This is a genomic window from Flavobacterium aquatile LMG 4008 = ATCC 11947 (genome assembly GCF_000757385.1).
GTDB lineage: Bacteria > Bacteroidota > Bacteroidia > Flavobacteriales > Flavobacteriaceae > Flavobacterium > Flavobacterium aquatile.
Genome location: NZ_JRHH01000004.1, coordinates 1 through 115343, shown reverse-complemented (window position 1 = coordinate 115343; position 115343 = coordinate 1). Strand labels below are relative to the sequence as shown.

Sequence of the window (115343 nt, the reverse complement as noted above, 5' to 3'; positions counted from 1 at the left end):
TCCTTCGGCTACAGTTTTTCCTGAAGTAAAAACAATAGGAAGGGCAGCTGTACCAATAGCGTTCAATTTAGAACCTCTAGTAACAATTAAAGCTGTACCTGTGCTTGATGTAATTCCTTTAACAACAACACCAGGCTGTATAGTTAAAGTTGCGTTGTTTCTTACATAGATTAAACCATTCAATTTGTAGGTTTTACCTGTAGTCCATGTAGTGTTTGCTGTAATGTCAGCAGTAACATTTACAACAGTTGCAGCATCTGGGTACGGCTCATTTTTCGGATCAAAATTGGTCCATTGTTCCGTCCACATTTGCGTTGGCGCAGGTGCAAATGCACCACGATAACTTGTTGGCTCGATTTGAGCACTTACAAAATTGATGGCTAAGATCAAAAATGCAATTAAATAATTTTTTTTCATTTTTTAAAATGTTGTTTTAATTAGACTGCACAAACTTAGACCAGGGAAAATAAGTTAACGCAAATACTCAATTAAATAAAGATAATTTTTAAGTAAATTAATAGTTTTCTATGCAAGTTGTAATGTAAAATATTATTTCGCAATTTGTTAATTTAATGTAAAACCGTGTTAAAATTGGAAAAAAAATAAGTACAATGTTAACTTAACTTTAGTTACTTAATGCCCCTTCTAAAAAAAACTTGTACCATTTACCCGAATTTTTTATGATTCTTTTTTGAGATACATAATCAATGTAAACCAATCCAAATCTTTGTTTATAACCCTCAATCCACTCAAAATTATCAGTTAAGGACCAAACAAAATAACCTTTAATTTTGTCTGTTTTTTCCATCGCATACAAAACTTGCTGCAAATAATCTCTTATAAAAAAAATTCGATCATTATCTGCAATCACATCATTTTGACTAACCTCATCTTCAAATGAAGCACCATTTTCTGTGATCAAAATTTTCTTGACGCCTGAATATTCACTAAATTTTAAAAGCATCATATAAATGGATTGAGGATAAATTTCCCATCTCATTAAAGTTGTAGCAACTTTTCTTTTTTTCGCAGAAATTAGCTTGGCATTGACATAAGCCACGTATGAGTCATGTTCTACCACCTCTCTGGTGTAATTTTGTAAGCCAATAAAATCAAAATCTACTTTCAACAATACCTCATCACCAGGTATAAAATATTTAGAAACGTGCTTCAAAAAAGGTAATGTTTTTATTGGATAACCTAAACCAAGCGAAGGCTCAATAAATAATTTATTCAACAATGTATCAATCCTTTCGGCTGCTTTAATATTTTTTTCTTTGTAAGAAATGGGAGTTATGTGGGTGCAAGAATAAGTTGAGCCTACCTCACATTTAGGGTCGATCTCTTTAATGGCTTTGTAGGAGATTGATTGGCATAATAAAGCATGATGCATTGCTGGTAAAAAATTGACAAGCCCTTTTCTACCAGGCGCGTGAACTCCAAGGAAATAACCAGCTCCTACAAATACTGAAGGTTCGTTTAGTACTATCCAATACTTTACTTTATCTTTAAAAGCATTTACACATACTTTGGTATACTCCTCAAACCAATCTAAAATACTTCTGTTGGTCCATCCACCTTTTTTTTCTAGTTCCAATGGTAAGTCCCAATGATATAGGGTCACAAAAGGCTCTATATCATTTTCAATACAAAAACTTAAAATTTCATTGTAGTATTTGATTCCTTCTTGATTAATTTCTCCAGTCCCATTAGGAAGAATTCTTGACCAAGAAATTGAAAATCTAAAATTAGGAATACCCATTTTTTTTACTAACAAAATATCTTCTCTATAATTTTCATAAAAATTAGTTGCGATATTTGGAGAATCATTATTTGCTATGGCTTTTTCTTTTTTTGAGAATTCATCCCATATTGATGGTCCTCTACCAAATTTGTCATTAAAGCCTTCCGTTTGAAATGCAGAAGTGGAAATACCCCATAGGAAGTCGTCCCCAAAGTCACTTTTATTATAATTGAATGTTTTTCCAACTAAATTATCATGATTCTTCATTTCAATTATTATTTTTTAAAACTCTTGTCAATTGCAATTGTGTATTTTTAGTTTATTTGTAATTATTTTAGTAAATATTAATTTGTTCATTTTTATGTTTAAAAAACTTGAAACATTTACCTACGATAATAGAAATCTTGAGAATCATCAATGTCGCTAGCTAATAACTATGAATTCGGTTGCCAACTATTTTTTTGTTTTATTACTACTCAATTATAAAAAATTTCAATTCTATTAGTAAGAATTATAAACTAGTAAATTAGGTTCCACTTAATTGTGAAATTTTAAAATTTAGATAACTAGCAATAAGCTAAAGTCAACTAAACAAGAAATAGAACTCAACTATTCTAAAAAACAATTTTGAATTAAAAAACAGAAGTGAAAAATGAGTCAAGAGTTAAAAAAACTATTCCATTAAAATAGTAACCTTATGATACACTTAAAATGTTAATGGCTAGATTCTACTATCTACAATTGATTAAAAAGTATACGTGAGGGCTAACGAAAAGGAACGACCATATTTAGTCAACCAAATTATATCATCATTCTTAGCATTATAACCTTCTTCATACAAATAGTCACCAGTAAAGACATAGTTTCCAAGTGTTTCAAAAGTACCATACTTGGCTGTCTTACTATAATTGTTTTGGTAGAAAATTTGATCTTGAGCCAGCACATTTTGAATATTTAATTTCAATTCAATTTTGTTTTTCATCAAATTCTTAGCTATCTGAAAATCAAGAAATGTTCTTCCTTTCTCCCAAATAGAAGGCTCAATTTCACTTGAGGCATAAGCTATTCTATTTCCAACTTTATTTACGTTTGCTGAAAATGCCCACCCATTATCTTTATTCAAATATTGCAATCCAGAGTTAATCACATAAGGAGATTGTCCTTGTAGCGGTCTATTCTTTTCAGGATTAGCAGAAGCAATATTAGAAACGTCAACATTAGACTTTATAATGGCTGTGTTTGCAAATAAAGTAATATCATCAAAAAAAGTAGTTTCTTTTGTAGTGAAAATCGAACTTAATAAGGTTCTAAATTCCAACTCAAATCCACTAATTTCGCCGCTTCTTGCATTCTTGTAGGTGATATTTTTGTTATTCACCTTTTGTATAATCTCAATTGGATTAGTGATTTGTTTATTAAAATAAGAAACAGAAAGTATTTGACCTTTACCAGGATAAATTTCATATCGCAAATCAAAATTTTTAATTGTTGCTATTTTTAATGTATCTCCTTCTGTAAAAAATTGAGTAGTAAAGTCATAGAAACCAAATGGAGCTAACTCTCTAAATTCTGGACGATTTAAAGTTTTAGAATAACTTACACGAATGTTTTGTTTACTGTTTAAAGCATACACTAAATTAACTGATGGAAGAAAATCATTCTGTTTGTTATTTCGAGAAGAACTAACTGTTTCTGATTCTTTGTAATCTAAGGTTTGAACATAACTTTCATATCTTACACCCCAAATTAATCTAAACTTTTTAAAACGGTTGTCTAGCATAACATAACCCGCATTTAATTTTGCAGTCGCCGAATAAGAGTCGGTAGGTTTAGTAAAATCAAATAAAGTAAATCCATTTACTCCTGGTGAAATCTGACCCATATTTGCCACATTAAATATTTGAGCATTTGGTAATGTCAGTAAATTATCATCAAAAGTACCACCTTGCGTTAAGGTATTGTATTGCAATTGTCGTGCAAAGAAATCTCTTTCTCTAGATTGAAAAAAACCACCTATTTTAAGCTCATTTGTTAGATTTTTACCGATGTTAAATTTCTTTGAAAAGTCAACTTTTCCACCAGTAATGAATTCAATATTTCCAGAAAAAAACATACCTCCACCGTAATCCGGTCCACCATTATTATTTGCAATTGCAGCGTAAGCAACAGTTTCAGCCGGATCTGTACTGTTCGGATTGGCAGTGGTATATATGTTACGTCTCAAGTTTGGAATACTCCTGTCTATGTTACTGTAAAAACCAGTCCAATTCATCTTAATTTTTGGTACAGAAAAATAGTGTTCTCCATTTAATTGCCCAGAATATATTTTATTACTTGTAAACCATCTAACATCTGCATCAATAGTTCTAAAATCCGTTACATCTTTTTGTCCATTTCTGATAACCACTAAATCATTTGAATTTATACTGTAAATGTTTTTTAATGAAAGTGAGTGATTCTCGTTAAATTTAAATGAAAAATTGGCTAAACCAGCTGTCAAAACTTGCTCGCTGTAGTTGTTATCATTAAATTTTGAAATTAAAACAGATGGCATCGCTGCATCTGGTGTTTCATATTCATTTCTAATAACTTCATTAAAACTGTTGGTTTTGTTATTGGAAATTGAAAATAGTACACCTAAAACTTTTTCTTTAAAAGTAAAATGTCGTCCTATAGAATATTGAAAATTAGTATTGGGTTTAAAACTGTTATCATTAATATTCCAATCGGTCTTAAAAGATTTAGCAATAAGTGCTCTATCTTCAAACGACAAAGCATTAAACACCTCTGTACTTGGTATTTGAGAAGGAATGTCTCGTGTACCATTATCAAAACCCATCCAATCTGTTCCACTGCCTTTGTAAGTTTTTTGATTTTTCCAAGTAGTTACTGTGTTGTATCCAGTACCTATAGTAACTGTTTGAAAATCTTTGTCTGGAACAGATTTAGTATTAATTTGAACAACACCTCCAGCAAAATCTCCCGGTAAATCAGGACTAGCAGTTTTTGTGATTATTAAATTATCCAACATATTGGATGGGAAAATATCAAATGAAAACGCTTTTCTATCAGGTTCAGAACTTGGCAATGGAGCCCCATTTAAAAAAGCAGCATTATATCTATCATTCAAACCTCTAATAATTACAAAACGATTATCTTGAATACTTGCTCCGCTAATCCTTTTCAAAACATCCGAAGTACTTTTATCAGGCGTTCTTTTAATTGTTTCTGCGGATATTCCATCAGATACGTTGGCACTATTTTTTTGTGCAATAAGTAATGACTTAACCGTTTCTGATTTGGCTTTGGTTCTTGTAATTACCACTTCGTCTAAAACATTTTTTTGTGCAACAAGAGTAGTATTTAAGTTTGTTGTTTCATTTGCTACAACAATTACTTCAGCAACAACTTTAGTTTGATACCCTATAGAACTTAATTCAACTTCATAAGATCCTGCTGGTATATTTCTAAAAATGAATTTACCGTCAGCATCAGAATTTGCGCCAAACTTGATACTTTTAATATAGATATTGACACCGGGCATTGAAGAACCGTTAGCTTCATCAACAACACTACCAACAATAATTCCATTTTGTGCGGTAACAATATTGGTGATTAGAAAAACAAAAATAATATGAAAATACTTCATGGGGTTTGATTTTGTGTGATGCAAACTAAGAGTATAAATGTGAAATTAATGTTATCCTAAAATTATAAATTTAACATTTTCCTTAGAATAATATTAACAAATCATTTCTTATAAAAACATAAAAAGATAAATTTGCAGACCTAATGTTTTCAAATCGTTAACAATTCAATTTGCTATTTATAACATGTGTTAAAATGAATAGATTTGCCAAAAAAATCATAATTATGAAACGTATTTTGTTAGTTCTTTCATTCTTTATTTTGTGTATGAATTCTTTTTCACAAGAAAAAAATGATTCAATAAGTGTAAATAAAGCAAAAACAAATAGATGGTCTATTGATTTTGCTTTTGGAAGCAGTAGAGGTATCAAACCATACAATGATGGATATTTTTCTTCAGAAAATGACAAGGTTCTTGGAGAGTTAAATTTAAATTCAGTTGGTATAGGTGCTAGATTTTACATGAATAAATCCGTTACCTTTAAATCAGATTTAACTTTTGATAGGTTTACTCCTAATAATGTAAAAAGTATAAATTTTGATGTTGCTCAGTTTAGACTTTCTATCCAAACCATGTTCAACTTGAATACCGTATTTGGTATCAATCATACCTCAAGGTTTAACTTACCCATACATTTAGGCGTTAATATTGCTTCGCTTAAAACCATTAAATCATCTGAAAACCAGGTTATTGGTTCTCCTGATTACATTTTGGGAGTAATTTATGGATTCGCTCCAATGTACAATGTTAGTAAAAACGTAGCTTTATTTGTAGATTTAAGCTTAATAAATAATTTTAGACAACACCATACTTGGGATGGAAATATTTCCGATGAAAAAAATAATTTAAATGGACAAATGAGTGCCATTTCATTAGGACTTAATTTTAAATTAGGGAAAAAAATACAAAACTAGAAACCTCTTTACTTCTAAACCTTAAAACCCTAATTCTAAAAAATCTTACCACAAATTTTTGTACAAAAAAAGTAAATTTTAATAAAGTAAATTAATTTTTTGAAGAAGCCTTAAAAGTGCTTGAAAAATAAGTGCTAAATTCAAATTAACCTAAAAAAGTTTAGAAAATTATTTACAATTATTAAGCTTGTAATTTAAAAAAACACTGTATTTAAAATATTTAACCTCTGAAAATCAGGTGATTAAAAACACAATATGTCGTCTAAATTTACAATAAAATAATAATTTAGTATCACGTAATCATATTTAAATTTTAGAACAAAATTTATTTTTGTAACAAAAATTATAACAAAGCTAAATTTAAAGTAGCTTTAAAAAACCCCGTTATGAAAAACAATTTACTTTTTTTTAAAGTTACTTCATCTTCTTTTTGGAGTTTAACTTTAATGTTATTGCTTGTCTCCATAAAAGGACTTGGGCAGACAAATCCAACCGCACAAAATTTGCCTTACACTCAAAATTTTGGAACAGCAACCTTTACTTCTATGCCAGCTGGAATGGCTGCATGGAATTCTACGACTAACAGAATAACTCAAGCAGCTGCCGAAGGAGCTCAACCTGGTGGAAATGCAACGATTGCTGCGCAAACAGCACCTCTTTCAACAGGTGGAGTTCACGGGTATGCATCGAGTTCAAATGCTAGAGCATACATTCAACAATCTTCAAATGCAACTAATGGTAACAGTATGATAGCAGTGGCAATCAATACTGGTACTGCAACTTCAATTTCTGTTTCATACCAATTGGAATTAATTAATGTTGGTGTAACAACACAAGATTTTGGTCATTCATTACAATACCGTTTAGGCATAACTGGTGCTTGGACAACGATCTCAGGTTCTGCAATGACTTTTGGTGCTGTAACTAGTTATACAACATCAACAAGATCGTTTACGGTTACTGGTCTAGCAGCAAGTTCAGTGTATCAAATTAGATGGGTTACGTGGCGACCTGATGGTACAGGTGCGAGTAAAGGTATAGGAATTGATAATATATCGATTGCAGCTGCAGCTACTGTGCCTTTAGCTCCAACTATAAATTCAATTACTCCAGGTGACGGACAGTTAAGTGTTGCGTTCACTACTGGTGGAAATGGTGGCTCTGCCATTACCAATTATAAATACTCTACAAACGGAGGTATAAGCTTTACTGCCTGTTCTCCGGCTCAAACAACAAGTCCCATTATTATTACAGGGTTAACAAATGGAACATCTTACAATGTTCAAATCAGAGCAGTGAATGCAATTGGAGATGGTGCAGCTACAGCAAGTACAGCTGGTACTCCAGTCGCACCTAGTGTCAACCCTACTTTCAATGCATATCCTAGTGTTAACAAAAATTACGGTGATGCAAATGGTTTTGCGATGACAGCATCATCGGATAGTTCAGGGTCTTTTACCTACACAAGTTCAAATACAAACGTTGCTACAATAACTAATGCAGGTATAGTTACTATAAAAGCTGTCGGAACAACTACAATTAATGCCAATCAAGCTGCAGCTCTAGGTTTTAATGCAGGAAGTACTTCGACCACGTTAACGGTTAACCAAGCATTAACTGGATTAACAATTACCGCAAATGGAGTTTCCAAAACATACGGTACAACTATATCAGGTGGCTCATCTGCAGCTTTTACTGTTTCGGGATTATTATATTCAGATACTTTAGGAACAAGTCCATCAGTAACAAACACTTACGGAATTGGAGCAGCCGTAAACGATTCGGCTACCTTGAGTATGCTAAGTCCAGCTATTTATACAGATAGTGTAACCCCTTCAAACTTAACAAACGGATCTGGTGCAACATACAATGCTGCTAATTATGCAGCAACAACTTATATTTCAGGAGACATAACAGTTAATAAAGCCAACCAATTCATCACTTTTTCAGCTACAGATTCTAAAGTATATGGCACTGCTGATTATGCTCCAAATGCAACATCATCAACTTCGGGAATAAATGCAATCTCCTATTCATCAAGCAATACAAATGTTGCTGAAATTGTTTCTGGAAACATACACATTGTTGGAGTAGGAACAGTAACTATCACAGCATCACAAGCTACTGACGATAATTATAACGCAACTACAGCTGATCAAACGCTAACAGTTATACCTAAAAATCTAACTATTACAGGTATTACTGCAAATAATAAACCTTTTGATGGTAACACGATTGCCACTTTAAGTGGCACTCCATCATTAGTAGGAATTGTAGGCAGTGATGATGTAACATTAACTGGAACGCCAATGGCAACTTTTGTAAGTTCAGCAATTGATTCGGCAATTCAAGTTGATGTAACAGATTATAATTTAAACGGAACAACTGCTGTAAATTATAGCTTAACACAACCTACATTATTTGCTGATATTTTTGCTACAACAGCAACTATTTTTACAAGTGGCACCTTAACTGCAGTTAATACTACTTATGGTTCACCAAGCACAACACCAACAAACTTCAATGTAAGCGGGCAATCATTAGCCGAAAGTATTTTAGTAACGGCACCAATTGGTTTTGAAGTTTCTTTATCAAACGGATCAAGTTATGGAACTACAGTTACAGTTGGAGGAGCAGGAACTATAGTAAGCACTCCAATTTATGTTCGTTTAGCTTCTACAACTGCTGCTGGAACCTACTCAGGTGATGTTACTTTAAGTAGTAGTGGTGCTACATCGGTTACTATTGCTACAGTTAGTAGTACAGTATCGCCAAAAGAGTTAACTTTTACAGGTTTAATTGGGGTAGATAAAACATATGATACGACTACAACAGCAACAGTAACCGGAACAGCTACTCTCAACGGAATAGTAGGATTGGATGACGTTGCAGTTAACAATTCATCTGTTACTTATAATTTTGATACGGCAAATGCTGGAACTAATAAACCAATTACGGCGGTTGGATTTACTCTTGATGGTGCATCGTCCACAAATTATACACTTGCACAACCTATAGGTATTACTGCTACAATTTTAAAAGCTGCCTCGACTATTAGTGTTACTGGAGCTAATGCTTATACCTATGATGCTTTACCTCAAGGACCAAGTACCTCAACCGTTACAGGTTCAACTGAAGCCGTAACGTATTTATATACTGGAGTTAATCCTGTTGTTGCTTCTTCGGCAAGTAAGCCAACTAATGCTGGAAGTTACACTGTGGTTGCCACAGTTGCAACTGATACAAATTATGAATCAGCTACGTCAACTGAGTATGCTTTTATCATTAATAAAGCGGAACAAATTATCACTTTAGAGGCGACCGACACTCGTACAGCATCAACGACATCATATACTTTGACACAAAATGCTACTTCAGGATTAGCAATTCTTTACACAACTAGTGATTCAGAAATAATTACTATTAGCGGTAATACCGTAACTATCGTCGGACCTGGTAACGCAATTATTACTGCGAATCAGGGAGGTAATGAAAATTATAATGCTGCATTACAGAAAACACAAATATTGTCAGTTACACAACCCATTTGTATAAGTAATACAGGAAATATAAGTTGGACTTTTGCAACTGCTTCTCCTTCAACATCTCAACCAAATGTTACCGTTGGGGCTTTAAGCCAAGGAAATAATAATGGTACTACAACTTTAATTACCTCAGTATCTGCATCATCAGGTTATTCAGGATCAACTGGAACAAACAATGCTGGTGCTGCAGTACCACTTGGTGCATTGAATAATGCTACTTCAACTCATTTTGCTTTTACCATTACACCGACTGCAGGATATAACTTTACACTTAATAATATTAGTTTTGGAACAAGAAGTACTGGTTCTGGCCCACAATTATATACTGTTAGAAGCAGTGCAGATAATTATTCTACCAACTTAGTTTCAGGATCTATATCAAACAATAGTACTTGGCAACTAAAATCTCACACTGGTATTAATTTTGTTGGTCAAGGTAACGGAACACCTATCACTTTTCGTATATACGGAACTAACGGAACTGGTAATCCAGGTGCAGATACAGCCAATTGGCGAATTGATGATTTAAATTTAAACTTAACAGTTTCCAACACACCTTCTGTTGCAACTGCCGGTTCTAATCAAACAATTTGTGGGTTAACTAGTACTTCATTAGGTGGTAATACTCCACAAACAGGAACAGGAACTTGGTCACAAGTATCAGGTGTGGGTACCACTACTTTTAGTTCCGTGAATAGCGGTGCTTCAACAGCCACAGCTTCCGAAGTGGGAACTTATGTCTATCGTTGGACTATTGCTAACGGATGCTCCACAACTTTTTCAGCAGATGTTACGGTAATTTACAATGCAGTTACAACAAATACAACCACAATTTCTACATGTGATAGCTATACCTGGACGGCAGGAAACGGAACTACATATACCACCAGTGGCACTTACACTTATGTAAACGGATGTACTACCGAAATTCTTGATTTAACCATCGCACCAAGTACAGCAAACACAACAACAATTTCCGCTTGTGATGCCTATACATGGACTGCTGGAAACGGAAACACTTATACAGCAAGTGGTACTTACAGTTTTATAAATGGATGTCATACAGAAACATTGGAGTTGACCATAAACTCTAATAGCATTGTTTCACAACCTTCAAATGCTTCACTTTGTATGTCTATTGGTGCTACTGCCACTTTTACAACCGCTTCAGGTTCTTTAAATGCGTCCTTCAAATGGTACAGTCAATTAGTTAATGATGATCCACTAACTGGCACATGGACATTATTAGCAAATAATGATAATTATTCTGGAACTACATCAGCGAATTTAATTGTAACAAAAACAGAACCTACTGTTCCTGAGAATGGTACAAAATACCGCGTAGTAGTAACTTCAGATTGTGGTGTTATAACTTCAAATTATGCAATCATTTCAGATTTACCAATACCTGCAACTCCATCTACATTATTACTGACAAATGACAATGCCGTTTTACCAGCCACACCTTCTACTCCAGTAACAGCGATAGCTATATATGTTGGCACCGAAACCGAATTTAGGTTAACTGCAACTGCCGTAGATAATGTTCTATATCAATGGACTCTTCCTTTAGGAATGACCTCTACAAGTACCGACCCTTTAACAGGTTTAACTATAACCAACGGAAATACTATATTTGTTAAATTTAGTGCTTCTAGTGCTACTACTCCTTTACTTCCCTATGTTCAAACCATAAATACTTTAGGATGTTATTCCATTCCTAAAGCAACTGCTCCATTAACCAGAATACTTCCTACAGCACCGGTTATAAACATGAATAACGGAATTACAACTGCTCCCATAACATCATTTGCCCCTTACATGGGTACTAATACTGTTCTTAGATTATCACTTACATCAGCAGTTGGTGCTACTTCATATGAATGGGAATTACCAGAAGGTGTCGTAAGAATGACAGCTTTAAGTGGAGGAACTGTAACGACTAGCACAAGTAGTGTAGATCCTTTTATCTATGTTAATTTTTCTGGTGTTACAAATCTTAATACCTCCTCTTACACTCCTACCTCTGGAGTATTGACTCATGTATTGCGTATTGGTGCAAAATCTAAAAATGGTGTAGGTGTTTCTATAACCACTAACAGTTCTGTGATAAATCCAACCACAACCTCTACAGCTAAATTGATGACCTTAATTGCTGTAAAACCTTCTCCTCCAGCTGTTTTATCACTAAACAATGGAGTGACAACTACAGCCATAACAACTATTAGTGGATTAATTGGTAATCAAGGTATTTACCGATTATCCGCTTCAGCCGCTACTTTGGCTAGTGCATACGAATGGGAATTGCCTTTTGGTGTGACTAGAGTAAGTGGTTTAAATGATGAAACCGTTGAAAATTCTACAATTAGTACAGCACCTTTTATCTATGTAAAATTCACCGATAACGTTTCTGTGGCTTACCTCCAATTTGGTGTGAAAGCCATTAATGGCGTAGGAAGTTCTATAAATAACAATACAGCACTGACTCCAACAACTACTTCAACAGCAAAATTATTACGACTTGCTACCACAGTACCTGTTGCTCCAACAACGCTAACTTTAAATGATGGTATAACCTCAACAGCCATAACAGCAATTAGTAAATTAATTGGTGAACAAGGCACTTATCGACTATCAGCCGCTACGTCAACTTTGGCAAACTCCTATGAATGGGAATTACCAAATGGAGTAACGAGAGTAACAGCTCTTGACGGATTAACTATTGACAACGCTACCTCAAGTGTAAATCCATTTATTTATGTAAAATTTACAGATGCTGTTGCTCCGGGAATTCTACAATTTGGTGTAAAAGCTTTAAATGGCGTAGGAAATTCAATTACCAATAATGTTGCACTTTTACCAGCAACTACTTCTTCCGCTAGACTGCTTCGTCTTACGGTAGCAATTCCGGTCGCTCCAACTTCTTTAGTATTGTCAGAATCAGGATCAACAACAGCAATAACCGTAGCGAGTAAGTACATTGGTAAGCCTACAACGTTGAAATTAACAGCTGCACCATCTGTTTTAGCAAACACTTATTTGTGGGAATTACCACTTGGTGTTACTAGAACCGATTTAAATGGTGAACCAGTTGCTGGTTTAACCTCAACAGATTCTTTTATTTATGTGAATTTTTCAGAGTTTGTAGTTGAAAATTCTACAACAATTTCTCTATTATTTGGCGTAAAAGCGTTAAACAATGTAGGCTCATCCATTACAATAAATTTAGCCCCTAATGAAGCTTCTACCGCTAGGTTACTAAAAGTAACTGCGGGATTACCCTACACTGTTGGAACAGTTACTGGAGATGTATCTGTTTGCAACAGAAGTGAAGGCTATACCTATAGTTTTACAGCAACGGCTAGTGCCAATTATTACACCATTACCGCTCCACTTAGTGCTATTATAACTTCTCCTTCATTTCCGAGCAATTCATCAAATATTTTAACAACTACTGATTTAAGTTTTACTGTTGTTTATTTAGGAACCTCGGCCTTTTCTCCAACAGATAAAAGCTTAAGCATCAAATCTGGGAATGCCTTTGGACTTTCTGCCAATACAAGAACGCTTTTGTTGACAAAAATTTCTTGTCCAACCCCACCAGCAAGAATGGTAACAGAGAAAACAGATGCATTTGATGTCGTAGCTTATCCAAATCCATCTACAAACACTTTTCAATTCAATTTTACAACAAATAGCGATGATCAAGTGGAAATTAAAGTTTATGATATGCTTGGAAAACTTATAGAAACGCGCCAATTAAATACCCTTAAAAACACAATTCTAGAAGTAGGAAATAACTATCCTTCTGGAATTTATAATGTAGTAGTAGCACAAGGCGAAAATATCAAAACACTTCGTTTGATTAAAAAGTAATAGTATTACCTTAAATAGTTCATACATCAATTAAACCACAAACAGTAAATTGTTTGTGGTTTTTTTATTCTTAGTAAGCATTGAAAAAGTTATAAATCGATCTAAAAATAAAAGGATTTGAACTAATTGAAACCTCTTAAAAGGTTACCTCCCATTTTATTGGGGCTTTGTTCGTAGCTCGTTCGTAGCTCGTTTGTAACGCTTTTTCTAAAATAAAACTTCTATCTGTAGCTGATGAAAAATACTTAAATAAGCATATAATTGATACAAAGTATTATGCTAAATGTGATAGAAGACCAAATCATCCAAATGACAAAGATGATAGCGAAGATGAATATAGTGAAGTAAAGCAAAAAGAAATTGATTTTGCAATTACTTACCCAAAAGGTTATATTAAAAGACCAAATTATGATGTTTCAGCTTTCGTTGATATTTCATTTTATGTGGATAAATTTCGAAATGCAAAAATCACCTCTTTTAGTTTTTATTTTCACATTAAATAAAATCATAAACTTGAAAAATATTTTGAAAGTGAATTGAAAAAAATTATTAGGACAAATGAATGGAAACCTGCTCAAATCAGAAAAAAAAATTTAAATTCTGATATGACAATGAGCTATTATTTCGAATAAGAATAAAACAACCGCTAACAGGCGTTCCTATGTAAAGCACCATAAAGTTTTCAACAACTTTGAGTAAGGGTTATAAGTCTTTTTTTTTCGAGTTAATTTATCCGCTTTATGGCTTGTTAATAAAGTGGATAACTAACTATTGTCCGCCGAAGGCATTGGACTAAAAAGTTAGACTCACTTTATCAATGATGCAGCGAAATAATTTTCTCTTTTATTTCATTTTCATTTTTTTTAAAGTTCTTAAAGCTGACGCTCCTATATGTAGTTCCATCTAGGCGATCTTTCTATTGAAGTATAATAAATTTTCTATTGAAGCATAATAGATTTTTCTATTGATCTATAATAGATTTTTCTATTGATCTATAATAGATTTTTCTATTGAACTATAATAGATTTTTCTATTGAACTATAATAGATTTTTCTATCAAAGTATAATAGATTTTTCTATCAAAGTATAATAGATTTTTCTATCAAAGTATAATAGATTTTTCTATCAAAGTATAATAGATTTTTCTATCAAAGTATAATAGATTTTTCTATCAAAGTGTAATAGATTTTTCTATCAAAGTGTAATAGATTTTTCTATCAAAGTGTATGAAGTATAATAGATTTTTCTATTGAAGTATAATAGATTTTTCTATTGAAGTATAATAGATTTTTCTATTGAAGTATAATAGATTTTTCTATTGAAGTATAATAGATTTTTCTATTGAAGTATAATAGATTTTTCTATTGAAGTATAATAGATTATCTAATACGTTGTTGTATTGAAACCTATTACATTTTTGTATTGAAACCTATTACATTTTTGTATTGAAATCTATTACGTTGTTGTATTGAAACCTATTACATTTTTGTATTGAAATCTATTACGTTTTTGTATTGAAATCTAATACGTTTTTGTATTGAAATCTAATTCGCATTTATATTGAAATCTAATTCGCATTTGTATGGAAATCTTATACGCATTTGTATGGAAATCTTATACGTTCTTGCATTGAAACCAAATACGTTTTTGTATTGAACCTATTACGTTTTTGTATTGAAACCTATTACGTTTTTGTATTGAAGTTTATATTTTATAATTATTGTTTAAGATAATAGTCAGCCAAATCACCTTTGTCATCTATAAACGGATTATCTTCAGTAATTCTTGATACGATTATATTTAATTCTGGAAATTCTTTCGCTAAGCCACTCCAAATATTAAATGCATTTCCTTTATCAGGATGTAACACAATTCTATAATTTTTTAAAGGAAGTAGTTTTTTTCTATTCAACATCATAAGTCCACCAGTAGCTAACCAAATAAATTCTGGTTTTACTATTGTCATAACAAAAGCTGTCTTTTCGCTTTCTACTATATGAACCGATTTATCACTTCTTTCTATTATTTGATGTAAACCAAATAAGCAAAAATCATTGTTCCAATCTTTAATTTTATACAAGGAATGTATCCAATTTACAACACCATTGCCATCTTTATTCTTGATTCTTTTACCTTGACTGTTGTATGGCATTAATTTTATTCCTGTAATTTGTTCTTTTTCGTTTATATATGGAAAAGCAATTGATTTTGTATAAAAATCACTAGATGAAAATATTAATAGTTTTCTCTCTGCCTCAAAAATTTTTTCTCTAGTAAAATAACTTTCCAAGAAATTACTAAAATTGTTAGTATCATTTTTAAATTTAAAAACAACTTCATTAAAGAATTCAATAGAATGTCTTGAACCAGGAATATCTTCTTTATATCTAAATGAATTAAAAAAATTATGTGCTCTTTTTGCACCGTGAATTTGAATTACGATCCTACAATGTTGGCAAGTAGCAAAACCTTTATCCCAATTTACAATTAAGCATTTCTGTTTCTGGTTTTTTATAGATCTTTTACTAGAACAAATCGGACATGTGCTATATTTCTGATTTACATTGAGATTGTATATATTGTATGTTTCAATAAAAGTATCCATTTCAAATAATCCTTTTAATATTTACTCTATGCTTATTTCCATTACATTTTTCATTTCTATGCACCTCTTTACCTCCCAATTTTAGACCGTTAAGTCTTTCTCTGAAGTTTACTTTTCTACAAGGAATCCCGCCATTTATCGCTAGATAACGTAGATAATCCTCATACAACTCACTAAATATTACGCCCAACTCAACATTATCTACTACTTCGTATTGTTCCTCACAAAGAAAATCAAATACATTGTCCGATTTTTTTCTGAAATTTTCTGCTGCAATAATACTTGAATTACATTCAGATAAAAAACCATTTTTTAACAATCTGTTTAGTCCAAGTAAAATCCAATTAAAAACACCACTCAATTCATTTTTAATAATTTTTAAAGCTAAATTACCGTCCTTAAATCGATCTTCAATTACAACATTAAAATGAATGATTAGAAATCTTCTAAAATATCCATTACTTGCATCAGAGGAACTAGGCAAAGAATTTACATTAAAAATAAATTTACAATTATTCAAATAGTCAAAAGGTCTACCAGATGGATGTCTAGCAGAAACCCTCTCTCCTGAAATCAATTGTTTAAAAACACCTGAATCATCGATTGCACCATTAGTATCACTACAATAGTTTAATAATTTGCCTTGGATACTTGCTAAATAATATTCACCTCTTTGTTTGCAAGTCAATTTTGAAATTGAAAAAGAAGAGATATTAATTTTTCCATAAATTCTTTCCATTACATTGTTTAAAACCGATTTTCCATTAGAACCAGAACCATACATTAAAAGACATTTTTCAAGATTAAGTACTTCGTTTGGAGTAAATACGTATCCAAAAAATTCTTGTATAACCATTCTTTTATCTTCTTCGGGTAAGCAATGCTCTAAATAATTTAAAAAAATAGGACACGTAACAGATTCATCATATTCAAAAGAAAGAATATAGTTTAAGTTGTCATTTTTATTATGAGGGAATAATTTACCTACTCCATTAATAAACTTGTATGTTCCATTTTGAAGATTAATAGCGGTGACATTTGTCTTAACCGCATGTTGTCTAAAATTACTATGAATAAATTGTTTTATTAAGTCATTTCCAAATGTATGATGCTCATACATTAGTGATTTTAAACCCATTTTTCGGGCTACTTCACTTAAAAAACTGGAAAAACTTTCTTCAGTAATTTTTTGCCAGTATTTACCGTTATAAAAAACAATCTCTTTTTCAAATACCTTTAAGTCATAATTATTGTCAATAACTATTTTTTTAAATATTTTAATCACTAGAACGGAATACTCTCGCACTCTAATTTTAATTGAAGAAATCTGCTTATCTATAGACTGATATTTAATATAATCATCAGAATTTGCATCCTTTGGATTACCTTTTTTATCTAAAACTTTCTTAGCTAATTTTTCATGTTCAGCTCTTAATTGCAAAATTTTAGGATTTTTTTCTGCTACAAAATCAACTTCTTTTATAGATAATAATAGATCTGCCAAGTGTTTTTCCTGAATTAAAAGTTCATTTGTTTCTTCTTTCTTTGCTTCATCAGCAAGAAGATCAAACTCCGAATTAATATCATATTTACTAAATTCTTCTACAGTACACTTTAAATCTTTTTTTACTTCGTTTTGCTTTTTCATAATTAAAAAAAATTAACGTTTGTATTTTAAAGACTTAACTTCTTCGAGACCACTAATGAATTGAGATTGCTCAATGAACATTCTTCTACCAATTCTTTTTGCCTTTACTTTACCGTCACTAATCCAGTTTCTAACTGTTAATTCCGACACGCCAGACAATTTTGCTATTTCTTTCACAGAAAGCAGTTTGTTTTCCGCTTCAATAGGTTTTTCCCGAAGCTGGAGTAGTAAGTTTTCAATATTGCTTAACTTACTTTCTAAGATTTCAAAAGGATTTTGCATAATTCAATGAGATTTAAATTAGAGGCAAATTTTGCGAGATATTTTTAGAGATATTTTTCAGATATATATCTTACACTATCATAAAGTATTTTAACTATTCAATTTTGTTCAAAAAGTCTATAATTTCACTATTGTTTTCTGAGAGGCTAATAATAAAATTCTTCCAGTCATTTCCGTAAGTTTTTTTTATAATTACATAATCACTTTTATAAATTGATTTAAAACTCACATAAAATTGTTGACCTGTTTTACCTCCCATCAAGGCACCTATTTCCATAATTTGAATTTTAATAAGTTCACCATCATTATTTTTAGGCGGATCTTTCTTCTTGATTTCTAGCAATATTTTATATAGTAAAGCATACCATTTATCTTGGACTTTTGAAGCTTTTGCTGTAACTAAATCCGTTGAACCATTATCAATAAAATTTTGCGTATTATTTTTTAGCTTTAATTTTTCAAATTTTTTTCTTAACTTTTTAATAGACTTATTTAATGGTGAATTATTTATGTTTACAAAAAAATTATTACTTATAAAATACTCTGCCTCTTTTAAAAGATTAAGGCAATATCTTCGAGTGGCTTCCGCTGCATCTACATTTTTTATCTTAGTAAGTTCTAAATCAAATTGAGATAGAATTTTTAATGCTACATTAATATTATGATAATTTGATTTTATATGTTCAAGGCTATCCTCATTGTTTTCACTGTATAAATCAATTGCCAGGAAAAATTTATAAATAGATCTCACTAAACTAATTGTCATTTCATTAAAAACATAAATGTTGGATTTTAAAATAAGTAACTTATAATCTTCAAAATTTTTAATTCTTTGACTAAATAAATCAATATGGTCATAAGCAAATAAAACATTTCTTGATCCATGTGCATCATACTCATATGTAATATTCCGAAAAGCACCTTGTATTGCGGATTTATAACATAGAATAATATCTTGATTAATTTCTTCTTTCAATTGATGTCCATTTTTATTTTTTTTACGACCAGTAAATTTACCCATAATAGTTAAATTAGTTAAAAATGGTAGTTTTTTATTTGTGCTTCAACAAAAAATTATTCTTGTGTCTCAATGTTAAACACTTCGTCCATCGCAATCTTTTTTTCAGGTTCACTAATTTGATAGTATTGATTTAGGGTTCTCATATCTTTGTGACCTGTAATTGAAGCTATTAATTTTTCACTTTTATTATTAAGTTTCATCATTGTAATAAATGTTCTTCTAGCAGTATGAGTAGAAATTCTATCATAAAAAGGCATTTCAACCTTTATGTTTTCTTTTCCTTTAGTTGTAACTTTTTGAACAATTTGAGTATAACCCAGCTCTTTGAAAACTTCTTTTAGGTAATCATTTTGTTTTTGATTTGCAATCAATGGAAGTTTATATTCATATTTTGTTAGAAGATCACCAGCTATTTTCGTTAATGGTATCTCCCTAGCCTCTTTATTTTGATCTTTCTCCTCTTTAAGAATGATATGACCATTGACAATATTACTTTTAGTAATAAGTGAAAGTTCACCAAATCTCATTCCAGTAACGCATGCAAAAACAAAAACGTCTCTGACCTTTTCCAGCTTTTTACTATCAAACTCGTGTTGTAATATTATTTTTAAATCCTCAATAGTTAATGCGATCTGATTTGTTACAACCCTTTCTACTTTTTTAAAGTCAATAAATGCTTCATTATAAGTATACTTTTTTTTCTTCGCCCAAAGCAGAAAAGTTTTAAGCAAACCTAAATTTCTAGAGTAAGTATTATTAATATGCATTAGATCATCCATGCAGTAGGCTGTAAATTCTCGATGAAAATTCTCGTTTATACTAGTAAAAGTGAGTTTATACTTCTTTGCAACTTCAAACTTAATCAGGAGATTTTTGATGTTTTGATATCGTTTTATTGTGGAAGTTGCCCATTCTTTACCTTTGATTTTTTCCGAAGTAAATTCATCATAACATTTGTAAAAAGTATTTACGCCAGCTAAAGCTTTTTTAAAACCTCCATCAAAAGCTTTTTTTAAAACTTCAGTAGTGAATTCTTCTCCAATTCTTTTATACATACTTTCAGTTTCTAAAAAAAGATCTGAATAACGATTTAATTGTGACTTTATACTTTCAGAGAATTTAGATTTATTTTTACCAGAAGTAAAAACAAATCTATTTTGAAAATCCCAGTGTTTAGGATTAATCTTTTCTCCAGTGGAGTAAACAAATTTCTTCCCTTGCATTTTGAAGTAGCAAGAAAATAATATAAGTGTTTCTGATTCAGATTTCGGTTCTTTAAGATTAAAGGTGTAAGTCATACAGTTGACAATATCGTTGACAATTATGTTATATCTATCTATATTTATAGATTCATAACAAATATATGAAATACTTTATTTACAAAGGTTTAAGTGCTAATTTTAGTTATTAACATATAATAAGATATAACTATTTTAATACTCGGCGACTCCACAAATTACTTTTCAAAGTAATCGAAAAGCCCATAAATCTAAGTATTTGTGGGCTTTTTTAATTATTCTAATACTACACATACATAGCCAAGATGATTAAGGCAATCAACAATACTTTTGGTGGCTACAGTGTCGCCTTCTACTCGCAATATTTTGTCACAGTCTTCTAAATCAAAATTGACTGTATAGTTTGGAAATAGCCTGTTCATAATGTCAATAATATGAATTGAATCGGATATCATTTGAACATTAGTTTTAAAAACTTCTATCATAATCATTACTATTTTAATTCTTTAAAAAATAATTCTAAAACGGATTGTAGGATATTCCAACTTTAAAATAGCCTTGCATCTCATCTTTTTGATCATAAACGTAGTTATTGGTTCGCTCGCCTCTTTCTGTAATTCTGGTGTTTACTATGGTATTGGCTCCAACCTTAAACATTACGATGATTTTAGAAGTAATATGATATTCGTAGGTCAATCCCGATTTCAACTCTAACTGATTCAACTCATAAATTCCGTTTAATCTTGATGTATTTAAATTGAGGTAATAATTTTCTGAATTTAATTCTGTACCAAAAGAAATTCTACCATTTTCTAACAGTTCTCTTCTAAACAAAAGACGTTGTGGAAGTATAAAATCAATATCCCATTTCGAATTTTTAAATTTATGATTGTAAGTAAAAAGTGGTGTAATTGGTACTATAGACGATGGATCTAAAATTACCAAAGCTCCTACCGTTATTGTTGTATTGGCATTTTTTTTCAGTACAATATTGGCAGAAACAAATCCCTTAAGACGTTGAAAATTTTCATGGTTGGCTTCAACAGTTGCTGTGGCATTATAAATTACTGGCTTTTTAAATAATGTCGACATATAAGTGGCGCTTAATGCTCCGGCAAAATAATGAAAATCTTGTTTACCATTAGAAAAAGGTGCCTCTGGATTGGTGCTGAAGGTTGGCCCAAAATCATACGATTCATATTTATAGCGTAACGAACTGGTTAAGATAAATCGCTTGGATTGCGATCTATAGAAAGGCATATTAAAAGCAAATTTCAATCGGTTGTGCTCATAAACGCTACCTTCAGCAAGCGTTTCATCAAAAAGTTTCGAATCGAAATTTGTTGCAGCCAATTGCTCGTATTGCACATCAAAAATTCGAGTAGTAGGAAACTTATCGGTGATCGCTTTACCAAAAGTTTTCATTGTAGTTTCTTTATCTTGTGCTAATAACTGTAAAGAAGTACCAATTAATAGTGCCGAAATGATTTTTACTTTCATATATCAATATAGAATTTGAGGTTTATTACTATCTGAATTTGAAAGCAAATGTAATTTAGATTTTCACATCTCAATACGATAATTACACTAACGGCTTATCATTTATACCAATGGCGTTCACATAATTTTGTACTTCAAACAATTAAAAATTATAATATTAGACTATTTTTGTCGTTATGAAAATCCTAAAAATATATCAAAACTTCTTTCTTAGAAACCTCATCATAAACGTTGTTATATTCGGAATCATTCTTGTTTGTGTTTATGATGAAGTAAAATTGGAAGGCCACAACTTATCCTATATTTTACAAAAGATAGCTTTAGGTTATTTTCCGTGTATTATTTGGATAACTGTTTTTAATGTGTTTATAATTAAACCGTTTTTATTTGAAAAAAAGTTTAAGATTTTCTTTTTGCTTCTACTAGTTTATTGGACACTATTTTATTTTTTCATGAGTTGGTTTTTCCCTTATGTTGGCCTCGGAAAATTTAGAACATTATCAATTTTATCATTAGTTGTAAACGGAATTGTATTTTATTTCTTGCATATCATAATAACTAAGAAAGTTTCACAAACCGACAAAGAAATCATCAATTTCAAATCGGAACTTTCCTTTTTAAAACAACAACTCAATCCGCATTTTCTGCTCAATGCCATGAACAATTTGTACGGAGAATCCTTAGCCGAACCAGACAAATTGCCAGATCGAATCTTGAACATTTCGGATATGCTGCGGTATCAAATTGAAGCAACGAAAAAAGATTTGGTAGCCTTAAATGATGAAATAGATTTTGTTAAAAAGTACATCGAATACTATACGTTTAGAAACGAACGCCTTAGTATTAAAGAAAACTATGAAGGTTCATTTGATGCTATCGAAATTCCGCCTCTATTCTTTTTACCTTTAGTAGAGAATGCTGTAAAATTTTCTGCTGAAACCGAAAAACCATTTATTATTTTAGATTTAAAAATAAAGAACAGAAAATTATCTTTTTCGTTAAAGAATAACTTTCTCGAAGCTGGCTCGCGACTATCAAGCACCGGAATTGGAATTGAAAACCTCAAACGACGATTGGAAGTTTATGGACTAAAACATGAGCTACAATGTGAGAAACAAAAAGATATTTTCACCATAAAATTAAATATATGGGACTTACCTACCGTTGCCTAATCATTGACGATGAGTCACCAGCCCACAAAGCATTGGCATCACATATTGATAAAATGGATGATCTGGAAAATTGTGGAAGCGCTTACAATGGTAAAGAGGCGCTAAAAATGCTCAATGAAAACAAGTATGATATCATCTTTTTAGATGTCAATATGCCACTAATTTCTGGTGTAGAACTACTGGAAATGCAACCCAACAGACCGATTACTATTATTACAACGGCTTATTCTGATTTTGCTCTTTCTGCCTATCAAAATGATGTTATTGATTATTTAATGAAACCCATTTCATTCGAAAAATTCTCCAAAGCAATCGATAAAGCCAAGACTTACTATTCTGGAATAGGTGTAAAAAAAGAAAAAACTACGACAGTTAAATCGCTTTATTATAAGTTTAATGGTCAAATGACTGAAACCCTTCTAGATGATATTATTTTTATAGAAAGTTTAGGTAACTACATGAAACTGTACAGCACAAAAGTCAAATTACCAATTATAATTTACGGTTCGTTATCTGGTATTGCAACCCAATTAGACGCTTCAATATTTCTTCAAGTGCATCGGTCTTATATACTAAATACCAACAAAATTATGACATCAACAACCCATTCGGTGACTATGATTAATGATAAAATCATTCCAGTAGGGCGAAAATATCAAATACTACTTGATAGCTTTTTAAATAGGAATTTGAGGTGAGCGGTGAATGGTTAATGGGAACGCAGATGACTCGGATGTGACGGATTTACGCGGATTGTCTTTATTTACTTTTCTTTTCTTGGTTCTCGATATAATTTTCTGTTTTAGAACATTGGTATAACAATCATAAAAAAAGTCCATTAATATTTTCTTTATAGGTTTGTCCAATTGGTATTTTATGAACATCAATCAAGATCCTATTGCCTTCTATTTGTTTGATTTTATTTTTTGCAACTATAAAGGATTTATGAGTTCTTATAAAATCTAATTTTGGGAGTAACTTTTCAAAATCTGAAATTTTTTGTGGACTAACAATCATTTCATTCCTTAAATACACTTTGGTAAAATGTCCGTAAGCTTCTATAAATAATAAATCTTCATAATGAATTTGATGATGCCTCTTATCACCTTTTAAGAAAAAACTATTAGCATTTGGTTGCGTTTCAATGGTTGAAAAGGTAGCTGTGGTTTTCTTATTTTGAGTAGTGTCAATTGTTTTGTTAATTGCTTTAATAAAGCGCTCAAAACTAAATGGTTTCAGCAAATAATCAGAAATGTTAAGTTCATAACCTTCTAAAGCAAATTCTTTGTAGGCTGTAGTAACTATTATTTTGGGTGGATTGGAAAGTGTTTTTAAAAAATCGAAACCAGAAAGTTTAGGCATGTTAATATCCAAAAATAACAAGTCAACATCATTTTCATTTAAAAACTGCATCGCTTCAAAGGAATTATAGCAGTTTCCTTTCTTTTCCAGATGTTGCAAATTTTCGCAATAGTTTTCAATAATGCGATGTGCTATGGGCTCATCATCTATGATTAAATAGTGAATCATATTGTTTCTATTTTAAGCTTTAATTTATATATAGTATCTTTAATTTCAATCTCAATTTTGTGTTTATTAGGATATAATAATTTTAACCGCTGTCTTAAATTGTCAATTCCAATACCTACAGTTGTATTAGATTTTCGTGCTTCAAAGTTATTTTCAATGTCAAAATAAATTACATCAGTAGCAATTTTTATATTAATATGGATATAAGCATCTTCTGTTAAGCTTTCTACTCCATGTTTAAATGCATTTTCTAATGGGATAATGAATAATAAAGGAGCAATTTGACAATTCATATCTTGAGAATGATTAAAAACAATAGCAACCCTTTTTTGATAGCGTATTTTATGCAATTCAATATAGTTCTTTATATAGTCTATTTCATCCTTTAACGGTACTACATCTTCTTTTCCCATATAAATGGTATACCGCATTATATCAGATAATTTTAAAACAACATTTGGTGCATCATCAGATTTCTCTAATACTAAACCATACAAATTATTTAAAGTATTGAAAAAAAAGTGCGGATTAATCTGGCTTTTCAATAAAGATAATTCTGCTTTAGCCTTTTTTGATTCCAAGGTTTTCAACCATTTCCATTGCTGGTAAAACCAAATTAAAAGCAATACAAAAAATGGAGTGATCAAGATGATTTTAATCTCTTTTTCTTGCTGGAAATAACGGTTCAAATCATCAATATAGACTCTTATGTAGTAGAAATATCCTAGAGCTAAAACGTAAAACACAATTGTTATCAAGGCATATTTCTTAAAATACAAAGGTGCTATTATGGAGAAAAAACACAATCCGATGCCTATAAATCCGACAAAGGTTATCGGATTGTCAATTATTTTAGAGTTCACATCGTTTATAATAATCATCAAAAAAATAAAAATCAATGCGACTAACTTCAAGCTAATGGCTTTATGTTGTTTTAAGAATGAAAAATAATGAATAGGCAATGATATCAGCAACCAACTAAAAATAAAACTCAATGCATTTGCCAATAGTGATGAATTGTCAATATGAATAAAATCAAAGTATAATAAAATAACTACCAGTATCCTATGAATTAATAATCCATATATAAAGGCTTTGTACTTTTTAAGAAATGTAATCATGCTTCAAAATTAATAATAATTGTCTTCTCTTGCATTACAATATACACCAACTCACTTAAAAGTAGCGCAAACGCCATTCGTTATTACTTCAAATAGATTTGTGTACACTTATAAATCGTATAGGACTATTTTCTATGCGTTCATGACAAATACTTTACTACGTTTTAGTTTACCAATATGTTTGCTGAAAATTATAAACATTAAACTTAAAAATTATGAAAACCCATTTTAAAATTATGCTTTTAATGCTACTTGTAACCATGCAAAACCTAAAAGCACAAGAACAAGAAAGCGAGTTAAAACCAAAAGAAAAGAATGATCTTATTGCTTCAATAAAAACAAACCTTGAGGATTCCTACATTGATTTAGACCTATCAAAAAAAATGATCATTGAGTTGGATAAGAATGTAAATTCGAACAAGTATAAGAAGATCACAAGTCCTTCCGAATTTTCTAAAAAAATAACTGAAGACTTGCAACATGTTAGTAATGACTTGCATCTAAAAGTTCAATTTGAACCGAAGCGTATTGCAAGAGAAAAGCTGGCTGTTTCTGAAGAAAAGCAATTGGAAATGGAGAAAAAAACGGCTATGCAAATGGCAGAAATTAATTACGGATTTACAGAAGCAAAAATACTGGAAGGTAATATTGGCTATTTAAATTTACGCCTGTTTGCAGATGTAAAGTATGCCAAGGAAACTGCTACTGCTACTATGAATTTTTTGAGTAATAGCAATGCAATAATTATTGATTTACGTTCAAATGGCGGTGGCGTTCCAAGTATGATGCAATTAATATCAAGTTACTTCTTTGATGAAACACCTGTTTTATTAAGTGATTTCTATGAACGAAAAACAGACACAAAAACTCAATTGTATACGCTCGCTAATGTGAATGGAAAACGAAGCTCGAACAAACTAATTTACATTTTAACGAGTAAACAAACTTTTTCAGCTGCAGAAGCCTTTGCCTATACTTTAAAACATTTAGACAAAGCTATTGTAGTAGGTGAAGTTACTAAAGGAGGTGCAAATAGAACAAAACGAATTAATCTAAACGACGCATTTACAATATCGGTACCTTACATCCAATCCATTCATCCAATTACAAAAACAAACTGGGAAGGAAAAGGTGTGCAACCAACTATTGAAACAAATGAGAAAGAAGCTTTTGTATATGCATACATTGACGCTATTAATAAAACTGGCCTAAAAAATAAAGAGACTATTTTAAACAAAATTGGTTATACTTTTCTTAAAGAAAAATCTGTTGATGATGCTATCATAGTATTTCAAGAAAACGCAAAACAATTTCCAAATAATGCTAATGCTTGGGATAGTTTAGGTGAAGCCTATGCAGCAAATCAGGATAGCGAAAACGCATTAAAATCATACAAAAAAGCTTTAGAGATCGATCCAAGTCTAGAATCAGCAAAAGCAATGATTCAAAAATTAGAAGGTAAAAATTAACTATTTAGCTACTAACTTTAATGGACTAATTAGGTGATTTAAGTCCTTCCTATTCAAAAAAAACCTTTGTAAAAAATTGATTTACAAAGGTTTTTTTTGTTATAAACTTTTCGTTTTCATAGGTTCTCGATACAATTTTGCTCCATTGCATTCCACAAAATCACTCGAAGTGACGATAGTGTGAATTAGATGAAATGGTTTTCATGGGTTCTCGATACAATTTGTTTTCATGGGTTCTCGATTAGCTACGCTCAGTTCGGCAAAAGCCTCGGGTCAATTTTCTGTTTCAAAAACTGGCGTTTTTAAAACAGAAAATCACTAGAAGTGAGGTTGGTGTGAATAAGATTATATGTTTTTCATGGGTTCTCATCAACAAAAACGTCTACTTTACTCTACCGTCACTTCGAGTGTTTTCTATAAAATTGCGACTAGCTATTTTATAGAAAATGTATCGAGAACTTAGAATTACTATTCGTTTTTATAGGTTCTCGATTAGCTACGCTCAGTTCGGCAAAAGCCTCGGGTCAATTTTCTGTTTCAAAAACTGGCGTTTTTAAAACAGAAAATCACTAGAAGTGACGGTGGTTTGAGTAAGATGATTGGTTTTTTATAGTTCTCGATTAGCTACGCTCAGTTCGGCAAAGCTTTGGGTTTATTTTGGTTAATTGCAATATGCAAAACTATTCAAAAATTACTTTGTAAACTTTGTTGGATGATTTATCACATTGATAATTATTTCTCTGTCTATTGCTAAGTACTTTGCTAGTTCATCAATTGTTATTAATTGATGTTTTTCTTTTTTTAACAATAGTTTAATGTCTTTTACAATGTTTCGACATTGTCTTTCTGATTTTCCTGTTATGATTTGAATATCATTCGGCGTGATGCACACTCTTGTCATGGCGTATAATTTAAGTTAGTACTTTTTTTTAAGCTTATTTTAAAGTAAGCTTGGCTTGTATGTGAGTTATGTACGGCTTATGTATGACGTATGTATGACGTATGTATGACGTATGTATGACGTATGTATGACGTATGTATGACGTAAGTATGACGTAACTATTTTTTTATAACACTATTATTTCGTGTTTTATTGCAATTGTCCTCGAAATAATTTTTGTTACTAAAACAAATTTATATAATTTTTTATTACAAAAACAAGCAATTTCGGCAATTTTAGACATTTTTAGACATTTTCGGAATTTTTAGACCCCTGACAGTCATTAGCTTACTGAAATTTGCCTTAGCTCTTAGGAACTAATTCGCGATTATTGCTTCTAACTTTATGTTGTTTGTGCTTCAAAAATTACTGTTTCAATAAGAGAATTTTTAAATTTAAATTTTATAGTTATGGCTAAAGCAGCTGGAATGATCAAAATTGAAGGAACGGTAGAAGATTTAACGTTCTACAAACAAAACGGAAAGAATTTTGTTCGTAAAAAAGGAGGCGTTTCGGGTGAACGCATTAAGAATGACCCAAATTATGTTCGTACTCGTGAGAATAACACCGAGTTTGGACATAGTGGTTCTTCGGGTAAACTATTGCGTATGGCAATGGGTAGTTTGGTTTTTAAAGCCAAAGATGGAAGGTTGTCTAATCGTTTGTTGCAAATTATGTCGCGTGCTAAAAACATGGACACGGTTTCGGCGAGAGGTTTACGCCAAGTGGGAATTGGTATTGTTACTCCAAGCGGCAGGCAGTTGCTTAAAGGTTTTGATTTTAATGCCAATGCGCCGCTGAATGGTGTTTTGTTTGCTCCTTTTACTTTGGACACTGCTACTGGTGTTTTTGGTATTACGGATTTTATTACTGCCGAGCAATTGCAATTTCCGGAAGGTGCGACGCATGTGAGTTTACAGAGTGCGGTTTTGGCCATTGATTTTAGCACTGAGGAATCTGAATTGGCTTATAGTAACATTGTAAACTTGCCTATTAGCTTGACTCCTTCTACCCTAGCCTTAACGCCAACGAGTGTGCCGACTGGAACTGGATTGCAACTCTTTTTACTGACTATTTCGTTTTTTCAAGAGGTGAATGCCGTGCAGTATTCTTTGCGTAATGAGGAATATAATGTGCTGAATGTTGTGGAGGTTGTTTAGGTTTTAGTGGTCAGTGGTCAGTGTTCAGTGGTCGGTTGTCTTTTTATTTGGCACGCGGATTTCATGGATTTACGCAGATTCGTTTTCCTTTTTGTGGTTTGCAACTTGTGTTACTTGACTGTTTGTTTGTTTAAATCTGATACTGGAACTGTAATGTTTTATACGCCAAATGCTTTTTATGTTCGCTTATTTTTAAACTCCTGATTGCAGTTTTTGGACTGTGGTTGGGAGTTTTTTATTTTCTTGAAAATCAGGTAAAAATACGTGTATGTAGCAAATATTAATTATTTATTTTTACCCTTATTGTATTATCTGTCAAACGTTTAAAATTTAGTCCATTATTGAAAAAAGGGTGTTTTTCCCCTTGTTTACATTTAGTTTACTAGTTAGATTTGGAGACAGATGTTAAGATTTTGTTTTTTGGATAAAAACTAGAATGACTATTATAAAATTAATCAACTAACATAAAACGAAAATGTATGAGTAAAAATTTAATCCAATTAATCGCATTACTATTGTTGTTGTCATTGGGATCCTGTTCTACTTTTAGTGAAGTCCACTATTTTAAAGACAAAGTAGGCATAACAGATAACAAAAGTAAAAAGTCTGTTTCTAACTATTATAGAGTTAAAATTAAAGGCTATTCTTTCTTATCGAGTTCACGATATGTTTCTGGTTATTTTAATCAAGATGCGGTGAATTTATATTTTAATGAAATTTCGCAACCTGTAAATGGAAAGTTGTTCAACACTACTTCTGTAACCAATGAAAATGGCAATGAACTTGTATTAATTTTTTCTACTAATGCTAAAGCAATCTCTGACCAAATTGGTAATATTTCGAAAAATCAAACTATTCTTAACTCTATGGCTCAATTGACCCAGAAAGATAAAATAATTGAAGCTGAAGAAATCAAAGATGAATTAAGCACGGTTGATAGTGAAATTCAAACTTTTATCTTGAACACCGACCTCTATTTAAAAAATATTGAAACTAAATCGGGTGATGAGATAAAAAAAGTTATTGAGCAGTATACAAAAACACTATTAAACTAAACTACCATGAAAAATATACTACTACTCCTTACTTGTATTTTTCTTTTAAGCGGTTGTGCTAGTGCCTTAAAAGTTGAAGTTCAAATAGCTGATCGCGATAAGATAATTGAAAAAGATAAAACTTTTATAAAAGAAAAAAATTATGAAAGTAGCATCGAAGGTTTACAAAAATTTATTAAAGATTGGCCTTCAGAAGATGTTCTAAAGTCAGTTTTTTCATTTACTAGCAGAAAAATGGGAGCACCATTGGACGAAAATGTTAAAAACGCCTACACAAATGTGCTTTCAAATAAAATTGCAGAAATTGAAAAACTTAAAGATGATGCCATAGCAAGTTATCAAAGCAATAACTTAGAATTGACCGAAATCAATTTAAACACTGCCACATTTAAAATTGAAGATTTAAAAAATCTATTAATAAGCTATAACGTACTTATTCCATCCAATGTAGTTGAAAATGAAGACATAAAAAAAATAGCTACTACAATTACCTCAACCAAAGAAACAATAGAAAGCGGAACAGAGCGCACACGTTTCCCTATTTTGGGTGATGAATTGGCTTCTTTCATTGCACAAAAAGAACAGGATAAAATATGGAAAAGCGTATTTAATAAAACGGTTTCTGGTAACTTTTTGGGAAATTCGGACATAGCAATGATTTTGAGATCAAATCCACCGGAACGCGAAATGCGAAGTGGCGACTACAACAACAATTTCACCATAAAAGGAGTTAGAAATGATGCTGCTGATGCCTCAAATGCCTTAATTACAGGGTTAACTCAAACACTAAATTTTATAGCTAACACTCAAGGAATACCAACAAACATTACAACTCCTTCTGTTGACAATCCTGTTCCAGTAGAAAATCCGTTAATAGTAGGAATTACTGCCGATACCAGAAAATTAGCCTTAAAAAAAGAGAAGCTTAAAAACTACCGAAAAATGCTAATTGACAAAATTCTTTTAGAAAATGTTTCATCGGGTACTACTGATGCAGAAATACAAGCATCCGCTAAAAGAATTAGTGATTATTGGGAAGCTTTAAAAACAGAATTAAATAAACCTTGATATTATGGAAACAAATGAAATTTATTTATTAAAAAAGAATATGCAATTAGAAAATGAAAATTTTATTGTAAAAAAAGGTACTTATTTAAAGGTTGTTGGCTTGCATGATGTGTCTGATGATTTAATCCCAACTAAAGTAGTAGTTCAGTTTGATAAAATTAACGGACATTATTTAATAAACGAAGTAGACTTTAAAAACCAACTAGAAAACAATTCTTTATATCCAATAACGGCACCAAAATACCAAATAAATGATTGTGTAACTCATCAAAACCATGGAAATGGTACAGTAACCTTAAGCAATTATGACAAAATTTTGAAGACTTATTTGTACACAGTTAAATTTAAAACTGGTTCCTTAGTTGTTTTAGAAAATGATTTAAGAAACTGCCAATAAAATAATTTAGCCAAAATGCGGAAAACCGTAAAACAAATAGTTTTGCGGTTTTTACTTTTGTAAAAAACACGTAAAACTACGTGTAAATACTATTGTTAAAATGGATTATATTTGGTAGGTTTGAACAATACTTAATAAACACATATACACCAAATTCAACCCTTAATGGCAGCGGAACAAAAACAAAAATTAGAACAACAACTCTGGAACATTGCGAATACCCTACGTGGCAAAATGGATGCCGACGATTTTAGAGATTACATACTAGGCTTTATCTTCTATAAGTACTTGAGTACCAAAATGGATCTATATGCCAACGAAATATTGAAACCCGATGGTTTGACGTTTCAAGAAATTGAAGGTCACGCCGATGAAGCGGTGTTGATGGAAGAAATCAAACAACTAGCTTTAGATAAATTAGGGTACTTCTTAACGCCTTCTGAATTGTTTTCTGAATTGGCACGACGTGGTAATGCTGGCGGAAAAAACAACTTTATTCTTGGTGACTTGGCTAAAGTGTTAACGCATATTGAGCAAAGCACGATGGGTTCGGAAAGTGAAGAAGACTTTGGCAACTTGTTTTCTGATTTGGATTTGACTTCTCATAAATTGGGAAAATCCGAAAGCGATAAAAACGAATTGATTGTAAAAGTGCTGGTGCATTTAGACGAAATTGATTTTGATTTAGAGAATACCGATAGCGATGTACTGGGCGATGCCTACGAATATTTGATTGGGCAATTTGCGAGTGGTGCAGGCAAAAAAGCAGGTGAATTCTATACACCTCAACAAGTGAGTAGCATTTTGGCTCAACTGGTGACAGTGGGCAAAGACCAACTGAAAAGTGTGTACGACCCAACTTGTGGCTCGGGTTCGTTGTTGTTGCGTGTGGCTAAAGAAGTGAAAAACGTGAGTGCTTTTTACGGACAAGAAATGAACCCTACCACGTATAACTTGTGCCGTATGAACATGATTATGCACGACGTACACTACAAGCGATTTGATATTAAAAACGAAGATACGCTGGAACGCCCACAACATTTGGATATGCGTTTTGAAGCCATTGTTGCCAACCCACCTTTTTCGGCTAATTGGAGTGCCAGCCCTTTGTTTATGAACGACGACCGTTTCTCTGCTTATGGAAAATTGGCACCGAGTAGCAAAGCCGATTTTGCTTTTGTGCAACACATGGTGCACCAGTTGGATGATAACGGAACTATGGCGATTGTATTACCTCACGGCGTATTGTTTCGTGGCGGTGCCGAAGGACACATACGCGAATATTTGATAAAAGACAAAAACTATTTGGATGCCGTAATTGGATTGCCTGCCAATATTTTTTATGGTACTGGCATACCAACTTGTATTTTGGTATTGAAGAAAAAACGAACCACAACTGACGTGCTATTTATAGACGCCAGCCAACATTTTGAAAAGGTGAAAACCCAAAACGTATTGCGAACCGAAGACATTGATAAAATTATTAGCACTTACGAAAACCGGACTAATGAGGATAAATATTCTTGTGTGGTTACACTAGAAGGTATTGCCGATAATGATTACAACCTAAACATACCACGCTACGTAGATACCTTTGAAGCCGAAGATGCTATAGATTTAACTGCCATAACCCAAGAACTGCGCGAACTAGCCACACAAGGCAAAACTACCGATGCTACTATTGCTGCTTTTTGTGCTGAATTAGGAATTGATACCCCATTTTAAGATGAGCAAGCTAAGTAACATACCACAATTGCGGTTTAAGGAGTTTGAGGGAATTAATAAAGATATTTCATATAGAAACCATTCATTTAAAGATATTTTTCAATTTTCTACAGGTAAAAATATTAAACAAAATGAAGCTTCTACTTTTTTTGAAACCCCATGTGTTAGATATGGAGAGTTATATCATATGTATAACGAAGTTATTTGTGAAGTTATTAATAAAACAAACCTAGATAGATCTGAACTTCTTTTTAGTAAAGGTGATGAAATTTTACTTCCTTCTGCAGGTGAAGATCCTTTAGATATTGGCTCTGCTTCTGCACTAACTATTGAAAATGTCGCAATTGGAAGAACTATAAATATTTTAAGACCATTTAAGGAAGGTATTTATTCACAAATCTATGTTTCATATTACATCAATGAAAAATTAAAAAAGAAAATATCAAAATTAGCTAAGGGTTCGAGTATAAGTAATGTATATAATTCTGATTTAAAAACATTGGAAATAATACTCCCAACACTACCCGAGCAAGAAAAAATAGCCTCGTTTTTAAGTGCGATAGATGAAAAAATACAGCAACTTACTCGCAAAGCGGTATTACTAGAACGGTACAAAAAAGGCGTAATGCAACAATTGTTCTCGGGCAAATTGAGGTTTAAAGATGAGAATGGTAAGGAATATGCGGATTGGGAAGAGAAGAAATTGGGTGATGTAGCAAGAATTACTACTGGTTCTTCTAATCGTCAGGATTCAAATTTAGATGGAGAATATACTTTTTTTGATAGATCCCAAGATATTAGAACAAGTAATATATTCTTATTTGATGCAGAAGCAATAATTGTTCCTGGTGAAGGACAAGAATTTATTCCAAAATATTTTATAGGAAAATTTGATTTACATCAAAGAACCTATGCAATTATGGATTTTGGTGAAAATAATGGCAAATTTTTGTATTATTATATTGGGTATAATTCAAATCATCTTAATTCTCATGCAGTTGGTTCAACTGTAAAATCATTAAGATTACCAATGTTTGAAAAAATGCCAATTAATTTTCCATCAATTCCCGAACAGCAAAAAATCGCAGGATTTTTATCGGGTATAGATGAAAAAATAGTTGTTGTTCAAGGCGAATTAAAGAAAATGCAAGGGTTTAAAAAAGGGTTGTTGCAGCAGATGTTTGTTTAAAAAAAATATAGAAATTATGGAAGATAAAAAAATTATGGATTATGTAGTTATTGATTATAATAACACCTCTTCAAGTTTACGAAATGAAGTGCTGGAATATATTAAAAAAGGTTATGTCCCACTAGGCGGTTCTACATCGGTCTATAGAGGTAATGGTGTTAACTATTACATTCAAACAATGGTTAAATATGAATAATAAACTTTTCATCTAATTAAATGAAAATTTTAGGCTATTCAGAGCGTGGTATAATTAATTCATTGATCTTTAGTATTGGTGAGGATAAAGAGTTGATGAGTAAATTCATCAACAAAATAACAGTACACGAATCTTTTAAATTAGGAAACCCAAAAAGATATACAGTTTTGCTGGAACAATCCTTCTCGGATTTTGGTGACGCAGATATGGTAATCATTATTCATTATAAAGATAAGGAAGTCGAAAAAGCAGAAGATAAAATAGTATTATTTATTGAGGGAAAAGTAAATACATCTGGCAGTAATTGGATTATTAAGACGCAACATGACAAATATATCCAAAAGAAAGAATATAAAGGATATTCATCTAATTTATTCTATCAGCTTTATTTTAAAAAGCAACTAATAGATAATTGGCCCGATATAAAAAATGATCTAGAAAAAGATACAAAGGACCGAAAAGTTGCAATACAATCCTTTTTTAGAAAAAGAAAAATAGGAAATAACCCAATTGTTCATAAAGCATTTAATTTGATTGAGTGCAAAGAAGCTTATTACATTGGCATTGTTCCGACTAAGCAATCAGAAATTGATAACTTTGATGGCAAAATAGATTTTGATATGAGTTTTCTTTCTTGGGAAAAAGTTGAGGAATTTTGTGAAGAAAATAAAGAGCAACACGCTTGTCTAGAAAAAGTGTTAGATATATTTGATTATAATGATCAACAAATCTATAACCGAAAAACGCACTAGTATAGCTGTTATGCGTGTTTAATTTTAAATAAAAAAAAATAATGATTTCATATTTCCATAGAAGAAAAGGTAATCTTGGTACTTGTGAAGATAGCTTAACAGCGGTTGTTTTTGATACGTTGAAATACCTTCCTACAGAAATGTTTTGGTCTATTCTTAAACGTTCTTTGTATTACGACAAATTACCAGTAGCATCTGGTGATTTGTTATCTATTTCATTTTGGGATAAATGGAAAGCAAAAGATACGACCAATTCTAATTTTGTGGAACCCGATGTGTTTTTGCGCTTTAATGAATTTGATGTACTAATCGAAGCCAAAAGACATAATGAAAAGCAGCAAAGTGGCAATCAAATGAAAAATGAAATCCAAGCCTATTACAATGAATTTGCAGCTGATGATAAAGCTTTATATTTTATACAATTAGGAGGTCTGCATCACATCAACGATGAATTGGATTATTCTTTTAAGGATAAAAATGTGATCATTTGTAAAACAAACTGGACAAGATTATTAGATCAAATAGATACTGAGAATACTAAAATCAAAAATAGCGGATTAACTATTTTATCGTCGTATAATCGTATTCTTGAAGATGCAATCAATGGTTTTGGTCTTCATCAGTACTATAAAAAAAGATGGTTAAAAAATCTGAGTATCAAATCATCAATAGAACTTCAACCTTTAGAAAAACTATTTTCTTATGCAACAAAACATAAATAATACATTACAAGAAGTACGTAAAGCCTATCGTCTGTTATTTGACTATCAAACTAGGGTTTTAGACTTAATAGGGTTTATTGGAAGTTCTTTCAACTATGCGTATAATGGTGGTTATCCAAAATTCAGCAATGCTAGTCCCAATAATGGTAGAGGAAGATTAAACTCATGGGCTTGGGATTGGTTAAATATGTATTTTTATGAATTCAACTTTGTTACTAAAGATAAAATTGCCTTTGCGGTTTTTTTAGTTAATGATACTGGATATTTTCAAAAAAATAAAGAAACTAAAATTAGCAAAACGAAAGTAAGTGCCTATGATAGTGTTGAAAATTCTAAAACAAAATTGATTTTTGTGGTTGGCAAAAACACTTGGGATGGTTGGGGAGTAAATTGGGACCAAGAAAATTTTATATTAGAGAGCGAAGGTCAAAAGATTTCGGAAGATAAAGCAATGCTTTTCAAAAGTTATTTGTTAAATGACTTTTTTGATGAGGAAAGTGCCATTGAAAAATTAAAAGATTTCGAAAACTATTGCAAAAAATACGATGTGAATTTTAAATACAAAGAAAAGACTGTTTAATGGGACACCAATCAGAAGCACAATTAGAACGTAATTTAATCCAGCAATTGGTTGGATTGGGCTATGCATTGGTAACTATTGCTGATGGTTCGGCATTGGTGGCTAATTTGCAACAGCAATTGGAGGTTTTTAATGACACCACCTTTACAGCTAAAGAGTTTGATGCTATTTTGAATCATTTGGCTAAAGGGAATGTGTTTGAAAAAGCCAAAATGCTACGTGACCGTTTTCAATTAACCAAAGAAGATGGTACTTCGTTTTATGTGCGCTTTTTTAATACCGAAGATTGGAATCAAAACTTGTATCAAGTTACCAATCAAATCAGTCAAGAAGGTAGTTATAAAAACCGTTATGATGTTACGCTATTGGTGAATGGTTTGCCTTTGGTACAAATAGAATTAAAACGCTCGGGTATTGAAATTAAAGAAGCTTTTAACCAAATCAATCGCTATCAAAATCAATCGTTTTGGAGCAATCATGGATTGTTTCAATATGTGCAGTTGTTTGTGATTAGTAATGGTGTTAATACTAAATATTTAGCCAACAACAAATTGCAATCGGTAAAACAAACGTTCTTTTGGGCGGATTCAACCAATAAAATTACTACAGAATTACCAGAGTTTGCAGCATCCTTTTTAAATCCGAATCATTTGGGTAAAATGATAGCACATTATATTGTGATAAATGAAACCCATAAGGTGATGATGGTGTTGCGACCTTATCAATATTTTGCTACCGAAGCTATTATTCATCAGGTTAAAAACTCTAATGATAATGCTTATATCTGGCATACCACAGGTTCGGGGAAAACGCTTACTTCATTCAAAGCAAGTCAGATTGTAATGGATTTGCCTGAAGTTTACAAAGTGGTTTTTGTAGTAGACAGAAAAGATTTGGATTATCAAACCATGACCGAGTTCAATGCATTCAAGAAAGACAGTGTTGATGTTACGGATAATACCCAATCGTTAGTCAATCAATTGACCGATAATACCAAGTTGGTTTTAACGACAATACAGAAATTGAACAATGCAGTATCGGAACGCTTTGCAGGAAAAATAGAATCGTTGCGTCATAAAAAGATAGTCTTCATCTTTGATGAATGTCATCGTTCGCAGTTTGGAGAAACGCACGAACGCATTACCAAATTCTTTGATAAAAGCCAATTGATTGGTTTTACAGGCACACCGATATTTGCGGAGAATGCTTCTAAAAACGAATTGGGTAAACGTACTACCAAAGATTTGTTTGGTAATTGTTTGCATAAATATGTTATTACCGATGCCATTAGAGACCAAAACGTATTGCGTTTCGGGATTGAATACATTGGAAAATATAAAAACAAAAGCAACACTTTTATAGATATAGAAGTTGAAGATATTGACAAACAAGAAGTACTCAATTCGGCAAAACGAATTGAAAAAATTGTAGATTATATTATAGCTTACCACAAGCAAAAGACTTTTGAGAAAGAGTATTCAGCTTTGTTGGCTGTGAGTAGTATTGACAACGTGTTTCAATATTATGATTTCTTCCAACAAAAGAAAGAAGCTGGATTACACGATTTACGAATTGCTACTATTTTTACTTATGGCTCCAATGAAGATTCAGACGAAGCACAAGATTATTTGCCAGAAGATACTGATTTTTATATGGCTGCTGAACCAAGCAGCAAATATCAATCAAGTCATAGTCGTGATAAATTAGACAGCTATATAGTTGATTACAACAAAATGTATGGCACAAGTTTTTCGACCAAAGACAGTAAGCAATTTGAAAACTATTTCAAGAACATAAGCCAACGATTGAAAGATCGAGAAAAAGAAAGTTTCAACTACGAGAAAGACGGATTGGATTTGGTTATTGTCGTGAATATGATGCTTACGGGTTTTGATGCTAAGAAAGTGAACACTTTGTATGTGGATAAGAACTTAAAGCAACACGGATTGATTCAAGCCTATTCGAGAACAAACAGAATATTGGGAGAACAAAAATCGCAAGGTAATATTTTAGCGTTTAGAAATTTGAAAAAAGCTACTGATGATGCCATTACTTTGTTCTCAAATAAAGATGCAATCGAGGTAGCTACAATGCCCGATTATGAAAAAATAGCGGAGAAGTTTGAAGAAGCTTTAAAAGAGTTGCGAGACATCACTCCTACTTACCAAAGCGTAAACGATTTAGAAACCGAAGATGCCGAAGCGCTTTTTGTGCAAGCGTTTAGAAAATTGTTGCGAAATATGAATGTGTTGCAATCATACGCTGATTTTGATTGGGAGGATTTACAAATTGATGAGCAAGAGTTTGAAGACTACAAAAGCAAATACTTGGATTTGTACCAAAAAGTAAAACAAGACAATCAAAAACAAAAGACATCGATTCTAGACGACATAGATTTTGAATTGGAATTAATACACCGAGACCAAATCAATGTAGCGTATATCTTGAAATTGCTTTCACAACTAAAAGGTGCAAACACTTCAGATGCCAAAGCACAACGCAAAGCCATTATGGATTTGTTAGGTGGTGACATCCAATTGAGAAGTAAGCGAGAATTGATTCAGAAGTTTATTGACGAGAACTTACCAAATATAAAGGATGCCGATAGAGTTAACGATGAGTTTGAAAAATTCTGGCAAGAGCAAAAAGTACTAGCATTAGGCAAACTATGTGAAGACGAACATTTAGACAAAGCTCAATTCAAAGCCTTAATTGATGCTTATATCTACAGCGGTAGAGAACCGATAAAAGATGAAGTATTCCAATGTTTAGACAATAGACCAAGTATTCTGCAAGCAAGAGTAATTGGTGAACGAATTATTTCGAAGATGAAGGAGTTTGTAGAGGTTTTTGTAAAAGGGATGGTGGCTTAAAATTTAAAAAAAGTTTCTTGGACAAACTGTGTGGGATGGATTGTGGAATTGATTGTGTTAGTGACGAGTGAGATTCCTGCGGAATGACAAACTTTTTGGGATGTATTGTGGAATTGATTGATTGAGTGGCGAGTGAGATTCCTGCGGACTCGAGAGCTTTGCTCAAACTGGCGAAGCAATGACAAACTGATTCCTGCGGACTCGAGAGCTTTGCTCGAACTGGCGAAGCAATGACAAACTGTGTGGGATGGATTGTGGAATTGATTGTGTTTGTGACGAGTGAGATTCCTGCGGAATGACAAACTATGTGGGATAGATTTTGGAGTTGATTGTGTTAGTGACATGTGAGATTCCTACGGAATGACAAACTGTGTGGGATGGATTGTGGAGTTGATTGTGTGAGTGACGAGTGAGATTCCTGCGGAATGAAAAACTAGGTGTGAGTGACTGGTGTGATTCCTGCGGAATGACAAAATGGGTTGGAATGACATAATAAAAGTATAAGTTATAAAATATAAATTAAACGCCATGAACAATACTATGATTGAATATAACGAAGGATCTTACACCTTTTATGTTTATATAATTACTAATAAACATAGGTCGACTTACTACATTGGGATGACTAATAATTTGGGTGTAAGATTAAAACAGCATAAAGAAAATATTGAAAAAGGAATTAAGACTTTTGCTTCTAGATACAACCTTGAATTTCTGGTTTATTATGAAAAGTTTTCTTGGGTGCAACTTGCCATTGACAGGGAAAAGGAATTGAAAAGTTGGAATAGAGATAGAAAATTAGAACTTATTCGTTCTTTTAATGAGAATTTTGAGTTTTTAAATGATCGTTTTGTGAAGACTGAATAGTCTAGTTTTTGTCATTGCTTCGCCAGTTCGAGCAAAGCTCTCGAGTCCGCAGTAATCACACTAGCTAATCACGCCATCCAATCAAACCATCCATCCATTCCACTTTGCTATTGTTTAAACCTTAACATCATTTTAATGCTTGTTGGATTTATAAAACGATAAAGTATCGTAAATTAGCACTTCATTAAACCCTTAACTTTAGATAACATGGCTACACATACAAAAGCATTTGGTACCCAAGCTACCGATGCACCTTTACTGGAAATGACTATTGAGCGCAGAGCGATTGGCGCAAAAGATATTGAAATTGATATTTTGTATTGTGGTGTTTGCCACTCTGATTTGCATACTGCAAGAAACGATTGGGGATTTACCTCCTATCCTGCTGTTCCTGGACACGAAATTGTGGGACGAGTTACTAGCGTTGGTAGTGAGGTAACTAACTTTAAAGTTGGTGATTTGGCTGGTGTTGGTTGTATTGTAGATTCATGTCACACTTGTGATAGCTGTAAAAAAGATTTAGAGCAATATTGCTTAACTGGTTTTACCGGAACTTACAATTCGCCTGACAAACATCTTGGTGGTATGACTTATGGTGGTTATTCTGAAAAAGTGGTTGTGGAGGAGCATTTTGTTTTGAAAGTGCCAACCAATTTAGATTTGGCTGCCGTTGCACCCTTATTGTGTGCTGGAATTACTACTTGGTCGCCATTGCGACATTGGAAGGTTACTAAAGGAAGTAAAGTGGCTGTTGTTGGTCTTGGAGGATTAGGTCATATGGCTATTAAATTGGCTAAAGGACTTGGTGCTGAGGTTACTCTGTTTTCTAGAACTCCAGATAAAGAAAAAGATGCTCTAGATCTTGGTGCAGATGCTGTAATTATTTCTACAGACGATAATCAGATGAAGTCTGTTGCTGGGAAATTTGATGTAATTATTGATACTGTTCCTTATGTTCATGATATCAATCCGTATATTGCTACTTTGGGAATAAGCGGTACTTTGGTCTTGGTGGGTTATCTTGGTGCGTTGGAACCAATGTTGCAAACGGTTCCAATGATTTTAGGTCGAAAAGCAGTTGCTGGTTCGGTAATTGGCGGTATTGCAGAAACACAAGAAATGCTAGATTTTTGCGGTAAGCATAACATTGTATCTGAAATTGAAATTATTAAAATGCAAGACATCAATGAAGCCTATGAAAGAATGCTGAAAAGTGATGTTCGCTATAGATTTGTAATAGATATGGCTTCGTTGAAAGAATAATCCAAACAAATAACAATTCTAAAATTCTAGTAGATTCAGTTTATAGGTATTGAATTTGCTAGAATTTTTATTTGAAATAAAAAAAGGTTGCAAATAATCTTCAAATGAATTGAAAAATTATGAGCAACCTTAAAACGTTCAAAATCTAGAATATAATTACAATAAACCCCTTAGTCATAATTACATCTAACGTATTGAACGTATTCTAAATTTAACATTATACAAAAAATAAAAAAAACTCAAAATCATTATAATTGCTACTATACTATTTGTAAAGTAATCTATTGAAACCTGTGTGGGCTTAATTATACCAGCTACTAGTTTATTATCTAACCCATTTGTAACTAAGTAGAAATGCTTAAACACAATACCAAATGCTAGTACTATATATATTTTTTTAATAAAACTTGTTGTGATTTTTCTATTCATGATTAAGTATTCTAATTATAGAACCATTCTTAAAATCTAGACTAATGATAAACAAATAACACTATTTTTTGTTTAACTTCATATTCCTAAGTAACAAGTGGTTTTAACAGAGAACAACTGATTAAATAAGGATATTTTAAAATTTATGCTACTTAAACATTAAACAATTTATAATAAAAATGAATGGAATTAGTGTTGTTTTATTTTATCTAAAAAATCTTTTGTTATAGGTTTTACTTGAAATGAAATAATATTGACATCGGTACTCGCACGAATAATATCATAATCATCAATTGTAGATGATATTACATATACATGACAATAATTTTTAAGCTTTTCTGGAAGTGCATTATAGGACGTTAAAAATTCGAAACCAGACATGATAGGCATGTAAATATCAACAAAAATAATTTGAGGCAAAACCGCTTCATTATCTTGGTTGTCCTTTAAATAGTCTAACGCATCTTGTGCTTTGGAATAGGTCAAGACATTATTTCCAAAATTATTTTTTGTAATCATTCGTGAAGCAATGTACAAATCGATAACATTATCATCAATTATCATTACGTTTTCAAACTTGGCAATGGTTGGCTCATTCATGATTTTAAATTATTAATGATTATTGTGAAAATAGTACCTACTCCTTTTTGGGATTTCATCGTAATTGTACCTTGTATATTCTTAATGGAGTCTTTTACGATATATAATCCTATTCCGGTTCCATCAGTATCGCTAGATACACGGTAAAACATATCAAATATTTTATCGTGGTATTCTTCATCAATACCAACACCATTGTCTTCTATTGTAATGTGTAATTCATTGTCTAAAAAGAAGGTGCTTATTTTAATAAATCGATAAACTTCTTCTTTCATATGATGCTTAATTGCGTTAGAAATTAAATTTTCTAAAATGGTATTGATTCGCAATTGATCGGAGAAAAATGGTTGTGCATCTGCAAATTCGAAAATAAAATCTAGTTCTTGTGCTTCGTGGCTGTTTTTTAGAGCATTGACAATTGACAGAATGGTTTCCTTAATTGCAATCTGTTCTATGTTTAGATTGACACGGTTATTTCTAGAATAGCTTAAAATGTTTTTAATGAATTCATCCAATCTATTCACGCTGTTACGAATCATTTGAGCGTGTTGACGTGTGTCTTGCTCTTGGGTTTCTTCTTCAATAAATGAAATTAATCCGAGAACAGAAGTAAGAGGCGATCTTAAATCGTGTGAAACACTATATACAAATCGGTCAAGTTCTAGATGGGCTTTTATCAATTCGGCATTTTGGATTTCTAATTTTTCTTCGTTACTTTTTCGTTCGGTAATATCCATCACCATGGCCATCGCGCCAATATATTTATTATCTTCATCATACAATGGATTGGCCGATATTGTGGTCCAAACTACACTACCCGATTTAGAAATGAATTTGAATATAAAATGATTATAGTATTCTTCCTTATTAAGCTTCAAGAATTCTACTGCTTTCTTTTTAACTTTATCAGTCATAAAGTAAAAGATATCTTTACCAATCATTTCTTGCGGTGTATATTCTAATATTTCGGCCATTTTAGAATTTACAAACGTTGTTTTATTGTTTTCATCAATCATCCAGATTCCTTCTTGTGCCGTTTCAACTATTTGTCGGTATTTTTTTTCGCTTTCTTCTATTTGATTCCGTGACAAAACTTGCTCGGTTACATCAATTGCAAAAAATAATATTCCGTCTATTTCACCAGCACTATCGCGATGCGCTTGGTGAATATAATTTAGATATCTATCAACCAATTTACCGTCTCCATTGTAATCAAATCTCACTAGCATTTCTTTGGCCGAAAATGTAATTCCTGTATTGTAAACGTTGTCTAAAAGCTCAAATATACCTTGCGATTCTAGTTCGGGCAAAACCTCTCTGACTGACTTTCCAATAATATTGCTTCTTCCAATCAACTTTAGACAAAGTGGATTTGCCATTTCATATACATGATTTGGGCCTTTTAAAATTCCCATCACCGAAGGAGATTGCTCATATAAATCCATGAAACGCTGTCTTTCAACAAGAACAGCTTTTTCCAAATTCTTTTTATCGGTTTCATCTCTTCCAATGCAATAGACAGTCTTACTCTTTTTATCCCATTTGGCCGACCAAAATATATGCACTACCGACCCATTTTTATGGTGAAATCGATTTTCAAATAATATTACAGAAACACCGTTTTTAATACCTAAAAACGAAACTAAGGTTTTCTCTCTATCTTCATTTAATGTAAAGTCGAGAAAGTTCTTACCAACAAGCTCTTTAGGCTGATAACCTAAAGTTTTAAATGAAGATTCATTAATGTTAACAAACTTTCCTTTTTCATTAAAAGAACAAATAATATCTACCGAAGAATCGATCGTTTTATTATAGCTTGAAACCGTTTTAACTAAAGCATTTTCTGTTTTGTTTAGTTTCTTTTCAGCTTCTTTATGTTCGGTAATATCGTTATGTTCAATTAACACTAAACCCAGATTATTTTCAATTCGCTTTACGCGCATGTAAAAACTTCTTTTTTTAGTGGCAGAATTGCAAGGATACTCTAGATAAAACTCTTCTGCTTCTCTATTAATAACCTCTTTTATTCCAATTAAAGCTTGTAATGCAAAATCGTTATTACTGCAATCTTCAATTTTGCAAACGTCAAAATAATTAGCGCCTTCTTCTGTGGCAAAAATATTGGCTCCATTATTTCTACCAAAATCCTTCCACGCTTTATTGACTTTAATGATAAGACCATCACTATTTATTACAGCAATGTTAGAATTTAATGCATCCAGAGCAGAAAAATTATATAATTCCGACTGGTTAACATAATTTGAATGTTCTTGAACTTCGCTATTTTTAAAATTACTTATCATTTTTATTGTTTCCTTTCCAATTAATGCTAGCTATTAATTGACTGATAATTATAAAAAAAAGGCTACTCTTTTAGTTTTATAAATTTATTAAAATCGTCTTGTCTTCTTTTTGCAATTGGCAATGTAACTTTGTTTAATAGCTCACAGAAATAACCATCTTTCTTAGAGATTTTTGAAATATGTCTTAAATTAATTATGTAGGAGTGATGAATTCTAAAAAAATAATTAGCATCAAGAATGGTACTGTATTCGCCAAGATTTCTAGATGACATTATCTTTCTTCCATCGGTAAGATGAAAATTGGTGTATTTTCCATCGGCTTGACAAAAAATGATGTCTTTCATCTGAATTAATTCTATTTTGTCTAAGGATGAAATGGCAACATAATTAACATTTTGAGTACTTGAGTTAATAGAATTTATTGTATTAATTTTTTGTTCTTGATAAATTCGTTCCATCTCAATCAGTTTAATTGCCTTGTAAATACTGATAATAATGCTATTAAAATTTATTGGCTTACTTATAAAATCAACAGCGTTGTACTTAAATGCTATCAAAGCATTGGAAACATCCGATGAAATAAAAATTAATTTTGGGAGATTGAATTCTAATTTGCTTAACAATTCAAAAAAATAATTATCATCAGAAGGTATATCTAAAAAAACAACGTTTGGTCGTAGACTTTTTATCTGATCTACTCCACTTTCAATAGTTGAAGAACATCCCAATAATGAAATTATCATGGTATTTTCTTCTTCAAACTTTTTTATAGTCTGAATAGTATCAATTTCTTTTGAAATGACAATCGCGTTAATAGTAACTATGGACGGTAAGTAATTATTTAAATGTGTAATGAGAATATTTTTTTTTAGTAAAAAACCAAGTATTACAAAACTAAAACTATAGTTATAATTAAGTGATACAAGCCTTGATTTTTAATGAATGGAATTAATAAGTGTCGCAAATTGCGACATAACTGATAAACTACACTCCTACTAATTATTAAACAAATAAAATTTGGGAGTTTGATTTGTCTATAAATACACTTTTTTAGAAATGTTATCCAACATAAACCAGAAGAACTTTACTTAAAAAGTTAGATTATAAAATCAAACTCAAACTCAAACTTTCCAACCAAGTATTGTGCCATGTATCGATAAAGTGTAGAATTTAACGTTTATTAGGAAGATTTTACATTGTTTAGTAGTTTAAATACTACATAAAAAGATAAAAAGCCAAGATGACATTAAAAATATGACACGAAAAAGGGAAAATACTGCAATTCAAGGCATTTACTAATAATAAATCAATAATGACGTAAAATTCTTACTGTTTTTTATTAATAATGCATTTTAGAAATTAAACTTTATAGGTATTTCCCAAGTAAAAAAAAGTTAAACCAAAACTGATTTAACTTTTCTTTTGTAGAAAACATTCTACATTCAAAAAACCAAAAATAGTGTAATCTTCGTACTTTAAATAAAATAGTTATAATGGTAGCAATAGAAACAAAAAACGATATCGTTTATTTTGATAAAAAAATTGGATATATAACACACAATCAATTAATTATCACAAAAGGATCTAAAAAAAATAAGATTTACATAAACTCTATTAAAAGAGTAAATCTTTTTAAGAGCAGAGTTCTTTTAAGTAATTTAATTTGTTTTTTGACTAGCACATCGCTCCTATTGTATGTTTACTTGTATTTGAAATCTAATAAAAATATTACTTTTTATAGTTTAATTGTTACTGGAATTGTGTTGCTAGTTTATTCTTTTATTCACAAATTCTATATTTACAAATTAGTGATTAAAGAAAATAACGATGCAGTTGTAGAGATTAAAACAACACAAATCTATAGAGATCAAATAAAAGATTTTTACAAAACTATCTTAAACAAAATACCTAAAACATAAAAGTTCTAGGGTTGCGCTACTTTACCTTCCCAATTCATGAAACCACCTTCAAGGTTATAAGTATTTTCAAAACCCATTTGCTTCATTATGCTGCATGCTTGAGCGCTTCTTCCGCCGGCTTTGCAATAAACATAATAATTTTTAGATTTATCAAGTTCTTCAAGTTTGTAGATAAAACCTTGACCTTTGTAAATATCATTTAAAATTGCACCAGGTATAATTCCGTCATTCCATTCATCGTCTGTTCTTACGTCCAAAATTACTGCGTTGTTATCGGCTTCTAATTGTGATGCCCACTCTTGTTGTGATAGATTCATAGTATTTAATTTTTTTTTCCAAAAGTAGCAATTCATTTGAAACCCATTAAAATAAATTAACAAAAAAATAACAGTATAGTTGTATATACAAATAAAAAACTATTTACATTTGTACCTACAAATATGACAACTACGAATATGAGAATTGAAGAGATAATTAAATCTAACGTTACATTGAGTGATTCTAAAAAAATCATCCTTAATGTTATGTACACTCACAACGTAATTGGAGATAAATTTAGTGAAATTTTAAAACCGCACGATTTATCATCGGAACAATATAATGTATTGCGAATTTTACGAGGTCAAAAAGGTTTTCCTGCAAACATGTGTGTAATTCAAGAACGAATGATTGCAAAAAACAGCAACACTACCCGATTGATTGATAAATTACTTTTGAAAGATTTAGTTACAAGAGAAGTTTGTCCTGATAATAGGCGAAAAATTGAAGTACAAATAACTCAAAAAGGTTTAGACTTATTGAAATATTTAGATCCGATGGTTATTGAGCATGAAAATTATTTTTCTTCTAATTTAAATCCAGATGAAGTTGTATTGTTAAACGACTTATTAGAAAAATACCGACAACTTAAATAAAAAACAACTATGAGCAATTTTATACAAGACGCCAATTGGCGTTATGCAACCAAAAAATTTGATACTTCTAAGAAAGTATCAAATGAAGATTTAGCAACACTTAAAGAAGCTATTAGATTATCATCTTCATCATACGGATTACAACCTTACAAAGTGATTTTTGTAGAAAATCCAGAATTAAGAGCAAAATTACAGCCAGTTTCTTGGGGACAAACACAAATTGTCGATGCGTCGCACTTAATTGTTTTTGCCAATGTAACAAATATTGGTGAAACTGAAATTGATGCTTATTTCAAAAATTTAACTGAAACTAGAGGTGTTTCAATGGAAGGTCTTCAAGGTTATTCCGATTTTATGAAATCTAAAATTACAACTTTACCAGAAGAAGCGCGAAACACTTGGACTTCAAAACAAACGTATTTAGCTCTTGGAAATCTTTTAAATGCTGCAGCAGAATTAAAAATTGATGTGACGCCTATGGAAGGTTTTGAGCCAGAACAATATGATGAAATATTAGGATTAAAAAAACTAGGATTACACGCGTCTTTAGTGGCAACTATTGGTTACCGTCATGAAGAAGATGCAACCCAACATTACGTTAAAGTACGTAAATCAAACGAAGAATTATTTCTAAATCTATAATAATTAAATAAACTAAATTAAAAACAATGAAAAATTTAAAAACAATTGCAATTGCAGCATTAGTAGTATTAAGCACAACATTAACTACAGCACAAAACAAAAAAATCGATGTGAAGAAAAGTAGCATTGCATGGGTTGGAAAAAAAGTTACAGGACAACATAATGGTGTTGTAAACTTTTCAAGTGGTACTTTAGTATTTAAAGGAAAAGTATTAAAAGGTGGTGAATTTGTAGTTGACATGAACTCAATTAACACTACAGATTTACAAGCTGGTAAAGGAAAAGAAAAATTAGACGGTCACTTGAAAGCTGATGATTTCTTTGGTGTTGAAAAATACCCAACTGCTAAATTAAAAATAACTAATTTATCTGGAAAAGGAAATGGTTTATACAAAGTAACTGCTGATTTAACAATTAAAGAAGTAACTGCTCCAGTAACATTTGATTTAACTGTAAAAGGCAATGCAGCAACTGCCGCTTTTAACGTTGATAGAACTAAATATGATATCAAATACAAGTCTAAAAACTTCTTCGAAAACTTAGGAGATAATGTAATTTCAGATGAATTTGAATTATCTGTAAACTTAGTGTTCTAATAAAAAATAAAATTGCTTTGAACAAAGAAACCTTAGAGAGAAATCTTTAAGGTTTTTTTTTGTTATTTTGCCTAATGAAAAACTTGGTTCTTATTGATAATTACGACAGCTTTACTTTTAATTTAGTACATTATTTTGAAGATTTAAATTGTACCGTCACCGTATTAAGAAACGACGAATTTGAGATTACTGAACTAGAAAAATACGATGCAATTATTCTTTCTCCTGGACCAGGAATTCCCTCAGAAGCAGCACTTTTAACCGAGGTTATTAAAACTTATACTTCTAGCAAAAAAATACTCGGAATTTGCCTTGGTCAGCAAGCCATTGGAGAGGTGTTTGGTGGCTCGCTTATCAATTTAGAAAAAGTACATCATGGAGTTTCGTCGAGTATTAGTGTTACCATTCAAGATGAACTTCTTTTTAAAAATCTACCACAACAAATAGAAGTTGGACGCTACCATTCTTGGGCAATAAATCCGATTGATCTTCCTGATTGTCTAGAAATCACATCTTTATCCGAAGACGGTGAGATCATGTCTATTAGACACAAAACTTATGATACAAGAGGTGTTCAATTTCATCCAGAAAGCATTTTAACTCCAACTGGAAAAACGATTTTATCTAATTGGTTGAATGAATAAATTTTCTCAATATTGATTTTGAAGCATAAAACCAACTTTTAATTGGTAATTTATTTTAACGAAATTATACTTTATGTAATATAGTTTAAAATATTGAAAATAAATATGTTAACTTACTACTATAGATAAACTCTATTGTCTTTTTTTAGTAAAGTTTTGACTATAATTATATAAATATAAGTGCTCGGCAAGTAGTGAGTTTGTCTTTTTTTAGTATCATTTTGATTTCAAAAAAAACCATAAAGAGCTTCATCATTTTAAACGATTTAGTCGGAGAAATTGCGCAAGTCTATCTTTGCTTTTAAAAAATCAAGTGATCTGTTTTAAAAACGGTGCATATCACAAGAGTTTAAATAGATTTTAAAACAAAATAAAAACTTATCAACAACTTTGTTAAATTTCAAAAATAATAATTATATTTGACTGATTACGAACAGTTTATTAACCGTAAATTAACATATCATGGGACTTTTTGGCAATAATGAGAAAAAGATTATCCAAGAACTTTGTAAGAAAAGTGAAGATATTGGAAAAGACATTTCTAATGAAATTGATGAGTTATTAGACGAATTATCATCAGAATACGATGAAAACCGCAAAGTTGTAAGCGAATTCTCTGAATTTGTTGATGAGTTAAAATTAAAATTAAGCCCAGACGACGCTTCCAAACTTCTAGAATTCTCAACTAGGTTAACTAAAGTTAAACGTTGTGCTAAGAAAGGTGTAGAAGCCATGCGCGAATTGGCACGTGATCAACGCAAGGCAACACGCGAAACCATTAGAGAATATCAAGAATATTTGTACGTGTAGTTTATCTAGTGAAAACCAATTTATTTCCTTTACTTAGGTTGCTATCAAAGGCATATCCTTCGTAGTTAAATCCTTTTAAATCATCAATAGTTTCGGCATTGGTGTCAATAATGTAACGCACCATCATGCCTCTCGCCTTTTTAGCAAAGAAACTAATCATCTTTAATTTTCCGTCTTTATAATCTTTAAATTCTGGAGTGATTACTGGAACTTTGAGTTTCTTTACATCAACTGCATCAAAATATTCATTACTTGCCAAATTCACAAACAATTCGTCTTTAGACAATTCTGAGTTTAATTCTTTGACAATAATGGGTTTCCAAAACTCATACAAGTTTTTGTTTTTACCGATTGGTATTTTAGTTCCCATTTCTAATCGGTACGGCTGAATTAAATCCAACGGTTTCAATAGACCATACAATCCCGATAGAATTCGGAGTTTTTCTTGCAATTTATTGATTTGCTCTTGCGATAAGGAGTAAGCATCCAAACCAAGATAGACATCGCCATTGAAAGCATAAATGGCTTGACGACCATTTTCAGCCGTTATTTCGGATACATTTCTCGTTTGATTTCTATTCCAATTTAAATCGGCCAATTTATCTGAAATCGACATTAAGTCCATTAACTCCTTTGGCTTTTTCTTTTTAAGGACTTTATCAATAGCTAGTGATTGTTTTTGAAAACCATATTCCGTGTAGGAAGTTATAGGTACTTGAGTTTCAAAATCTAATGACTTGGCTGGAGAAATAACAATTTTCATTTATATAATTTTAATGTTCAAAATTACAAATTAGTTTATATAATGTAATAAAAACTATATCTTAAAATCTATCTTGCGATAGAATTCATTGATTCTATATACTAAAATTACCGTTTTTTAGTTTTCTAATTTTAAACTTTTACTATGAAAAAATACATTGTTCTACTCTTAATTGTGATGGCATCTTGCAAAAGCAAAAGCCCAAATTCTGGTTCAGATACCAAAGAAGCCTATTCTCGTTATGTAAAAATGGATTTCAAGGAAGTAAATTCAGCAAAGAAAAATAGAGCGTACGATTTAGGAAAACGACTTTTAGAAACGTGCAACACATCCAAATTCAAATCTTTTTCAAAAGACGAAGCTACAGAAAGTGTAATTAAAAATGCAACTGTAGAAAAAATCTCAAAAACTTGTCAGAAGATTATCATGCGAAACGGAAAGTTCATCGACTTGCAATTATCCGAAGTGATTCATGATGTAGAAACCGATGATTATTTGTTCAAATACAAAATTCAATATGAGAAAAAATACTTTGAACGCGAACTAAATGTCACCATAAATAAAGACGGAAAAGTAGCTGCTATGAACACGAAAGAATTGGCTAAAAAACCGATGTAATTTAAAAAGAAAAACCTCCAAAATATCAAAATTTTGGAGGTTTTTTATTTGAATCTGTATCTAATTAGAAAACAAACATAGCTCTTTCGCTCATCATTTCGTTTACTTCATCGGCAACTTGTTCAATAACCGATTCGTCTGTATGATTCATTAAAACTCTGTCGATGAATTCTACAATCGTTTCCATATCTTCTTCTATCAAACCACGAGTTGTAATGGCTGGTGTTCCAACACGAATTCCAGAAGTTACAAAAGGTGATTTATCATCAAATGGAACCATATTTTTGTTAACTGTAATTTCGGCTTTAACTAATGCGTTTTCTGCTTCTTTACCTGTAATATTTTTGTTACGTAAGTCAATCAACATCATGTGATTGTCTGTTCCACCAGAAATTAAATTGTAACCTCTTTTATTGAATGCTTCTGCCATTGCTTTAGCATTTTTTTGCACTTGCATTGCATATCTAAAGAATTCATCTGTTAGACATTCACCAAAGGCAACTGCTTTTGCAGCGATAATGTGCATTAATGGCCCGCCTTGATTTCCTGGGAAAACCGCTAAATCTAATAAAGAAGACATCATTCTGATTTCACCTTTTGGAGTAGTTAACCCAAACGGATTTTCAAAATCTTTACCCATCATAATCATTCCGCCTCTTGGTCCGCGTAATGTTTTGTGAGTTGTTGTTGTAACGATATGACAATGCGGCATTGGATCGTTCATTAATCCTTTGGCAATTAATCCAGCAGGATGCGAAATATCGGCTAAAAGTAAAGCTCCAACAGAATCAGCAATTTCTCTAAAACGAGCAAAATCCATATCACGACAGTATGCAGAGGCACCAGCGATAATTAATTTTGGTTGTTCTTTAGTAGCAATTGCTTGGATTTTATCGTAATCAAACTGACCTGTTTCTGGTTCAACACCATAAAAACTTGGAGAATATAATTTTCCAGAAAAATTTACTGGAGAACCGTGAGTTAAATGTCCGCCATGCGATAAATCGAAACCTAAAATCTTATCACCAGGTTTTAAAACTGCCGAAAAAACTGCGGTATTTGCTTGAGAACCAGAGTGTGGTTGCACGTTAACATATTCGGCTCCAAATAATTGTTTGGCTCTATCAATTGCAATTTGTTCTACAATATCTACCACTTCACATCCGCCATAATAACGTTTACCTGGATAACCTTCGGCATATTTATTGGTTAAACATGATCCTGCCGCTTCCATTACTTGGTCGCTAACAAAATTTTCAGAGGCAATTAGCTCTATTCCATGTATTTGTCTATCTTGTTCGTCAAGAATCAAGTCAAAAATTTGTTCGTCGCGTTGCATTTTTTTCGATTTTAGTTTAAAACTGTTCAAAATTACGAAATATGTTTGTCAAATAAATTCTAAATGATATATTTGATTACAAATTTTTCAACAACAAATCAACATACCTCATCATGCCAAATATAGCAAATGATCCTACTAGAAAATCATGGATAAACGTTCCCGAGAATAGTGATTTTCCTATACAAAATATTCCTTTTGGAGTGTTTTTAACCAAAGAAGATGTGATTACAATTGGTACCCGAATTGGTGATTCTGCCATTGATATGGGTGCTTTACAACAATTGGGTTACTTTGAAGGAATAGATTTAACCGACGATATGTTCATGCAAGACACTCTAAACGATTTTATATCGGATGGAAAGAAAACATGGCGTTTAGTTAGAAACCGATTGGCCGAATTATTCGACATAAACAACCCAAAACTTAGAGATAATAAAGACCATTGTGAAGTAGTTATCTTCGATTTGGCCGATATTGAGATGCTTTTGCCAGTTCAAATTGGTGATTACACAGATTTTTATTCTAGTAAAGAGCACGCAACCAATGTTGGAAAAATGTTTCGTGATCCAGAAAATGCTTTGTTACCTAACTGGCTTCACATTCCTGTAGGCTATCACGGAAGAAGTTCCACGATAGTTCCATCTGGAATTCCGGTTCACAGACCAATGGGACAAACGTTGCCAAATGGCGAAAATAGTCCGGTTTTTGGTCCTTCTAGATTGGTAGATTTCGAATTGGAAACTGCTTTTATCACAACAGATGCCAATGTTATGGGAGAAAATATTCCGGTGAATGAAGCCGAAGATTATATTTTTGGTATGGTTTTACTGAACGATTGGAGTGCGCGAGATATGCAAAAATGGGAATATGTACCACTTGGACCATTCTTGGCTAAGAATTTTGCATCTTCTATTTCGCCTTGGATTGTTACTATGGATGCACTTGAACCTTTTAGAGTTAAAGGACCGAAACAAGAACCAACGCCACTTCCCTATTTACAACAAAAAGGAAAGCACGCTTACGACATCAATTTAGAGGTTTATATCGAACCAGAAAATGCTGAAGCTACTTTGGTTTCGAAATCTAATTTCAAACATATGTATTGGTCTATGAGTCAGCAATTGACGCATCATACTTCTAATGGTTGTCGTGTGAATTCTGGTGACATGATGGGTTCTGGAACTATTTCTGGACCTACCGAGGACAGTTATGGATCTATGCTTGAATTAACTTGGGGCGGAAAAAACCCAATTAAAATGAATGACGGAAGCGAACGTAAATTTATTAATGATAACGATACTGTTATTATGAAAGGCTTTTGCCAGAATAGTTCTTTAAGAATTGGTTTTGGTGAAGTTTCTAGCAAGTTGTTACCGACGTTTGTTAGAAAATAAATTCGTTTAAATTTAAAAATAATCTTTACTGATGGGTTTAGCCCAGATAGAAGTGGAAAGCTCCCGATTTTTCATCGGGACTTGCAACGAATAGCTGGATTAGCTTCAAATAATAACAAGAGGATGAGATTGCTTCGTACCTCGCAATGACTAAAATATGAAGAAAACTACTTTATTATTGGCTTTTTTACTTGTAATTTCTAGTTGTGCCAAACGTGAAACACGCAATATGCTTACAAGTGGCGACTATGATGGCGCTATAATTAATGCGATAAACGGATTGCAAGGCAACAAAAATTCCAAGGGAAAACAAGATTACGTTTATATGCTTGAGGAAGCCTACGCCAAGGCAGATGAACGCGATTTAAGAAATATTGCAACATGGTTTAAAGATGCCAATCCAAGAAATTTGGAGCAAATTTATGATACTTACATCAATTTGAACAAGCGTCAAGAAATGATTCGTCCGTTGTTGCCGTTGAAATTATTGAAAGAAGGTCGTGATGCGAAGTTTCCGTTTAGTGATTATTCGGATCAAATTGTTAGTAGCAAAAATGCGTTGGCTAAATATTTATATGATAATTCTAAAGCACTTTTGGCAACCAAAGATAAAATGAGTTTTCGTCGTGCGTATGATGATTTGGTTTATTTGAATGAATTGAGTCCGAATTTTAAAGATGTACCTCAACTTATTGAAACGGCTAAATTTAAAGGAACCGATTATGTAAATGTTTACACGAAAAACGAAACCAATATGGTGATTCCGGTGCGTTTGCAAAACGATTTACTGGATTTTAGCACGTATGGATTGAACGATAAATGGACCGTTTATCACAGCAATAAAGTGAAAGGAATTGACTATGATTACGGAATGATTGTAAACTTTCGTCAAATTAACATCTCACCTGAACAAGTAAAAGAGAAAGAGTTTCAGAAAGAAAAACAAATTAAAGATGGCGTAAAAAATCTTGTTGATGCTAACGGAAATGTGGTGAAAGACAGTTTAGGAAATCCGATAAAAGTGGATAATTTTAAAACGGTTAGAATTAGCATTTATGAATTTGCTCAATTTAAAGCATGCCAAGTTACTGCAAAAGTGGATTATATTGATTTTAAGACCAATCAGTTAATCGACACTTTTCCTATAGCAAGCGAATTTACCTTTAACCATGTTTATTCAAGATACAAAGGAGACAAACGTGCTTGTGAGCAAGACTATTACCCAAATTTTGATAGACGTGCGGTACCTTTTCCAAGCAACGAACAAATGGTTTTTGATACTGGAGAAGACTTAAAAGGAAAATTGAAAACTATTATTTCTAGAAATAAATTTAGAAAATAAATTAATGAATAAAAGTATCTTTATAATTGCTTGTTTGTTCTCCTTAAATTGTTTTTCGCAAAAAACTATTTATTTGGACGAAAATAATAATGAAATTGAAGTTTCTGAATTTCAAACTAAATGGAGAAATGCTGATCTTAAATTATTTAGATGGGATTATTTTAAAAATTCAAATGAGAAAGTAGCTCAATTACACAAAAATAAATTTAATTTTTTTAATGTAAACTACGAAAATCTTAGTAGCGAATTAAAAAAAATAACCAATAAAAAAACTTCAGCTGACACCAACTTTATAATTGAATATGTTTTTTCTAATGACTTGTGTAGCTCAGATCAAAATGCTAACGAGTGGAGTAAAGAGAGATTAAAGAAAAGAGCTGAATTTCTTAAAAGTGTAAAATCAACTATCAATTCTGTTAATAGCAAAATAGTTTATATTGTTGTCTTTGATAATAAACTTTTAGTAAATGATTATATAAAATCAATAGATTTCTTTTTTGTTGACCAGTCAGATTTCATCAAATCTAATTTTTTACAACAGCCAGCATTTTGTGGTTCTTTTATATTAATTAAACCAGACGGAAATGTTTTAGTTTCTAATGGAGAAAATAGAGCCGATTTTTTATTAGACTATTTTGAACCTGCTACTTGGAATAAAATCTTCTCGGAAAAAAAATAATAAATCATATTAAAAAAAGCGGTTTATTAGTGCAAACTTCTAGTGAGTTAACATTAATAAACCGTTTTTTTATTTTTATAAACTAAGCTTAATTTCCTCCTCCTAACGATTTGTATAGTTGGATAACAGCATTCATTTGTTTGAACTTATTATCGATGTAATTAATTTCGGTGTTTAAGGCATTGTCTTTGGCCGTTAAAACCTCAAGATAATTTACCAAACCATATTGCAATAATTCATCAGAATACTCGGCAGCTTTTGTTAAGGCATCCAATTGGTTTTTTCTAATAACTAATTTATCGGTTTCGTTTTCATAAGTTGCAAGTGCATCTGAAACTTCTTTTCCAGCAACTAAAATGGCTTTTTCATACTGTAAATAAGCTTTTTGTTGGTTGGCTTTAGCAACTTCCAAACGAGTTTTATTCTGGCGTTGTGAAAAAATAGGTTGGGCAAGACCTGTAATAATATTTGCAAATAATGATCTTGTACTAAACCATTCTTTCAACTCTATACTTTGCAAACCGCCAGTTGCATTGATGGTTAACGAAGGATAAAAATAGCTTCGGGCAATGTTGGTTTGCTCAAATGTATTTCTAAAATTTAATTCGGCTGAAAGTACATCTGGACGCTTACTTAATAGATAAACAGGTAAACCTGAGCTAACATTGGCATCAATTTTTTGAGATTCGAATGTAGAACGTTTTACTTCACGTGATGATTTTCCTAATAATTGAGAAAACGAATTTTCAATTATTTTACGATTGTAAACCAAATCTTTTAGAATAATTTCGGTGGCGTATTTTTGCGCTTCCGTTTGCTTTACGGCAACTTCGTTTACGTTCCCAGCATCTTTTAAAGCTTTAATGACCTCAACACTTTGCGTTCTATTATTTATTGTGTTGGTTACTACTACAATTTGCGCATCAATAGCAAGCAATTGATAATAAAGTGACGACACATTGGCTATCAAATCGGTTTGAACGGCTTGTCTAGCGGCATTTGTCTGTAAATACTGAGCAATTGTTCCTCGCTTGTTACTTCTAATTTTTCCCCATATATCGGCTTCCCAAGATAATTTTGCCGATAATTCATATTGATCTAATGAACTAAATAATCCACCAAATTGACTATTTTTCGACAATTCTTGATGGGTTAAAGAGGCATTTGCATTCAATGATGGAAGATATCCTGCCTTTCCTTGTTTCATTGTAGCTTCGGCTGCAGCAATATTTTGAAGCGCAATTTTTAAATCTAAATTATTCTGGATTGCTTCTTTAATATGCTGTTGCAAAATAGCATCTGTAAATAATTTATCCCATGAAACCATTGCCAACGAAACGGTATCTTTACTTTCTGTTCTAAACAAACTGTCGGTTGTTACTTTTGGTGCTTCGTATTCTTTAGCAACAAAACAAGACTGCATTAGCATCATGACTGCCACTAAAAGAAAACTTTTTATGATATGTTGTTTTTTCATTTTTCTAATTATAAATTTTCATCTTCAAATTCTGGAACGATATTCTTTGGCTTTCCGCTAATTCTTTCTTGTAATGTTTGAAACACAATAAACAAAACTGGAATTACAAATACACCGAGAACAGTTCCGATTAACATTCCTCCAATTGCTCCAGTTCCGATGGCTTTGTTTCCTGTTGCTCCAGCGCCTTGTGCTAACATTAATGGCAATAATCCTAAAATAAATGCAAATGATGTCATTAAAATAGGACGCAAACGTGCTCCGGCACCTTGAACTGCAGCATGCGAAATACTCCAGCCTTTCCTCCTAGCTTCTGCCGAAAACTCTACAATAAGAATGGCATTTTTAGCCAATAATCCGATAAGCATGATGAGTGTAATTTGCAGATAAATGTTGTCACTAACATTAAAGAAAAAGGCAAAAATATAAGAACCTGCTAATCCAACTGGTAATGAAAGTAATACTGCAAAAGGCAACATATAACTTTCATATTGCGCTGCTAACAAGAAATATACAAATATCAAACACAACATAAATATGAAAATCGTTTGTCCACCAGCGCTGATTTCTTCACGAGTAATCCCCGAATATTCGTAACCATATCCAACAGGTAATGTTTGAGCGGCAACTTCTTCGACTGCTTTAATGGCTTCACCCGAACTAAATCCGTCTTTTGGCGCACCTTGAATTTTAACCGAGGTAAACAAGTTAAAACGTTCAATTGCTTGAGGTCCGAAAACTTTTGTCAATGTGATGAACTCCGAAATTGGAGACATTCTACCAGAACTATTTCGTACCATTACTTTGTTCAACGATTCGGGATCGACTCTATATTGCGGTTCTGCTTGATAAATTACACGAAATTGTTTTCCAAATTTATTGAAGTTAGAAGCATAAACACCACCATAATAACCTTGCATTGTTCCAAGTACATCGGTAACGCTCAATCCTGATTTTTTAATTGCAGGAACATTCAAATCAATACGATATTGTGGATAATTTGGCGAAAACGAAGTCGATGCATATTTAATTTCGGGACGACTATTTAAAGCTGCCAAAAATTTATCTTTTACTGCATTCAACTCTTGAATTGAGCCACCTTTTTGATCTTGCAACTGAAATTCAAATCCGCTGGTAAATCCGAATCCAACCAACGTTGGTCGTGCAAAAAATAATACTTTCGCATCTTTTACAACACTGGAACGTTTAAATAATTCTTGCACTACAGCAGTAACATCTTGATTGCTATTTTTACGTTCCGACCACGGTTTTAATTTGGCAATTACCATTCCGTAATTACTTCCCGTTCCGCTAATTAAACTTCGACCCGAAATTCTAAGAAATCCAGCTATTTCTGGAATGTCTTTTACTTTACCTTCTATTTCTAATAAAATTTCTTCTGTTCTTTCTAATGAAGTTCCTGGCGGAAGCGAAATATCTGAAATTACAACACCTGTATCTTCATTGGGTACAAATGCTTTTGGCGTAATGTTCATCAATAGCACAAGAATACCTGCAAATACTGCAATTCCTAAAAAAGCCAACCATTTACGTTTGATAAAAAACTCCACCGATTTTTTATATTTAATCGTTGTTGCTTCAAATGCTGTATTGAAACCTGCGTAAAATCGTTTTAAAAATCCTTTCTTCTCTTCACCTTTATCATGTGATTTTAAGAAAATAGCACACAATGCTGGCGCAAGTGTAAGTGCATTTACTGCTGATAAAACAATGGCAACGGCTAATGTTAATCCGAATTGTTTATAAAAAACACCTGCCGAACCACTAATAAACGACACCGGAATAAATACAGCAGACATCACCAATGTAATCGAAATAATGGCACTACTGATTTCGTTCATGGCACTGTGCGTTGCCTTTCTCGGATCGTGTTCGCCGTTTTCCATTTTGGCATGAACAGCTTCGACGACGACAATGGCATCATCGACGACAATTCCGACAGCAAGAACTAATGCGAATAACGTTAATAAATTGATTGTAAATCCGAATAAATTCAAGAAAAAGAACGTTCCAATAATGGCTACAGGAACCGAAATTGCTGGAATTAAAGTAGAACGCCAATCTTGTAAAAATAAAAACACTACGATAAATACTAATATAAAGGCTTCAATTAAAGTATGAATAACCTTTGTAATCGATTCATCAAGGAAATCATTAGCATTTACTAAATCTTTATACTTCACTCCTTTCGGAAAATTTACAGAAGAATCTTCCAATACTTTTATAGAACCTTCAATAACTTCTTGAGCATTAGAACCAGCAGTTTGCGCAATTGCAATCGCTACAGATTGATGCCCATCGGTTAATGTGTTACTCGCATAATTTATCGCTCCAAGTTCAATTTTAGCAACATCACCTAATCGAAGTACTTGTCCGCTTTCTGTTGAACGAATTACCATTTGTTCAAACTGTTTTATTTCTTGAAAACGACCACTATATTTTAAAGTATATTGAAACGATTGCTCACCGCTTTCTCCCAATTGTCCTGGTGCCGCTTCAATGTTTTGTTCGGCTAATAAACTAGTAATATCCGATGGAACTAATCCGTAGGATGCCATTACATCAGGCTTAAGCCAAATTCGCATTGAATAGTCTTTTTGTCCAAAAATTAAGGCTTCACCAACTCCAGCAACACGCTTTATTTTTGGTAAAATATTAATATTGGCGTAGTTTTGAAGAAAAGTCATATCATAATCTGGGTTTTCACTGTAAAGCGAAAAAATTAAAATATTATCACTTTGTCTTTTAGCCGTGGTTACTCCAGCTCTTGTAACTTCTTGCGGAAGTAATGACGAGGCACGAGAAACACGGTTTTGAATATTTACGGCAGCCAAATCGGGATTGGTACCCAATTTAAAATACACAGTAATCGAAGCCGAGCCATCATTATTGGATGTCGAAGTCATGTAGGTCATGTCTTCTACTCCATTAATTTGTTCTTCTAGCGGAATTACAACAGAATTCATAACCACTTCTGAACTTGCTCCTTGATAATTTGCCGAAACTGTAACCGTTGGTGGCGCAATTTCTGGATATTGTGAAACTGGAAGCGAAATTAATCCTAAAACTCCCAAAATAACGATGATAACAGAAATCACCGTTGACAATACAGGTCTGTCAATAAATTTTTGAAACATAATCTGTTTTTATTAAATTATTTAGTTGTTGGAGTTGACTCTGTTTTCGGGTTTAGAACATCGTTCATCGGAACCAATTCTGGTTTGATTGCCGTTCCTTCTGTGATGATTCCAATTCCTTCAAGAAGTACTTTATCACCAACATTTAAACCTTTATCAACAACATAAAATTTTCCTCCAGAAACCGCTCGAACTTCAATTGGCACTGTTTTTACCTTGTTGTCTTTATCAACAATAAGTGTAATTCTCTTGTCTTGTAATTCTAATGAAGCACTTTGCGGAATTATTATTACATCATTCAGTTTTGTTGGAATTTGAATTGTGCCACTTCCACCAGAACGAAGTAATTTATTGGCGTTAGAAAATTTAGCTCTTACATTAAACGAACCAGTCTGCGAATCAGCTTGACCGCTAAAAGTTTCAATTTTTCCAGTTTGCTCATAAGCCATTCCGTTACTCAAAACTAAATTTACAGGTAACATTTTGTTTACTTTCTCTTGAAATGATTTTCCATCAGAATTCATCATAATGTCTAATTGCTGTTTTTCATTTACAGAAAAATAAGCATAAATCGAACTAATATCGGAAACACGTGTTAACGGTTCAGCGGTTTGACTACTCACATAACTTCCTACACGCATTGGTAAAGTTCCCACAATTCCGTTTACCGGACTTTTTATTGTAGCATAATTAATTCTTGCAATTATACTTTGGTATGTACTTACGGCACTTGCTAAATTAGCTTTAGCTGTTTCCAGTTGTACGTCACTTATAATTTTACGATCAACCAAAGGTTTTAATCGATTTACTTCTACTTGTGCAGCAGTAACTTTTGCTTTAGCAGCACCAGCATCTTGAGTTGCAGTTAATGTTTCTAATTTAAAAAGTGGCTGTCCTTTGCGAACTTCCTGACCTTCATCAACATATATTTTCTCGATATAGCCATCAACTTTGGCACGAATTTCAACATCGGTTACACCTTCTAAAGTCACTGGATATTCTGCAATTAGCGTAGTATTTGACTTTTGAATTTCAACAACTTTATAGGGCATTGCCGGCATTTCTTTTGTTGCGGCTTCTTCTTTTTTACAAGAAAGCAAACTTGCTGTTAGAAGTATTGAAAGGATTAAATAACTCTTTTTCATGGGGATTTTTATTTAGCAGATTGATTTTTAATTTCGATTGATTTGAATTTACTTATGGTAGTTGTAAGAAGCTGTTCAACTTGAATAAGATGCTCCTTGTAGGCACACATATTATGAAAATTGATTTCCTCTTTTTCGCAAGACATATTCTTTTTTCTAAACTGCTTTAACTTGTCTACTAATGTCTTTTCATCGTCAATTAAAGTAAGATAGTTTTGTAATCTTTGACTTAATGGAGCAGCTTTGAAATATTTTTTCCTATCACCAACTAATGTAAAATATTCAACTCTATTGGTTTTTTGTAATAAATTTAGATTGGTAGAAACCGAACTTTTACTCGCTTGCATGATTTCTACAAGTTGCTCAAAGGTCAAGCCCGACTTGCATCCGTCAATTATTAATGTAGAGAGAATTCGTCCTGCAAGCGGCGGAATATTGTAAATACGTTCGAAGTGTGCTCCAAACGATTCTATTAATTCATTCTTTTCGTTATCCATTGAAATAATTTTTTGCAAATTTAATTCTAGTTCGTAAAATACCGAACTAATCGAACTTAAATTTGTGTTAAACTTATGGAAAGAAAAAAATGAAATAAAAAAAGACGATAAAATTAATGCTTAGAATCCGAAGAAATATACTGGTTTATTGATACTTAATGTGCTTAAAGTTTGCTGAAATAAACCTGTTTTTCTGTCTCTTTTATAAACCGTAATTAAGTTGGAAGATTGTGAAGCTACGAAAATATACTTTTGATTCTTGGAAATAATAAAATTTCTAGGTGTTCTTTCTGTTAGAATTGTTTGAATTTTCTCAAGTTTATTATCGGCAATTTTCATCGCAACAATATGATTATCAACACCTCTCACCGAAACATAAAGAAATTTCTCATCGTTACTTAAACGTAGTTCTGCCGTCGAGCCAGTAGTTTTTTCTTTAGTTAATGCTATCGTTTGAATTGGAAGTAACTGATTGTTTTTATAATCAAATACTCCTACTTCATTGGTCAGTTCGAATGTTACATACAATCTAGTTCCAGCTTTATTCCAAACTAAATGTCGTGGTCCAGAACCAGCAGCAACTTTTACAGCAACCGATCTTTCGTTTTGTAAAAATGTTTTTGAATATTCATCAAATGGAATAATTTCAATCACATCACGACCTAAATCGGCAACGAACATTTTATTTTCTTTAGGATGAAAAACGATGCAATGCACATGCGGTTTTTCTTGACGATCACGATCGATACTTTGACCTTCAAATTGAATTTCATTAACACTTTCAGATAAATTTCCTTTTTTATCAATTGGAAAAACGCTCAAATTCCCACCAGAATAATTTCCAACTACAATAAAATTCTCTTTCGGACTAAAAGCAACTGTGCAAGGATGATCGCCTTTTGTGAAAAACGAGCTTAATTTGGTAAAAGTATTTGAATTAGAATCGTAGGAATACGAAGTCACTTTTCCGCCTTCTTTACTTGCTGTTTCTTCGACAGAAACTACAATCGTCTTTGCTTTATTAGTAATTACAAACGAAGGATTTTCAATGCCAGATACTACTTTTTCTAATGAAATAGTATTTGATTCTTCATTGAACTTAATAAGATTGATTCCTTGCGATTCATTATCTGTATAAGTTCCAACTAAATAATTAGTACTTTTTGAAGTCGAACAACTCATAATTACAACAGACAAAAGCGCGATGATTCCAATTCTAATTTTCATATAGCTATACGAATTTCTTTAATGAATGCGCATCAATACTATCATGTGAAACATCATAAATAGATTTTCCGTCTTGAATAACAATCAGTTGTGGCGATTGATGATAAACGTCAAATTTAGTAGCAATTTCATTCGATACATCTCGGTGATTTAGTAAATCAAGAAAATAAGGAGTGATTTTATCTTGTAAATCAAATTCGTTTTCAAATTGCTTCAACACCATTCTACTGATACTACAACGCGTACTGTGTTTGAAAATCAAAATAGGTTTGCCAGCCGATTCATTTACAATTTCGTTCAAATCATCAACATTGGTTAACATTCTCCAATCTACTTTCGACACTTTATTTTCTTCGTCTTGACTTCCAAATATATTTTTAAATAAACTCATATTACTTTGTTATTACATTCAATTGATTTTGCAAAATTACAGCATCTTTATTTAATGGAAGCTTTTTTGTAATTTGATTAATGATTTTAACCAATAAAGTCACAAAACCCGACTTTTTGTCGTAACTTTAATAGTGTTTCTGCTTACCAACAAGTCATTTTGTCCTAATTTTTCAATTGGAATACATCTTGACGACTACATTACAAACAATATACAATTTTACAACATACATTATACAACACAAAAAATGAACATAAATAAATTAACAATCAAATCGCAAGAAGCGTTGCAACAAGCACAGCAAATTGCACAAAGTTTCCAACAACAACAAGTGGAAAACGAACACCTATTTAAAGGAATTCTCGAAGTTGACGAGAACGTTACTCCGTTCCTATTAAAGAAACTCAACGTAAACATTGACTTATTCAAAAAAATTCTTGACAGCACAATTCAAAGCTTTCCAAAAGTTTCTGGAGGTGAACTTATGTTTTCTCGTGAAGCAAGTACAACTTTAAATGAAGCCGAAATCATCGCCAAGAAAATGAACGACGAATTCGTTTCGATTGAACATTTAATACTGGCTATTTTCAAATCTAAAAGCAAAATTGCCCAAATCCTAAAAGATCAAGGTGTAACCGAAAAAGGATTACAAGCAGCGATTTCTGAAATGCGTAAAGGCGAACGAGTAACGTCTGCTTCTGCCGAAGAAACATACAATGCTTTGAACAAATACGCGAAAAACTTAAACGAATTGGCTAAAAACGGCAAACTCGATCCTGTAATTGGTCGTGATGAAGAAATTCGTAGAGTGTTGCAAATTTTGACGAGAAGAACCAAAAACAATCCGATGTTGGTTGGTGAACCTGGAGTTGGTAAAACTGCCATTGCCGAAGGTTTAGCGCACCGAATTGTAGATGGCGATGTACCCGAAAATCTGAAAGACAAAATCGTTTTTTCATTGGATATGGGTGCGTTAATTGCTGGTGCAAAATACAAAGGTGAATTTGAAGAACGACTTAAATCGGTAGTAAAAGAAGTGACTTCTGCCGAAGGTGATATCGTACTTTTCATTGACGAAATTCATACGTTAGTTGGTGCTGGCGGCGGCGAAGGTGCAATGGATGCGGCTAACATTTTGAAACCTGCTTTGGCTCGTGGCGAATTGCGTGCTATCGGTGCAACAACATTAGACGAATACCAAAAATATTTCGAAAAAGACAAAGCGCTCGAACGTCGTTTCCAGAAAGTAATGGTTGATGAACCCGATACCGAAAGCGCGATTTCCATTTTGCGTGGTATCAAAGAAAAATATGAAACACACCATAAAGTACGCATCAAAGACGATGCTATTATTGCGGCCGTAGAATTATCGCAACGCTATATTACCAATCGATTTTTACCTGATAAAGCTATCGATTTAATGGACGAAGCGGCATCTAAACTACGTATGGAAATCAATTCGAAGCCCGAAGAACTCGATGTTTTGGATAGAAAAATCATGCAGCTAGAAATCGAAATCGAAGCCATCAAACGTGAAAATGACGAAACCAAACTTAAAGGTCTTGGTTTGGACTTAGCGAATCTTAAAGAAGAACGCAATGAAATTTTCACCAAATGGAAATCAGAGAAAGATGTGGTTGATAACATTCAAGCCGTGAAACTCGAAATAGAAGATTTCAAACTCGATGCCGAACGTGCCGAACGCGATGGCGATTACGGTAAGGTTGCCGAAATTCGTTACGGAAAAATCAAAGAAGCACAACAACGATTGGACGAATTGCAACAACAATTACTGGAAAACCAATCGGGTACTTCCTTGATAAAAGAAGAAGTAACTCGCGAAGACATTGCCGAAGTCGTTGCCAAATGGACTGGTGTACCAGTAACCAAAATGCTGCAAGGAGAACGCGAGAAATTATTAAAACTCGAAGACGAATTGCATCACAGAGTTGTAGGTCAGGAAGAAGCCATTCAGGCTATAAGTGATGCCGTTCGAAGAAGTCGCGCCGGATTGCAAGACATGAAAAAACCAATTGGAACCTTCCTATTTCTGGGAACAACTGGAGTTGGAAAAACCGAGTTAGCGAAAGCCTTAGCCGAGTATTTATTTGACGACGAAAACGCCATGACTCGAATTGACATGAGCGAATACCAAGAACGCCACAGCGTAAGCCGATTGGTTGGTGCGCCTCCAGGATATGTAGGTTATGACGAAGGCGGACAATTAACAGAAGCCGTGCGTAGAAAACCCTATTCTGTAATTTTGCTAGACGAGATCGAAAAAGCGCATCCCGATACGTTCAACATTTTATTACAAGTATTAGACGAAGGAAGATTAACCGACAACAAAGGACGCTTGGCCGATTTCAAAAACACCATTATTATCATGACCAGTAATATGGGAAGTGGTATCATACAAGAGAAATTTGAAAACATGAAAGGCAACATCGAAGCCACAACCGAAGCTGCCAAAGTAGAAGTTTTAGGATTATTAAAACAAACCGTTCGCCCAGAATTCATCAATAGAATAGACGAAATTGTAATGTTCACGCCGTTAACTAGTGCGAATATCAAAGAAATTGTTCGTTTGCAAATCAAAGGATTGACCAAGATGTTGGCACACCAAAACATCACTATGGACGCCACACCAGAAGCCATTGCTTATCTAGCCGAAAAAGGTTACGATCCGCAATATGGAGCGCGACCAGTGAAACGTGTTATCCAACGCGAAGTGTTGAACCAACTTTCTAAAGAAATATTGGCAGGCAAAGTAACGACGGATAGTATTATCTTATTAGACAGCTTTGATGGGCAACTCGTTTTTAGAAATCAAAGTGCGTTGGTGAGTTAAACTCGCGTCAATTGGAAAATGATAAAACCCACCGTCACTTCGAGTGATTTTGCGGAATGTAATGGAGCAAAATTTTATCGAGAACCTATGAAAAATAATTAGTGTTCCAAAGTTCTCGATTAGCTTCGCTCAGTTCGGCAAGCCTCGGGTCATTTTTTACAAAATAGCTCAGTCGCAATTTTGTAAAAAACACTCGAAATGACGAAAGTGGAAAATAGTTTATATAGCAAAAGAAAAATGCCAGTGCAATTAAGTACTGGCATTTTCAATTTAAATACAACTAAAAACTAAAAATTGTGGGTTTAAATAAGTGTCAAAGTCTAACTCAACACTGCAAACCTACAGCAAATAATTCAAATAAAACCACGTAAAAATACCTGTTTTTTATCCAATTGAAAGTTTTAGATTTGTTTCATTAGTGGAAGCGAATGACCACTACCCTTTTGCCGATAGCGCGGATTTGCAATCCGTGCCCACAAAGAGATAAAACCCAGATAGCGCGGATATGTATACACACCGATAGCGCGGATTTGCAATCCGTGCCCACAAAGAAATAAAATCACTATCAGACAAATAAAAAACTACAACTTAAGATTTGTAGTTTTTTTTATTAAATTTGATTAAACACCGATAGCTCGGATTTGCAATCCGTGCCCAAAAAGAGATAAAATCACTACCCAGATAGCGCGAATTTGCAATCCGTGTCCACACATCGATAGCGCGGATTTGCAATCCGTGCCCACAAAGAGATAAAACCCAGATAGCGCGGATATGTATACACACCGATAGCGCGGATTTGCAAACCGATAGCGCGGATTTGCAATCCGTGCCCACAAAGAGATAAAACCCAGATAGCGCGGATATGTATACACATCGATAGCGCGGATTTGCAATCCGTGCCCACAAAGAAATAAAATCACTATCAGACAAATAAAAAACTACAACTTAAGATTTGTAGTTTTTTTTATTAAATTTGATTAAAACAAAAGCCATGTCAACCAAATACAAAGCCACAATCACAGAGCAAGCTTTTTTTATCACGATAACAACGGTAGGCTGGATAGACGTTTTCTCAAGACTAAATCAAAAATACAACATCATAAATGCTTTAAATTATTGTCAGAAGAATAAAGGTTTAGAAATTTATTCTTATGTGATAATGAGCAACCATATACATTTATTATGCAAAGCGACGGACGGCTTCATACTATCAGATGTGATAAGAGATTTCAAAAAATTTACTTCCAAAAAAATAATAGAAATTATAATTAATGAACCCGAAAGCAGACGAGAATGGATGGTTGATTATTTTAAAAAAGCATGTCAACACCTAAAAAGGGAACAACAACATAAAGTTTGGCAAGATGGTTATCATGCAGAGATTGTAGAAACAAATTGGTTTATAAAACAAAAAGTAGATTACATACATAACAATCCAGTAAAAGAAAAAATTGTTACTTTACCCGAAGATTATTATTTTAGTTCTGCAAGAAACTATGCTGGTCTAGAAAATGACTTAGAAATAATTACTTTAGATTTATTTTAAGTTGATTGTGAGCACGGATTGCAAATCCGCGCTATCTTTACGTTAAGATACACTTACTATTTAAATAACTCATTTTATCTAAAAATAATTTATTTCAAGCTAGTGCAACAATCATGCTCTTGCTCAAATGGCGCGAATTAGCAATTCGTGACCAGGTGGCGCGGATTTGCAATCCGTGTCCACACACCGATAGCGCGGATTTGCAATCCGTGCCTACAACCAAACACCCCATCCCACCTACAACACAAAAAGTTGTAGGTTTTTTTATGCTTTATCAATTGAGATTATTATCTAAATACTCATTATAGCGATTTTGGTTTTAAAATGACATCAAAGTATCGCTAGATTACATCTTTGGGTCGTCAGATAACATCTTTAGGTTATCAGATAACAATATTGGGTTGTTAAATAACAATTTTGGGTTGTCAAATAGCAATTTTAGGTTTCTAAAAAGAAATTATAGATTACTAAATAACATAAAAATACAGCAAAAAGACATTTTTAGGTTGACAAATGACATTTTTTATATATTTGTACCACTTAGTAACTAATTACACGATTATGTTTGTACTTGAAATTAAAGAAATGTTTGCTCAAAAAGGAGTTGTAAAACCTTATGCTCTGTTGCTTAGAATGGGTATTCCAAGAACGCGCGCGAGAATGATGCTTAATGGAACTAACAAAAATGTCAACTTAGCAGACTTATTTAAGTTTTGCACCTATCTTAATTGCACGCCCAAAGAACTTTTAAAAGTAGTGCCCACTAAAGGTAGCATAGCACTGCAAAATACACCACTGCAAGATTGGATTAAAAAGGAAGATGTCAATTTAATTCATGAAATGATTTCTATGACACCTGAAGAAATGGATAAAATGAAAGAGTTTTATAAAGAATTAAAAAGCAAATAGTATTTACAAGAATTTGCAGAAAACAATAAATAGTCTGCTAACACAAAAAATCTATAAAATGCCCAACTTCTTAACCATTGATTACTTAAAACACGGCACATCAATACAAATTCGTGCTTATCAAGTTTTAATTGAGAATGAAGTTATGTCTCAAATAGCTTCTTATCATCCAGTGTTAGTGGGAACAATTCCTATTGATATTGCTATTGAAAATAGTGATCTTGATATTATTTGTTATTGGAAAAATAAGAAGGAATTTATAGAAAAATTACAATTGTGTTTTGGTAAACATCCATCATTTTCTATTAGAGAATTATCTCTTGATGGCAAGAAAACCGTTGTTGCTAATTTTTTACTAGAGGAATTTGAAATTGAAATCTTTGGTCAGGACAAACCAACTGAAGAACAAAATGGCTACAAACACATGATTATTGAACACGAAATTCTAACAAAAAAAGGAGCATCATTTCGGCAAGAAATCATCCAACTCAAACAAAGCGGTTACAAAACCGAACCAGCATTTGCTTTGCTACTCGGTCTAGAAGGCAATCCATATCTAGCATTGCTAAAATATACTCTTAGCAATAGTTATTAAAAATCTAACTATAGTCTTGCAGAACGAGAATAATTGCAAAAAGTTTCATGAAGAGTTGAAATTGTATAATTATAAAATTTTTATCTTTAACAAAAAAAAATGAAAAATACAGCACGACTTATATTAGACAAACCTGTAAAAGAAGATTTCGATCGTTTTTATGAAATACATAGTGATCCAGAAACAAATTTATTTAATCCAAACGGAGCAATGAGTCTAGAAACTGCCAAGATGGCTTTTAATGAGATGTTGGAGCATTGGGACAAAAATCAATTTGGAACTTGGAGCATTAAGGAAATAGAAAAACCAAATTATGTAATTGGTTTTGGTGGATTGGCAGACAGGCTTTATGGAGAGGAAATAAAATTGAATTTAGGTTATCGCTTTGATAAAGATTTTTGGGGAAAAGGATATGCAACAGAACTTGCCAACAAAACCATAGCATTTGGATTACATGAACTCAACAAACCTGAACTATTTGCAATAGTTAGGCCACAACATTATGCTTCTATTAAAGTTCTAGAAAAATCTAATATGAAGTTAATTGGCGAGCTAAATGATGTAGAAAATGCTGCAAATAGTTTGGTTTATAGTATTAAAAAATAATTGCCTCAGCAAAACTAAACCAGATAATGCAGATGTTTCCACACATCGGTAGCGTAACTATCCATATATAGCAGAAATGCATTCAATTATAAATTATTCTCATCGAGTTGTATTTAGAATTTGTAAGTATAAAGTCAAAAAGAAAATTAAATTAAAAAGATAAAGTAGGAAAAAAATTATAAAATCATAGTTTTAGATTTATTTTATATGGTATATTTGGGAAATTAATAACCAAAAATAACCAACCTAAATGAAAAAATCAATTCTAGCATTAGTTCTATCTTTTGCTCTTTTCTCTTGTTCGTCGGATGATAGTTCATCAGACAATTCTTCAAACAATCCAGATTTTGCTATGACAGCAAAAATCAATGGAACTACTTTTCAAGCCAATAATCCTTTCGGTACAAATGAGTTTTCCGACACCAACATTTGGAATTATTATCCCGAAGCAGATTATGTAATGCTTCAAGGAAGACAAGGTGGTGCTTTTGGAAATCCAGAAATTAACTTATGGTTAAAAAAAAGTGATATTGCTGTGGGAACATATCCTATAACTCAAGAAACTTTTGACACACCACCATCACATTTTATTGATTTGATTGATAATGCAAATGATATATCTGAACATACAAATGAAGGTGTTGTTATAATAACGGAAGTAAATAATACTACACATATTGTTAAAGGTACTTTCCAATTCACAACGGTTGACGAACTTGATAATCCAGCAGCTCCAATTGGGTTTACAGTAACGGAAGGAACTTTTAGATACAAGTTTCAATAATAAATATACCCAATATTCTATTTAAAATTAGTAGAAACAACTTAAAGTCGGCTTTTTAGTCGGCTTTTTTTTTTGTAGAATACCTTCTATTTTCTAATTATCAATTTGTCCTCACGTAGAAAAAATTCTACATAAGGTTCTAACAATTTCTACAAACCAAAAGATTTTTTTAAAATACATTTGCTTGTGTAGAGAATTAGCGAAGTTTGTTTATCAATATGGCAAACTTACTATCTACGCAATCACTACTAATTATTTTAAAAAACTATTTGCGCTAAATTTAGTTTATAAAAATTAGGAGTAAAAACAACAAATGCAAAATCTTGATTCGAGTTGGTAAAATGATTAAAAGGTTATTTAAAAGGCATTAAATAGATGAAAACAAATTTTGAGGATGTTTAGTGGTTGTTGTTTTTAAAGCGGTTTATTACAAACCGCTTTTTTTTTTGCTTTAACACTGCATTATTTAATTTCATCCAATCCTAACAATAACAATTGCGCTGTAGCTTCATTAGTTGCCAACGGCACATTGTGAACATCACAAACGCGAATAAGCATATTGATATCTACTTCATGCGGATGATTGGACATTGGATCTTTAAAGAACAAAACCATTTTTGTTTTTCCTTCGGCAACGCGTGCTGCAATTTGGGCATCGCCACCAAGCGGACCAGAAAGCATCTTTTTTACTTTAAATCCAGCAGATTCAGCTTTAGAACCTGTTGTTCCAGTGGCAATTATCTTTATATGTTCTTTGGTTAAAATGTGCTTGTTTTTATTTAAAAACTGAACCATATCGGCTTTCTTGCCGTCGTGAGCTATTATTGCTATTTCCATAATAATTGTTTACTATAAAAATAAAAAAACCTGACTTAAAAGTCAGGTTTCATTACTTATTTATTTAAAATGTGGTACGCAATCAAACCATCAATTGGTCTGCGAAGTGCGTTACCGATTTTGATATCATATTTGGCTAAAATGGCTTCCAATTCGTCTTTAAGATAAAACGCTATCGAACCTACAAAATGTACTGGAACTTCTTTACAATTATCATATTGCATGATGTAGTTTTTAGTAAACGACTTCAATTCTTTCTTAATGATTTTCTTGCAATATTCGCTGTCTTTATGCTTAATAATGAATTTTGCAAATGTCGCTAAATACGCATTCGGATTGGCTTCTTTATATAAATTGGCTTTGATATAATCGGCATCTAAATTGTATTCTTCTTCAAATTCTTTAGCTAATTCTTTAGGCATTTTATTAAAATAATAACCTCTAATTAAATGACGACCAAAACGATTTCCCGATCCATCATCCATAGCGATATAACCTAAAGACTGTACTTTTTGATGCAATACTTTTCCGTCGAAGAAACTACAGTTAGAACCAGTTCCTAAAATACAAACAATGGCTTGTTGATCTTTAGGAGTTGTTGCATAAACAGCAGCATACGTATCTTCATGAACAGAGATAATAGCATTAGAAAAATAGTTTTGAAAAACTTCGGCTAAGAAATTTTTCATTCTATCGGTTCCGCAACCGGCACCATAAAAGAATAGATGCGTTGCCTTGTCTTTGTTGTGAGAAATATCAAACTTATCATCAAGACGAGCAATTACTTCTTCTTTGTCAAGAACTTCTGGATTTAATCCTAGAGTTTGTGTTGTGAAAAGTACTTTACCGTTATCGTCAATGGCTATCCAATCGGCTTTAGTAGATCCACTATCAACTAATAATTTCATAATTAATATTAGATATTAGATTTCAAATATTAAAAGTAATGAATATTTGAAAATTGTAGGTATATTTTGTTTGTTAGTTTTAAAGTAAAAAAAATCCCGACATTTCAATATATAATAGAAATATCGGGATTAAAGGTATATTATAATTTTGCAATATGTACCGATAAATCGATTAATTTGCTAGAATATCCATATTCGTTATCATACCAAGAAACGATTTTGAAGAACGTAGAATTCAATCCAATTCCAGCTTTAGCATCAACGATAGAAGTTCTTGTATCAGAAATAAAATCTTGAGAAACTACATCATCTTCTGTAAAACCAAGAATTCCTTTCATTTCATTTTCTGATGCTTTTTTCAAAACTGCCATAATTTCTTCATACGAAGTTTCTTTTGACAATTTTACCGTTAAATCTACTACAGAAACATCAATTGTAGGAACACGAAATGACATACCTGTTAATTTTCCGTTTAATTCTGGAATTACTTTTCCAACTGCTTTTGCAGCACCAGTTGAAGATGGAATAATGTTTACACTTGCAGCACGACCACCACGCCAATCTTTTTTAGATGGACCATCGGCAACCATTTGAGTTGAAGTTGAAGCGTGAACCGTTGTCATTAACCCTTCTACGATTCCGAAATTGTCATTGATTACTTTTGCTAATGGCGCTAGACAGTTTGTAGTACAAGAAGCGTTAGAAACTACAGTATCTGTTGCTTTTGCTTCAAGGTGATTTACACCCATAACAAACATTGGTGCATCGGCAGAAGGAGCTGAAATAATTACTTTTTTAGCTCCACCATCGATGTGGTATTTTGCCGTTTCAATTGTTGTAAAAATACCTGTACATTCTGCAACTACATCAACGTCAACATCTTTATCATCCCATTTAATTAATTTAGGGTCTCTTTCTGCTGTTACTCTAATGTATCTGTCGTTTACGTATAATTTACCGTCTTTAACTTCAACTTTTCCTGCAAAACGACCGTGAACTGAATCGTATTTTAATAAATAAGCCAAATGATCTACATCTAATAAATCGTTGATGGCTACTACTTCTACATTATCTCTATTGAATGTTTCTCTAAAAACTATTCTTCCAATTCTTCCGAATCCGTTTATTCCTAATTTTACTTTTGACATGTCTATAAATGTTTGATTCCGCTGGAATCATTTGTTACTATTAATTTTTAAATATTGAAATTGAATTACGTTGTCATAATATCAGAAACTCTTAATAACTCTCTATCAATTTCTGAATGACCTTTAATTGCTTGTTCTAATGGAGTAAGTGCTACTTTATCGTTTATAATTCCGACCATAAAGTTGGACTTTCCTTCTAGAATTGATTCTACAGCTTTCACTCCTAGTCTACTTGCAAGAACTCGGTCGTAGCAAGATGGCGAACCACCGCGTTGCATGTGACCAAGAACCGAAACACGAATATCATATTCTGGGAAATTTTCTTCGATATAATCTTTTAATTCAAATACGTTCTTCCCTATTTTATCACCTTCAGCAATTACAACAATACTTGATGATTTTCCGGATGCTTTACTTCTGCGTAATGATTCTAAAAGTCGCTCCAAACCTAAATCCTCTTCTGGAATAAGAATTTCTTCCGCTCCAGCGCCAATTCCGGCATTTAATGCAATATGACCAGCATCTCTTCCCATAACTTCAACTAAGAAAAGTCGGTTGTGTGAACTTGCAGTATCTCTAATTTTATCGATGCAATCTACCACAGTATTTAATGCAGTATCAAATCCTAAAGTGTGGCTTGTACCAAAAATATCGTTATCAATAGTACCTGGAATTCCCATCACAGGATAACCAAATTCGTTATTGAAAACTTCAGCACCAGTAAAACTACCATCACCGCCAATAACTACTAAGGCATCTATTCCTGCATCAACTAAATTTTCGTGCGCTTTTTTACGACCTTCAACAGTCATAAATTCTTTAGATCGAGCCGATTTTAATATTGTTCCGCCTTTGTTTACTATATTGTTTACAGAACGCGGACCCATTTCTTTAAAATCACCTTCAATCATACCTTGATAACCTCTGTAAATCCCGACGCATTCAATGTTATGATACGCACAGGTTCTAACAACAGATCTAATAGCTGCATTCATACCCGGAGAATCTCCTCCAGAAGTAAGCACACCTATTTTTTTTATCGTTTTTGACATATTTTTATGTTTTAAAATGTAAATTTAGCAAAGAATAAGCACATAAAATGTATGATTTTTACTGATTTGATAAAATCAATGAAATTCAAACGTTTTCGTTGATAAGTTTCTAATTTGTTAAAAAGAAATAATTAAGAATTATCCAGCAGTTTGATAATTCTAGTCTTCGTGAGGGATTGCCTCTTTGTTTGGAGTAGGATTTTGTTCGGGTTTCTTTTTACCTTCTTTATTATCATTCATTTGGATATAGTCTGGTAACGGTGAAGAATCATCCACTTCTAGATTGGCTTTCTTTTCTACTTCGATTTTCTTTTTTGTGAAAATTTTTCTAATTAATTCACTAAAAGTATCGAAATCAACTTCATAGTTCATACCAATTCCTTGTGTATATCCAACACCTTGACCAATATAATTGATGTCATTTTCACGATTAAATACTCTAAGATTTAATGTTCCATCATCATTTACTCTGTATTGCAATTCAAAGTTACCCACAACAGCCGTTTCTGAAATTCCTCCTGTTGGTACACCCACTTTTCCGTTTAGTGTAATTCTTTCGTTTATTTTGGTAGAAAGTGATACTCCAAATCGTCCATCAGATTCATATCCTGGCGTATTATCGGCTTGAACGTAATCAAAACCCAATTGCAGTTTCGCACCATCCTCGTTAAACAAATCACTGAATAAAACCCCAGCTTTTTCAAATAGGTTATTGGTTAATTGCGATTGACTTAATCCATCCTGACTTAAAAATCCACCTGTAGAAAGTAAATATAAGGCTTGCGTTTGACGTGTATCTTTATCATCAAGTTTAGTCTGAATTTCAGATTTCATTACCGACGAAAGCGTTGGGAAATTGATATTGAAATCAGGTTCTGGATTTTTAATCGTTCCTTTTACACCGATGGTAACTTCGACATCCATTTTTCTATTAAAAGAAGCATTTTCAATTAAAACTGCGGGATTCGTTTGCGTTTTGTAAATTGCCTCTAGATCTAAAATAGCTCTATAAGGATCACCATCCCAAACGATACTACTATTTTGTTTCACTTGAAATGTCTTATCGATTAAACCTCCGTATTTAAAATTATACGAACCTTTATCAACCACAAAGTCACCATACATTAAAAATTTACCCAAAGTATTGATTCTAAAAAGCAATCCACCTTCACCACTGCCTTTCATTCCATGACCTGAATCTCTATCTAATATTACTTCAATATTGGCTACAGGTGTGATTTTGAAATCGAAGTTCATTTCTAATCCTTTGTAATTCTTTTGCTGAATTACTTTCCCTGTTGTTTTATTATTTTTCTCTGCTTCGGTAACAAAATGAATGTATTCACTATTTCCAACAGATGCTGCATCATTTATTGGAATCTTAATATCAGTTCCTGCTTCAGATTCGGCAGACACATCAATGACTAAACCATCAGTTGGACCAGAAATTTCAGCACTTCCATTGATAAATGCTGTTCCGTAATAAGCGGCATCTTCATTATCTTTAGTATCTAAAGCCAATAATCGTTTAGAATCTATATTGAGATCTAATTCCCAATCACCAAACTGTTTATGCTTAATAAACCCTTGCAGATTTCCTTCCGTATCGTATTTAGAATCAATAATTTTAGTTTTCTGAATGATGAATTTATCTCTAGTTACATCTACAATAGTATTCGAAATAATATTATAATCAACATTCAAATACGGAATTGTTAATCCGGCATCATCAACAAAAAGACGTCCGTTGTAGTCTATATTATTGATGTTTCCATCGATTCTGGCGTTTCCAGAGGCAAAACCTCTTATATTTTTAATGACTTCACCTCCAAGATTACTCAAAACTCCTAAATTAAACTTTTGAAATTTTAAATCTAAATCCAAAATGGTTTCTTTGTTTACAATTGCCAAACTTCCATCGGCATTGAAGGAATCAAAATTTTCATTTTCAATAACTGAATTTATATTGAATTTAGAGAAATTGGTATCGCCTTCAATATTCAAACTCATATTTCCCAATTCGTTATCATTAACAAATAAATCGGAAATTTCTAATGATGCTGTAGGTTGATACACATCGTTCGATTGCTTGAGAAATACTTCACCATTTACATTTCCATCAAATTTAAATTTGGCGACATCGGGCGTAATTTTATTTAAATTTACATCATGAAATGTGAGTTCTAAATCTTTATTTTGAGTTCCGTTAATGAATCCATTGAGTTTAAGTGACTGATCGCCATTGGAAACAATGATATCTTCAAAGGAAAAATTCTTAAAATCTTTGTCGAAAACAATTTTGTTCTTATCATTTTCTTGTTCGTTTAAATACCACATAAAATCCTTAAACATCATCTCTGATTTGCTAAAACCAATAATGTTTTTGTTTTCACTATTTATGGTATGATACAAGTTTAAGTTATAATAATCGTTTCCTTTTGCACCACCTTTAAACTCGGTTCTAAAACTTAAAGTATCCTTGGAAGTGACATTGATTAATGAAAAATCTCTTATTTTATAATATTTAGATTTTATACTATCCATTTGAACATAAGTATTGTACAACGGATTTTTATTGTCGATTTCTACGGCTACTTTATCTAATTCGATATTAAATGCTCGGATAGAATCACTTTCAAAATTAAATTTAAAGTCATTTTTATCCGAATTTATGCTTCCATACATATTGGAATTTGGAGCAATTGTCACATCTGGACTGATAATTTCAACAATTTTATTAAAATCTTTGAAATTAAATTTCATGTATTGATTACCTTTAACCTTGTTAGGTTTGTAATTGGTATATAAACTTCCGAGTGAATTTTGAAGCATTTTTGGAACTTGATTCAAGTCGAATTTTCCAACTACTTCTCCATCAATTCCATCAGGAGATTTTAGGGTTATTTTACGCTCATTATTAGAATCAAAAGATGAATTTATCAATAATGAATCAAAGAAATATAATTCTTTTTTATTTTGATAGGATGCATTGGTAAGCGCAATTTCTCCTTTTAAATTGTTAATAGAACTACCACGAACTTTCATAACAATATCACCTCTAAAAACAGAGATTGAATCTTTAGTAAAGTTTAATTTGTTGAGGTTTATATAATCAACTTTTGCGTTGAAATCATAAACACTTTCGCGTTTACTCAAATCTACTACACCATCAAAGTCTAAAAATATATTGGGATCGTTTACGTTCACTTTCCCTTTAAAATAAGGCTTTTTAAAACTTCCGTCTGCTATAATATTTTTATAATTATATCCATTGTAATCAACAGAAGTCACTTCGCCAGAAAATTTTGTATCTAAATATTTTTCTGTAAACCCTTTCCCATCAACATCAACATTCATGGTAACTTTTCCAACATCAGTTCTACCAATAAATGTTCCTAAATCAAAATTATTCAAAACTATATTGCCCGAATACGATGCATTATCAATATTATCTAGATTTGTCATTACCAATTGTGAAGTAACATTACCCAATTTTGTATCTAAAATAAAATCAGCATCAATAGATTTAGTTGTGATTTCGGCATCACCTACAAGATTAAATTTGCCAAATTTCTTTAGTGAACTAGGCAGTTTTTTTCCTAAAACATTTGGTAACAAGGTCGTTAAGTCGTCATAACTTGAAGCAATCTTATCAAACGAACCTTTCATGTAGAACTCGCCTTTTCCAGCTTTTGCAAATAAGTTTCTGAAATTTACATCTCCTTTTATTTCTGATTTATTAGTATCGACTAATTGTAAATTCTTGGCTGTAAAATTATTTAACGTTCCATCAATTTTTCCTTTCAAAGAAAACACTTGATTTTTCCCTAATTCATCATAGAAATAACGAATGTCGTTGGATGCAATTTTAGCAGAATCTGTTTTTACATCAAAAATTACTTTGTTATTAAAATCGGCAAAATCCTTACGGTCATATTTCAATATTACTTTACCAGAAAAATTAGATTCCTTGGTATTAAAAACCAATTCTTCTAAACGGATATTTTTCTTGGTGTAAGTAAATTTAGATTTTAGATTTTCTACAAAAAGCCCGCGATGATCTCTAAACGACATTTTTTCGATATTCGTAGTTACATCTGGTCCGTGAATTTTAAAGTTGGTAATAGTCGCATTTAACTCCGTAAAATCAACATCTTTTGGGTTGGCACGATTTTCATCAATTAGAATAAATCGGCTGTTGGTAAGCGTAACTTTTTCAGAAGTCATTAAAAACTTTTTACCCGATGATTTCTTTCCGTCGTCAAATGCGGCAATAAATTTATCAAGATTCGTATCTCTTTCACCTTTGTAGGTTTTAATGTTGAGTGTTAAATCGTCGGCATTTAATTTTCCGAAAAGCAAATCGCCGTCAAGAAGTTTTTTTACATTTAAAATACTAGTATTAATTCGTTTAGCATAAATTAAAGTGTCTTTTCTAACATCTTTAACCATCACTTTTTTAAGCTGAACATCGCCAAAAATCGTTATTTCTACCTGCTCAACATTAATATCAGTTCCGTATTGTTCGTTAATATCGTCTGTTACATAATTGGCAATTTCTGTTTGAACAACAGGCAAAGAAAGCGCAATACCGAGAGTCAACAAAAGTAGAATGAGTACAAGAAGTGTACGTAAAACTATCTTTCTAAACTTTTTGAAACGTGTATTTGCTTTTTTTTCTTCCAAAATTTATTTGAGTATGAATAACAAACCTAAAATGGTTATTTTTGCACACGTTGTAAAAATAATCGTTTTATGGCGGTTTATCAAATTTAATTCAAAAATTGTGCCCAATGTCTTACAAAGATGTTTTTATTTTAGCTATAGAAAGTTCTTGCGATGATACTGCAGCGTCTGTTTTACAAAACGACAAAGTATTGTCAAATGTTGTTGCAGGACAAAAAATTCATGAAGAATACGGTGGTGTTGTTCCTGAATTGGCTTCGCGAGCGCATCAGCAAAATATTGTTCCTGTGATAGATATGGCTTTGAAAAGAGCAAATATTGCTAAAAGTCAACTTAGTGCTATTGCTTTTACTCAAGGTCCGGGATTGATGGGTTCGCTATTAGTTGGAACTTCCTTTGCGAAATCATTATCTATGGCATTGAATATTCCGTTGATAGCTGTAAATCACATGCATGCTCATATTTTGGCACATTTTATTGATGAAGAAGGATTTGATAAACCCGAATTTCCATTTTTAGCCCTAACTATTTCTGGCGGACATACTCAAATTGTTAAAGTAAACGACTTTTTCAACATGGAAATTATCGGAGAAACTACTGATGATGCCGTCGGAGAAGCCTTTGATAAATCAGCAAAAATAATGGGATTGCCCTATCCTGGTGGACCATTAATTGATAAATTTGCAAAAGAAGGAAATCCTAAAGCTTACCAATTTACAAAGCCAAAAGTTCCTGGATTGAATTTTAGTTTCTCTGGATTGAAGACTCAGATTTTATATTTTATTCAGAAAAATGTTGCTGAAAATCCGAATTTTATCGAAGAAAATAAAGCCGATATTTGTGCGTCCATTCAACATACCATTATTGAAATTTTGATGGATAAATTGAAAATGGCTGTTGCCGAAACTGGAATCAAACAAATTGCAATTGGCGGTGGCGTTTCTGCAAATTCTGGAATTAGACAAACATTGAAAGATGCAGAAAATAAGTATGGATGGAAAACATTTGTACCTAAATTTGAATACACAACCGACAACGCTGCAATGATTGGAATTGTGGGTTATCAAAAATATTTAAATCAAAAATTTAATGATGCTTCTGTTGTTTCAAAAGCACGAATAGAATTCTAAAAACCATGCAATTATTCTACAATCCGAATATAAATAATACCGAAACTTCTTTTGTATTTGACAAAGAAGAAAGCAAACACATTATTAAAGTATTGCGTAAGAAAGAAAGCGATATTTTATTTGTAACTAATGGTTTAGGCTTTTTATTTAAAACCGAAATTGCATTAGCATCTGATTCAAAATGCACCGTAAATATTCTGTCATTTGATAAGCAAGACGAACCAAAATTCAACTTACATTTAGTAGTTGCTCCAACCAAAATGAACGAACGTTATGAATGGTTTTTAGAGAAAGCTACCGAAATTGGAGTTCAAGAAATCACGCCAATTATCTGCGAACATTCAGAAAGAAAAATTATAAAAACCGATCGATTTCAAAAAATAATTGAATCGGCAATGAAGCAATCGTTGCATTATTATTTGCCCAAATTTAACGAACCTATTTTATACAAAGACTTTTTAAAAAAGGAAATTAACGGACAAAAATTCATTGCACATTGCGAAGAAACCGATAAAAAATCATTGAAAAACAAATTAAAAACCAATACCAATTATACAATTTTAATTGGACCGGAAGGCGATTTTTCTGTTAAAGAAATCCAATTGGCCTTGGACAATAATTATATTCCTGTATCTTTGGGAAACACTCGATTGCGAACAGAAACAGCAGCAGTTGTGGCTTGTCACAGTGTGGTTTATGCAAATGAATAATTTTATGAAAAAACTTTTTAGTTTACTTATTTTAATTTCTTTTAGTGGATTTTCTCAAGAAATTGCTTTGTTAAAATACAATGGTGGTGGCGATTGGTATGCAAATCCTACTTCGTTACCAAATCTTATTAAATATAGTAATCAAAATATTAATACTAGAATAAAAGCAAAACCAGCAACGGTTGAGCCAAGTAGTCCTGATTTATTTTCATATCCTTTCGTACACATGACTGGCCATGGAAATGTTGTTTTCAGTGATTCTGATATTTCAAATTTGAGAAATTATTTGCTTTCAGGTGGATTTCTTCACATTGACGATAATTATGGTATGGATGAATTTATCAGAAAAGAAATCAAAAAAATATTCCCCAATAACAATTTAGTAGAAATTCCAGCCAATCATAAAATTTTTCAAACTCCAAATATTTTCGCTGGCGGATTACCTAAAATCCACGAACATGATGGTAAACGACCTCAAGCTTTTGGAATTTTTGAAAACAACCGATTAATTTTACTTTACACTTATGAAAGCGATCTTGGCGACGGTTGGGAAGATCCCGAAGTCAATAACGATCCGAGAGAAGTTAGAGAAAAAGCTTTGAAAATGGGAGCTAATATTTTGAGTTACATTTTTAATAATTAATCGCTTTGTAGTTATAATTCTACAAAATCATCCTTTTCAACGATTATTCATGAAATTAGCAGAAATTTATTTTTTTATGCAATAATTTTGTTATAAAATTGTTACATATTAACTAAACCAAATTAATTTTTATGAAAAAAATCATTTTATCAGTATCACTTCTTGTGATGTTATTTTCATGTCAAAGTGAAGATGATACAAACGCAAACACAGATGCTTCAAGCAAAGTTGCTCACAGAGGTTGTGCTTCTCATGACGTTCTTGAAGAACAGTTGAGACAAAATCCTGAGTTGGCATTAAACATGAATGAAATTGAAGAATTTACTAATAATGCAATTGCTCAAGGCAGATTAGTGAACGGCAAAATTGAAATTCCTGTAGTTGTAAATGTTTTATACAAAACGGCTGCCGAAAACATTTCTTTGGCACAAATTCAATCACAAATTAATATTTTAAATCAAGATTTTAATGCTACAAATCCTGATTACAACTCAGTTCCAGCACTTTTCTCTGGTGTAAAAGCGAATGTTGGAATTACATTTGTATTAGATGCTGTTAACAGAAAGTCTACTACTAAAAAATCATGGGGAACCAATAATGCCATGAAAAAAACAGCTCAAGGCGGAATTGCTCCTACTTCTCCAACGACAAAATTAAATCTTTGGATTTGTACAATTGGTGGTGGAATTTTAGGTTATGCTCAATTTCCTGGTGGAGCTTCTGCTACCGATGGTGTAGTTTGTGACTCACGCTATGTTGGAAATACTGGAACTGCTACTGCTCCATTCAACAAAGGTAGAACTGCAACTCACGAAGTTGGTCACTGGATGAATTTACGTCACATTTGGGGTGATGCTACTTGTGGAAGCGATTTAGTATCCGATACTCCAACTCACAATACAGCAAATTACGGAATTCCTGCCTATCCACATTACAGCACTTGTACTGGAACTCCAGTAGAAATGACAATGAATTACATGGATTATACTGATGATGCTGGTATGTATATGTTCTCACAAGGACAAAAATCTAGAATGGCAGCAATTTTTGTTTCTGGAGGGCCACGTTTTTCTTTCGGTCAACCATAATACCAACTTATTATAGTTTTAAAACTCGTTACCTTTGTAACGAGTTTTTTTTTATCTTAGCCCAAACGAAATACATATGATTACTTCAAAAATTATAGCAAACGGAATTTTAAAAGCGATCGGATTTTTAGCATTAATCTTTATTCTACTTTACTTTTTGTACCAAATACAAAGTGTAATAATCTATCTTGTTGTTGCAATAATCTTGTCGATGATTGCTAACCCTATTGTGGAGTTTTTGAGAAGAAGATTTAAATTTTCTAATACTCTTGCAGTCGCCGCTACACTAGTTTTGTTCATTTTATTTATAGTAGGATTGTTTTCGATGTTTGTTCCATTAATTACCTCACAAGGAAATAATTTATCACTATTAGACACCAAAGCAATTGAAGAACGATTAATAAGTTTGTACAATCAATTGAGTACATATTTAGAAAGTCACAATTTAGATATTGATAAAATAACTCAAGAAGCTAATTTAACTTCGAAATTTAAATTTAATTATTTCACCGATTTTTTTAATTCGATAATTGGAACAATCAGTAGTTTCGGAATTGGATTAGTTACGGTATTTTTCATCTGTTTCTTCTTTTTAAAAGATAAAGTACAATTTATTGTGGGTGTAAAAAAAATATTACCAAACGAACATGAAGAAAAAATTCTAAATTCGATTGAAAAAATCCGTGGATTATTGACACGTTATTTCGTTGGTTTAATAATTCAATTGACTATAATTTTTATTTTATACCTAATTGTTTTATTAATTTTTGGAGTTGAAAACGCACTAGTAATAGCTTTTTTATGTGCCATTTTAAACATTATTCCATATGTTGGACCTTTAATTGCATCGGTTTTAGCAGGAGTTTTAACTATGTTGAGCAATATTGGTAGTGATTTTCAAACTGTAATTCTTCCAACAACCATATATGTCTCTTTAGGATTTATTATCGTTCAAATTATTGATAATAACTTTTCTTCGCCAATAATTTTTTCAAAAAGCGTAAATTCTCATCCGCTTGAAATATTTTTGGTAATACTAATTATCGGAACCCTTTTTGGAATCACTGGAATGATAGTTGCTGTGCCACTTTATACGATTTTGAAAGTAATTGGGAAAGAATTTGTACCCGATAATAAAATCATCAAAATCCTTACTAAAGACATTTAATTCTCGAAACAATTTAATGAATATCGCCGCACTTTTAAATCCACAAATTCAAAATTATATTCTTGAAAAAAACAATTCTGATGTTTCAAAGTTGGCTTTTCAAAATAATCCTTTTCCAGAAATTGATTTTAAGATTGTATTGAATCAAATTGAGTGTCGAACTAAATCTAAGGACAAACTTCCTACTTGGTTTACAACTAAAAACATTATTTATCCAAGTAAAATTTCTGTCGAACAAACTTCATCAGAAACTACAGCAAAATATAAATCAGAACTCATATCAGGCGAAAATTTAATTGATTTATCTGGCGGATTTGGAGTTGACGATTACTATTTTTCGAAAAAAATAAATCAAGTTATTCATTGTGAAATCAATGCTGATTTGTCTAAAATTGTTGCACACAATATGGAACAATTATCAGTTTCAAATGTTATTTGTATTGAAGGCGATAGTCGTGAAACTTTGTTAAACCTTAATAGAAAATTCGATTGGATTTACGTAGATCCATCACGCAGAAATGATTTAAAAGGAAAAGTTTTTATGCTAAAAGATTGTTTGCCCAACGTTCCCGATGAGCAAGAATTTTATTATAATTTTTCAGATAATATTTTAATAAAAACTGCTCCAATATTAGATATAACTTCAGGTATTTCTGAACTTAAAAATGTAAAAACAATTCATATTGTAGCCGTTGAAAACGAAGTTAAAGAATTGTTATGGGAAATTGAAAAGCATTACAATGATGCAATTTCTATAAAAACAATAAATTTTAATAAAGAAAAAATTGATGGTTTTGAATTCAAATTTAACTCTGAAGCTTTCTCCAAATATAGTTTACCAAAGAAATATTTGTACGAGCCCAATAGTGCCATTATGAAATCGGGTGGATTTACAGAAATTGGAAATTATTACTCATTAGATAAGCTACATCAACATTCCCATCTTTACACTTCAGATGATTTGATTGAATTTCCTGGGAGAGTTTTTGAAATAGATAAAATAATTTCCTATTCTAAATCTGATTTAAAATTATATTTAGAAAATACAAAGGCTAATATTACAACCCGAAATTTTGTTGATACAGTAGAAATAATTCGAAAGAAATGGAAAATAAAAGATGGCGGAAACAACTATTGTTTTTTCACAACTGATAAAAATGACAATAAAATAGTGTTAATTTGCACCAAAATAAATTTATAATGAAAAAGTTACTTTTGATAATTGTTATGTTTTTGAATTTCAGTGCTTTTGCTCAAAAAGAATGTGAATATGATAGTGATTTCACAGATAGTATTGGCACATACAAATCTACAAAAGAATATATAATACATGAAAGATATTTTGGAAATAATAAAGCTACACTGCTTTTATCATTAATAAATGCAGAAGGATTACTTTCTGTAAATGTTCAAATAATTAAAAAAAACAGTGAGTTTATTCCGGCTAAGTGCTTCAATAAAAATTCAAAAATATATTTACAATTAGAAAATGGAAAAGTGATAACTTTAGTTGCAATTGAGCAAGAATCTTGTGGTGAAGCAATAAGTAATCCAACCGAAAACATAAGAGTTTTAAGTGGATATTTTCTATTTATGAAAGAAGGATTTGAAGATTTAAAAAAATCACCAATGAATTTAATTAGAATAAAATTTGCAGGAGAAACAGAAGATTTTATAATAAAATCGGAACTAAAATCGGAACTTAATCAAAACAACTATTATCCTCAAAATTATTTTATTAACTACCTAAAATGTATAGAATAAACTAGTTACAATCCCATTTAAAATTAGCTAAATTGTCTTTACTACTTTCGTTTAAGTTGTAATGCCACCATTCTGAATTAAGTGGTTTAAAATTATTTTTAATCATTATTTCCTTCAGAAATACTCTGTTTTTTCTTATTTTCTTAGAAAAATCAGCATAATTATGACTTGCTTCTGGTCCGAAAAAATCAAAAGTAGTTCCCATATCCAATTCATTTCCGTTTTCATCTACTAAAGTCAAATCTACAGCTCCACCTCTATTGTGAATCGAACCTCTTTTGGGATCGGCTACATAATCAGGATTTGGAACCAACTCAAACATTTTCTTCTGAATATCTAATGGTCTATAACAATCGAAAATTTTAATTCTATAACCTTTAGATAAAAACTCATTATTGGCATTAATCAAACTTTTAATAGTTTTTAATCGCAAATAGCAATCATCACAATCGTACACTTTCTTTTTCAAAAAATTATCTTCTGTGGCATATTTCATATCAAATATAAAATTGCTACTAAAATTCTTAAGTTTTACAAAAGTAGTATCATTAATTCCTTCATAAAGAGCAATGGAATTTCCGTCAAGATAATTGTTTTTTAAAGCGGTTTTGTTGCCATTCAAAATAGATTCTGTTGATTTGCAACCAATAAGTAGAAGATTTATAAAAAATAAAAAACAGATTTTCTTAAACATTGTAATGGAATTTATTATTCATTGACAATTTACGGAATTTCTATAAAACAAAAAAACCTTCTTTAAAAAGAAGGTTTATCTTGTGATCCCAGAAGGATTCGAACCTTCGACCTACTGCTTAGAAGGCAGTTGCTCTATCCAGCTGAGCTATGGAACCAAAATAAGTTTTTTCAAAAAACTCAAAAAAAGTCGGGGTGGCAGGATTCGAACCTGCGGCCTCCTGCTCCCAAAGCAGGCGCGATAACCGGGCTACGCTACACCCCGAAAACAAAAAAAGCGGAGAGTAAGGGATTCGAACCCTTGGTACAGTTTCCCATACGCATGTTTAGCAAACATGTCCTTTCGGCCACTCAGGCAACTCTCCAAAATTCAATATATAATGATAAGAACTTTTCTCTTTAAGCGGTTGCAAATGTAACGTAACATTATAATATTTCCAACATTTTAAACTCTTTTTTTTGATAAAATTCATGCATTTTAATGAATTACTTAAAAATCAAATATATAGAAATTAATATTTTAATAATATTGAATTAATAAACGAATATCTTTTAATGTAAAATGAATTTTCCCTAAAAAATAGTAAATTTGCAGGACAAACTAACAAACGAATCCCAAAATTGGGAAAATATAAAATATTATGAGTAAAAAAATTGTAATTGTTTCTGCAGTAAGAACTCCAATTGGAAGTTTTATGGGTGCTTTATCTACAGTTCCTGCTCCACATCTTGGTGCGGCTGCAATAAAAGGTGCATTGAGTAAAATTAATTTAGACCCTAAATTAGTTGATGAAGTATACATGGGAAATGTAGTTCAGGCTGGTGTTGGTCAAGCTCCGGCAAGACAAGCGGCGATATATGCAGGATTATCTAATGATGTAATTTGTACAACGGTAAATAAAGTATGTGCTTCTGGAATGAAATCTATCATGTTTGGAGCACAGGCAATTATGGCTGGCGATGCTGAAATAGTTGTAGCGGGTGGAATGGAAAACATGAGTTTGATTCCTCATTATGTTCACCTGAGAAATGGTGTGAAATTTGGTCCAACATCAATGCAAGACGGAATGCAAAAAGACGGACTAGTTGATGCCTACGACAACAACGCTATGGGAGTTGCTGCTGACCTTTGTGCTTCTGAATACAAAATTACACGTGAACAACAAGATGCTTTCGCAATTCAATCGTATGAGCGTTCTGCAAAAGCTTGGGAAGCTGGAAATTTCGATTCAGAAATTGTTCCAGTTGCTGTTCCACAGAGAAAAGGTGATCCAATAATGGTTACTAAAGATGAAGAATTTACTAATGTAAAATTAGATAAAATCCCAACTCTTAATGCCGTTTTCACAAAAGAAGGAACAGTTACTGCTGCAAATGCTTCTACAATTAATGATGGCGCTGCTGCTGTAATCTTGATGAGTGAAGAAAAAGCAATTTCGATGGGATTAAAACCGTTGGCTTACATCAAATCTTATGCAGATGCAGCTCAAGAACCAAAATGGTTTACAACTTCACCTGCAAAAGCATTACCAAAAGCATTAGACAAAGCAGGATTATCTCTTTCTGATGTAGATTTTTTCGAATTTAATGAAGCTTTTTCTGTTGTTGGTTTAGCCAATGCTCAAATATTAGGATTAGCAAACGATAAAATAAATGTAAATGGAGGCGCAGTTTCTTTGGGACATCCACTAGGTTGCTCTGGAGCACGAATTGTGGTAACGCTAATCAATGTATTACAACAAAATAACGCCAAAATTGGTGCTGCTGCAATCTGTAATGGTGGCGGTGGCGCTTCTGCAATTGTAATAGAAAAAGCCTAATCAAAATTTTATAATCCTAATTTAATTGCATGTTTGCCATTTGTAATTTATCGGTTATTCCAATGCGGTCTGAACCAAGTGATAGAAGCGAAATCGTTTCTCAAGTACTTTTTGGTGAACACTTTGAAATTTTAGAACAAGATAAACAATGGTCTAAAATAAAAATTCATTTTGACAATTATGAAGGTTGGATTGACAGCAAACAGTATCAAATTATCTCTAAAGAAGATTATGATATTCTTTGTGATGAAGCACTGATTTTGAATTCTGATTTGGTAGAATATATTTCAGCTCCAAATAATAGTTTGATTCCGATTACTCTTGGTGCATCGCTTTCTTTTTTAAATCATTCTGAAATAAATACACAGAATTATGAATTTGAAGGACTAAAAATAAGTGGTGTAAAACCAAAATCTGATTTGATAAATACCGCTTATATGTATTTGAACGCACCTTATCTTTGGGGCGGAAAATCTGTTTTCGGAATTGATTGCTCAGGATTTACGCAAATGGTTTATAAACTTAACGGCTATAAATTATTGAGAGATGCGTCGCAACAAGCTTCACAAGGAGAAGTTTTGAGTTTTATTGAAGAAAGTGAGCCTGGTGATTTGGCATTTTTTGATAATGAAGAAGGAAAAATAATTCATGTTGGAATAATGTTAGAAAACAATTACATTATTCATGCCAGCGGAAAAGTTAGAATTGATAGATTAGACCATCTTGGAATTTACAACGCCGAACTCAATAGACATACGCATCGATTACGAGTTATTAAAAAAATTATATAAAAAAAGTCCTGAGTTTATCAGGACTTTTTTGTTGAAATGCTTGTTACTTTAAGATTTTGGAGTAACAACAGAATCAACAACGTGAATTACACCGTTAGATTGATTAACATCAGCAATAGTAACCTTTGAACTATTTCCGTTTTCATCTGTTAAGTATAAATCTTTACCTTTCATCCAAGCTGTAAGTGTTCCACCAGAAACGGTTTTCAATGTTGCTTTTCCGTTTCCTGCTTTTATTGCTTTAGCAATATCTGTCGAATTCATTTTTCCAGACACTACATGGTAGGTTAAGATTGTTTGTAACAATTTTAAGTTTTCTGGTTTTAATAAGGTTTCGACTGTACCTTTTGGTAATTTGTCAAACGCTGCGTTTGTTGGGGCAAAAACGGTGAATGGACCTTTAGATTGTAATGTTTCAACTAATCCTGCTGCTTTAACGGCAGCGACTAAAGTTGTATGATCTTTAGAATTTACTGCATTCTCAACAATATTTTTTGAAGGATACATTGGCGCACCACCAACAGTTACTGTTTTTTCTTTTTGAGCAAATGCCATTGTTGAAACTACAAGTGAAAATGCCATCATGAATGTTGAGAAAAGATTTTTAGTTTTCATAATAATTTATTTTAAATGTTATAGAAGCATTTACGCTGGTAAATTTCTTTTGGTTTTAGCTGCTTTAAAAATTAACATAAGTTTAATAATTGAAAACAGAATCAAAAATTTTGTAATTCACACTAATTCATTAAATTAGATTGTAATTAAGTAGTCATTAATTCATTCAAATACAATTAAATCATGTTACTAAACAACAAGACATTAGTTGATGAGTTGCTAATAAGTAGAAAAAAAACTCTTTCGGAAGAAGTACTTTTACAAGAAGTCTATTCGATTTTGAAGCAAAATGAAATCGAGAGAAATCAAATATTGGATACCTTAAAAAGTGAAAGTTCAACAAAATGCAATGATTTTAACTTTGATTTATTAGAAACCGATAAAATTTTCCATGAAAATCAGATTAAGAACGTTTGTATTGATTACCGATTGCGATTTTTGGACAGTGCATTATTTAAAAATGAAATCCCAGAGGAAGCAATTTCGAAAATTACAGCTTTAGAAAAACTTCACAATACTAAATTGGACGGATTTAAAATTGTCGCGCCAAGCAAAGCATTTGAATTGAAAAATTATGACGATCCATTGCTTTTTGTTCCAATAGGAAACAATTACTACTATTTAATTCACAAATGGGGAAATGACTTGAGTTGGTATCGAAAACTAATGGTTTTACCAATAAGAAATATTGCTTTATTTGTTGTTTTTTGCTTGATGATAAGCTTAATTGGAACGTACTTCACTCCTACTAATAATTTAAGCAAGTCGGTTACATTGGCACCAGTTATTATTTTTCTTTTTATGTTTAAATCAATGGTTGGAACGGTAGGTTATTACTTTTTTATGATGGGCAAAAATTTTAATGATGTCATTTGGAATAGACCTTTTAAGGAAAATTAAACTTCTTTTAAAATAGAGTTTCTTATCAAACCAAATCTCTCTACAAAACGGATAGTCCTAGCCCTGATTGCAGTGGAAATCCTTTATATTTTTTCTTTAAAAATATAAAGATTGCAACGGAAAGCAGGAAATAGCTTCAAATAAAACCAAAAAAAAGCTCCCAATTTCTTGAGAGCTTTTATTATTTTAGAAAATTAGAGAATTATTTTCCTCCTTTTTCCATTTTAGCTTTTAATTCAGCTAAGATATCATTGTTATCTCCTAAAGTTGAAGTTTGATTGTTATTGTTGTTAGAACTTGCAACAGATTCTGATGCAGCTTTCACAGCTTTTTCTTCTTCTTCTCTAAAGATTGCAGTGTGCGATGCCACTACTCTTTTGAATTCTTTATTGAATTCGATAACTTTGAATTCAGCTTCGTCGCCTTTTTTCAATTTTTTACCATCTTCTTTTTCTAAGTGACGTGTTGGAATAAACGCAACAACATCATCTCCGAAATCTACAGTAGCACCTTTGTCAACGATTTCAGCAATTGTTCCTGTGTGGATAGTTCCAACAGCAAATGCATCTTCATGTTTGTCCCAAGGATTAGCAGTAGTTTGTTTGTGACCTAAAGATAATTTACGTCCATCAACATCTAATTCTAATACTACTACATCAAGTTTGTCACCTACGTTAACAAATTCTGATGGATGTTTGATTTTCTTAGTCCAAGATAAGTCAGAGATGTAAACTAATCCATCAATTCCTTCTTCTAATTCTACGAAAATACCAAAGTTTGTAAAGTTTCTAACGATACCTGTATGTTTAGAACCTACTGGGTATTTAGAAGTGATATCAGTCCATGGATCTTGAGTCATTTGTTTGATACCTAATGACATTTTTCTTTCGTCTCTGTCAAGAGTTAATACAACTGCCTCAACAACATCACCAACTTTCACAAAGTCTTGAGCACTACGTAAATGCGTAGACCAAGACATTTCAGAAACGTGGATTAAACCTTCAACACCTTCAGCAACTTCAATGAAAGCACCGTAATCAGCAATAACTACTACTTTACCTTTCACTTTGTCACCAACTTTAAGTTCAGCACCAAGTGCATCCCATGGGTGAGCGTTTAATTGTTTTAAACCTAATTGAATTCTTGTTTTTTCGTCATCGAAATCAAGGATTACTACGTTTAATTTTTGATCTAATTCAAGAACTTCACTTGGGTGATTAATTCTAGACCAAGAAAGGTCAGTAATGTGGATTAATCCATCAACACCACCTAAGTCAATAAACACACCATAAGAAGTAATGTTTTTAACAACACCTTCTAATACTTGTCCTTTTTCTAATTGACCAATAATTTCTTTTTTCTGAACTTCGATATCTGCTTCGATAAGCGCTTTGTGCGATACAACAACGTTTTTAAATTCGTGATTAATTTTCACAACTTTAAATTCCATCATTTTGTTCACATATACATCATAGTCACGGATTGGTTTCACATCAATTTGTGAACCTGGTAAGAATGCTTCAATTCCGAAAACATCTACAATCATACCACCTTTAGTTCTACATTTAACAAAACCTGTAACGATTTCACCTGTTTCGTTTGCAGAAATAACTCTATCCCAAGATTTGATTGTTCTAGCTTTTCTGTGAGATAATACCAATTGACCTGTTTTGTCCTCACGAACGTCAATTAATACTTCTACTTTGTCACCAACTTTTAAACCTGGATTGTAGCGAAATTCATTCAATGAAATTACACCTTCCGATTTTGCGTTGATGTCAACAATAGCGTCTCTTTCTGTAATTCTAACAACTACACCTTCTACTACTTCTTCTTGATCTGTGTCAATGAAAGTTTTAGAAACTAAGTCTTCAAATTCTTGTAAGTTTTTTTCGTCAACTAAATCAATACCTTCAGAGTAATTGTGCCAGTTAAATCCGTTTAAAAAATCTTGTTGTTCTTTGTTTAATTCAGACATGCTGATAAAAAATTTGTATTTTGTTTTTCATGAGTTTCTTTAAGCGATAGAAAAACAAAAGTGTTTTACATAAATAATTGATTTCCAAACGAAACTCTACTCTGCATTTTGGACTGCAAAAGTACTACTTTTTTACGTATCTGCAAAAAATCTAAACAAAATTAAATCATAACAATTGTCATTTTAATTTAGAGCGAATGGCTTGGTAATCTTTTGGTTTCCATTTTCCTGCTTTCCGTTGCAATTCCCGATGAAAAATCGGGAGATTTCCACTGCAATCAGGGCTAGTTAGTAATTGTATTGAATAGAAAATCAAACAATTAAAACTATCAAATAAAATTTATCATATTATTATTATTTGATTCCACTAATATTCTACAATTTCTATCGAATTGTAGAAATCATTCTACAGAAAATTCATATTCAACTAGAAATACTTTTATAAATTTAGAAAATAAAAGTTTGTTCTTTAAATTTTAACAAAACAATAATGAAAACAAGTAAAACTACTTGTTTGTAAGAAAATTATTTGTTTTATTTTTGAAAAAAAAAACTTAAAAGTAGCAACTACTTTACAAGTTTAATTCCCACATCAAAACAAGAAAACCATTTATACACTTATGAAAACTATTAAATTTTTAATCGCAACGATCTCATTATTTAATTTAACCGCAAATGCGCAAATCACAAAAGGAAACTGGATGGTTGGTGGAAGTGGAAGTTTTAGTTATGCAAAAACAAAACCAAAAAATTCAAATTCTTCAGGAACTAATATAAACTATACTGACAGTGGTACTTATTCAATAACATTAGAACCAAATATTGGATATTTTATTAAAGATAAACTGGCTGTTGGTTTAAAACTAAATTTACTTAATTCATTTACAGAATTCAATTCATTAAATCTTAATGATTCTTATGTCAGTATTAGTCCGAATTTTCGCTATTATTTTTTAAATGTCGATAAAGTTTATAATGTTTTTGTAGAACCTTCTTTCAATTATTATACAAACAATTCTTTAGGTAATGCAAGCGGTTTCGGTTTAAAGACAGGTCTTGCCGTTTTTCTAAATAGTTCTGTTGCTTTAGAACCTTCTTTAAATTATGTTTACAATGAAAGTAGTGAATTTAAAAGAAATAATATTTTCTTAGGTATCGGCATTCAAGTCCATTTAGAAAAAGAATAAAAAAACAAGAACCCAGTTAAAACGAATTAATCAATCAGGGCTAGGTAGTAATGGTATTGAATTAAAAAACCCGATAATTCTTTATGATTATCGGGTTTTGAAATTTTATATTTTAATGACTTACATTCGCCACATCGTTTGGATTGTGTTTGTGTTTAAATAAAACTGCAAAAGCAATTGCAATAACTAAAGCATATCCTGCAAATGCTAGCCAAATGCTGTGCCAATCTCTTACGCCATTGTTTGTAAAATAGTTGTCAATTACAATTCCACTTATGATTCCGCCAAAGAAAGCTCCGAAACCGTTAGACATCATCATAAACAAACCTTGAGCCGAAGAACGAATTTTAGAATCAGTTGTAGTTTCTATAAACAAAGAACCGGAAATATTGAAGAAATCAAATGCCATTCCGTAAACAATACACGAAACAATAATCATCCATAATCCGTCAACAGGATTTCCGTAAGCAAATAATCCGAAACGTAAAACCCATGCCAACATTGAAATTAACATTACTTGTTTGATTCCAAATCGCTTTAAGAAAAACGGAATTGCAAGAATAAACAAAGTTTCAGAAACTTGAGAAATAGACATTATTATTGTAGAATATTTCACAACAAATGAATCGGCATATTCTGGAACTTTAGAAAATTCTGATAAATAGACATCACCATACATGTTTGTCAATTGCAAAGCGCCACCAAGAAACATTGAAAAAATAAAAAACAATGCCATTTTATAAGTTCCAAACAATTTGAATGCATCCAAACCAAGTTTTTCAATTATACTCGCATCTTTCGAAATTAATTTTTGTGGCGGACATTTTGGTAATGAAAAAGAATAAAATCCCAACGCAATAGCAGCGATTGCAGCAAGATAAAACATATTGTAAGATGCTTTATTTCCAGATAAATTGGTAATCCACATGGCTACAATAAAACCAATTGTTCCCCAAACTCTAATTGGTGGAAATACTTTTACAACATCAAAATTATTTGTTTTTAAAATATTATATGCAATTGAATTTGACAAAGAAATCGTTGGCATATAGCACAACATCGCTGCAAAAATCACATAATAAAAAGTCGAAGGATTATCAACTTGAGGAATATACATTAAAGCAATTCCACCTAAAATATGAAGAACTCCGTATAATTTTTCGGCATTAACATATTTATCAGCAATAATTCCAGTTATAGCAGGCATTATAATAGAAGAAATTCCTAATGTTGAAAATATTGCTCCAAATTCGGCTCCACTCCATTGTTTAGTTCCAAACCAGTAATTTGCAACAGTAATCAACCATGCACCCCAAACGAAGAACTGAAGAAAACTCATTAGAGTTAATCTAAATTTTATACTCATAACAACTATATTTTTATAACGTAAATAGATTGTAAATCTACTATTAATATTGAAATTACCAAATGATTTGATTTTTTTTGTCAGAATGACAAAGCTGAATTTTTAAGAATTGATTACTTCATCAACCAATTCTAAAACTGCGGCGAATTGTTCTTCTCTTGTAAGGTAAGAATTATCGATTTCTATGGCATCATCCGCAATCACTAAAGGAGAATCGTCTCTGTGAGAATCAATATAATCACGCTCTTGAACATTTTTTAAAACTTCTTCATAAGATACATTATCGCCTTTGGATTGAAGTTCGTCAAATCGTCTTTGCGCTCTAGTTTCTGCACTTGCAGTCATGAATATTTTAAGTTCGGCATCAGGAAAAACTACAGTTCCAATGTCGCGTCCATCCATAACGATTCCTTTATTTCTTCCCATTTCTTGCTGTTGTTCTACCAATTTGGCTCTAACTTGAGAAACTTCAGCTATTTTACTAACAAAATTGGACACTTCTATCGTTCGAATTTCCTTTTCTACGTTTACATTATTTAGAAACATTTCGGCAAAACCTAATTCGGCGTTAAATTCAAAATGTAATTTGATGTTTGGAAGACTATTCACAAGTGTTTCTTTATCAAAGTATTCAGCAGAAATATAGCCGTTTTGCATAGAGAATAAAGCTACAGCACGATACATTGCGCCAGTATCAACATAAATATAACCCAAATGTTTGGCTAATTGTTTGGCTAAAGTACTTTTCCCTGTTGATGAAAATCCGTCTATTGCAATTGTAATGTTTTTCAAATGTGATGTATTTTAATATTGATAACGTTTATCCGAAAAATCGATTGTTAATCCGAACAAACTTGTATTTGCCGCTAAAGTGTATCTTGAGTAGGAATAATTAAATTTGATATTACCCATTTTCAATCCAACTCCAAGCGAAATTCCAGAAAAATTTCGCTGTTCTACCACACGCAATTCTTCAGCTCTTCTAAAATTGTATCCTAATCTAATGTTGAATCCTTTGGTTGGAAATAATTCGGCTCCAACAACGACATGTCGTAAAGCATTGTTTATAAATCCAACTTTTTCTTGAGATGAACCACCATCAATACTTCCTGTTGCTCTATTCGGATTTGAAAAAGCAACATTCCATTGTTGCATGTTCTCTAAAGTTAAATGCCAACGAATAGGTACATTTTCAACTTCTTGCGAAACACCGATAAGTATTTCAAGCGGTAATTTTTCACTGTTTCCAGCGTAAGTTGTAATTTGCGTTCCAACATTTCTTACTACCAAAGCCCAATTAACATCGTTTCCTTCGTCTATAAAAAGTGCTCCAAAATCGACCGCGCCACCAATAGAATTATAACTTTCTAAAGTAGACGAAATTAATTTGGCGTTAGCTCCAAAATAAAAATTGGTAAACGGAACATTGTACGCGTACCCAAAAGAAAGCGCCGCTTCACTACCCGTAAAAGAAGTTGTAGGCTGACCATTTTCGTCGAAACCTTCAAATTTTCCGTAATTTACATAATTCACTCCGGCGTGAAATGTTTGCACGTGTCTGTCATAAGTGTAAGCATACGCCGCAGTTCCATAGGTTACTTCGCCGTAATAATTTCCGTAATTTAAAGACAAGTGATTGTCCATTTCAGCATTGATTGTTGCAGGATTAAAATGTACTTGGTTAACATCATTATCATAAATCGTAATTACCTTTCCACCAAGCGCAGCCTGACGTGGAGATGTTACCAAGTTGAGAAATTGATAAACTGATTTACCGCCAACTTGACTGTAATTTACAGCACAAAAAAGCATCATAAGAACGATAAGTAGTCTTTTTAACATACAAAAAATAGCAATTTCTCTATCTATAACGGAAATGCGAAGATATTATTTTTAAAGTTATCGTGAAAACAAAAATAAAAAGGCATGAGTTTTATTTCTCATGCCTTCAAAATATATAATATAAACAAATTAATCTATGATTTTAGCGTTTTTCACCTTTTGATTTGTGATGGCAATGTCAATAACTTCGCTCATTTCTTTCACATAATGAAACGTTAGACCTTCTAGATAATTGGCTTTTATTTCTTCAATATCACTTTTATTTTCGTGACATAAAATTATTTCTTTAATGTTGGCGCGTTTAGCAGCGAGAATTTTTTCTTTAATTCCTCCAACAGGAAGTACTTTTCCGCGTAAAGTAATTTCACCTGTCATGGCGATACCTTTTTTAATCTTCTTTTGGGTTAAAAGCGAAATCATAGAAGTTAGCATTGCAATTCCAGCACTTGGTCCGTCTTTTGGAGTTGCTCCTTCTGGTACGTGTAAGTGAATATTGTATTTGGTTAAAATATCTTGATCTAATCCAAAAAGTTCGGCATTTGCTTTAATATATTCTAAGGCAATTGTAGCCGATTCTTTCATAACTGTACCTAAATTTCCTGTTAAGGTTAATGCGCCTTTTCCTTTCGAAATCAATGATTCTATAAATAAAATATCGCCACCAACAGAAGTCCAAGCTAAGCCAGTAACCACTCCAGCAACATCATTTCCTTCGGCTTTGTCACGTTCTAATTTTGGCGAACCTAAAACTTTTACAATATCTTCATCGGTTACTTTTGTATTGTATTCCTCTTCCATTGCAACCGATTTTGCAGCGTTTCTTATAACTTGTGCAATTTTCTGTTCCAGACTTCTCACACCCGATTCACGTGTGTAACCCTCAACGATTTTTTCTAATTGTTTTTTCCCAATCGTTAAAGCTTTAGAAGTTAATCCGTGTTCTTTTAATTGCTTTGGAAATAAATGCTGACGCGCTATTTCCACTTTTTCTTCGGTTGTGTAACCTGTCATTTTAATCACTTCCATTCTGTCTTTTAACGCAGGTTGGATGGTTGACATGGTATTTGAAGTTGCAATAAACATCACTTTAGATAAATCGTAACCCATTTCTAGGAAATTATCGTAGAATGAATTATTTTGCTCTGGATCTAAAACTTCTAATAATGCTGAAGATGGATCTCCTTGATTACTAGTTGATAATTTATCAATTTCATCCAAAATAAAAACTGGATTCGATGTTTGTGCCTTTTTAATACTTTGGATAATACGTCCAGGCATTGCACCGATATAAGTTTTTCTGTGTCCACGAATTTCTGCTTCGTCACGTAATCCACCGAGTGAAATTCGAACATATTCGCGACCTAAAGCTTCGGCCACAGATTTACCAATAGAAGTTTTTCCAACTCCTGGAGGTCCAGTTAAACAAATAATTGGAGATTTCATATCATTTCGCAATTTTAAAACTGCTAAATGTTCAATCATTCTTTTTTTGACATCTTCCAATCCAAAGTGATCTCTATCTAAAACTTTTTGAGCGTTTTTTAAATTGAAATTATCTTTAGAATAAACACTCCAAGGCAAATCTAAAAACAACTCTAAATAGTTTCTTTGAATACCAAAATCTGGCGCTTGCGGATTCATACGTTGTAATTTTGAAAATTCTTTCTCAAAATGTTTACTCGTTTTATCGTCCCATTTTTTGGCTTTTGCTTTGGTACGCATTTCTTCAAATTCTTGCTCATTAGAAACGCCACCCAATTCTTCTTGAATGGTTTTCATTTGTTGATGCAAGAAATATTCGCGTTGTTGTTGGTCTAAATCGAAACGAACTTTAGATTGAATATCGTTTTTAAGTTCCAATTTTTGCAATTCCACGTTCATGTATCGCAAGGTTTCTAAAGCTCTTTCTTTAAGAACATTCATTACCAATAATGTTTGTTTTTCTTCAACAGAAAGATTCATATTTGAAGAAACAAAATTGATCAGAAACGACTGACTTTCGATATTTTTAATTGCAAAAGTAGCTTCGGTAGGAATATTAGGACTTTCTTTAATAATTTCGATTGCCAATTCTTTAATTGATTCAACAATTGTAGAAAATTCTGTATCGTGTTTTCCAGGTCTTTTTTCTGGACATTCTTTAATTTTAGCAGTAATATAGGGTGTTTCTGAAATTACTTCATCAATTTCAAATCGTTTTTTACCTTGAAGGATAACAGTTATGTTTCCATCAGGCATTTTTAAAACTCTTAGAATTCTCGCGACAGTTCCAACTTTATTGATATCGTTTTTTGTAGGATCTTCATCTTCTTCATTTATTTGAGCAACAACACCAATAATTTTATTGCCCGCATTGGCTTCGTTGATTAACTTAATAGATTTGTCTCTTCCTGCGGTAATCGGAATTACTACACCAGGAAAAAGAACGGTGTTTCTCAAAGGAAGAATTGGTAATGAATCAGGAAGTTCCTCATTGGTCATTTCTGCTTCATCTTCTGGCGTTAAGAGTGGAATTAAATCGGCTTCTGTATCGAATTCTTGCAATGACAAATTGTCAAAGGTTAGTATTTTGTGATTTGACATATTTCAGTTTGAGTCAATGTGACATTAAAATTTAAACAAATATAACTTTTTGATAAAGGCTGAGAAATTATAATCGATGTATGGCACTAAAATTACCATAAAATCAAAGGAAGTCAAACTTTATCGATATTATTATTAAAAATGCAATGACTGTGCCACAAAAAAAAATCCGCCATAAAGACGGATTAATTTTAGTATTGTTGAATTATTTATTTACTGCTTTGTATATATTAAAGTAATATCAGATGTAAGGTAAACTGGTGATCCGCCGGCATTTCCTACAATGTCTCCATCTTCTAAAGTGAAGGTTAAAGTATTTCCTGTAACTGTAAATACATCAGTATATATTTCGCCTTCATCTGTGTAAGTAAATGATATTTGGTTTCCATTAAGCGACCAAGTTCCTGTTATTTCAGGATCTTCAAAACATCCAACTTCATCAACTCCTCCACCAGTTCCAAAAATGATTTCGATACCTTTAGCATCTGTTGAAAATGTATTATTTGCATTAATAGTTAAAAATGAATCATTAAAACATGTTGTTTCGTTTAATTGATTTGTTGAATTAGTTCCATCTCCATTTAAATCAGTAGGAACCGAAGTATTAAATGCTGTAAGAAGATAAGAACCAACAATTCCAGGAGGCGGAGTTGTTGTTACGTCGTTTTGAAAAGTAATATTATTAAAAACACCTGTAGTTACTTCAACTTGAGCAGTGCTTGACGTTGTGCCGTAACCAATAAAACTAAATGTTCCTGAAACTTTATTTGTTGACAAATTGAATTCAGTTATTGTAATAGTTCCATTATAACTTCCATTTGATATATTTATTGACGAATATTGATCGTTAACACTTGCAAAATATGAAAAAGTTAACAATGTTTCTATATTATCAGTTGCTGTTCTTGTTCCCACTGTTGGGTTGAGAATTTGCATATGCATAATCTTACCACTACTTGTAGCTCCAATAATATTCAATTGAGTACCAAATGCTGTATTGGTATAATCTGCCTCAATTAATTCATTTGCATTAAAATCTACGCCATCAACTTTAGCTGTAAAAGCTCCGCCAGTTGGAACACCGCCACCACCAAAATCATCAGGATTAAGAGCAGGATCTATTGCTTCATTATCGCAAGAAGTAAAAGTAAATGCACTAAAAAGAATAATTAATGCTGATAAAAATTTTATTTGTTTCATTATGATATTTTTTCCAAATATAATTATTTTTTATTCAATGCAAAATTATTTTTAGGAACTCTTAAAAGCAGAAGCAGTCCAACGATAAAAAACACTCCTAAAAAGACAATAGCATTTCTCATAGAACCTGTTACTTGGTCAATGATTCCGTAAATTGACATTCCGATAACAATTCCTACTTTCTCGGTAACATCATAAAAACTGAAGAATGATGCAGTGTCATCGGTTTCTGGTAAAAGTTTCGAATAAGTTGATCTTGCTAATGATTGAATTCCTCCCATAACAAGACCTACAAAACCTGCAGTAGCATAAAATTGAACAGGAGTGTGAACAAAATAGGCAAAAGCGCATAAAATGGCCCAAAATGCATTTAAGAAAATTAAAGTATTAATATTGCCAAATTTGGCTGAAGCTCTTGATGTTAAAAAAGCACCAATTACAGCAACCAATTGAATTAGCAAAATACTGATAATTAAGCCCATTGTTTTATCGGTTTCTCCCCAAGTAACTTCTGTTGCACCAAAGTAGGTTGCCACAAGCATTACCGTTTGAACAGCCATTATAAAAACAAAATAACTATTCAGATATCTTTTAAGTGCTTCATTTTGCTGCAATTGTTTCCAAACATTTTTTAATTCGTGAAAACCTTTAAAAATAAAATCTTTGGTAAGTGGAACGTTGTTTCTATTTCCTTTTGGCAGATAATAATAGGTTACATGACTAAAACCTATCCACCAAATTCCAACCATTAAGAATGAAATTCGCATTGCCATTTTTGGAGACTCAATACCGAACGTATCTGGAAACATTACCATTGCTAAATTTATAATTAACAATAATGTACTTCCAATGTATCCCATTGAAAATCCTCTAGCACTAACTTTGTCTTGTTGTTCAGGAAAAGCAATATCTGGTAGATAAGAATTATAAAAAACCAAACTCGACCAGAACCCTATCAAACCAAAAAAATAAGCAGCATAACTAAAAAATAAGTTATCTAAATTAAACCAAAATAATCCAATGCAAGAAAGTCCGCCCAAGTAGCAAAAAAATCTCATAAAAGCTTTTTTGTTTCCTAAGTAATCAGAAATACCCGAAAGAAATGGTGAAAAAATAGCAACAATAAGAAAAGCAAAAGCCGTTACAAAGCTAATCATAGCGGTATCTTTGCATTTGTATCCTAAAAACATTACATAGTTTTTTCCGCTTTCTTTGAAAATCATTTCATAGAAAATCGGAAATACTGCAGATGCAATTACTAAACTGTAAACAGAATTTGCCCAATCGTAAAAAGCCCAGGCATTTAATAATTTCGGATTTCCTTTTTCTAAATTTGGCATACTTGTTTGTTTAATTTATTGAATTAAAAAAGCTGTCAATAAAAATTGACAGCTTCAAATATACTCTTTTTTTATAATTACAATGTTATTTAAAAGTTACCCCAAATTTTGCAGCTTCGGCTTTTGCTTGTGGAATTAATGCTGTTAAATTTTTGATTCTAGTTTCATTACTTGGGTGCGTACTTAAAATTTCTGGTGGTGCTTGGCCATTTGATTGAGCAGACATTCTTTCCCAAACGGAAACGGCATTTTGCGGATTATAACCAGCAATAGCCATTAAAGTTAGTCCAATCATATCAGCTTCACTTTCATGTTTTCTACTAAAAGGTAACATAACACCAACTTGCGAACCTATTCCGTAAGCTTGCATCACCATTTCTTGAGTTTGTGGGTCTTGATTTCCAACTGCAACAGCTGCGCCTACTTGTCCTAATTGTTGCACTAATCCTGCACTCATTCTTTGTTGACCATGATTAGAAAGTGCATGTGCCACTTCATGAGCCATAACTGCTGCAATTCCAGCATCATCTTTACAAACTGGTAAAATTCCGGTGTAAAAAACAATTTTTCCTCCAGGCATACACCAAGCATTAACTGCTTTATCTTCTACTAAATTATATTCCCAGCTGTAACCTGCTAAATAATCTGAATGACCATTGGCAGCCAACCATCTTTCAGCTGCAACTTTAATTTTTGTTCCAATAGTTTCAATTTTTCTTGACTCAGCAGTGTTTTTAATTACTTTATTTTGAGTCAAAAAAGTACTGTATTCTTGAAAAGCCATTGGAAATATTTGACTATTTGGTACAAGTGCCATTGTACTTTTTCCGGTAAATGGATTTGTTGAACAGGCAACTATTAATGCTAAGATTGCGATTCCTCCAAAAATATATTTGTTTTTCATTTTAATAAAATTAATTTGTTTTTGATAAAGTAAAAATACAAAATTTTAACTTTTGAATATTACATGATTAATCAAAATAATTATATTATTATAATATCGCGATTAATAAATCTCAATTAATGAATAGATGATAAAACTATCCTATTAAATGCAGTTCCGTAAAGTCTTTATCAACAGTTATACAACAATTTCCATCATAAGAAACGCTTTCAAAACTCACTTTCTCATTGTCAATTTCGATTTCTTTTATTTTGAAGGGTAATCCAATCAAACTAATTTTAATTGTTTTATATAATGTTTCAAAATCACCCTCTTTATGTTGCTGAATGATAAGCTCTTTATCTTTACCATTTAAACTAAAAGTTTTATAACTATATCTACCTTTGTTGTAATCGTAACCATCTTGAGCATCTTCATAAACGTGTGATTTTTCTTTCCCTAATTTATAAAAAACTTCTAAAGAAAGATCAACAATTTCAAGTTCACCGACATACTGTTGTATTGGATATTTCGGAATAATCGCTCCTTCTTTTACAAAAAGTGGAATCTGATCGAAATCGGTGGCAACCCATAATTCGCGTTTACCTTTAACGACTTCTTGTGTCCAGTAATTGTACCAATTTCCTTGAGGTAAATACATTCTTCTGCCCAATGCATTCGGTTCAAGAATTGGACAAACTAGAATTTGATTACCAAAAATAAATTCGTCGGTTCTGTAATGCGTTTGTTTGTCTTCTTGGTCAAAATAAACTAAAGGTTTTAACATTGGCACACCATCATTTACATATTGCCAAAACATGGTATATAAATAAGGTAATAATTGATAACGCAATTCTACAAATTTTCGAGTAATATCAATTACTTCATCGCCAAAACTCCATGGTTCTTGCTCACCATGATGGCCTGATGAATGCGTTCTACAAAATGGGTGAAAAACACCAAGTTGAATCCAACGAGCATATAATTCTGCCGAAGGTTGTTCTGCAAATCCTCCAATATCTGAACCTGTGAAACCCATTCCCGACATTGACATCCGTTGCATTTGAATATTTGCAATCCACAAATGTTCCCAAGTTGCAACGTTATCACCTGTCCAAGACGAAGTATATCTTTGAGCACCAGAATACGCTGAACGTGTTATTACAAAAGGACGTTTTGGATAAGCAAATCGTTTAATTCCTTCGTAAGTTGCTCTTGCCATTTGCGTTCCATAAACATTATGTGCCTTTCTATGACTACAATTATTTCCATCATAATTATGACGAACGTCAAGCGGAAAAGTTTTGGTAGGAACTTCCATAACTGCTGGTTCGTTCATATCATTCCATACACCTTTCACTCCTATTTCTGAAACTAATTCTTTAAATAATCCTGCCCACCATTCTCTAACTTCAGGATTTGTATAATCTGGAAAATTACAATCTCCAGGCCAAACTTTACCTTTCATGTAGGGTCCATCGGCTCTTTTGCAGAAATAATCTTTTTCTAAACCTTCTTTGTAAACCCAATAATCTTTATCAATTTTAATACCTGGATCGATGATTACTACGGTTTTAAATCCGTCTTTTGCTAATTCGGCAACCATTCGTTTTGGATCGGGAAAATATTCTTTGCTCCAAGTAAAACATCTAAAACCTTCCATATAATCAATATCAAGGTAAATAGCGTCACACGGAATTTGCAATTCTCTAAACTTTCCAGTAATTTCTTTGACTTTACTCTCTGGATAATAACTCCATTTACATTGATGATATCCTAACGTCCATAATGGAGGAAGTTCTGGTTTTCCTGTTAAATGCGTGTACGTTTTTACCACATCACTCATTTTAGGACCATAAATAAAGTAGTAGTTCATTTCGCCACCATCGGCCCAAAAACTCGTTACATTTTTTCTTTCGTGTGCAAAATCGAAATACGAACGAAAGGTATTATCGAAGAAAACTCCGTAAGAAACATCATCATGTAACCCTATATAAAAAGGAACTACTTTGTATAAGGGTTCTTGATCTTTCGAGAAAGCATATTGATCTGTAGCCCAATTTTCTAATCTTTTTCCTTTTAAATTTAGATGTGTTGCTTTATCACCCAATCCGTAAAAACTCTCGCCATCACGCGAAACTTTACTCATTTTTACGATATTTCCTCCGTATTCATAATTTTCTTCCCAATGAAAACCAATTTCATCTTCAAGAATTGTTTTTCCGTCAAGGTCATAGATTCCCACTCGCAAATCATGTTTTTGAACAATAACAGAAACTTTAGAAGTTTTAATTTTAAAATGATCTTTCTCTTCGCTAACTTCTAAATTATTATACCCATGCGATTGTGATTTATCAATGGCATACGAAAAGTCATTACTGAAATATCCTTTTGTAGTAAATCTAAAACGAATCATACTGTCACGAAGCACAGTAACTTTTAAAATTACATTATTATCGGTATTGAAGAAAATCGAATCAACTTCTTGCGTATATGAGACTATTTTGGAAGGGAATAAATCACCTTTATATTCTAATTCGGTGTTGATAATCATAATAAAAAATTTAGACAATGTGCCAAATTTACAAAGATGACACTATAAATGATTGATATAGACAAAGTACTTTTTAACGAAAACGTTTGCGATTGGTGATAAAACAAAAAAGATGTGAAATTCACATCCGTTTTGTTGTCATTAACTGATTTTAAATACACTCACACCCAAAGGCGGAAGCACAACTTCGGCTGAATAATCTCTGTAATTCCACGATTGTTTATCGATTTTAATTGCTTTAGAATTGGTTACTCCACTTCCACCGTATTCTACTTTATCAGAATTAAAAATTTCGGTAAGCTTTCCTTTTGATGGCAATCCGATTCTGTAATTTCCTCTTACAACTGGTGTGAAATTACAAACAATTATCAAATTATCTTTCTCATTATTTCCTTTTCTTACATAGGATAAAACAGCATTTTCATGATCAGAATAATTGATCCATTCAAATCCATCGACAGAAAATTGCTTTTCAAATAGCGCTGGATACGTTTTATACAACGCATTTAAATCGGTAATGCATTTCTTAATTCCGTCGTGGTAGCCAAATTGTATCAAATGCCAATCTAAACTACCTTCAAAATTCCATTCGGTGCTTTGACCAAATTCAGATCCCATAAACAATAATTTAGTTCCAGGATGCGTGAACATATAACCGTAAAGCAAACGTAAATTCGCAAATTTCTGCCATTCATCACCAGTCATTCTACCTAAGATTGATTTTTTTCCGTAAACCACTTCATCGTGAGATAATGGTAACATGAAATTTTCGGTAAAAGCGTAGGTCATTGAGAACGTTAAATCGTTCTGATGAAATCTTCTGTACACACTTTCTTTTTGGAAATATTGCAAAGTATCGTGCATCCAACCCATCATCCATTTCATTCCAAATCCTAATCCACCAATAAATGTTGGACGCGAAACCATTGGAAATGAAGTACTTTCTTCAGCAATTGTTTGCACATCTGGAAATTCCAAATAAACTGCTTCGTTAAAATCTTTAAGAAAACTTATGGTATCGAGATTTTCTCTTCCTCCAAAAATATTGGGTTCCCATTCGCCATCTTTTCGAGAATAATCTAGATATAACATTGAAGCAACTGCATCAACTCGAAGTCCATCAACGTGGTAATTTTTCAACCAGAAAATTGCATTACTAATCAAGAACGAACGTACTTCATTTCGTCCATAATTAAAAACCAAACTCTTCCAATCGGGATGATAACCTTTTCGTCTATCGGGATGTTCGTATAAATTCGAACCATCAAAAAACCCTAAACCATGAGCATCATCTGGAAAATGCGATGGCACCCAATCCAAGATAACTCCAATTCCAGCTTGATGTAATTTATCTACTAAAAGCATAAAATCTTGCGGTTTTCCAAAGCGTGATGTTGGTGCAAAGTAGCCAACCAATTGATAACCCCAAGACGGATCGTAAGGATATTCCATCACTGGCATGAATTCTACGTGGGTAAATCCGGTTTCTTTTACATACGAAACCAACTCATCAGCAAGTTCAATATAGGTTAGAAATTTTCCTTCGTTATTGCGTTTCCATGAACCAAGATGTACTTCATAAACAGAATAAGGTTTGTCTAATCCGTTTTTATCCTTTCTGGTTTCCATCCATTTGGTGTCTTTCCACTTGTAATCTAAATCCCAAATTACAGACGCTGTATGAGGCGGATGTTCGCAATATAAAGCAAAAGGATCGGCTTTTTCGGTGATAATTCCCCCATTATTGGACTGAATTTTATATTTGTACGTTGTTCCTTTATCAACACCAGGTATAAAACCTTCCCAAATTCCAGAGCTATCCCAACGCACATTGAGTTGATGTTCGCCTTGAACCCAAAAATTAAAATCGCCAACCACAGAAACCGATCGTGCCGATGGTGCCCAAACTGCAAAGTACACGCCTTTTACACCATTAACTTCAGTTAGATGTGCACCTAATTTTTCGTATAATCTAAAATGTTTTCCTGCTTTAAATAATTCGATATCGAAATCGGTAAGTAAGGAATGTGTTTGTACTTGGTTCATTTATTAAATGTTTTTATGGTTTTTTACGACATTTAAATTTGTCGATGGTTTTCTTTATTTAGAGCGGATGGCTCGGGCATTTTTTGGTTTCCCTATTCCTGCTTTCCGTTCTACTTCGTGCCACTGCAATCAGGGCTAGATTGGTTGTGTCTTTTGTGAAATTCTCGTTTTTTAAAACTACCTTACTTATTAAACTCCATTATACTTGCAATACCAGTAAGCGGAATTACTGCCCATCGAGGTCGCGAGTTGAGTTCATATCCTAGCTCATAAACTGCTTTTTCAAGAATACAATATTTCAACAAAAAATCGATTTCTTTCCTGTAGCCAATGTTTAAATTTCCTCCTTGAGCAACTTCGGTATACGTTTGAATGAAAACTCCAACGAAATATTTGAATAAAATTTCTCCAGCTTGAAAAAGTTCTTTTTGATCGTATGGATATTTATCTTTGTTATTAAACAATGTTGCATATATCGAATAATGAAACGATCTAAACATTCCAGCAACATCTTTCAATGGTGGTTGTTTTACTTTTCTGTCACGGATTGTACTTTCTGGTTCGCCTTCAAAATCTAGTAAATAAAAATCATCTCCGTTGACAAGCACTTGACCGAGATGATAATCGCCATGAATTCTGATACGCTCTGATTTCATTTTAGTCCAATCGAAATCTAAAAACAATTTACGAATTTCCTTTTTATTATCAAGAAACTGATTGGCTAGTTCTAGCGCTAATCCTTCTAGCTTATGTAAATTATTTTCTAAAATATTTAGTCGATTTTGAAATTGATAGGTCAATCTGTTTTTCAACCAAACGGTATAATCGCCGTTGTAAGTTGTTGGCGTAAAAGCTGTATCGTGAATATCAGCTCCAAGTGCGATGTGCATTTCAGCAGTTCTTGTTGCCAAAGTTCGAATTCGTAAAAAAATACTTAAACCAGCCCAATCGATAATTTCGTGCGGCACTTCATTGATTTTCAAACGTTGAAACAAATCGATATCAGGAAGTTTTGCAATGTTGATTTTTTTGGTTTTCAGATTATCAAAAATCCTATCAACTTCTTCCAACATGAATTGCCAAGCATCTCCTTGATTTGGAACCAATTCTTGCATTAATCCAAGTGTAATATTTCCTTCGGTCAACACCACGCTTATGCTACCTGTATAAGCTGGCGAATACTGAAAATCCATTCTTTCAGTTAGAAATCGACTTATTTCATAGTCCGGATTAGTACTTATATAAATTCGTCTAAATATTTTTAAAACCAAATTAGAATTATAAATTATTGAAGTGTTACTTTGCTCAACACCCATAAATTTGGAAGAAATGTATTCTTTATCTTCTAATTTTTCTCCTTTATGAAACTTTACTTTTTCGTCTTTATTTCCTGAAGATACAATTTTATCAAACAGCAATTTTCTGAAATCTTCTTGATGTAATGCGTCCACTAGAAAACCTTCTTGCCCATTCATTTTGACTGGTGCAATAATAGTATTGGTATCCAACTCGTCTTCAGACATAAACGAAATTGGCATAAAATAATGCTGATAGAATGCTTCTTTAAAATTTACTTCGAGTAAAACGCCATAATAGGTATTTTTTTTGGAAGTAATTTTAAACCAATCAACCACTTCGATGTACTTTAATGTACTTGCTTTTCCGCCATACCAACGCTTGTTGATAATATAATTTTCAAGAATATCTGATGAAAAAACTTTAACAAAATCGTGGTCTTCGAATGCATATTTCCAATCTACTTTAAAAATAAAGGGGTTTTGGAATTCATCTTCATTAATTTTATTGTCCATCATTATTTTTGAATTTTAAATAAATGAAATGGTAATGCAGGATGTAATTCGACAAAATTCCATTCTTTATCCCAGATGTAGCTGTTTCCGGTAATCAAATCGGTTACTTTTATAGGTTGACCGTTTCTTAATCCTAAAGAATTTAATGGCAATTGAACCCAAACTTGTTTTGCATAATATGGATCTATGCTGCAAATCATCAGGGTTTCATCTAGTTTTTCATCGTCAAATTTATAATAAGCTAATACTTGATCATTATCAGTACTACAAAATTGAATGTTTGTAGTTTGCTGCAGTGAAGCGTATTCATGTCGAATTTTATTAATTCTAGAAATTATCATGGTCATTTTATTTCTAACATTCCAATCCCAATGATAGATTTCGTATTTTTCAGAGTTATGATATTCCTCTTTCCCAGGCATTGCAGCATGAACTAAATATTCATAAACAGGACCGTAGATTCCAACATTGGAACTCAATGTCGCCGCAAGAAAATATTTATGAAGAAAGATACTCTCGTTTCCGCTTTGCAACGGATATGGATTTATATCTGGAGTATTTGGCCAAAAATTGGCTCTAAAAAACTCTTTCTGATCTGTTTTAGTCAATTCTTCTACATATTCTATAAGTTCTGCTTTAGAATTTCTCCAAGTAAAATAAGAATAGGATTGTGTAAACCCTTGTTTTGCAAGTTCATGCATGATTTTAGGTCGTGTAAAAGCTTCGGCTAAAAATAAAACGTCTGGATGTTTCTTTTTGATTTCTGAAATAAGCCAACCCCAAAAATAAAATGGTTTAGTATGCGGATTATCTACTCTAAAAACTTTAATATCACATTCTTCAATCCAAAATAGAGCAACGTCTAAAAGTTCTTTCCAAAGATTTTTCCAATCGGAACTTTCAAAATAAATAGGTTGAATATCTTGGTATTTTTTTGGTGGATTTTCGGCATATTGAACTGTTCCATCTGGACGCCATTTGAACCATTGCGGAAAATCTTTAACATATGGATGATCTGGCGCAGCTTGAAGTGCATAATCCATGGCGACTTCAATTCCGAGTGCTTTTGCTTTTTTAACTAACGATTTAAAATCGTCAATTGTGCCTAACTCAGGATGCGTAGATTTATGTCCGCCGTGTTGGGAACCAATTCCCCATGGCGAACCAACATCACCAGTTTCGGAGTTGGTAGCATTGTTTTTTCCTTTCCTGTTTACTTCACCAATAGGATGAATCGGTGGGAAATATAAGGTATCAAAACCCATTTCGGCAACTCTTGGAAGCAAAACTTCACAGTCTTTAAAAGTTCCGTGTTTTCCTGGTTCAGATGAGGACGAACGTGGGAAAAATTCATACCAAGTACTGAATAGAGCTTTCTTTCTATCAACATAAACTTGCAGTTCGTGTGATGCATTTGCAAGAATTCTGGTTGGATATTTTTTGAAAATTTGATGCAATTCATTTGATAAAGCAATTTGAATGGCTTCATTATATTCTGATTCGTTTTGAAATGCCTTTATGGCTTTGTTAAGATATGCTTTTTCGTCTTTGGTTACTTCTTTTAAAATTGCAGAACAATATTCGGCACCTTCAAGTAACTCCGATTTTACATGTTGATTATCATTGATTTTTCTTTCGGTTCCGTGTTGCCAATTAAGTGCATAGTCTACCCAACCTTCAATAAAATAGGTGTAAATTCCTTGCTTTTCAACTTTGAATGAAGCTATCCATTCATCATTACTTATGTGATTTAATCTAACTTCACTCCACTTTTTATCCTTTTCATGCTTAAATTTTACACAACATTCAACAACATCGTGTCCATCAGAAAAAACGTCAGCAGTTACAGTTACAATTTGTCCAACAATTCTTTTAATTTGAAATAAACCTCCATCGAGTTGTGGTTTTATATTTTCAATAATTATACGAGTCTGATTTTGCATTTTTTGTTATATTTATGATGTCCTAATTTACAAAAAAATAGTATACTTCATAAAGAGCATTAAAAATTATTGAAATGACAAAAAAAACTGCTGTTGAAGCACAAACATTGAAAATTCCCAAAGTAATACTGTTAACTGCTAAATTATTAGAAGTAATTTCACCTAAATTAGTTACGCTATTTGCTGCAAAATTATTTACAACACCAATAAAACATAAGATTCCGAAAAGAGAACATTATATGGATAGAGAAAGTAAACAACATGTTTTACACATTCCATCCATAAAAAAGGACATTCATATTTATCATTATGGAGCTGGAGTAAAAAAAATTTTATTAGTACATGGTTGGTCAGGAAGAGGAACGCAATTAGTAAAAATTGCTGATGAATTTTTAAATTTAGGATACTCAACTATCAGTTTTGATGCTCCAGCGCACGGAAAATCTAAAGGTAATTCTTCAATAATGCTTGAATTTATCGAATCGATACTAGAAATTGACAAAGAATTTGGTCCGTTTGAGTTTGCTGTAGGTCATTCCCTAGGCGGTATGTCAATTTTAAATGCTATTAAACAAAATCTAGAACTGAAAAAAGCTATAATTATTGGGAGTGGTGATGTTATTCAAGACATCATTGATGACTTTATAAAGAAATTGGAAATAAAAGCCGAAATTGGAATAAAATTAAGAGATCATTTTGAAAAAAAATATGACTCAAAAATGGATTTTTATTCTGCTTCAAATGCCGCAAAAATAGTTTCAATTCCAGTATTAATTATTCATGATGAGAATGATGAAGATGTAAATGTAAAAGCTGCTTTCCATATTAAAGAGAATTTAAAAAATTCATGTTTGATGATAACCAAAAATTTAGGTCATAGAAAAATATTAGGAAATAACGAAGTAATTACAAAAATTGTTGAATTTATAAATTAAAAAATGAATTTATTTGAAGATAATAAAGATTGGACTAAAGTTTTAAATCCAATTATTGAAAAATATAGTGATAGAAAACATCCGTTAGATTATAAAAATTTATATCAATTGATAATTATGGTGATTTTATCTGCACAAGATTCCGATGCAAATATTAATAAAATTGCACCTTCACTATTTAGTACTTATCCAAATTTAAAATCACTTACCATTTCAAATGTTGATTCATTAATTCCACACATTTCTAAGGTTAGAAATTATAGCACCAAAGCAAATTGGATAATTGAAATTGCCCAAACTCTCAAAGAAGACCAAAATATTCCCATGAATTTAGGTGATTTAATTGCATTAAAAGGAATTGGAAGAAAATCTGCAAATGTAATATTGAGAGAAATTAAAGTTCCTGCAGAAGGTATCATTGCCGATTTACATGTGATTCGAGTTGCACCAAGAATTGGATTAATTTCAGAAACAAAAGATGGAAATAAAGTTGAGAAACAATTAATGCAATTATTGCCAAAGGAAATTTGGGGAGAAATTGGAATGGCAATTTCATTTTTAGGAAGAGAAATATGTAGACCAACTAATCCAAAATGTACAATATGTCCAATTCAGAATTATTGTCAATATACTTTAAAAACTATTTAACTGAGAAAGTATGAAACAAATTCCAATGTACTCTTTGGTTATATTTCCTTATTTGGAACAACAAAATTTAGTTAAATTATTTAAAAAATCATTAAAAACTGAAATTGGATGGTTTGGGAGTTTTAATTCCGAAGCGCATATCACTATAATCAACTTAGAAAGTGAATTAGCACTTGGACTATACTTAAATCGAATAAAAGATTTTTGTAAAACTATTACTCCTCATAAAGTTATGTTTAATTCTTTTAATTCATTTGGCAATCATACTTTTTACATTTCCCCCGATGACGAATCACAATTGTATCTAAACAAAATAATTATTACTTTACACAAATTTATAGGCTTTGAAGTAAAAAATGCTAACGCCCATATTACCATAGCTAGAGGATTAGATGAAGAGAGAATGAAAAAAGCAAAGCAACAATTTAGTTCTACAATCATTAATTTTGAATTTATTTGTAATTGTATCTGTGTTAGAAGATTTAATGAACAAACAAAACAATATTCAGATATTATTGAAAAAATAAATTTCAAATAATTCACATCAAAGATGATTAACCAATCTAATATGATTTTGCTTGCCATCATCTCAATCAAATTTAAAATTCTGGTCTACTAACCTTTTACTCAATTTTGTCTAAACTTGATATAAACAAAAAACCCTATCCGATTTGGATAGGGTTTTTAAAAAGAAGGCGGCGACATACTCTCCCACAGTTATGCAGTACCATCTGCGCAATCGGGCTTAACTTCTCTGTTCGGAATGGGAAGAGGTGAGCCCCGACGCAATAA

At 32.2% G+C, this 115343-nt stretch carries 90 protein-coding genes, 3 tRNA genes and 1 rRNA gene (1 of these 94 running past the window's edge); 47 read left to right on the top strand and 47 right to left on the bottom strand.

Annotated elements, in window-relative coordinates:
• The 3 genes from LG45_RS16125 to LG45_RS10360 form a co-directional block, all read right to left on the bottom strand.
• Positions 1-417 carry the 5' end (the start) of a T9SS type A sorting domain-containing protein gene (locus LG45_RS16125; protein WP_052087557.1) on the bottom strand. 4203 nt of this gene lie to the left of the window's left edge, so only the first 417 of its 4620 coding nucleotides appear in the window; its start codon is at positions 415-417; the stop codon falls past the left edge of the window.
• Between the two features lie 208 nt (positions 418-625).
• Positions 626-2011, bottom strand: a complete 1386-nt coding sequence (locus LG45_RS10365) for a GH1 family beta-glucosidase (RefSeq protein ID WP_035126926.1) — start codon at positions 2009-2011, stop codon at positions 626-628.
• A gap of 478 nt (positions 2012-2489) precedes the next feature.
• Entirely contained in the window at positions 2490-5393 is a 2904-nt protein-coding gene (locus tag LG45_RS10360; protein ID WP_035126924.1) for a TonB-dependent receptor, read from the bottom strand.
• A gap of 194 nt (positions 5394-5587) precedes the next feature.
• On the opposite strand from LG45_RS10360, the gene LG45_RS10355 reads away from it, so the two are divergent.
• Together LG45_RS10355 and LG45_RS10350 are read left to right on the top strand one after the other, a co-directional pair.
• The gene (locus tag LG45_RS10355; protein WP_035126923.1) at positions 5588-6307 is read left to right on the top strand and encodes a hypothetical protein; all 720 of its coding nucleotides are present in this window, start codon (positions 5588-5590) and stop codon (positions 6305-6307) included.
• A 386-nt stretch (positions 6308-6693) separates the two neighbouring features.
• Positions 6694-13728, top strand: a complete 7035-nt coding sequence (locus LG45_RS10350; protein ID WP_035126921.1) for a YDG domain-containing protein — start codon at positions 6694-6696, stop codon at positions 13726-13728.
• A 1717-nt stretch (positions 13729-15445) separates the two neighbouring features.
• Here the strand turns inward: LG45_RS10350 and LG45_RS16120 are convergent.
• The 6 genes from LG45_RS16120 to LG45_RS10315 all read right to left on the bottom strand — a co-directional run bounded on the left by LG45_RS16120 (position 15446) and on the right by LG45_RS10315 (position 22022).
• On the bottom strand, positions 15446-16333 hold the full coding sequence (locus LG45_RS16120) for a DUF6371 domain-containing protein (RefSeq protein WP_052087556.1): 888 nt from the start codon (positions 16331-16333) through the stop codon (positions 15446-15448).
• Between the two features lies 1 nt (position 16334).
• Positions 16335-17981 carry a DNA primase family protein gene (locus LG45_RS10340; protein WP_052087555.1) on the bottom strand — a complete coding sequence of 549 codons (1647 nt, stop codon included), beginning with the start codon at positions 17979-17981 and terminating at the stop codon, positions 16335-16337.
• 12 nt (positions 17982-17993) lie between these two features.
• On the bottom strand, positions 17994-18263 hold the full coding sequence (locus LG45_RS10335; protein WP_035126919.1) for a helix-turn-helix domain-containing protein: 270 nt from the start codon (positions 18261-18263) through the stop codon (positions 17994-17996).
• A gap of 94 nt (positions 18264-18357) precedes the next feature.
• The gene (locus LG45_RS10330) at positions 18358-19284 is read right to left on the bottom strand and encodes a hypothetical protein (RefSeq protein WP_035126917.1); all 927 of its coding nucleotides are present in this window, start codon (positions 19282-19284) and stop codon (positions 18358-18360) included.
• Between the two features lie 53 nt (positions 19285-19337).
• The gene (locus LG45_RS10325; RefSeq protein WP_240471871.1) at positions 19338-20507 is read right to left on the bottom strand and encodes a tyrosine-type recombinase/integrase; all 1170 of its coding nucleotides are present in this window, start codon (positions 20505-20507) and stop codon (positions 19338-19340) included.
• 534 nt (positions 20508-21041) lie between these two features.
• Positions 21042-22022 (bottom strand): DUF6268 family outer membrane beta-barrel protein, encoded by a 981-nt coding sequence (locus LG45_RS10315; protein WP_035126912.1) that lies wholly within the window; start codon positions 22020-22022, stop codon positions 21042-21044.
• A gap of 452 nt (positions 22023-22474) precedes the next feature.
• Between LG45_RS10315 and LG45_RS10310 the strand changes: the two genes are divergently transcribed.
• On the top strand, positions 22475-23194 hold the full coding sequence (locus LG45_RS10310) for a sensor histidine kinase (RefSeq protein WP_240471870.1): 720 nt from the start codon (positions 22475-22477) through the stop codon (positions 23192-23194).
• Positions 23170-23892 (top strand): LytR/AlgR family response regulator transcription factor, encoded by a 723-nt coding sequence (locus LG45_RS10305; protein ID WP_035126908.1) that lies wholly within the window; start codon positions 23170-23172, stop codon positions 23890-23892. The genes LG45_RS10310 and LG45_RS10305 overlap by 25 nt, the downstream gene beginning before the upstream one ends.
• Positions 23893-24016: 124 nt before the next feature.
• Here LG45_RS10305 and LG45_RS10300 read toward each other — a convergent pair whose 3' ends face one another.
• Together LG45_RS10300 and LG45_RS10295 are read right to left on the bottom strand one after the other, a co-directional pair.
• The gene (locus LG45_RS10300) at positions 24017-24724 is read right to left on the bottom strand and encodes a LytR/AlgR family response regulator transcription factor (protein WP_035126907.1); all 708 of its coding nucleotides are present in this window, start codon (positions 24722-24724) and stop codon (positions 24017-24019) included.
• Complete coding sequence (locus tag LG45_RS10295) at positions 24721-25845, bottom strand: sensor histidine kinase (RefSeq protein ID WP_035126905.1); 1125 nt, start codon at positions 25843-25845, stop codon at positions 24721-24723. The genes LG45_RS10300 and LG45_RS10295 overlap by 4 nt, the downstream gene beginning before the upstream one ends.
• A gap of 215 nt (positions 25846-26060) precedes the next feature.
• On the opposite strand from LG45_RS10295, the gene LG45_RS10290 reads away from it, so the two are divergent.
• Positions 26061-27314, top strand: a complete 1254-nt coding sequence (locus LG45_RS10290; protein WP_035126903.1) for a S41 family peptidase — start codon at positions 26061-26063, stop codon at positions 27312-27314.
• Between the two features lie 691 nt (positions 27315-28005).
• On the opposite strand, the gene LG45_RS16285 is transcribed toward LG45_RS10290, so the two are convergent.
• Positions 28006-28215 carry a hypothetical protein gene (locus LG45_RS16285; protein WP_081932069.1) on the bottom strand — a complete coding sequence of 70 codons (210 nt, stop codon included), beginning with the start codon at positions 28213-28215 and terminating at the stop codon, positions 28006-28008.
• A 449-nt stretch (positions 28216-28664) separates the two neighbouring features.
• On the opposite strand from LG45_RS16285, the gene LG45_RS10285 reads away from it, so the two are divergent.
• The 13 genes from LG45_RS10285 to LG45_RS10225 all read left to right on the top strand — a co-directional run bounded on the left by LG45_RS10285 (position 28665) and on the right by LG45_RS10225 (position 42101).
• Positions 28665-29414 (top strand): hypothetical protein, encoded by a 750-nt coding sequence (locus LG45_RS10285; protein WP_035126902.1) that lies wholly within the window; start codon positions 28665-28667, stop codon positions 29412-29414.
• A 479-nt stretch (positions 29415-29893) separates the two neighbouring features.
• Positions 29894-30469 carry a hypothetical protein gene (locus tag LG45_RS10280; protein ID WP_035126900.1) on the top strand — a complete coding sequence of 192 codons (576 nt, stop codon included), beginning with the start codon at positions 29894-29896 and terminating at the stop codon, positions 30467-30469.
• A 6-nt stretch (positions 30470-30475) separates the two neighbouring features.
• The gene (locus LG45_RS10275) at positions 30476-31537 is read left to right on the top strand and encodes a hypothetical protein (RefSeq protein ID WP_035126898.1); all 1062 of its coding nucleotides are present in this window, start codon (positions 30476-30478) and stop codon (positions 31535-31537) included.
• Positions 31538-31541: 4 nt separating this feature from the next.
• Positions 31542-31934, top strand: coding sequence for a hypothetical protein (locus LG45_RS10270; protein WP_035126897.1), 393 nt, complete (start codon positions 31542-31544; stop codon positions 31932-31934).
• A 165-nt stretch (positions 31935-32099) separates the two neighbouring features.
• Positions 32100-33659, top strand: coding sequence for a type I restriction-modification system subunit M (locus LG45_RS10265; protein WP_035126895.1), 1560 nt, complete (start codon positions 32100-32102; stop codon positions 33657-33659).
• Position 33660: 1 nt separating this feature from the next.
• On the top strand, positions 33661-34848 hold the full coding sequence (locus LG45_RS10260; RefSeq protein WP_035126894.1) for a restriction endonuclease subunit S: 1188 nt from the start codon (positions 33661-33663) through the stop codon (positions 34846-34848).
• Positions 34849-34864: 16 nt separating this feature from the next.
• On the top strand, positions 34865-35044 hold the full coding sequence (locus LG45_RS10255; protein WP_035126893.1) for a hypothetical protein: 180 nt from the start codon (positions 34865-34867) through the stop codon (positions 35042-35044).
• Positions 35045-35064: 20 nt separating this feature from the next.
• Entirely contained in the window at positions 35065-35796 is a 732-nt protein-coding gene (locus tag LG45_RS10250) for a hypothetical protein (RefSeq protein WP_035126890.1), read from the top strand.
• 41 nt (positions 35797-35837) lie between these two features.
• The gene (locus tag LG45_RS10245; protein WP_035126888.1) at positions 35838-36518 is read left to right on the top strand and encodes a hypothetical protein; all 681 of its coding nucleotides are present in this window, start codon (positions 35838-35840) and stop codon (positions 36516-36518) included.
• Positions 36499-37098, top strand: coding sequence for a hypothetical protein (locus LG45_RS10240; RefSeq protein WP_035126886.1), 600 nt, complete (start codon positions 36499-36501; stop codon positions 37096-37098). The genes LG45_RS10245 and LG45_RS10240 overlap by 20 nt, the downstream gene beginning before the upstream one ends.
• The gene (locus LG45_RS10235; RefSeq protein WP_035126884.1) at positions 37098-39971 is read left to right on the top strand and encodes a type I restriction endonuclease subunit R; all 2874 of its coding nucleotides are present in this window, start codon (positions 37098-37100) and stop codon (positions 39969-39971) included. Before LG45_RS10240 ends, LG45_RS10235 begins: the two co-directional genes overlap by 1 nt.
• A 528-nt stretch (positions 39972-40499) precedes the next feature.
• Positions 40500-40838, top strand: coding sequence for a GIY-YIG nuclease family protein (locus LG45_RS10230; protein ID WP_081932068.1), 339 nt, complete (start codon positions 40500-40502; stop codon positions 40836-40838).
• Between the two features lie 207 nt (positions 40839-41045).
• On the top strand, positions 41046-42101 hold the full coding sequence (locus LG45_RS10225) for an NAD(P)-dependent alcohol dehydrogenase (RefSeq protein WP_035126882.1): 1056 nt from the start codon (positions 41046-41048) through the stop codon (positions 42099-42101).
• A gap of 618 nt (positions 42102-42719) precedes the next feature.
• Here the strand turns inward: LG45_RS10225 and LG45_RS10215 are convergent.
• From LG45_RS10215 to LG45_RS10195, 4 genes are all read right to left on the bottom strand, one after another.
• Positions 42720-43130: a response regulator gene (locus tag LG45_RS10215; RefSeq protein ID WP_035126878.1), complete on the bottom strand. Its 411-nt coding sequence runs from the start codon at positions 43128-43130 to the stop codon at positions 42720-42722.
• Positions 43127-45433, bottom strand: a complete 2307-nt coding sequence (locus LG45_RS16115) for a PAS domain S-box protein (protein WP_052087554.1) — start codon at positions 45431-45433, stop codon at positions 43127-43129. Before LG45_RS16115 ends, LG45_RS10215 begins: the two co-directional genes overlap by 4 nt.
• Positions 45434-45495: 62 nt before the next feature.
• Complete coding sequence (locus LG45_RS10205; protein WP_081932067.1) at positions 45496-46176, bottom strand: LytR/AlgR family response regulator transcription factor; 681 nt, start codon at positions 46174-46176, stop codon at positions 45496-45498.
• A gap of 1181 nt (positions 46177-47357) precedes the next feature.
• The gene (locus LG45_RS10195; RefSeq protein ID WP_035127471.1) at positions 47358-47669 is read right to left on the bottom strand and encodes a rhodanese-like domain-containing protein; all 312 of its coding nucleotides are present in this window, start codon (positions 47667-47669) and stop codon (positions 47358-47360) included.
• A 138-nt stretch (positions 47670-47807) separates the two neighbouring features.
• Between LG45_RS10195 and LG45_RS10190 the strand changes: the two genes are divergently transcribed.
• The 5 genes from LG45_RS10190 to LG45_RS10170 all read left to right on the top strand — a co-directional run bounded on the left by LG45_RS10190 (position 47808) and on the right by LG45_RS10170 (position 50958).
• On the top strand, positions 47808-48266 hold the full coding sequence (locus LG45_RS10190; protein ID WP_035126872.1) for a MarR family winged helix-turn-helix transcriptional regulator: 459 nt from the start codon (positions 47808-47810) through the stop codon (positions 48264-48266).
• 9 nt (positions 48267-48275) lie between these two features.
• Complete coding sequence (locus LG45_RS10185; protein ID WP_035126870.1) at positions 48276-48908, top strand: NAD(P)H-dependent oxidoreductase; 633 nt, start codon at positions 48276-48278, stop codon at positions 48906-48908.
• Positions 48909-48934: 26 nt separating this feature from the next.
• A complete protein-coding gene (locus LG45_RS10180) occupies positions 48935-49504 on the top strand; it encodes a YceI family protein (RefSeq protein ID WP_035126868.1) in 570 nt (189 codons plus the stop codon).
• 74 nt (positions 49505-49578) lie between these two features.
• Positions 49579-50148: an anthranilate synthase component II gene (locus LG45_RS10175; RefSeq protein WP_035126867.1), complete on the top strand. Its 570-nt coding sequence runs from the start codon at positions 49579-49581 to the stop codon at positions 50146-50148.
• Positions 50149-50610: 462 nt separating this feature from the next.
• On the top strand, positions 50611-50958 hold the full coding sequence (locus LG45_RS10170; RefSeq protein WP_035126865.1) for a hypothetical protein: 348 nt from the start codon (positions 50611-50613) through the stop codon (positions 50956-50958).
• 1 nt (position 50959) lies between these two features.
• Here LG45_RS10170 and yaaA read toward each other — a convergent pair whose 3' ends face one another.
• A complete protein-coding gene (gene yaaA / locus LG45_RS10165; RefSeq protein ID WP_035126863.1) occupies positions 50960-51721 on the bottom strand; it encodes a peroxide stress protein YaaA in 762 nt (253 codons plus the stop codon).
• 144 nt (positions 51722-51865) lie between these two features.
• On the opposite strand from yaaA, the gene LG45_RS10160 reads away from it, so the two are divergent.
• A complete protein-coding gene (locus tag LG45_RS10160; RefSeq protein WP_035126861.1) occupies positions 51866-52339 on the top strand; it encodes a hypothetical protein in 474 nt (157 codons plus the stop codon).
• A gap of 64 nt (positions 52340-52403) precedes the next feature.
• Here the strand turns inward: LG45_RS10160 and glyA are convergent, their stop codons facing one another.
• Positions 52404-53678, bottom strand: coding sequence for a serine hydroxymethyltransferase (gene glyA / locus LG45_RS10155; RefSeq protein ID WP_035126859.1), 1275 nt, complete (start codon positions 53676-53678; stop codon positions 52404-52406).
• 113 nt (positions 53679-53791) lie between these two features.
• Here glyA and fahA point away from each other — a divergent pair, with 113 nt between their 5' ends.
• From fahA to LG45_RS10140, 3 genes are all read left to right on the top strand, one after another.
• Positions 53792-55075: a fumarylacetoacetase gene (gene fahA, locus LG45_RS10150; protein ID WP_035126857.1), complete on the top strand. Its 1284-nt coding sequence runs from the start codon at positions 53792-53794 to the stop codon at positions 55073-55075.
• A gap of 157 nt (positions 55076-55232) precedes the next feature.
• Positions 55233-56417: a hypothetical protein gene (locus LG45_RS10145; RefSeq protein ID WP_035126855.1), complete on the top strand. Its 1185-nt coding sequence runs from the start codon at positions 55233-55235 to the stop codon at positions 56415-56417.
• Positions 56418-56421: 4 nt separating this feature from the next.
• On the top strand, positions 56422-57096 hold the full coding sequence (locus LG45_RS10140; RefSeq protein WP_035126853.1) for a hypothetical protein: 675 nt from the start codon (positions 56422-56424) through the stop codon (positions 57094-57096).
• Positions 57097-57184: 88 nt separating this feature from the next.
• Here LG45_RS10140 and LG45_RS10135 read toward each other — a convergent pair whose 3' ends face one another.
• The 6 genes from LG45_RS10135 to ytxJ all read right to left on the bottom strand — a co-directional run bounded on the left by LG45_RS10135 (position 57185) and on the right by ytxJ (position 64991).
• On the bottom strand, positions 57185-58573 hold the full coding sequence (locus tag LG45_RS10135) for a TolC family protein (RefSeq protein WP_035126852.1): 1389 nt from the start codon (positions 58571-58573) through the stop codon (positions 57185-57187).
• Positions 58574-58581: 8 nt separating this feature from the next.
• Entirely contained in the window at positions 58582-61731 is a 3150-nt protein-coding gene (locus LG45_RS10130; RefSeq protein ID WP_035126850.1) for an efflux RND transporter permease subunit, read from the bottom strand.
• A gap of 17 nt (positions 61732-61748) precedes the next feature.
• A complete protein-coding gene (locus LG45_RS10125; protein ID WP_035126848.1) occupies positions 61749-62876 on the bottom strand; it encodes an efflux RND transporter periplasmic adaptor subunit in 1128 nt (375 codons plus the stop codon).
• An 8-nt stretch (positions 62877-62884) separates the two neighbouring features.
• On the bottom strand, positions 62885-63373 hold the full coding sequence (locus LG45_RS10120; RefSeq protein WP_240471868.1) for a GbsR/MarR family transcriptional regulator: 489 nt from the start codon (positions 63371-63373) through the stop codon (positions 62885-62887).
• Positions 63374-63493: 120 nt separating this feature from the next.
• Positions 63494-64600 (bottom strand): lactonase family protein, encoded by a 1107-nt coding sequence (locus LG45_RS10115; RefSeq protein WP_035126846.1) that lies wholly within the window; start codon positions 64598-64600, stop codon positions 63494-63496.
• Positions 64601-64604: 4 nt separating this feature from the next.
• Positions 64605-64991 (bottom strand): bacillithiol system redox-active protein YtxJ, encoded by a 387-nt coding sequence (ytxJ, locus tag LG45_RS10110; RefSeq protein WP_035126844.1) that lies wholly within the window; start codon positions 64989-64991, stop codon positions 64605-64607.
• 247 nt (positions 64992-65238) lie between these two features.
• Between ytxJ and clpB the strand changes: the two genes are divergently transcribed.
• The 6 genes from clpB (at position 65239) to LG45_RS10080 (ending at position 72282) form a co-directional block, all read left to right on the top strand.
• Positions 65239-67842: an ATP-dependent chaperone ClpB gene (clpB, locus tag LG45_RS10105; protein ID WP_035126842.1), complete on the top strand. Its 2604-nt coding sequence runs from the start codon at positions 65239-65241 to the stop codon at positions 67840-67842.
• Positions 67843-68833: 991 nt separating this feature from the next.
• The gene (locus tag LG45_RS10100) at positions 68834-69388 is read left to right on the top strand and encodes an REP-associated tyrosine transposase (protein ID WP_035126840.1); all 555 of its coding nucleotides are present in this window, start codon (positions 68834-68836) and stop codon (positions 69386-69388) included.
• 513 nt (positions 69389-69901) lie between these two features.
• Positions 69902-70297 carry a helix-turn-helix domain-containing protein gene (locus tag LG45_RS10095; protein WP_081932066.1) on the top strand — a complete coding sequence of 132 codons (396 nt, stop codon included), beginning with the start codon at positions 69902-69904 and terminating at the stop codon, positions 70295-70297.
• Between the two features lie 58 nt (positions 70298-70355).
• Positions 70356-70892, top strand: a complete 537-nt coding sequence (locus tag LG45_RS10090) for a DUF4269 domain-containing protein (protein WP_035126837.1) — start codon at positions 70356-70358, stop codon at positions 70890-70892.
• Between the two features lie 99 nt (positions 70893-70991).
• Positions 70992-71498, top strand: coding sequence for a GNAT family N-acetyltransferase (locus LG45_RS10085; protein ID WP_035126835.1), 507 nt, complete (start codon positions 70992-70994; stop codon positions 71496-71498).
• A 250-nt stretch (positions 71499-71748) separates the two neighbouring features.
• Positions 71749-72282, top strand: coding sequence for a Riean_0653 family protein (locus LG45_RS10080; protein WP_035126833.1), 534 nt, complete (start codon positions 71749-71751; stop codon positions 72280-72282).
• A 462-nt stretch (positions 72283-72744) separates the two neighbouring features.
• On the opposite strand, the gene LG45_RS10075 is transcribed toward LG45_RS10080, so the two are convergent.
• The 5 genes from LG45_RS10075 to LG45_RS10055 form a co-directional block, all read right to left on the bottom strand.
• Positions 72745-73119, bottom strand: a complete 375-nt coding sequence (locus tag LG45_RS10075; protein WP_035126831.1) for a methylglyoxal synthase — start codon at positions 73117-73119, stop codon at positions 72745-72747.
• A gap of 56 nt (positions 73120-73175) precedes the next feature.
• Positions 73176-74027 carry a BadF/BadG/BcrA/BcrD ATPase family protein gene (locus tag LG45_RS10070; RefSeq protein WP_035126829.1) on the bottom strand — a complete coding sequence of 284 codons (852 nt, stop codon included), beginning with the start codon at positions 74025-74027 and terminating at the stop codon, positions 73176-73178.
• A 140-nt stretch (positions 74028-74167) separates the two neighbouring features.
• Complete coding sequence (gene gap / locus LG45_RS10065; protein ID WP_035126827.1) at positions 74168-75175, bottom strand: type I glyceraldehyde-3-phosphate dehydrogenase; 1008 nt, start codon at positions 75173-75175, stop codon at positions 74168-74170.
• A gap of 65 nt (positions 75176-75240) precedes the next feature.
• A complete protein-coding gene (gene pfkA / locus LG45_RS10060) occupies positions 75241-76227 on the bottom strand; it encodes a 6-phosphofructokinase (RefSeq protein ID WP_035126826.1) in 987 nt (328 codons plus the stop codon).
• A 159-nt stretch (positions 76228-76386) separates the two neighbouring features.
• On the bottom strand, positions 76387-80913 hold the full coding sequence (locus tag LG45_RS10055) for a translocation/assembly module TamB domain-containing protein (RefSeq protein WP_240471866.1): 4527 nt from the start codon (positions 80911-80913) through the stop codon (positions 76387-76389).
• Positions 80914-81020: 107 nt separating this feature from the next.
• On the opposite strand from LG45_RS10055, the gene tsaD reads away from it, so the two are divergent.
• The 7 genes from tsaD (at position 81021) to LG45_RS10020 (ending at position 87416) form a co-directional block, all read left to right on the top strand.
• Entirely contained in the window at positions 81021-82043 is a 1023-nt protein-coding gene (gene tsaD, locus LG45_RS10050) for a tRNA (adenosine(37)-N6)-threonylcarbamoyltransferase complex transferase subunit TsaD (RefSeq protein WP_035126824.1), read from the top strand.
• A 5-nt stretch (positions 82044-82048) separates the two neighbouring features.
• Entirely contained in the window at positions 82049-82753 is a 705-nt protein-coding gene (locus tag LG45_RS10045; RefSeq protein ID WP_035126822.1) for a 16S rRNA (uracil(1498)-N(3))-methyltransferase, read from the top strand.
• A 4-nt stretch (positions 82754-82757) separates the two neighbouring features.
• Positions 82758-83396, top strand: a complete 639-nt coding sequence (locus LG45_RS10040) for a DUF4159 domain-containing protein (RefSeq protein ID WP_035127468.1) — start codon at positions 82758-82760, stop codon at positions 83394-83396.
• A gap of 131 nt (positions 83397-83527) precedes the next feature.
• A complete protein-coding gene (locus LG45_RS10035; RefSeq protein WP_035126819.1) occupies positions 83528-84484 on the top strand; it encodes a zinc metalloprotease in 957 nt (318 codons plus the stop codon).
• A gap of 76 nt (positions 84485-84560) precedes the next feature.
• A complete protein-coding gene (locus tag LG45_RS10030) occupies positions 84561-85652 on the top strand; it encodes an AI-2E family transporter (RefSeq protein WP_035126817.1) in 1092 nt (363 codons plus the stop codon).
• Positions 85653-85668: 16 nt separating this feature from the next.
• A complete protein-coding gene (locus LG45_RS10025; protein ID WP_035126815.1) occupies positions 85669-86853 on the top strand; it encodes a THUMP-like domain-containing protein in 1185 nt (394 codons plus the stop codon).
• Positions 86853-87416, top strand: a complete 564-nt coding sequence (locus LG45_RS10020; protein WP_035126814.1) for a hypothetical protein — start codon at positions 86853-86855, stop codon at positions 87414-87416. Before LG45_RS10025 ends, LG45_RS10020 begins: the two co-directional genes overlap by 1 nt.
• 1 nt (position 87417) lies before the next feature.
• On the opposite strand, the gene LG45_RS10015 is transcribed toward LG45_RS10020, so the two are convergent.
• The 4 genes from LG45_RS10015 to LG45_RS10000 all read right to left on the bottom strand — a co-directional run bounded on the left by LG45_RS10015 (position 87418) and on the right by LG45_RS10000 (position 88474).
• Positions 87418-88110 (bottom strand): M15 family metallopeptidase, encoded by a 693-nt coding sequence (locus LG45_RS10015; RefSeq protein WP_035126812.1) that lies wholly within the window; start codon positions 88108-88110, stop codon positions 87418-87420.
• Between the two features lie 83 nt (positions 88111-88193).
• Positions 88194-88267: transfer RNA gene (locus tag LG45_RS10010), tRNA-Arg, on the bottom strand.
• 32 nt (positions 88268-88299) lie between these two features.
• Positions 88300-88374, bottom strand: a tRNA-Pro gene (locus tag LG45_RS10005).
• A 13-nt stretch (positions 88375-88387) separates the two neighbouring features.
• Positions 88388-88474, bottom strand: a tRNA-Ser gene (locus LG45_RS10000).
• Between the two features lie 276 nt (positions 88475-88750).
• On the opposite strand from LG45_RS10000, the gene LG45_RS09995 reads away from it, so the two are divergent.
• Positions 88751-89929 (top strand): acetyl-CoA C-acyltransferase, encoded by a 1179-nt coding sequence (locus LG45_RS09995; RefSeq protein WP_035126810.1) that lies wholly within the window; start codon positions 88751-88753, stop codon positions 89927-89929.
• 29 nt (positions 89930-89958) lie between these two features.
• Entirely contained in the window at positions 89959-90720 is a 762-nt protein-coding gene (locus LG45_RS09990; RefSeq protein WP_035126809.1) for a C40 family peptidase, read from the top strand.
• 48 nt (positions 90721-90768) lie between these two features.
• Here LG45_RS09990 and LG45_RS09985 read toward each other — a convergent pair whose 3' ends face one another.
• Positions 90769-91305, bottom strand: coding sequence for a fasciclin domain-containing protein (locus LG45_RS09985; protein ID WP_373862632.1), 537 nt, complete (start codon positions 91303-91305; stop codon positions 90769-90771).
• A 213-nt stretch (positions 91306-91518) separates the two neighbouring features.
• On the opposite strand from LG45_RS09985, the gene LG45_RS09980 reads away from it, so the two are divergent.
• A complete protein-coding gene (locus LG45_RS09980) occupies positions 91519-92235 on the top strand; it encodes a hypothetical protein (protein WP_035126805.1) in 717 nt (238 codons plus the stop codon).
• Positions 92236-92437: 202 nt separating this feature from the next.
• Here LG45_RS09980 and rpsA read toward each other — a convergent pair whose 3' ends face one another.
• Positions 92438-94213, bottom strand: a complete 1776-nt coding sequence (gene rpsA / locus LG45_RS09975; protein WP_035126803.1) for a 30S ribosomal protein S1 — start codon at positions 94211-94213, stop codon at positions 92438-92440.
• Positions 94214-94833: 620 nt separating this feature from the next.
• On the opposite strand from rpsA, the gene LG45_RS16110 reads away from it, so the two are divergent.
• Entirely contained in the window at positions 94834-95400 is a 567-nt protein-coding gene (locus LG45_RS16110) for an outer membrane beta-barrel protein (protein ID WP_052087553.1), read from the top strand.
• A 112-nt stretch (positions 95401-95512) separates the two neighbouring features.
• Here the strand turns inward: LG45_RS16110 and LG45_RS09965 are convergent, their stop codons facing one another.
• The 11 genes from LG45_RS09965 to LG45_RS09915 form a co-directional block, all read right to left on the bottom strand.
• Positions 95513-96766 (bottom strand): nucleoside permease, encoded by a 1254-nt coding sequence (locus tag LG45_RS09965; protein WP_035126801.1) that lies wholly within the window; start codon positions 96764-96766, stop codon positions 95513-95515.
• 102 nt (positions 96767-96868) lie between these two features.
• Positions 96869-97558, bottom strand: coding sequence for a (d)CMP kinase (gene cmk, locus LG45_RS09960; RefSeq protein WP_035126799.1), 690 nt, complete (start codon positions 97556-97558; stop codon positions 96869-96871).
• Positions 97559-97570: 12 nt separating this feature from the next.
• Positions 97571-98608, bottom strand: coding sequence for a type IX secretion system protein PorQ (porQ, locus tag LG45_RS09955; RefSeq protein WP_035126797.1), 1038 nt, complete (start codon positions 98606-98608; stop codon positions 97571-97573).
• 129 nt (positions 98609-98737) lie between these two features.
• A complete protein-coding gene (lon, locus tag LG45_RS09950) occupies positions 98738-101191 on the bottom strand; it encodes an endopeptidase La (RefSeq protein WP_035126795.1) in 2454 nt (817 codons plus the stop codon).
• 213 nt (positions 101192-101404) lie between these two features.
• Positions 101405-102391: a lipocalin family protein gene (locus LG45_RS09945; RefSeq protein ID WP_035126794.1), complete on the bottom strand. Its 987-nt coding sequence runs from the start codon at positions 102389-102391 to the stop codon at positions 101405-101407.
• 23 nt (positions 102392-102414) lie between these two features.
• Positions 102415-103731 (bottom strand): MFS transporter, encoded by a 1317-nt coding sequence (locus LG45_RS09940; protein ID WP_035126793.1) that lies wholly within the window; start codon positions 103729-103731, stop codon positions 102415-102417.
• Between the two features lie 85 nt (positions 103732-103816).
• Positions 103817-104635: a M48 family metallopeptidase gene (locus LG45_RS09935; RefSeq protein ID WP_035126792.1), complete on the bottom strand. Its 819-nt coding sequence runs from the start codon at positions 104633-104635 to the stop codon at positions 103817-103819.
• Between the two features lie 136 nt (positions 104636-104771).
• The gene (locus LG45_RS09930; RefSeq protein ID WP_035126791.1) at positions 104772-107168 is read right to left on the bottom strand and encodes a glycoside hydrolase family 31 protein; all 2397 of its coding nucleotides are present in this window, start codon (positions 107166-107168) and stop codon (positions 104772-104774) included.
• Between the two features lie 141 nt (positions 107169-107309).
• Positions 107310-109214 carry a 1,4-alpha-glucan branching protein GlgB gene (glgB, locus tag LG45_RS09925; RefSeq protein ID WP_035126790.1) on the bottom strand — a complete coding sequence of 635 codons (1905 nt, stop codon included), beginning with the start codon at positions 109212-109214 and terminating at the stop codon, positions 107310-107312.
• A gap of 182 nt (positions 109215-109396) precedes the next feature.
• Entirely contained in the window at positions 109397-111028 is a 1632-nt protein-coding gene (locus tag LG45_RS09920; protein ID WP_240471865.1) for a maltokinase N-terminal cap-like domain-containing protein, read from the bottom strand.
• Positions 111028-112968, bottom strand: coding sequence for an alpha-1,4-glucan--maltose-1-phosphate maltosyltransferase (locus LG45_RS09915; RefSeq protein ID WP_035126788.1), 1941 nt, complete (start codon positions 112966-112968; stop codon positions 111028-111030). Before LG45_RS09915 ends, LG45_RS09920 begins: the two co-directional genes overlap by 1 nt.
• Before the next feature lie 74 nt (positions 112969-113042).
• Here LG45_RS09915 and LG45_RS09910 point away from each other — a divergent pair, with 74 nt between their 5' ends.
• Genes LG45_RS09910 through LG45_RS09900 form a run of 3 tightly spaced genes read left to right on the top strand, consistent with a single transcriptional unit; the run spans position 113043 to position 115089 of the window.
• Entirely contained in the window at positions 113043-113903 is an 861-nt protein-coding gene (locus LG45_RS09910; protein WP_035126787.1) for an alpha/beta hydrolase, read from the top strand.
• Between the two features lie 3 nt (positions 113904-113906).
• Positions 113907-114551 (top strand): endonuclease III domain-containing protein, encoded by a 645-nt coding sequence (locus LG45_RS09905; protein ID WP_035126786.1) that lies wholly within the window; start codon positions 113907-113909, stop codon positions 114549-114551.
• 10 nt (positions 114552-114561) lie between these two features.
• Positions 114562-115089 carry a 2'-5' RNA ligase family protein gene (locus LG45_RS09900; protein ID WP_035126785.1) on the top strand — a complete coding sequence of 176 codons (528 nt, stop codon included), beginning with the start codon at positions 114562-114564 and terminating at the stop codon, positions 115087-115089.
• Positions 115090-115241: 152 nt separating this feature from the next.
• On the opposite strand, the gene rrf is transcribed toward LG45_RS09900, so the two are convergent.
• A 5S ribosomal RNA gene (gene rrf, locus LG45_RS09895) occupies positions 115242-115343 on the bottom strand; the annotation flags it as partial.

Excerpts from the sequence above, each read along its gene's own strand:
- glgB (WP_035126790.1), bottom strand. The coding sequence starts at position 109,214 with ATGAACCAAGTACAAACACATTCCTTACTTACCGATTTCGATATCGAA.
- LG45_RS10250 (WP_035126890.1), top strand. The coding sequence starts at position 35,065 with ATGAAAATTTTAGGCTATTCAGAGCGTGGTATAATTAATTCATTGATC.
- clpB (WP_035126842.1), top strand. The coding sequence starts at position 65,239 with ATGAACATAAATAAATTAACAATCAAATCGCAAGAAGCGTTGCAACAA.
- LG45_RS10080 (WP_035126833.1), top strand. The coding sequence starts at position 71,749 with ATGAAAAAATCAATTCTAGCATTAGTTCTATCTTTTGCTCTTTTCTCT.
- LG45_RS10340 (WP_052087555.1), bottom strand. The coding sequence starts at position 17,981 with ATGAAAAAGCAAAACGAAGTAAAAAAAGATTTAAAGTGTACTGTAGAA.
- LG45_RS10290 (WP_035126903.1), top strand. The coding sequence starts at position 26,061 with ATGAAAACCCATTTTAAAATTATGCTTTTAATGCTACTTGTAACCATG.
- LG45_RS10195 (WP_035127471.1), bottom strand. The coding sequence starts at position 47,669 with ATGAATCTATCACAACAAGAGTGGGCATCACAATTAGAAGCCGATAAC.
- LG45_RS10275 (WP_035126898.1), top strand. The coding sequence starts at position 30,476 with ATGAAAAATATACTACTACTCCTTACTTGTATTTTTCTTTTAAGCGGT.
- LG45_RS09915 (WP_035126788.1), bottom strand. The coding sequence starts at position 112,968 with ATGCAAAATCAGACTCGTATAATTATTGAAAATATAAAACCACAACTC.
- porQ (WP_035126797.1), bottom strand. The coding sequence starts at position 98,608 with ATGTTAAAAAGACTACTTATCGTTCTTATGATGCTTTTTTGTGCTGTA.
- LG45_RS09965 (WP_035126801.1), bottom strand. The coding sequence starts at position 96,766 with ATGAGTATAAAATTTAGATTAACTCTAATGAGTTTTCTTCAGTTCTTC.
- LG45_RS09920 (WP_240471865.1), bottom strand. The coding sequence starts at position 111,028 with ATGATGGACAATAAAATTAATGAAGATGAATTCCAAAACCCCTTTATT.
- LG45_RS10140 (WP_035126853.1), top strand. The coding sequence starts at position 56,422 with ATGAATAAAAGTATCTTTATAATTGCTTGTTTGTTCTCCTTAAATTGT.
- LG45_RS10100 (WP_035126840.1), top strand. The coding sequence starts at position 68,834 with ATGTCAACCAAATACAAAGCCACAATCACAGAGCAAGCTTTTTTTATC.
- LG45_RS10265 (WP_035126895.1), top strand. The coding sequence starts at position 32,100 with ATGGCAGCGGAACAAAAACAAAAATTAGAACAACAACTCTGGAACATT.
- lon (WP_035126795.1), bottom strand. The coding sequence starts at position 101,191 with ATGTCAAATCACAAAATACTAACCTTTGACAATTTGTCATTGCAAGAA.
- LG45_RS10170 (WP_035126865.1), top strand. The coding sequence starts at position 50,611 with ATGGGACTTTTTGGCAATAATGAGAAAAAGATTATCCAAGAACTTTGT.
- LG45_RS16120 (WP_052087556.1), bottom strand. The coding sequence starts at position 16,333 with ATGGATACTTTTATTGAAACATACAATATATACAATCTCAATGTAAAT.
- LG45_RS10190 (WP_035126872.1), top strand. The coding sequence starts at position 47,808 with ATGAGAATTGAAGAGATAATTAAATCTAACGTTACATTGAGTGATTCT.
- pfkA (WP_035126826.1), bottom strand. The coding sequence starts at position 76,227 with ATGTCAAAAACGATAAAAAAAATAGGTGTGCTTACTTCTGGAGGAGAT.
- LG45_RS10035 (WP_035126819.1), top strand. The coding sequence starts at position 83,528 with ATGAAAAAAATCATTTTATCAGTATCACTTCTTGTGATGTTATTTTCA.
- LG45_RS09935 (WP_035126792.1), bottom strand. The coding sequence starts at position 104,635 with ATGAAAAACAAATATATTTTTGGAGGAATCGCAATCTTAGCATTAATA.
- LG45_RS09930 (WP_035126791.1), bottom strand. The coding sequence starts at position 107,168 with ATGATTATCAACACCGAATTAGAATATAAAGGTGATTTATTCCCTTCC.
- gap (WP_035126827.1), bottom strand. The coding sequence starts at position 75,175 with ATGTCAAAAGTAAAATTAGGAATAAACGGATTCGGAAGAATTGGAAGA.
- LG45_RS16285 (WP_081932069.1), bottom strand. The coding sequence starts at position 28,215 with ATGACAAGAGTGTGCATCACGCCGAATGATATTCAAATCATAACAGGA.
- LG45_RS10315 (WP_035126912.1), bottom strand. The coding sequence starts at position 22,022 with ATGAAAGTAAAAATCATTTCGGCACTATTAATTGGTACTTCTTTACAG.
- LG45_RS10030 (WP_035126817.1), top strand. The coding sequence starts at position 84,561 with ATGATTACTTCAAAAATTATAGCAAACGGAATTTTAAAAGCGATCGGA.
- LG45_RS10300 (WP_035126907.1), bottom strand. The coding sequence starts at position 24,724 with ATGATTCACTATTTAATCATAGATGATGAGCCCATAGCACATCGCATT.
- LG45_RS10260 (WP_035126894.1), top strand. The coding sequence starts at position 33,661 with ATGAGCAAGCTAAGTAACATACCACAATTGCGGTTTAAGGAGTTTGAG.
- yaaA (WP_035126863.1), bottom strand. The coding sequence starts at position 51,721 with ATGAAAATTGTTATTTCTCCAGCCAAGTCATTAGATTTTGAAACTCAA.
- LG45_RS09900 (WP_035126785.1), top strand. The coding sequence starts at position 114,562 with ATGAAACAAATTCCAATGTACTCTTTGGTTATATTTCCTTATTTGGAA.
- LG45_RS10185 (WP_035126870.1), top strand. The coding sequence starts at position 48,276 with ATGAGCAATTTTATACAAGACGCCAATTGGCGTTATGCAACCAAAAAA.
- LG45_RS16115 (WP_052087554.1), bottom strand. The coding sequence starts at position 45,433 with ATGATAAGTAATTTTAAAAATAGCGAAGTTCAAGAACATTCAAATTAT.
- ytxJ (WP_035126844.1), bottom strand. The coding sequence starts at position 64,991 with ATGAGTTTATTTAAAAATATATTTGGAAGTCAAGACGAAGAAAATAAA.
- LG45_RS09905 (WP_035126786.1), top strand. The coding sequence starts at position 113,907 with ATGAATTTATTTGAAGATAATAAAGATTGGACTAAAGTTTTAAATCCA.
- LG45_RS10130 (WP_035126850.1), bottom strand. The coding sequence starts at position 61,731 with ATGTTTCAAAAATTTATTGACAGACCTGTATTGTCAACGGTGATTTCT.
- LG45_RS10240 (WP_035126886.1), top strand. The coding sequence starts at position 36,499 with ATGCAACAAAACATAAATAATACATTACAAGAAGTACGTAAAGCCTAT.
- LG45_RS10360 (WP_035126924.1), bottom strand. The coding sequence starts at position 5,393 with ATGAAGTATTTTCATATTATTTTTGTTTTTCTAATCACCAATATTGTT.
- LG45_RS09995 (WP_035126810.1), top strand. The coding sequence starts at position 88,751 with ATGAGTAAAAAAATTGTAATTGTTTCTGCAGTAAGAACTCCAATTGGA.
- LG45_RS09940 (WP_035126793.1), bottom strand. The coding sequence starts at position 103,731 with ATGCCAAATTTAGAAAAAGGAAATCCGAAATTATTAAATGCCTGGGCT.
- fahA (WP_035126857.1), top strand. The coding sequence starts at position 53,792 with ATGCCAAATATAGCAAATGATCCTACTAGAAAATCATGGATAAACGTT.
- tsaD (WP_035126824.1), top strand. The coding sequence starts at position 81,021 with ATGTCTTACAAAGATGTTTTTATTTTAGCTATAGAAAGTTCTTGCGAT.
- LG45_RS10025 (WP_035126815.1), top strand. The coding sequence starts at position 85,669 with ATGAATATCGCCGCACTTTTAAATCCACAAATTCAAAATTATATTCTT.
- LG45_RS10235 (WP_035126884.1), top strand. The coding sequence starts at position 37,098 with ATGGGACACCAATCAGAAGCACAATTAGAACGTAATTTAATCCAGCAA.
- LG45_RS10285 (WP_035126902.1), top strand. The coding sequence starts at position 28,665 with ATGGCTAAAGCAGCTGGAATGATCAAAATTGAAGGAACGGTAGAAGAT.
- LG45_RS10070 (WP_035126829.1), bottom strand. The coding sequence starts at position 74,027 with ATGAAATTATTAGTTGATAGTGGATCTACTAAAGCCGATTGGATAGCC.
- LG45_RS10160 (WP_035126861.1), top strand. The coding sequence starts at position 51,866 with ATGAAAAAATACATTGTTCTACTCTTAATTGTGATGGCATCTTGCAAA.
- LG45_RS10355 (WP_035126923.1), top strand. The coding sequence starts at position 5,588 with ATGAATAGATTTGCCAAAAAAATCATAATTATGAAACGTATTTTGTTA.
- LG45_RS10095 (WP_081932066.1), top strand. The coding sequence starts at position 69,902 with ATGACATTTTTTATATATTTGTACCACTTAGTAACTAATTACACGATT.
- LG45_RS10270 (WP_035126897.1), top strand. The coding sequence starts at position 31,542 with ATGGAAACAAATGAAATTTATTTATTAAAAAAGAATATGCAATTAGAA.
- LG45_RS10115 (WP_035126846.1), bottom strand. The coding sequence starts at position 64,600 with ATGAAAATTAGAATTGGAATCATCGCGCTTTTGTCTGTTGTAATTATG.
- LG45_RS10180 (WP_035126868.1), top strand. The coding sequence starts at position 48,935 with ATGAAAAATTTAAAAACAATTGCAATTGCAGCATTAGTAGTATTAAGC.
- LG45_RS10020 (WP_035126814.1), top strand. The coding sequence starts at position 86,853 with ATGAAAAAGTTACTTTTGATAATTGTTATGTTTTTGAATTTCAGTGCT.
- LG45_RS10335 (WP_035126919.1), bottom strand. The coding sequence starts at position 18,263 with ATGCAAAATCCTTTTGAAATCTTAGAAAGTAAGTTAAGCAATATTGAA.
- LG45_RS10075 (WP_035126831.1), bottom strand. The coding sequence starts at position 73,119 with ATGGAAATAGCAATAATAGCTCACGACGGCAAGAAAGCCGATATGGTT.
- LG45_RS16110 (WP_052087553.1), top strand. The coding sequence starts at position 94,834 with ATGAAAACTATTAAATTTTTAATCGCAACGATCTCATTATTTAATTTA.
- LG45_RS10090 (WP_035126837.1), top strand. The coding sequence starts at position 70,356 with ATGCCCAACTTCTTAACCATTGATTACTTAAAACACGGCACATCAATA.
- LG45_RS09985 (WP_373862632.1), bottom strand. The coding sequence starts at position 91,305 with ATGATGGCATTTTCACTTGTAGTTTCAACAATGGCATTTGCTCAAAAA.
- LG45_RS10040 (WP_035127468.1), top strand. The coding sequence starts at position 82,758 with ATGAAAAAACTTTTTAGTTTACTTATTTTAATTTCTTTTAGTGGATTT.
- LG45_RS10225 (WP_035126882.1), top strand. The coding sequence starts at position 41,046 with ATGGCTACACATACAAAAGCATTTGGTACCCAAGCTACCGATGCACCT.
- LG45_RS10330 (WP_035126917.1), bottom strand. The coding sequence starts at position 19,284 with ATGGGTAAATTTACTGGTCGTAAAAAAAATAAAAATGGACATCAATTG.
- LG45_RS10045 (WP_035126822.1), top strand. The coding sequence starts at position 82,049 with ATGCAATTATTCTACAATCCGAATATAAATAATACCGAAACTTCTTTT.
- LG45_RS10255 (WP_035126893.1), top strand. The coding sequence starts at position 34,865 with ATGGAAGATAAAAAAATTATGGATTATGTAGTTATTGATTATAATAAC.
- LG45_RS10135 (WP_035126852.1), bottom strand. The coding sequence starts at position 58,573 with ATGAAAAAACAACATATCATAAAAAGTTTTCTTTTAGTGGCAGTCATG.
- LG45_RS09910 (WP_035126787.1), top strand. The coding sequence starts at position 113,043 with ATGACAAAAAAAACTGCTGTTGAAGCACAAACATTGAAAATTCCCAAA.
- LG45_RS10310 (WP_240471870.1), top strand. The coding sequence starts at position 22,475 with ATGAGTTGGTTTTTCCCTTATGTTGGCCTCGGAAAATTTAGAACATTA.
- LG45_RS10230 (WP_081932068.1), top strand. The coding sequence starts at position 40,500 with ATGAACAATACTATGATTGAATATAACGAAGGATCTTACACCTTTTAT.
- LG45_RS10365 (WP_035126926.1), bottom strand. The coding sequence starts at position 2,011 with ATGAAGAATCATGATAATTTAGTTGGAAAAACATTCAATTATAATAAA.
- rpsA (WP_035126803.1), bottom strand. The coding sequence starts at position 94,213 with ATGTCTGAATTAAACAAAGAACAACAAGATTTTTTAAACGGATTTAAC.
- LG45_RS10215 (WP_035126878.1), bottom strand. The coding sequence starts at position 43,130 with ATGAATGAGCCAACCATTGCCAAGTTTGAAAACGTAATGATAATTGAT.
- LG45_RS09945 (WP_035126794.1), bottom strand. The coding sequence starts at position 102,391 with ATGAAACAAATAAAATTTTTATCAGCATTAATTATTCTTTTTAGTGCA.
- LG45_RS10350 (WP_035126921.1), top strand. The coding sequence starts at position 6,694 with ATGAAAAACAATTTACTTTTTTTTAAAGTTACTTCATCTTCTTTTTGG.
- LG45_RS10325 (WP_240471871.1), bottom strand. The coding sequence starts at position 20,507 with ATGCAAGGGAAGAAATTTGTTTACTCCACTGGAGAAAAGATTAATCCT.
- LG45_RS10015 (WP_035126812.1), bottom strand. The coding sequence starts at position 88,110 with ATGTTTAAGAAAATCTGTTTTTTATTTTTTATAAATCTTCTACTTATT.
- LG45_RS10305 (WP_035126908.1), top strand. The coding sequence starts at position 23,170 with ATGGGACTTACCTACCGTTGCCTAATCATTGACGATGAGTCACCAGCC.
- LG45_RS10205 (WP_081932067.1), bottom strand. The coding sequence starts at position 46,176 with ATGATAATTTCATTATTGGGATGTTCTTCAACTATTGAAAGTGGAGTA.
- LG45_RS10125 (WP_035126848.1), bottom strand. The coding sequence starts at position 62,876 with ATGAAAAAGAGTTATTTAATCCTTTCAATACTTCTAACAGCAAGTTTG.
- LG45_RS09980 (WP_035126805.1), top strand. The coding sequence starts at position 91,519 with ATGTTACTAAACAACAAGACATTAGTTGATGAGTTGCTAATAAGTAGA.
- LG45_RS10175 (WP_035126867.1), top strand. The coding sequence starts at position 49,579 with ATGAAAAACTTGGTTCTTATTGATAATTACGACAGCTTTACTTTTAAT.
- LG45_RS10295 (WP_035126905.1), bottom strand. The coding sequence starts at position 25,845 with ATGATTACATTTCTTAAAAAGTACAAAGCCTTTATATATGGATTATTA.
- LG45_RS10280 (WP_035126900.1), top strand. The coding sequence starts at position 29,894 with ATGAGTAAAAATTTAATCCAATTAATCGCATTACTATTGTTGTTGTCA.
- LG45_RS10245 (WP_035126888.1), top strand. The coding sequence starts at position 35,838 with ATGATTTCATATTTCCATAGAAGAAAAGGTAATCTTGGTACTTGTGAA.
- LG45_RS09990 (WP_035126809.1), top strand. The coding sequence starts at position 89,959 with ATGTTTGCCATTTGTAATTTATCGGTTATTCCAATGCGGTCTGAACCA.
- glyA (WP_035126859.1), bottom strand. The coding sequence starts at position 53,678 with ATGCAACGCGACGAACAAATTTTTGACTTGATTCTTGACGAACAAGAT.
- LG45_RS10145 (WP_035126855.1), top strand. The coding sequence starts at position 55,233 with ATGAAGAAAACTACTTTATTATTGGCTTTTTTACTTGTAATTTCTAGT.
- LG45_RS10120 (WP_240471868.1), bottom strand. The coding sequence starts at position 63,373 with ATGGATAACGAAAAGAATGAATTAATAGAATCGTTTGGAGCACACTTC.
- LG45_RS10085 (WP_035126835.1), top strand. The coding sequence starts at position 70,992 with ATGAAAAATACAGCACGACTTATATTAGACAAACCTGTAAAAGAAGAT.